General features: G+C 63.1%; 109 protein-coding genes, 3 tRNA genes and 4 pseudogenes (1 of these 116 running past the window's edge). 53 read left to right on the forward strand and 63 right to left on the reverse strand.

Features of this window, described 5'->3' with window-relative positions:
• Positions 1-560 precede the first annotated feature (560 nt).
• Positions 561-1,280, forward strand: a complete 720-nt coding sequence (locus tag WG900_RS09085; protein WP_339966527.1) for a DUF2924 domain-containing protein — start codon at positions 561-563, stop codon at positions 1,278-1,280.
• The gene (locus WG900_RS09090) at positions 1,277-2,908 is read left to right on the forward strand and encodes a recombinase family protein (protein ID WP_339966529.1); all 1,632 of its coding nucleotides are present in this window, start codon (positions 1,277-1,279) and stop codon (positions 2,906-2,908) included. Before WG900_RS09085 ends, WG900_RS09090 begins: the two co-directional genes overlap by 4 nt.
• Positions 2,909-3,120: 212 nt before the next feature.
• Here WG900_RS09090 and WG900_RS09095 read toward each other — a convergent pair.
• Positions 3,121-3,195, reverse strand: a tRNA-Thr gene (locus WG900_RS09095).
• Between the two features lie 308 nt (positions 3,196-3,503).
• On the opposite strand from WG900_RS09095, the gene gpmA reads away from it, so the two are divergent.
• The 10 genes from gpmA (at position 3,504) to WG900_RS09145 (ending at position 13,412) form a co-directional block, all read left to right on the forward strand.
• Positions 3,504-4,190: a 2,3-diphosphoglycerate-dependent phosphoglycerate mutase gene (gene gpmA / locus WG900_RS09100; RefSeq protein ID WP_339966531.1), complete on the forward strand. Its 687-nt coding sequence runs from the start codon at positions 3,504-3,506 to the stop codon at positions 4,188-4,190.
• Between the two features lies 1 nt (position 4,191).
• Complete coding sequence (gene purE, locus WG900_RS09105) at positions 4,192-4,683, forward strand: 5-(carboxyamino)imidazole ribonucleotide mutase (protein ID WP_339966533.1); 492 nt, start codon at positions 4,192-4,194, stop codon at positions 4,681-4,683.
• 5 nt (positions 4,684-4,688) lie between these two features.
• Positions 4,689-5,744, forward strand: a complete 1,056-nt coding sequence (locus WG900_RS09110; RefSeq protein ID WP_339966535.1) for a 5-(carboxyamino)imidazole ribonucleotide synthase — start codon at positions 4,689-4,691, stop codon at positions 5,742-5,744.
• Positions 5,741-6,226, forward strand: coding sequence for a dihydrofolate reductase (locus tag WG900_RS09115; protein WP_339966537.1), 486 nt, complete (start codon positions 5,741-5,743; stop codon positions 6,224-6,226). Before WG900_RS09110 ends, WG900_RS09115 begins: the two co-directional genes overlap by 4 nt.
• 7 nt (positions 6,227-6,233) lie before the next feature.
• Positions 6,234-7,148 (forward strand): bifunctional riboflavin kinase/FAD synthetase, encoded by a 915-nt coding sequence (locus WG900_RS09120; protein WP_339966539.1) that lies wholly within the window; start codon positions 6,234-6,236, stop codon positions 7,146-7,148.
• 3 nt (positions 7,149-7,151) lie between these two features.
• Complete coding sequence (locus tag WG900_RS09125; protein WP_339966541.1) at positions 7,152-8,252, forward strand: glycerophosphodiester phosphodiesterase family protein; 1,101 nt, start codon at positions 7,152-7,154, stop codon at positions 8,250-8,252.
• A gap of 60 nt (positions 8,253-8,312) precedes the next feature.
• Entirely contained in the window at positions 8,313-11,132 is a 2,820-nt protein-coding gene (gene ileS, locus WG900_RS09130) for an isoleucine--tRNA ligase (RefSeq protein ID WP_339966543.1), read from the forward strand.
• Positions 11,129-11,647, forward strand: a complete 519-nt coding sequence (gene lspA / locus WG900_RS09135; protein WP_339966545.1) for a signal peptidase II — start codon at positions 11,129-11,131, stop codon at positions 11,645-11,647. The genes ileS and lspA overlap by 4 nt, the downstream gene beginning before the upstream one ends.
• Before the next feature lie 3 nt (positions 11,648-11,650).
• Positions 11,651-12,073: a DUF3035 domain-containing protein gene (locus WG900_RS09140; protein ID WP_339966547.1), complete on the forward strand. Its 423-nt coding sequence runs from the start codon at positions 11,651-11,653 to the stop codon at positions 12,071-12,073.
• Positions 12,074-12,182: 109 nt separating this feature from the next.
• Positions 12,183-13,412, forward strand: a complete 1,230-nt coding sequence (locus WG900_RS09145; protein WP_339966549.1) for an NAD(P)/FAD-dependent oxidoreductase — start codon at positions 12,183-12,185, stop codon at positions 13,410-13,412.
• Here WG900_RS09145 and queG read toward each other — a convergent pair.
• Complete coding sequence (queG, locus tag WG900_RS09150; protein ID WP_339966551.1) at positions 13,399-14,472, reverse strand: tRNA epoxyqueuosine(34) reductase QueG; 1,074 nt, start codon at positions 14,470-14,472, stop codon at positions 13,399-13,401. The genes WG900_RS09145 and queG overlap by 14 nt on opposite strands.
• Positions 14,473-14,517: 45 nt before the next feature.
• Between queG and WG900_RS09155 the strand changes: the two genes are divergently transcribed.
• The 3 genes from WG900_RS09155 to msrB all read left to right on the forward strand — a co-directional run bounded on the left by WG900_RS09155 (position 14,518) and on the right by msrB (position 17,495).
• A complete protein-coding gene (locus WG900_RS09155) occupies positions 14,518-15,561 on the forward strand; it encodes an ABC transporter ATP-binding protein (RefSeq protein WP_339966553.1) in 1,044 nt (347 codons plus the stop codon).
• Positions 15,558-16,793, forward strand: a complete 1,236-nt coding sequence (locus WG900_RS09160; protein WP_339966555.1) for an ABC transporter permease — start codon at positions 15,558-15,560, stop codon at positions 16,791-16,793. The genes WG900_RS09155 and WG900_RS09160 overlap by 4 nt, the downstream gene beginning before the upstream one ends.
• A gap of 195 nt (positions 16,794-16,988) precedes the next feature.
• Positions 16,989-17,495, forward strand: coding sequence for a peptide-methionine (R)-S-oxide reductase MsrB (gene msrB, locus WG900_RS09165; RefSeq protein WP_417597388.1), 507 nt, complete (start codon positions 16,989-16,991; stop codon positions 17,493-17,495).
• A 21-nt stretch (positions 17,496-17,516) separates the two neighbouring features.
• On the opposite strand, the gene WG900_RS09170 is transcribed toward msrB, so the two are convergent.
• The 7 genes from WG900_RS09170 to WG900_RS09200 form a co-directional block, all read right to left on the reverse strand.
• The gene (locus tag WG900_RS09170; RefSeq protein ID WP_339966557.1) at positions 17,517-18,164 is read right to left on the reverse strand and encodes a PilZ domain-containing protein; all 648 of its coding nucleotides are present in this window, start codon (positions 18,162-18,164) and stop codon (positions 17,517-17,519) included.
• A 175-nt stretch (positions 18,165-18,339) separates the two neighbouring features.
• Positions 18,340-18,921 carry a carboxymuconolactone decarboxylase family protein gene (locus tag WG900_RS09175; RefSeq protein WP_339966559.1) on the reverse strand — a complete coding sequence of 194 codons (582 nt, stop codon included), beginning with the start codon at positions 18,919-18,921 and terminating at the stop codon, positions 18,340-18,342.
• Positions 18,922-18,956: 35 nt separating this feature from the next.
• Positions 18,957-19,829 (reverse strand): SDR family NAD(P)-dependent oxidoreductase, encoded by an 873-nt coding sequence (locus WG900_RS09180; RefSeq protein ID WP_339966561.1) that lies wholly within the window; start codon positions 19,827-19,829, stop codon positions 18,957-18,959.
• A 29-nt stretch (positions 19,830-19,858) separates the two neighbouring features.
• Positions 19,859-20,290 (reverse strand): MAPEG family protein, encoded by a 432-nt coding sequence (locus WG900_RS09185; RefSeq protein WP_339966562.1) that lies wholly within the window; start codon positions 20,288-20,290, stop codon positions 19,859-19,861.
• 35 nt (positions 20,291-20,325) lie between these two features.
• Positions 20,326-21,156 (reverse strand): TauD/TfdA dioxygenase family protein, encoded by an 831-nt coding sequence (locus tag WG900_RS09190; protein WP_339966564.1) that lies wholly within the window; start codon positions 21,154-21,156, stop codon positions 20,326-20,328.
• A gap of 33 nt (positions 21,157-21,189) precedes the next feature.
• Positions 21,190-21,945, reverse strand: coding sequence for an SDR family NAD(P)-dependent oxidoreductase (locus WG900_RS09195; RefSeq protein ID WP_339966566.1), 756 nt, complete (start codon positions 21,943-21,945; stop codon positions 21,190-21,192).
• A gap of 22 nt (positions 21,946-21,967) precedes the next feature.
• The gene (locus tag WG900_RS09200; protein WP_339966567.1) at positions 21,968-22,762 is read right to left on the reverse strand and encodes an SDR family NAD(P)-dependent oxidoreductase; all 795 of its coding nucleotides are present in this window, start codon (positions 22,760-22,762) and stop codon (positions 21,968-21,970) included.
• 96 nt (positions 22,763-22,858) lie between these two features.
• Between WG900_RS09200 and WG900_RS09205 the strand changes: the two genes are divergently transcribed.
• Positions 22,859-23,461, forward strand: coding sequence for a TetR/AcrR family transcriptional regulator (locus tag WG900_RS09205; protein ID WP_339966569.1), 603 nt, complete (start codon positions 22,859-22,861; stop codon positions 23,459-23,461).
• A gap of 81 nt (positions 23,462-23,542) precedes the next feature.
• The gene (locus WG900_RS09210; protein WP_339966571.1) at positions 23,543-24,322 is read left to right on the forward strand and encodes a sterol desaturase family protein; all 780 of its coding nucleotides are present in this window, start codon (positions 23,543-23,545) and stop codon (positions 24,320-24,322) included.
• A gap of 48 nt (positions 24,323-24,370) precedes the next feature.
• Here the strand turns inward: WG900_RS09210 and WG900_RS09215 are convergent, their stop codons facing one another.
• The 4 genes from WG900_RS09215 to WG900_RS09230 form a co-directional block, all read right to left on the reverse strand.
• Positions 24,371-26,524 carry a PKD domain-containing protein gene (locus WG900_RS09215; protein ID WP_339966573.1) on the reverse strand — a complete coding sequence of 718 codons (2,154 nt, stop codon included), beginning with the start codon at positions 26,522-26,524 and terminating at the stop codon, positions 24,371-24,373.
• A 4-nt stretch (positions 26,525-26,528) separates the two neighbouring features.
• Positions 26,529-28,976 carry an alpha-L-rhamnosidase-related protein gene (locus tag WG900_RS09220; protein WP_339966574.1) on the reverse strand — a complete coding sequence of 816 codons (2,448 nt, stop codon included), beginning with the start codon at positions 28,974-28,976 and terminating at the stop codon, positions 26,529-26,531.
• Between the two features lie 65 nt (positions 28,977-29,041).
• A complete protein-coding gene (locus WG900_RS09225) occupies positions 29,042-31,813 on the reverse strand; it encodes a TonB-dependent receptor plug domain-containing protein (protein WP_339966576.1) in 2,772 nt (923 codons plus the stop codon).
• Between the two features lie 304 nt (positions 31,814-32,117).
• The gene (locus WG900_RS09230; RefSeq protein WP_339966578.1) at positions 32,118-33,269 is read right to left on the reverse strand and encodes a sulfotransferase family protein; all 1,152 of its coding nucleotides are present in this window, start codon (positions 33,267-33,269) and stop codon (positions 32,118-32,120) included.
• A gap of 225 nt (positions 33,270-33,494) precedes the next feature.
• Here WG900_RS09230 and WG900_RS09235 point away from each other — a divergent pair, with 225 nt between their 5' ends.
• Genes WG900_RS09235 through WG900_RS09245 form a run of 3 tightly spaced genes read left to right on the forward strand, consistent with a single transcriptional unit; the run spans position 33,495 to position 37,335 of the window.
• Positions 33,495-34,745 (forward strand): alkyl sulfatase dimerization domain-containing protein, encoded by a 1,251-nt coding sequence (locus tag WG900_RS09235; RefSeq protein WP_339966579.1) that lies wholly within the window; start codon positions 33,495-33,497, stop codon positions 34,743-34,745.
• Between the two features lie 36 nt (positions 34,746-34,781).
• Positions 34,782-36,374, forward strand: coding sequence for a glycosyl hydrolase family 79 N-terminal domain-containing protein (locus WG900_RS09240; RefSeq protein WP_339966580.1), 1,593 nt, complete (start codon positions 34,782-34,784; stop codon positions 36,372-36,374).
• A 43-nt stretch (positions 36,375-36,417) separates the two neighbouring features.
• Complete coding sequence (locus WG900_RS09245) at positions 36,418-37,335, forward strand: helix-turn-helix domain-containing protein (protein WP_339966582.1); 918 nt, start codon at positions 36,418-36,420, stop codon at positions 37,333-37,335.
• Between the two features lie 34 nt (positions 37,336-37,369).
• Here the strand turns inward: WG900_RS09245 and WG900_RS09250 are convergent, their stop codons facing one another.
• Genes WG900_RS09250 through WG900_RS09260 form a run of 3 tightly spaced genes read right to left on the reverse strand, consistent with a single transcriptional unit; the run spans position 37,370 to position 40,160 of the window.
• On the reverse strand, positions 37,370-38,086 hold the full coding sequence (locus WG900_RS09250; RefSeq protein ID WP_339966583.1) for a 3-keto-disaccharide hydrolase: 717 nt from the start codon (positions 38,084-38,086) through the stop codon (positions 37,370-37,372).
• Positions 38,083-39,444 carry a sensor histidine kinase gene (locus tag WG900_RS09255; RefSeq protein ID WP_339966584.1) on the reverse strand — a complete coding sequence of 454 codons (1,362 nt, stop codon included), beginning with the start codon at positions 39,442-39,444 and terminating at the stop codon, positions 38,083-38,085. The genes WG900_RS09250 and WG900_RS09255 overlap by 4 nt, the downstream gene beginning before the upstream one ends.
• A complete protein-coding gene (locus WG900_RS09260; protein ID WP_339966585.1) occupies positions 39,441-40,160 on the reverse strand; it encodes a response regulator transcription factor in 720 nt (239 codons plus the stop codon). The genes WG900_RS09255 and WG900_RS09260 overlap by 4 nt, the downstream gene beginning before the upstream one ends.
• Before the next feature lie 246 nt (positions 40,161-40,406).
• Between WG900_RS09260 and WG900_RS09265 the strand changes: the two genes are divergently transcribed.
• The 4 genes from WG900_RS09265 to WG900_RS09280 are packed head-to-tail and all read left to right on the forward strand — an operon-like array spanning position 40,407 to position 45,182.
• Positions 40,407-41,657: a hypothetical protein gene (locus WG900_RS09265; RefSeq protein WP_339966587.1), complete on the forward strand. Its 1,251-nt coding sequence runs from the start codon at positions 40,407-40,409 to the stop codon at positions 41,655-41,657.
• Between the two features lie 5 nt (positions 41,658-41,662).
• Positions 41,663-43,372 carry a DUF1592 domain-containing protein gene (locus tag WG900_RS09270; RefSeq protein WP_339966588.1) on the forward strand — a complete coding sequence of 570 codons (1,710 nt, stop codon included), beginning with the start codon at positions 41,663-41,665 and terminating at the stop codon, positions 43,370-43,372.
• Positions 43,369-44,700, forward strand: coding sequence for a DUF1552 domain-containing protein (locus WG900_RS09275; RefSeq protein WP_339966589.1), 1,332 nt, complete (start codon positions 43,369-43,371; stop codon positions 44,698-44,700). Before WG900_RS09270 ends, WG900_RS09275 begins: the two co-directional genes overlap by 4 nt.
• Positions 44,701-44,711: 11 nt before the next feature.
• Entirely contained in the window at positions 44,712-45,182 is a 471-nt protein-coding gene (locus tag WG900_RS09280; protein WP_339966590.1) for a VOC family protein, read from the forward strand.
• Positions 45,183-45,229: 47 nt separating this feature from the next.
• Here the strand turns inward: WG900_RS09280 and WG900_RS09285 are convergent.
• From WG900_RS09285 to WG900_RS09295, 3 genes are all read right to left on the reverse strand, one after another.
• Positions 45,230-45,314: transfer RNA gene (locus WG900_RS09285), tRNA-Leu, on the reverse strand.
• Between the two features lie 131 nt (positions 45,315-45,445).
• Entirely contained in the window at positions 45,446-45,727 is a 282-nt protein-coding gene (locus WG900_RS09290; RefSeq protein ID WP_310533081.1) for an integration host factor subunit beta, read from the reverse strand.
• A 132-nt stretch (positions 45,728-45,859) separates the two neighbouring features.
• A complete protein-coding gene (locus tag WG900_RS09295; protein ID WP_339966591.1) occupies positions 45,860-46,198 on the reverse strand; it encodes a GntR family transcriptional regulator in 339 nt (112 codons plus the stop codon).
• 167 nt (positions 46,199-46,365) lie between these two features.
• On the opposite strand from WG900_RS09295, the gene WG900_RS09300 reads away from it, so the two are divergent.
• The 4 genes from WG900_RS09300 to mddA all read left to right on the forward strand — a co-directional run bounded on the left by WG900_RS09300 (position 46,366) and on the right by mddA (position 51,662).
• Positions 46,366-47,916: a peptide MFS transporter gene (locus tag WG900_RS09300; RefSeq protein WP_339966593.1), complete on the forward strand. Its 1,551-nt coding sequence runs from the start codon at positions 46,366-46,368 to the stop codon at positions 47,914-47,916.
• Between the two features lie 71 nt (positions 47,917-47,987).
• Positions 47,988-49,382, forward strand: a complete 1,395-nt coding sequence (locus tag WG900_RS09305) for an amidohydrolase (protein WP_417597405.1) — start codon at positions 47,988-47,990, stop codon at positions 49,380-49,382.
• Positions 49,379-50,716: an amidohydrolase family protein gene (locus tag WG900_RS09310; RefSeq protein WP_339966594.1), complete on the forward strand. Its 1,338-nt coding sequence runs from the start codon at positions 49,379-49,381 to the stop codon at positions 50,714-50,716. The genes WG900_RS09305 and WG900_RS09310 overlap by 4 nt, the downstream gene beginning before the upstream one ends.
• Positions 50,717-50,924: 208 nt before the next feature.
• Positions 50,925-51,662, forward strand: coding sequence for a methanethiol S-methyltransferase (gene mddA, locus WG900_RS09315; protein ID WP_339966596.1), 738 nt, complete (start codon positions 50,925-50,927; stop codon positions 51,660-51,662).
• 164 nt (positions 51,663-51,826) lie between these two features.
• On the opposite strand, the gene dxs is transcribed toward mddA, so the two are convergent.
• Entirely contained in the window at positions 51,827-53,749 is a 1,923-nt protein-coding gene (gene dxs / locus WG900_RS09320; RefSeq protein ID WP_339966598.1) for a 1-deoxy-D-xylulose-5-phosphate synthase, read from the reverse strand.
• Positions 53,750-53,814: 65 nt separating this feature from the next.
• Between dxs and WG900_RS09325 the strand changes: the two genes are divergently transcribed.
• Complete coding sequence (locus WG900_RS09325) at positions 53,815-54,201, forward strand: VOC family protein (RefSeq protein WP_339966599.1); 387 nt, start codon at positions 53,815-53,817, stop codon at positions 54,199-54,201.
• Positions 54,202-54,205: 4 nt separating this feature from the next.
• Here the strand turns inward: WG900_RS09325 and WG900_RS09330 are convergent, their stop codons facing one another.
• The 7 genes from WG900_RS09330 to rpe all read right to left on the reverse strand — a co-directional run bounded on the left by WG900_RS09330 (position 54,206) and on the right by rpe (position 61,352).
• The gene (locus tag WG900_RS09330) at positions 54,206-55,696 is read right to left on the reverse strand and encodes an LVIVD repeat-containing protein (protein WP_339966600.1); all 1,491 of its coding nucleotides are present in this window, start codon (positions 55,694-55,696) and stop codon (positions 54,206-54,208) included.
• Positions 55,697-55,729: 33 nt separating this feature from the next.
• Complete coding sequence (locus WG900_RS09335; RefSeq protein WP_339966601.1) at positions 55,730-56,209, reverse strand: Fur family transcriptional regulator; 480 nt, start codon at positions 56,207-56,209, stop codon at positions 55,730-55,732.
• Positions 56,210-56,229: 20 nt separating this feature from the next.
• Complete coding sequence (msrA, locus tag WG900_RS09340; RefSeq protein ID WP_339966603.1) at positions 56,230-56,877, reverse strand: peptide-methionine (S)-S-oxide reductase MsrA; 648 nt, start codon at positions 56,875-56,877, stop codon at positions 56,230-56,232.
• Positions 56,878-56,911: 34 nt separating this feature from the next.
• Positions 56,912-57,091 (reverse strand): hypothetical protein, encoded by a 180-nt coding sequence (locus WG900_RS09345; RefSeq protein WP_339966604.1) that lies wholly within the window; start codon positions 57,089-57,091, stop codon positions 56,912-56,914.
• A gap of 90 nt (positions 57,092-57,181) precedes the next feature.
• Complete coding sequence (gene purH / locus WG900_RS09350) at positions 57,182-58,771, reverse strand: bifunctional phosphoribosylaminoimidazolecarboxamide formyltransferase/IMP cyclohydrolase (RefSeq protein WP_339966605.1); 1,590 nt, start codon at positions 58,769-58,771, stop codon at positions 57,182-57,184.
• An 8-nt stretch (positions 58,772-58,779) separates the two neighbouring features.
• Complete coding sequence (locus tag WG900_RS09355) at positions 58,780-60,684, reverse strand: heparinase II/III family protein (RefSeq protein WP_339966607.1); 1,905 nt, start codon at positions 60,682-60,684, stop codon at positions 58,780-58,782.
• Positions 60,685-60,689: 5 nt separating this feature from the next.
• Positions 60,690-61,352 (reverse strand): ribulose-phosphate 3-epimerase, encoded by a 663-nt coding sequence (gene rpe, locus WG900_RS09360; RefSeq protein ID WP_339966608.1) that lies wholly within the window; start codon positions 61,350-61,352, stop codon positions 60,690-60,692.
• Between the two features lie 347 nt (positions 61,353-61,699).
• Between rpe and WG900_RS09365 the strand changes: the two genes are divergently transcribed.
• Entirely contained in the window at positions 61,700-62,182 is a 483-nt protein-coding gene (locus WG900_RS09365; RefSeq protein WP_339966609.1) for a DUF2141 domain-containing protein, read from the forward strand.
• A gap of 9 nt (positions 62,183-62,191) precedes the next feature.
• Here the strand turns inward: WG900_RS09365 and WG900_RS09370 are convergent, their stop codons facing one another.
• The 3 genes from WG900_RS09370 to WG900_RS09380 form a co-directional block, all read right to left on the reverse strand.
• On the reverse strand, positions 62,192-62,938 hold the full coding sequence (locus WG900_RS09370) for an NTP transferase domain-containing protein (protein WP_339966610.1): 747 nt from the start codon (positions 62,936-62,938) through the stop codon (positions 62,192-62,194).
• Positions 62,939-63,011: 73 nt separating this feature from the next.
• A complete protein-coding gene (locus tag WG900_RS09375) occupies positions 63,012-64,112 on the reverse strand; it encodes an inositol-3-phosphate synthase (RefSeq protein WP_339966611.1) in 1,101 nt (366 codons plus the stop codon).
• A gap of 275 nt (positions 64,113-64,387) precedes the next feature.
• Positions 64,388-65,767: a CDP-alcohol phosphatidyltransferase family protein gene (locus WG900_RS09380; RefSeq protein WP_339966612.1), complete on the reverse strand. Its 1,380-nt coding sequence runs from the start codon at positions 65,765-65,767 to the stop codon at positions 64,388-64,390.
• A gap of 168 nt (positions 65,768-65,935) precedes the next feature.
• On the opposite strand from WG900_RS09380, the gene WG900_RS09385 reads away from it, so the two are divergent.
• The 4 genes from WG900_RS09385 to WG900_RS09400 all read left to right on the forward strand — a co-directional run bounded on the left by WG900_RS09385 (position 65,936) and on the right by WG900_RS09400 (position 70,183).
• Positions 65,936-66,823, forward strand: coding sequence for a CDP-alcohol phosphatidyltransferase family protein (locus WG900_RS09385; protein WP_339966613.1), 888 nt, complete (start codon positions 65,936-65,938; stop codon positions 66,821-66,823).
• A gap of 67 nt (positions 66,824-66,890) precedes the next feature.
• The gene (locus WG900_RS09390; RefSeq protein ID WP_339966614.1) at positions 66,891-68,093 is read left to right on the forward strand and encodes a M20 metallopeptidase family protein; all 1,203 of its coding nucleotides are present in this window, start codon (positions 66,891-66,893) and stop codon (positions 68,091-68,093) included.
• Positions 68,090-68,551 (forward strand): nuclear transport factor 2 family protein, encoded by a 462-nt coding sequence (locus WG900_RS09395; protein WP_339966615.1) that lies wholly within the window; start codon positions 68,090-68,092, stop codon positions 68,549-68,551. The genes WG900_RS09390 and WG900_RS09395 overlap by 4 nt, the downstream gene beginning before the upstream one ends.
• 24 nt (positions 68,552-68,575) lie before the next feature.
• A complete protein-coding gene (locus WG900_RS09400; protein WP_339966616.1) occupies positions 68,576-70,183 on the forward strand; it encodes a long-chain fatty acid--CoA ligase in 1,608 nt (535 codons plus the stop codon).
• On the opposite strand, the gene WG900_RS09405 is transcribed toward WG900_RS09400, so the two are convergent.
• Positions 70,184-70,260: transfer RNA gene (locus WG900_RS09405), tRNA-Arg, on the reverse strand.
• 41 nt (positions 70,261-70,301) lie between these two features.
• Positions 70,302-71,537 (reverse strand): MFS transporter, encoded by a 1,236-nt coding sequence (locus WG900_RS09410; RefSeq protein ID WP_339966617.1) that lies wholly within the window; start codon positions 71,535-71,537, stop codon positions 70,302-70,304.
• A gap of 140 nt (positions 71,538-71,677) precedes the next feature.
• Here WG900_RS09410 and WG900_RS09415 point away from each other — a divergent pair, with 140 nt between their 5' ends.
• Positions 71,678-72,100, forward strand: a complete 423-nt coding sequence (locus WG900_RS09415; protein WP_339966618.1) for a hypothetical protein — start codon at positions 71,678-71,680, stop codon at positions 72,098-72,100.
• A 41-nt stretch (positions 72,101-72,141) separates the two neighbouring features.
• Positions 72,142-72,627, forward strand: a complete 486-nt coding sequence (locus tag WG900_RS09420) for an MmcB family DNA repair protein (RefSeq protein WP_339966620.1) — start codon at positions 72,142-72,144, stop codon at positions 72,625-72,627.
• A 15-nt stretch (positions 72,628-72,642) separates the two neighbouring features.
• Here WG900_RS09420 and WG900_RS09425 read toward each other — a convergent pair.
• From WG900_RS09425 to WG900_RS09440, 4 genes and pseudogenes are all read right to left on the reverse strand, one after another.
• Positions 72,643-73,231, reverse strand: a pseudogene (locus tag WG900_RS09425) (sugar transferase); the annotation flags it as partial.
• Between the two features lie 127 nt (positions 73,232-73,358).
• A pseudogene (gene tnpA / locus WG900_RS09430) lies at positions 73,359-73,628 on the reverse strand (IS200/IS605 family transposase); the annotation flags it as partial.
• 141 nt (positions 73,629-73,769) lie between these two features.
• Positions 73,770-74,286: pseudogene (locus WG900_RS09435) on the reverse strand (IS110 family transposase); the annotation flags it as partial.
• A gap of 449 nt (positions 74,287-74,735) precedes the next feature.
• On the reverse strand, positions 74,736-74,957 hold the full coding sequence (locus WG900_RS09440) for a helix-turn-helix domain-containing protein (RefSeq protein WP_339966621.1): 222 nt from the start codon (positions 74,955-74,957) through the stop codon (positions 74,736-74,738).
• 155 nt (positions 74,958-75,112) lie between these two features.
• On the opposite strand from WG900_RS09440, the gene WG900_RS09445 reads away from it, so the two are divergent.
• The 5 genes from WG900_RS09445 to WG900_RS09465 all read left to right on the forward strand — a co-directional run bounded on the left by WG900_RS09445 (position 75,113) and on the right by WG900_RS09465 (position 77,352).
• Entirely contained in the window at positions 75,113-75,400 is a 288-nt protein-coding gene (locus WG900_RS09445) for a hypothetical protein (RefSeq protein ID WP_339966622.1), read from the forward strand.
• An 83-nt stretch (positions 75,401-75,483) separates the two neighbouring features.
• Entirely contained in the window at positions 75,484-75,705 is a 222-nt protein-coding gene (locus WG900_RS09450; RefSeq protein WP_339966623.1) for a hypothetical protein, read from the forward strand.
• 2 nt (positions 75,706-75,707) lie between these two features.
• Positions 75,708-76,127 carry a hypothetical protein gene (locus tag WG900_RS09455; RefSeq protein ID WP_339966625.1) on the forward strand — a complete coding sequence of 140 codons (420 nt, stop codon included), beginning with the start codon at positions 75,708-75,710 and terminating at the stop codon, positions 76,125-76,127.
• Positions 76,128-76,367: 240 nt separating this feature from the next.
• Positions 76,368-76,769: a helix-turn-helix domain-containing protein gene (locus WG900_RS09460; RefSeq protein WP_339966627.1), complete on the forward strand. Its 402-nt coding sequence runs from the start codon at positions 76,368-76,370 to the stop codon at positions 76,767-76,769.
• A gap of 67 nt (positions 76,770-76,836) precedes the next feature.
• Complete coding sequence (locus tag WG900_RS09465) at positions 76,837-77,352, forward strand: hypothetical protein (RefSeq protein WP_339966629.1); 516 nt, start codon at positions 76,837-76,839, stop codon at positions 77,350-77,352.
• A 390-nt stretch (positions 77,353-77,742) separates the two neighbouring features.
• Here WG900_RS09465 and WG900_RS09470 read toward each other — a convergent pair whose 3' ends face one another.
• The gene (locus WG900_RS09470; protein WP_339966630.1) at positions 77,743-77,922 is read right to left on the reverse strand and encodes a hypothetical protein; all 180 of its coding nucleotides are present in this window, start codon (positions 77,920-77,922) and stop codon (positions 77,743-77,745) included.
• A 198-nt stretch (positions 77,923-78,120) separates the two neighbouring features.
• The gene (locus WG900_RS20205; RefSeq protein ID WP_417597423.1) at positions 78,121-78,453 is read right to left on the reverse strand and encodes an Arm DNA-binding domain-containing protein; all 333 of its coding nucleotides are present in this window, start codon (positions 78,451-78,453) and stop codon (positions 78,121-78,123) included.
• 314 nt (positions 78,454-78,767) lie between these two features.
• Between WG900_RS20205 and WG900_RS09480 the strand changes: the two genes are divergently transcribed.
• Both WG900_RS09480 and WG900_RS09485 read left to right on the forward strand, forming a co-directional pair.
• Positions 78,768-79,232, forward strand: a complete 465-nt coding sequence (locus tag WG900_RS09480; RefSeq protein WP_339966633.1) for a hypothetical protein — start codon at positions 78,768-78,770, stop codon at positions 79,230-79,232.
• Complete coding sequence (locus WG900_RS09485; RefSeq protein ID WP_339966634.1) at positions 79,205-79,960, forward strand: hypothetical protein; 756 nt, start codon at positions 79,205-79,207, stop codon at positions 79,958-79,960. The genes WG900_RS09480 and WG900_RS09485 overlap by 28 nt, the downstream gene beginning before the upstream one ends.
• A gap of 43 nt (positions 79,961-80,003) precedes the next feature.
• Here WG900_RS09485 and WG900_RS09490 read toward each other — a convergent pair whose 3' ends face one another.
• A complete protein-coding gene (locus WG900_RS09490) occupies positions 80,004-81,851 on the reverse strand; it encodes a tandem-95 repeat protein (protein ID WP_339966635.1) in 1,848 nt (615 codons plus the stop codon).
• Positions 81,852-81,950: 99 nt separating this feature from the next.
• Between WG900_RS09490 and WG900_RS09495 the strand changes: the two genes are divergently transcribed.
• Positions 81,951-82,250, forward strand: a complete 300-nt coding sequence (locus WG900_RS09495; RefSeq protein ID WP_339966636.1) for a hypothetical protein — start codon at positions 81,951-81,953, stop codon at positions 82,248-82,250.
• 85 nt (positions 82,251-82,335) lie between these two features.
• On the opposite strand, the gene WG900_RS20210 is transcribed toward WG900_RS09495, so the two are convergent.
• From WG900_RS20210 to WG900_RS20270, 7 genes are all read right to left on the reverse strand, one after another.
• Positions 82,336-82,551, reverse strand: a complete 216-nt coding sequence (locus WG900_RS20210) for an HGGxSTG domain-containing protein (RefSeq protein ID WP_417597555.1) — start codon at positions 82,549-82,551, stop codon at positions 82,336-82,338.
• Positions 82,454-83,155, reverse strand: a complete 702-nt coding sequence (locus WG900_RS09500; protein ID WP_339966637.1) for a hypothetical protein — start codon at positions 83,153-83,155, stop codon at positions 82,454-82,456. The genes WG900_RS20210 and WG900_RS09500 overlap by 98 nt, the downstream gene beginning before the upstream one ends.
• Before the next feature lie 150 nt (positions 83,156-83,305).
• Complete coding sequence (locus WG900_RS09505; protein WP_339966639.1) at positions 83,306-84,826, reverse strand: YfjI family protein; 1,521 nt, start codon at positions 84,824-84,826, stop codon at positions 83,306-83,308.
• A 7-nt stretch (positions 84,827-84,833) separates the two neighbouring features.
• A complete protein-coding gene (locus WG900_RS09510) occupies positions 84,834-85,751 on the reverse strand; it encodes a DUF7146 domain-containing protein (protein WP_339966640.1) in 918 nt (305 codons plus the stop codon).
• A 185-nt stretch (positions 85,752-85,936) separates the two neighbouring features.
• A complete protein-coding gene (locus WG900_RS09515) occupies positions 85,937-86,116 on the reverse strand; it encodes a helix-turn-helix domain-containing protein (RefSeq protein WP_339966642.1) in 180 nt (59 codons plus the stop codon).
• 95 nt (positions 86,117-86,211) lie between these two features.
• The gene (locus WG900_RS09520; protein WP_339966643.1) at positions 86,212-87,015 is read right to left on the reverse strand and encodes a hypothetical protein; all 804 of its coding nucleotides are present in this window, start codon (positions 87,013-87,015) and stop codon (positions 86,212-86,214) included.
• Positions 87,016-87,303: 288 nt separating this feature from the next.
• A complete protein-coding gene (locus tag WG900_RS20270; RefSeq protein WP_465263028.1) occupies positions 87,304-87,543 on the reverse strand; it encodes a DUF7146 domain-containing protein in 240 nt (79 codons plus the stop codon).
• 326 nt (positions 87,544-87,869) lie between these two features.
• Between WG900_RS20270 and WG900_RS09525 the strand changes: the two are divergent.
• Positions 87,870-88,132 (forward strand): annotated as a pseudogene (locus WG900_RS09525) (elongation factor 4); the annotation flags it as partial.
• A 34-nt stretch (positions 88,133-88,166) separates the two neighbouring features.
• On the opposite strand, the gene WG900_RS09530 reads toward WG900_RS09525, so the two are convergent.
• Together WG900_RS09530 and WG900_RS09535 are read right to left on the reverse strand one after the other, a co-directional pair.
• Positions 88,167-89,240 (reverse strand): pentapeptide repeat-containing protein, encoded by a 1,074-nt coding sequence (locus WG900_RS09530; RefSeq protein WP_339966645.1) that lies wholly within the window; start codon positions 89,238-89,240, stop codon positions 88,167-88,169.
• Positions 89,230-90,384: a hypothetical protein gene (locus WG900_RS09535; protein WP_339966647.1), complete on the reverse strand. Its 1,155-nt coding sequence runs from the start codon at positions 90,382-90,384 to the stop codon at positions 89,230-89,232. Before WG900_RS09535 ends, WG900_RS09530 begins: the two co-directional genes overlap by 11 nt.
• 175 nt (positions 90,385-90,559) lie before the next feature.
• On the opposite strand from WG900_RS09535, the gene WG900_RS09540 reads away from it, so the two are divergent.
• A complete protein-coding gene (locus WG900_RS09540) occupies positions 90,560-90,964 on the forward strand; it encodes a hypothetical protein (protein ID WP_339966649.1) in 405 nt (134 codons plus the stop codon).
• Positions 90,964-92,310, forward strand: a complete 1,347-nt coding sequence (locus WG900_RS09545) for a cysteine peptidase family C39 domain-containing protein (protein WP_339966650.1) — start codon at positions 90,964-90,966, stop codon at positions 92,308-92,310. The genes WG900_RS09540 and WG900_RS09545 overlap by 1 nt, the downstream gene beginning before the upstream one ends.
• Positions 92,311-92,420: 110 nt before the next feature.
• On the opposite strand, the gene WG900_RS09550 is transcribed toward WG900_RS09545, so the two are convergent.
• The 6 genes from WG900_RS09550 to WG900_RS09575 all read right to left on the reverse strand — a co-directional run bounded on the left by WG900_RS09550 (position 92,421) and on the right by WG900_RS09575 (position 99,501).
• Complete coding sequence (locus WG900_RS09550) at positions 92,421-93,710, reverse strand: tyrosine-type recombinase/integrase (RefSeq protein ID WP_339966651.1); 1,290 nt, start codon at positions 93,708-93,710, stop codon at positions 92,421-92,423.
• Positions 93,711-93,923: 213 nt separating this feature from the next.
• Complete coding sequence (locus WG900_RS09555; RefSeq protein WP_339966653.1) at positions 93,924-94,922, reverse strand: DUF4402 domain-containing protein; 999 nt, start codon at positions 94,920-94,922, stop codon at positions 93,924-93,926.
• The gene (locus WG900_RS09560; protein ID WP_339966654.1) at positions 94,919-97,606 is read right to left on the reverse strand and encodes a collagen binding domain-containing protein; all 2,688 of its coding nucleotides are present in this window, start codon (positions 97,604-97,606) and stop codon (positions 94,919-94,921) included. The genes WG900_RS09555 and WG900_RS09560 overlap by 4 nt, the downstream gene beginning before the upstream one ends.
• Before the next feature lie 6 nt (positions 97,607-97,612).
• On the reverse strand, positions 97,613-98,527 hold the full coding sequence (locus tag WG900_RS09565) for a fimbrial biogenesis chaperone (protein WP_339966655.1): 915 nt from the start codon (positions 98,525-98,527) through the stop codon (positions 97,613-97,615).
• Between the two features lie 54 nt (positions 98,528-98,581).
• Positions 98,582-98,935 (reverse strand): hypothetical protein, encoded by a 354-nt coding sequence (locus WG900_RS09570; protein WP_339966656.1) that lies wholly within the window; start codon positions 98,933-98,935, stop codon positions 98,582-98,584.
• Positions 98,936-98,967: 32 nt separating this feature from the next.
• Positions 98,968-99,501, reverse strand: coding sequence for a DUF4402 domain-containing protein (locus WG900_RS09575; RefSeq protein ID WP_339966658.1), 534 nt, complete (start codon positions 99,499-99,501; stop codon positions 98,968-98,970).
• A gap of 283 nt (positions 99,502-99,784) precedes the next feature.
• Between WG900_RS09575 and WG900_RS09580 the strand changes: the two genes are divergently transcribed.
• The 4 genes from WG900_RS09580 to WG900_RS09595 all read left to right on the forward strand — a co-directional run bounded on the left by WG900_RS09580 (position 99,785) and on the right by WG900_RS09595 (position 101,414).
• On the forward strand, positions 99,785-99,934 hold the full coding sequence (locus WG900_RS09580) for a hypothetical protein (RefSeq protein ID WP_339966660.1): 150 nt from the start codon (positions 99,785-99,787) through the stop codon (positions 99,932-99,934).
• Between the two features lie 89 nt (positions 99,935-100,023).
• A complete protein-coding gene (locus tag WG900_RS09585) occupies positions 100,024-100,893 on the forward strand; it encodes an LOG family protein (protein ID WP_339966662.1) in 870 nt (289 codons plus the stop codon).
• Between the two features lie 130 nt (positions 100,894-101,023).
• Complete coding sequence (locus WG900_RS09590; RefSeq protein WP_339966663.1) at positions 101,024-101,179, forward strand: hypothetical protein; 156 nt, start codon at positions 101,024-101,026, stop codon at positions 101,177-101,179.
• 112 nt (positions 101,180-101,291) lie between these two features.
• Positions 101,292-101,414 carry a hypothetical protein gene (locus tag WG900_RS09595; RefSeq protein WP_339966664.1) on the forward strand — a complete coding sequence of 41 codons (123 nt, stop codon included), beginning with the start codon at positions 101,292-101,294 and terminating at the stop codon, positions 101,412-101,414.
• Here WG900_RS09595 and thiD read toward each other — a convergent pair.
• From thiD to glmM, 3 genes are read right to left on the reverse strand one after another with little or no spacing between them, the layout of a single operon-like run.
• The gene (gene thiD / locus WG900_RS09600; RefSeq protein ID WP_417597558.1) at positions 101,399-102,145 is read right to left on the reverse strand and encodes a bifunctional hydroxymethylpyrimidine kinase/phosphomethylpyrimidine kinase; all 747 of its coding nucleotides are present in this window, start codon (positions 102,143-102,145) and stop codon (positions 101,399-101,401) included. The genes WG900_RS09595 and thiD overlap by 16 nt on opposite strands.
• A 13-nt stretch (positions 102,146-102,158) precedes the next feature.
• Positions 102,159-102,383 (reverse strand): DUF1272 domain-containing protein, encoded by a 225-nt coding sequence (locus WG900_RS09605; protein ID WP_339966666.1) that lies wholly within the window; start codon positions 102,381-102,383, stop codon positions 102,159-102,161.
• Entirely contained in the window at positions 102,383-103,723 is a 1,341-nt protein-coding gene (gene glmM / locus WG900_RS09610) for a phosphoglucosamine mutase (RefSeq protein WP_339966668.1), read from the reverse strand. The genes WG900_RS09605 and glmM overlap by 1 nt, the downstream gene beginning before the upstream one ends.
• Before the next feature lie 106 nt (positions 103,724-103,829).
• On the opposite strand from glmM, the gene WG900_RS09615 reads away from it, so the two are divergent.
• Complete coding sequence (locus tag WG900_RS09615; protein ID WP_339966670.1) at positions 103,830-105,077, forward strand: dicarboxylate/amino acid:cation symporter; 1,248 nt, start codon at positions 103,830-103,832, stop codon at positions 105,075-105,077.
• Positions 105,078-105,101: 24 nt separating this feature from the next.
• Here WG900_RS09615 and WG900_RS09620 read toward each other — a convergent pair whose 3' ends face one another.
• On the reverse strand, positions 105,102-106,283 hold the full coding sequence (locus tag WG900_RS09620) for an N-acetyltransferase (protein WP_339966672.1): 1,182 nt from the start codon (positions 106,281-106,283) through the stop codon (positions 105,102-105,104).
• A 141-nt stretch (positions 106,284-106,424) separates the two neighbouring features.
• On the opposite strand from WG900_RS09620, the gene WG900_RS09625 reads away from it, so the two are divergent.
• The gene (locus WG900_RS09625) at positions 106,425-107,477 is read left to right on the forward strand and encodes a fatty acid desaturase family protein (RefSeq protein ID WP_339966674.1); all 1,053 of its coding nucleotides are present in this window, start codon (positions 106,425-106,427) and stop codon (positions 107,475-107,477) included.
• Between the two features lie 6 nt (positions 107,478-107,483).
• Here the strand turns inward: WG900_RS09625 and lptG are convergent, their stop codons facing one another.
• The 5 genes from lptG to WG900_RS09650 form a co-directional block, all read right to left on the reverse strand.
• Positions 107,484-108,581, reverse strand: coding sequence for an LPS export ABC transporter permease LptG (lptG, locus tag WG900_RS09630; protein ID WP_339966675.1), 1,098 nt, complete (start codon positions 108,579-108,581; stop codon positions 107,484-107,486).
• Positions 108,571-109,812, reverse strand: a complete 1,242-nt coding sequence (gene lptF / locus WG900_RS09635; protein ID WP_339966677.1) for an LPS export ABC transporter permease LptF — start codon at positions 109,810-109,812, stop codon at positions 108,571-108,573. The genes lptG and lptF overlap by 11 nt, the downstream gene beginning before the upstream one ends.
• Positions 109,813-109,964: 152 nt before the next feature.
• Positions 109,965-110,345, reverse strand: coding sequence for an ATP-dependent Clp protease adapter ClpS (gene clpS, locus WG900_RS09640; RefSeq protein ID WP_339966679.1), 381 nt, complete (start codon positions 110,343-110,345; stop codon positions 109,965-109,967).
• A 160-nt stretch (positions 110,346-110,505) separates the two neighbouring features.
• A complete protein-coding gene (locus WG900_RS09645) occupies positions 110,506-111,297 on the reverse strand; it encodes a phasin family protein (RefSeq protein ID WP_339966680.1) in 792 nt (263 codons plus the stop codon).
• 127 nt (positions 111,298-111,424) lie between these two features.
• A protein-coding gene (locus WG900_RS09650) for a PHA/PHB synthase family protein (protein ID WP_339966681.1) crosses the window boundary here: on the reverse strand, positions 111,425-112,679 show its 3' portion. 641 nt of this gene lie beyond the right edge of the window; the window shows 1,255 of its 1,896 coding nt (coding positions 642-1,896); the start codon falls outside the window, past its right edge — the gene reads right to left on this strand; it ends in the stop codon at positions 111,425-111,427.

Raw genomic sequence — 112,679 nt, forward strand, 5'->3', positions numbered from 1 at the left:
AAGGCGGGCGATGCAGTCGCGTATGGCTTCCTTGTCGATCAGGGCCTGAAGTTGATCGCTTCTATCCATAGGGCTCTCCCGGGGCTGTTTGCTTGCATGATCACGCCTTTCGGCCGGATGCGCAAGCGTCGCAGCGATATTGAGTAATCCCTTTGTGGGATTTTTCAGTCATGACGCAATGTATTAGCGGGACAAGAGGGCTCTGTTTGTCACTAAGCTGTTGGAATATCTACAACAGTTCCGCCTCATTTCTGAGAGCGAAGCAGCCCTTCTGTAAGGGAGTCATGCCGCAAAAATCGGCTAGGTACGAGCCTAAACTCGGATCAGATGGGCGCTTCATCCATGGGCCGCGCGCAGGTCTTCTAGCTGTTATCACTCGGGAAATTCGATCACGCATTGAACTAACCCCGACATTCCATTGGACTTTCAGCGCACCGCAAGCATTCGTGCAACTCATGCATCCGGGCACGAACCGCCGGGTGCAGCCCTGATCGGCATGACCGGCAGGGCTTTGGGTGGTGGGAGCCGTGATCGGCATGGCTCCTGACAGGAGAACACCCATGACAGGCAATGAAACCATCAGGCCAGTATGCAAGCGCCCGCGCAGAATCGCCCGCAAACCAGAAGCCGATCCTGCACAAGCGATCCCTAGGCGCACGACCAAAAGCGAACTGGTCATCTTGATGCTGTCTGCTGCGGGCGGTGCGAGTTTGGACGAACTGATCGCTGCTACCGGTTGGCTGCCGCACTCTACCCGGGCAGCGCTCACAGGTCTCAAAAAGAAGGGACACAATGTCACGAGCGAGAAGCTCGGCGAAGTCCGTCGCTACCGCATCGAAGGGCGGGGTGGCCTGATGGGCTGGACATCAACGGGCATGCAGCGAATTGCTGACCTTTCCGGCGACACTCTGGCATCGGCGTGGACGGCCACCTTCGCGAGCCCGATGCCAGAAGTGGCGCCTTCGCTTATCCGCCGGGCGCTTGCCTATGAGCGGCAAGAGCGCAAATTCGGTGGACTGCCCCAGGTTGCCCGGAAGCACCTCGAAGCCGTGTCTGCTGGTGTGATCGCAGCCAATCCGGAACCGCCCAGGAAGCTGAAGCCCGGAACTCGGCTGATGCGTGAATGGAACGGAACGATGTACACCGTGCTCGTCACGGCTGACGGCTTCGAATTTGGCGGAAGGAACTGGCGATCCTTATCCGTGATCGCCCGGCACATCACGGGCGCGCGATGGTCTGGACCTCGCTTCTTCGGTCTGAAACAAGTCGCCAGCCGATGAGCCGGACGAGCCCAAAACCGGTGCGCTGCGCGATCTACACCCGCAAATCGACGGAGGAAGGTCTGGAGCAAGCGTTCAACAGTCTTGATGCCCAGCGCGAGGCGTGTGCTGCATATGTCCTGTCCCAGCAACACGAAGGCTGGATCTTGTTGCCCGACCTCTACGATGATGTCGGTATTTCGGGTGGCACCATGGACCGGCCTGCGATGCAGCGACTTTTGGCTGATGTGCGCGAAGGCAAGGTGGACGTCATCGTGGTATACAAGGTGGATCGGCTCACCCGGCGCCTGGTCGACTTCGCCAAGATCGTCGAGGTTCTGGATGAAGCGGGAGCCAGCTTCGTGAGCGTTACACAGGCGTTCAATACGACCAATTCGATGGGCAGGCTTACCCTCAATGTGCTCCTTTCCTTTGCCCAGTTTGAGCGTGAAGTGACAGGCGAACGTATTCGCGACAAGATTGCGGCATCCAAGCGCAAGGGCATGTGGATGGGCGGGCCCGTGCCGATGGGGTACGACGTGGTTGACCGAAAACTGGTGATCAATCCGGCCGAAGCGGAGATGGTCCAACAGATCTTCAAGGGCTACCTGACTGCCCAGACCTTTGAAGCACTCGCGACAGATCTTGCTGAGCGGGGCTTTCGGTCGAGGCCACGAACAACTCGCACTGGTCGGGCGCTTGGCGGTAACCCGTTCAGTCCCGGCGGACTGCGGCACATCCTGGCCAACCGAATTTACCTTGGGGAGGTCAATCACAAGGGCCAGATCTATCCCGGCGAACACGACGCCATAATTGATCATCCGCTTTGGGACGCGGTACAAGCTCGCTTGATCGGCGCGGCGAAACGACCTCGCACCGGTTACATCAGCCCGCTGGCAGGCCGGATTTTCGATGCTGACGGTCAGCGTCTCTACAGCAGTCACGGCAAAACGCGCGGCAAGCGTTACAGCTACTATGTCAGTAGCACGAGGGATAACCGGGAAGGCTGGCGTTTGCCTGCAGCAGATATCGAATCTCTGGTCCAGCAATCCCTCGGCAATTTCCTCTCCGATACTGTCAGGATCAGCGGCGAATTGGGTTCGATTGGTCTACCAGAGAATGCCGCCGCTCAGCTGGCGCTGCTGACCCCTTGCATGGGCAGCGCCGCCTCACTCGGAAAAACCCTGGACCTCCTCGATGCACGTGTTTCCATCTATTCCGACTCGCTCAGGATCGAACTTGACCGCGCATTACTTGCCGAAATCATCAAGGCGAGCGCCCGTGCGAACCTCGTGCAAGGCCCAGTCGTACTGTCCTCACCTGTCTCGCTCAAGCGCCGGGGCATTGAACTACGGTTGGTTTATGCAGTACCAGATGATCGGCCAGCGCGCCGCGACCCCCACCTTATCGACTTGATTCGCCGAGGCTGGGCAGCCTGGAAAAAACTGTCCACCGAGCAGCGCTCTAAGAACCCTATCGAACGAAGTCACCTCGTCCGCTTGGCGCGGCTCCGCTTTCTCGCACCCGATATCACGTTGGCCATTATCGAAGGGCGGCAACCCGTCGAACTCACTGCCCGGTCGCTTCTACGTTGCGGCGATCTTCCGGTGGATTGGAACGAGCAACGCCAGGTGTTCGGCTTCGCCTGAACCTCGCGACCGCAGCCTACGGCTGCAAAATCCCCCACAGGACACGAAAATCGCGTTCAGAGATTAGCGGCTCGTCCGAGCTCAGAATCGAAGCCTGCTGTGCTGTCTCTGTCCTGGGAGCGAATCGCCGATACCCGCAAGCGCGCAGAACTGCGGGCGTTTGGCGCCAGCCATGTGCCGGGATTTCAAATCCTGCACAAACGGCAGTGAAATGGTGCTGCTGGGGAGGATTGAACTCCCGACCTCAGCCTTACCAAGGATGCGCTCTACCACTGAGCTACAGCAGCCAACCATTTCTTCGCCGTCCCGCAAGCCGCAAGGGCCGCCGGACAGGCGGGCGCTATTGTCCGCGCGGGCCGGCAATGTCAAGGACGGCTTGAGCCTGCGGGCATTTCGGTGAAAGAAACTGGCGCAATGAGCGAAACCGGAACACCAATGAGCCGCGAGGAACGACTGGCGGCCCAACTGCGCGAGAACCTGAGGCGGCGCAAAGCGCAGAGTAAGGCGCGCGAATCCGCAAACGAAGCGCCCCTTTCCAAATCCCCGCCCAGCCGCTAGGGGCGGCGCTTCCTTGCGCTTTGAGGGAGTTTGCACGGTGCCGCGCCTGATTCTCGTTCGCCACGGCCAGAGCCAGTGGAACCTGGAAAACCGCTTCACCGGTTGGTGGGACGTCGACCTTACCGAGAAGGGTGAGGAAGAGGCCCTCGCCGCTGGCCGGCTCCTCGCGGAAAAGGGCATGCTGCCCGACATCGCCTTCACCTCTTTCCAGACCCGCGCGATCCGCACGCTGCACTTCGCGCTCGAAGCCATGGGCCGGCTGTGGATCCCGGAAACCAAGGACTGGCGGCTTAACGAGCGGCATTATGGCGGCCTGACCGGGCTCGACAAGGCCGAGACGGCAGCCAAGCACGGTGACGACCAGGTCAAGATCTGGCGCCGGTCGTTCGACATTCCGCCGCCAGTGCTCGAAGCCGGCAGCGAGTTCGATCTTGCCCGCGACTTGCGTTATGCCGGCATCGCGATCCCTTCGACCGAGAGCCTGAAGGACACGATCGCCCGCGTCCTGCCCTATTACGAATCGTCGATCGTGCCGCACCTGCGCGCCGGGTCGACCGTGCTGGTTTCCGCCCACGGCAACAGCCTGCGCGCGCTGGTCAAGCACCTCTCGGGCATTTCGGATGATGACATCACAGGCCTCGAAATCCCGACCGGCCAGCCGATCGTCTATGAACTCGATGACGAACTGAAGGCCACCGAACGCTATTATCTGGCGGATCGCTGATATGGCGGCACCTGTTGCCCCCTTGGTCGCCATCGTCATGGGCAGCCAGTCCGACTGGCCGACGATGAAGTGCGCCGCTGATGCGCTGGACAAGCTGGGCGTCGCACACGACGTCCGCATCGTTTCGGCACACCGCACGCCTGACCGGCTCGTCGCCTTTGCCAAGGGCGCCGAGGCCGAGGGCTTCAAGGTGATCATCGCCGGAGCTGGCGGCGCGGCGCACCTGCCGGGCATGGTCGCCTCGATGACTCACCTGCCGGTGCTCGGCGTGCCGGTGCAGAGCCGCGCGCTTTCCGGGCAGGACAGCCTGCTTTCGATCGTCCAGATGCCTGCCGGAATCCCGGTCGGCACGCTGGCCATCGGCGAGGCAGGCGCGACCAACGCCGGGCTACTTGCCGCCGCGATCCTTGCAGGTAACGACCCCGCGCTGACCGAGCGCCTCAAGGCCTACCGCGCCGCGCAAAGCGACGGCGTGGCGCAGCGGCCCTCGTAAGCAAGATGATCCCTCCCGGCGAGACCATCGGCATCCTGGGCGGCGGCCAGCTTGGCCGGATGATCGCCATGGCCGCCGCGCAGCTGGGCTACCGGGCCCACGTCTATGCGCCCGAGGCCGAATCGATCGCCGCCGAAGTCTGCGGCGGGTTCACCTGCGCCGCCTGGGACGATACCGAGGCGCTGGCCCGTTTCGCCGCCGACTGCGCGGTGATTACCTACGAGTTCGAGAACGTGCCTGTCGCACCGCTTGCGCCGCTGACAGACAAGCTGCTGGCGCACCCGCGCGCGCTGGAAACCGCGCAGGACCGGGTCAACGAAAAGACTTTCGTCGAAGCGCTGGGCGGCCGGCCCGCGCCGTGGGCGGCGGTTAATTCGCGCGCTGATCTGGATGCGGCAATCGCCCGGATCGGCACACCCGGCATCCTCAAGACGCGGCGTGACGGCTATGACGGCAAGGGCCAGTGGCGGATCATGTCGCCAGCCGATGCCGAGGGACTGGACCTGCCGGCAGCGGCCCTGGTCTACGAAGGCTTCATCGATTTCCGCGCCGAATTCTCGGTCCTGATGTGCCGCGGCGCGGATGGCGACATCCGGTTCTGGGACACGCCCGAGAACGTCCACAAGGGCGGCATTCTCTCGGTCTCAACCATCCCGGGCTCCAACCTCGTGCAGGATCAGGTCGCCGAAGGGCGCGCGCTTGCCGCCAAAGTAGCCGAGGCGCTGGACTATGTCGGCGTCCTGACGCTGGAGTTCTTCGCCACCGAAAACGGCCCGGTATTCAACGAGATGGCCCCGCGCGTCCACAACTCCGGTCACTGGACCATCGAAGGCGCGATCACCAGTCAGTTCGAAAACCACGTCCGCGCGATCTGCGGCCTGCCGCTGGGCGACACCCGCCTCGCCGCCAAGGGCGTGGTGATGAACAACCTGATCGGCGACGAGGTGCACGACTGGGCGCAGATCCTCTCCGACCCGGCCAACCACCTACACCTTTACGGCAAGGCCGCCGCACGCCCGGGTCGCAAGATGGGCCACGTCACGCGCCTCATCCTGAAATGAGCGCCGAGGTCTTCCTGATCTACGCCCGCGCCGAAAATGGCGTGATCGGCAACAAGGGCCAGTTGCCCTGGCACCTGCCCGCAGACCTCAAGCATTTCAAGACCTTGACCATGGGCAAGGCGATGATCATGGGGCGCAAGACCTTTGATTCGTTCCCTGCGCCGCTCCCCGGCCGCCGCCATATCGTGCTGACCCGCGACCGGAACTGGCAAGCGCATGGGGCAGAGGTGGCCCATTCGGTGAATGAGGCACTGGACCTGGCGGGGGATGAGCCGGTAGCAGTGATCGGCGGGGCAGAAATCTACGCCCTGTTCCTGCCACTCGCTGAATGGATAGAACTGACTGAAATCGCAGGCGAATATGAAGGCGACACGATGATGTCGCCGCTTGGGGACGAGTGGCAGGAAGTGGCGCGTGAGGCGCACGCCGCTGCGGATGGCAAGCCTGCCTACGCTTTCGTCACGCTCAAGCGGGGCCTATAGCCGCACCATGATCCGGCTCGATCACCGCGAACCCATGCCCGATGCCTTGCGCGGTGCCGTGCTGGCGCTGGGCAATTTCGACGGGTTCCACCTTGGCCATCAGGCCGTGGTGGGCGAGGCAATACGATTTGCAAAGGAACTGCAACGCCCCTGCATCGTCGCTACATTCGATCCGCATCCCATGCGCTACTTCCGACCCGACACTGAGCCCTTCCGCCTGACCACGCTCGACCAGCGCGAGGCGCTTTTTGGTGACGCCGGAGCCGATGCCATGCTTGTGTTCCACTTCGATGGAGCGCTTGCCGGAATGGATGCAAAGGACTTCGTCGCTGGCCTGCTCGCCGGTCAACTTGGCGTGGCCGGAGTGGTCACGGGCGAGGATTTCACTTTCGGCAAAGGGCGCGCTGGCGCAGCGAAGACTTTTGCCGAGCATGGCCTGCTGGCGCACACGGTTGGCGCGGTGATGGACGGCGAAGCGCCGGTATCATCCAGCCGCATCCGCACCGCGCTGAAGGCTGGCAACTGCGAGGAAGGCACGCGTCTCCTGACCCGGCCTTTCGCGGTGCGCGGCGCGGTGCAGCATGGCGACAAGAACGGGCGGCTGCTCGGCTTTCCCACCGCCAATATCGACATGGGCACCTACCTGCGCCCGCGTTACGGCATCTATGCCGTCACCGGCCACCTGCCCGATGGTCGCGTGCTGAAAGGCGCGGCGAACCTTGGCGTGCGGCCGACTTTCGATCCGCCCAAGGAGCTGCTGGAGCCGCACTTCTTCGATTTTTCCGAGGACCTCTACGGTCAGGAAATCGAAGTCGCGTTTCACAAGTTCTTGCGGGGAGAGGAAAAATTCTCCAGCCTTGAATCTCTGAAGGACCAGATGGCACGCGACTGCGCTCTGGCGAAAGAGGTTCTGGGGGACTGAACTTTGAGCGAATACGACGACGCGGACGATGACCTTCCGCCGCCGCAGAACCGCACGATCGTCTGGCTGAAACGCGTGGGCATGGTGCTGGCGCTGCTCCTGCTCATACTCTCCTTCGTCAACGCCAGCTGGCTCGCCCCGATCCCGCGCGGCACGGTGAAGCTGGTCGCGCATCGCGGCACGTCGCAGCAGTTCAGCCACAAGGGGCTGGACAACCAGACCTGCACCGCCACCCGCATCGAACCGCCGGTGCATGATTACCTTGAGAACACTCTGCCCTCGCTGACCTCGGCGGTGGCGCTGGGCGCGCAAGCGGTGGAGGTGGACATCGCGCTGACCACCGATGGCCGTCTGGCCCTGTTCCATGACTGGACTCTCGATTGCCGCACCGATGGCAAGGGCGAGGTTCGCTCAAAGACCATGGCGGAGCTGAAAGCGCTCGACCCCGGCTATGGCTATACCGCGGACGGCGGCAAGACCTTCCCCCTGCGCAGCTTCAACCGCGGGCAGATCCCGGCACTGGAAGACGCGCTGGCAGTGCTGCCCGACACCGGAATCGTGTTCAATTTCAAGAGCCGCGACGCCCGCGAGGCGGACCAGCTCGCCGCCGCGCTCAAGTTCCTTGGCCGCGATGTGATCAAACGCGGCGACGGCTTTCTCGGCACCGAGGTTCAGGCCGCCCGCATCCGCAAGGCCTTCCCCGGCGTCTGGGCCTTTTCCAAGGAAGGCGCGAAAGCCTGCACCAAGGCCTATCTCGCCGCCGGCTGGTTCGGCTTGGTGCCGGACGCCTGCAAGGGCGGCACGCTGTTTGTCCCGCTCAATTACCAGTGGGCCTTCCCCGGCTGGCCCAACCGCACGCTCGCCCGCATGAACAGCGTAGGCGCGCGGGTGGTCCTCGTCGGCCCGATGGGTGACGACCTGCCGATGGGGCTCGACCTGCCCGAACAGATCGGCAAGGTGCCCGCCAGCTTCACCGGCTATCTTTGGGTGGACGATATCTACGCCGTGGGCCCGGCGCTGCGTCCTTATTACAACAAGCGCAGCCCCGAGAAGGAGATGGCGCTGGCGAAAAACCTTGAAGCGCGGCGCAAGGCGCGGGAGTAATCCTCCCCGTGCCGGGGAGGAATTGCGCGAAACCGCCCCGCCCGCTAAGGCCCGCCGCGTATGACTGAAAAGCGCGACTTTAGAGACACCGTCTTCCTGCCGAAGACCGATTTCCCCATGAAGGCCGGCCTTCCGCAAAAGGAGCCCGGCATCCTGTCGCGCTGGCAGGAAGAAGGGATCTATCAGCAGCTGCGCGCCGCACGCGCCGGGCGAGAGAAGTTCATCCTTCACGATGGCCCGCCCTATGCCAATGGCGACATGCACATCGGCCATGCGCTCAACCATATCCTGAAAGACATGGTGGTCCGCACGCAAAGCCTGCTGGGCAAGGATGCGCCCTATGTTCCCGGCTGGGACTGCCATGGCCTGCCGATCGAGTGGAAGGTCGAGGAACAGTATCGCAAGAAGAAGCTCAACAAGGACGAGGTTCCGGCCGCGGAATTCCGCGCCGAATGCCGCGCCTATGCCCAGCACTGGGTCGATACCCAGCGCGAGCAGCTGAAAAGGCTCGGCATCAATGGCGATTGGGACAATCCCTATCTGACCATGGATTTCCAGGCCGAGGCGACCATCGTTTCGGAACTGATGAAGTTTGCGGAGTCGGGCCAGCTATATCGCGGCGCCAAGCCGGTCATGTGGTCGCCGGTCGAAAAGACCGCACTGGCCGAAGCCGAGGTCGAGTACGAGGATATCGTCTCGACGCAGATCGACGTGGCGTTCGAGATCACCGAATCGCCGATTGCCGAACTGGTCGGTGCCCACGCGGTGATCTGGACGACGACGCCTTGGACGATCCCGGTCAATCAGGCTTTGGCTTATGGGCCGGAGGTTGATTACGTGCTCATTGAGGAAAGCAATGGACAACGCTTTCTCGTAGCCGATGCACTCGATGCCAACTTCGGAGCCCGTCTAGCGCACACGATTGGCCGAACGACCGAATTTACACAGGTTTGGCAAGGCAAAGGCTCCGACCTCGCCGGAACCATCGCCCGCCACCCGATGCACGCGCTCGGCGGCTTCTTCGCCAAGCCCCGCCCGTTCCTGCCCGGCGACTTCGTCACCACCGAGAGCGGCACCGGCCTCGTCCACATGGCGCCGGACCACGGCGAGGACGACTTCCTGCTGTGCAAGGCCAACGGGATCGAGCCGGTCTTCGCGGTCGAGGGCGACGGCAAGTACCGCGAGGACTGGGCATGGCTCGGCGGCGAGGGGTCGGTCATCAACCCGAAGTTCAACGCGCCCGACGGCCCGATCTGCACCGCGCTGCGCGAAGCGGGCGGTTTGCTCGCCGCCTCAGCCGACTACAAGCATAGCTACCCGCATTCGTGGCGTTCCAAGGCCAAGGTGATCTTCCGCTGCACCCCGCAGTGGTTCGTGCCGATGGACAAGAAGGTCGACCGGCAAGCCGCGCTCTGCGCCACCGAAGCCGGCATCCGCGCCGAGCAGGGTGAAGGCGAAACGCTGCGTGACCTTGCGCTCAAGGCCATCACCGACACCCGCTGGGTCCCCGCCAAGGGTGAGAACCGCATCCGCTCGATGGTCGAGGGCCGCCCCGACTGGGTGCTGAGCCGCCAGCGCGCATGGGGCGTGCCGATCACGCTGTTCGTCAATCGCAAGTCGGGCCAGTACCTCTGCGATCCGGCGGTCAACGCGCGAATCATCGCCGGCGTGCGCGAAGCGGGCGTCGATGCCTGGACCGAGGAGCGCGCGCAGGAATACCTCGGCGCCGATTATAATGCCGACGATTTCGAACGCGTCACCGACATTCTCGACGTGTGGTTCGATTCGGGCTGCACCCATTCGTTCGTGCTCGAAAGCGGGCGTTGGCCGGGCATGCAGTGGCCGGCCGACCTCTACCTCGAAGGCAGCGACCAGCATCGCGGCTGGTTCCAGTCGAGCCTGCTGCAAAGCTGCGGTACGCGCGGCCGGGCGCCGTACAACGCGGTGCTAACTCACGGCTTCACGATGGACGCCAAGGGCATGAAGATGTCCAAGTCGCTCGGCAACACGATCAGCCCGCTGAAGGTGATGGAAACCAACGGCGCGGACATCATCCGCCTGTGGGCGCTGTCGGTCGACTATACCGAGGATCACCGCATCGGTGACGAGATCCTCAAGGGCGTGGCCGACCAGTACCGCAAGCTGCGCAATACCTTCCGCTATCTGCTGGGCGCGCTGGACGGATTCAGCGAGGCCGAGAAGGTCGGCGTGGAGGCCATGCCCGAGCTGGAACGCTATGTGCTGGCACTGCTGGCCAAGCTGGACGCGACATTGAAGCAGGCGGTCGCCGACTTCGATTTCAACACCTATGTCCGTGCGCTGACCGACTTCTGCAACGAGGACCTCAGCGCCTTCTTCTTCGATATCCGCAAGGATTCGCTTTACTGCGACTCGGCGGATGATCCCAAGCGCATGGCCTATCGCACGGTGCTGGACACGCTGTTCCATGCCTTGGTGCGCTACGCCGCACCGGTGCTGGTGTTTACGGCGGAGGAAGTCTGGGGGACGCGCTATCCGGACGAGGGTTCGGTGCATCTGCTGGAGTGGCCCACCGTGGCCGCCGCCAATGCCGACGAGGCCAAGTGGGCAGACCTGCGCGCCCTTCGCGCTCAGGTGCTCGAAGCCATCGAGCCGCTGCGCCGCGAAAAGGTGCTGGGCTCGGGCCTTGAAGCCGAAGTCACTGTTCCCGCCGAAGCACCCGAGGCCGACCTTGCCGAACTGTTCATCACCGCCAAGGTCTCGCGCGGTGATGCCGTTTCGGTGAAGCGCACCGACAACCACAAGTGCGGCCGCTGCTGGCGGCACCTCCCCGATGTCACCGAGGACGGCGATCTTTGTTCACGCTGCGACAATGTCGTCGCGGGCATGGACGCGGCATGACCAGCACCCGGCGTCTCGGCTTCCTGATCGCCGCCTTCATCTTCATCGCCGATCAGGCGCTGAAGTGGGCGGTGATGGGGCCGCTCGCGCTGCGCGACCGGTTCCTGCAGCAGATCGAGATCCTGCCCTTCTTCCGCCTGACCTGGGCGGAGAACCGGGGCATTTCGCTCGGGCTGTTCACGGCCGAGGGTGAAACCGGGCGCTGGATTCTGGTGGCAGTCACCGCGCTGATCGCCTGCGGCGTGGTTTACTGGATCCTGCGCGAGACGGCGAAGGCCGATATCCTCGCGCTCGGCGCCGTGCTCGGCGGGGCTATCGGCAACATCGTTGACCGCGTGCGGCTGGGCTATGTCGCCGACTATGCCGACCTCCATTTCGGCGAATTTCGCCCCTTCATGATCTTCAACCTTGCCGATGCGGCCATTTCCATCGGCGTTTTGATAGTGCTTGCCCGTTCGCTGCTTTCGCGCGAAAAGGCAGATAACCAACCGGCGGGTTCCGCCTCGGAGAGCTGATACATGCGTAAGTCCATCGCCTTCACGACCCTGATCGGTGCCTCGATGCTGCTTTCAGCCTGCGGCAGCAGCGGGCTGCTCAGCCGTGACCGGCCTGACGAATTCGCCGTGCAGCGCCAGGCGCCGCTGGTCGTTCCGCCCGATTTCTCGCTGACCCCGCCGCAGCCCGGCGCGCCGCGTCCGGCTGATTCGACCGCTGCCGTGCAGGCGCAGGAAGCGCTGTTCGGCCCCGGTCCGAACCGCAGCGAAGTGGAAAAGAACACCATCGGCCGCGCCGGCACCTCGGCTCCGGGCATCCGCTCGACCGTGGGGGATCCGCAGACCAACACCGTTGCCAAGGGTGCGATCACGCGTGACGTGCTCGTCGCTCCCGAAGGCGATGGCCGCGAAGCGCAGGCTGTCGCCGGCCCCGCGAACGGCGGCTGATCCCACCTGCAGGGGCTAACCCTTCTGCCTCAGAGCGATTAACAAGGCCCGGCGCTTGACGCGCCGGGCCTTTTCGCGTTTCGGAGGGCACGAAAAGGAGTTTGCGAGCATGAGTGCAGCGGATGTCGTGATCGTCGGGGCCGGGCATGGCGGGGCGCAGTGCGCCATCGCGCTCAGGCAGAACGGTTTCACCGGAACGGTCGCCATGATCGGGCGCGAGAGCGAGCCGCCTTACGAGCGCCCGCCGCTGTCCAAGGAATATTTCGCCCGCGAAAAGACCTTCGACCGGCTCTACATCCGCCCACCCCAGTTCTGGGACGAAAAGGGCATCGACCTGCAGCTGGGCGTTGAGGTGACGGCGGTCGATCCGGCGGCAAAGCAGCTCACCCTCTCCAATGGTGAGAGCCTGAGCTATGGCACGTTGGTGTGGGCAACCGGCGGAGATCCCCGGCGGCTGCCGGTTCCGGGCGGCATGCTCGCCGGCGTCCACGCCGTCCGCACCCGCGAGGATTGCGACCAACTGATGGGCGAGATCGACGGCGGCGTGAAAAGCATCGCGGTGATCGGCGGCGGCTATATCGGGCTTGAGGCGGCGGCGGTGCTGACCAAGCTGGGCTGCAAGGTCACCCTGCTTGAGGCGCTCCCCCGCGTTCTCGCGCGCGTTGCCGGGCCGGAGCTTTCCGCCTTCTACGAAAAGGAACACCGCGACCACGGCGTCGACCTGCGCACCGAGGTGACGGTCGAATCGCTCGAGGGTGAGGGCCGCGTCACCGGCGTGAAGCTAGGCGATGGCACGGTCGTCCCTGCCGACGCGGTGATCGTCGGCATCGGCATCATTCCCGCCGTCGGCCCGCTGATCGCTGCCGGCGCGGCCGGAGGCAACGGCATCGACATAGACGACCACTGCCGCACCTCGCTGCCCGATGTCTACGCCATCGGTGACTGCGCCGCTTTCGCCTGCGACTTTGCCGACGGCATGGTGATGCGCGTCGAATCGGTGCAAAACGCCAATGACCAAGCGACCTGCGTGGCCAAGGCGATCTGCGGCGATGCCAAGCCGTACCACGCCTTCCCGTGGTTCTGGTCCAACCAGTACGACCTGCGCCTGCAGACCGCCGGTCTGTCGGTCGGCTACGACCAGACGGTGGTCCGCGGTTCGCCCGAAGAGCGCTCGTTCTCGGTCGTCTACCTCAAGAACGGCAAGGTCATCGCGCTCGACTGCGTCAACATGGTCAAGGACTATGTGCAGGGGCGCAAGCTGGTCGAGGCGGGGGTGTCCCCGGATCTCGCGCAGCTTGCCGATGCTTCGGTTCCGTTGAAGGAACTTATCCCGGCCTGAGCCGCGATGCTGCCCACGCAGCGGCATCGGCCACGGCTGGGTCGGGATCACTGAGCAGCGCCTCTACTTGCGGCATCAACCCCGCGTCCGCGCTGTTCCCCGCCGCGTAGAGGCAGTTCCGCACAAACCGGTCGCGTCCGATGCGCTTGATCGGCGAGCCGGAAAACAGCCTGCGGAACCCCGCATCGTCGAGCGCCAGCAGCTCCGCTAGCTTCGGCGCGGCGAGTTCGGCGCGGGGCAGGAAGGCGCGGTTGGCGGCGGCGCTGTCGGCAAATTTGTTCCATGGGCAGGCGGACAGGCACAGGTCGCAGCCATAGATCAGATTGCCCAGCGCCGGGCGCAGCGCTTCGTCCACCGGGCCCTTGTGCTCGATCGTCAGGTAGGAAATGCAGCGCCGCGCATCGAGCTTGTAGGGCGCGGGGAAGGCATTTGTCGGGCACACGCGCTGGCAGGCATCGCACGATCCGCAGCGGTCGCGGCCCGGCTCGTCCGGGGCCAGTTTCAGCGTTGTGTAGATCGCGCCGAGGAACAGCCAGGAGCCGTGCTCCCGGCTAACAACATTGGTGTGCTTGCCCTGCCAGCCCAGCCCCGCCGCCTCGGCCAGCGGCTTTTCCATGACCGGCGCGGTATCGACGAAAACCTTCACCCCGATTCCACCAAGCCCGCGCCTCTCGGCCTCGGCCACAAGCCAGCGGGCGAGGTGCTTGAGCGCCTTCTTCACCGTGTCGTGATAGTCCGCGCCCTTGGCATAGGCCGAAATCCAGCCGCGCGATGGCTCGCCCGCCAGCGCCAGCGGATCGCCTGCCGGGGCATAGCTCATGCCCAGCGCGATCACGCTTTTTGCCTCGGGCCAGAGCCCCTGCGGGCTGCGGCGGTGGTGCGCGCGGCTTTCCATCCACTCCATCTGGCCATGCGCGCCCCCTGCCAGCCAATCGTCCAGCCGCGCGGCGCGCAGCGGATCTTCACCCGCCGGGGCAATACCGCAGGCGACGAAGCCCAGCCGCCGAGCCTCTTCGCCCAGCGCAGCCTTTATTTCAGCGGTTACCGGCCCATTAACCAAACTTGGCGCGCTCCTCTTCACAGGGGATGATTATTGCGGCACCCCATGAAGATGGACCTAGGCCAATGGCAACCGGTGGGCAACGCGCCCGCTCCCGAACTCTCCGGCATCTCGGCAGCGAGTCCAAAGCTTGCCATCGAGGCGCGCGGGCTGGTGAAGCGGTTTGATGGCTTTACTGCCGTCGACGGCGTCGACCTGTCGGTGCCCGAAGGCGCGATCTACGGCGTGCTCGGCCCCAATGGCGCGGGCAAGACGACCACGCTACGCATGCTTCTGGGGATCATTGATCCAGACGAAGGCTATCGCCGCGTGCTGGGTGCCGAGCGGCCGCATGATGTTGCTCACACCATCGGCTACCTGCCCGAGGAGCGCGGGCTTTACCCGGCGATGAAGTGCCACGAAGCCATTGCCTTCATCGGTGCGCTGCGCGGCCTGCCGCTGGAAGAAGGCCGCCGCCGGGGCAAGCTGCTGCTGGAAGAGCACGGCCTTGGCTATGCCGCAGACCGCCAGATCCGCCAGCTTTCCAAGGGCATGGCGCAGCAGGTGCAATTGCTCGCCACGCTGGTCCACGAACCCCGGCTGGTGATCTTCGACGAACCGTTCTCGGGTCTCGACGCGCTTAATCAGGGCAAGCTGGAACGCATGATGCGCGGCCTCGCCGAAAAGGGCACGACCGTGATCTTTTCCACCCACGTCATCGCCCATGCCGAGCGGCTGTGCGATTCGGTAGCGATCATTGCCGGCGGCAAGGTGCCCTTCGCCGGGCCAGTCGACGTGGCGCGTGATCGCATCCGCCCGCAGGTCCGCCTGGAAACCCGGGCCGGTGATGGGAACTGGCGCGCAGCGCTCCCCGCCGATGCCCGCCGCGAGCAGAAAGCCGATGGCAGCACGTTCTGGTATTTCGACCTGCCGGGCACCGGCATCGAACCGCTGCTGCGCGCGCTGATCGAAGGCGAGGCCGGCATCCTGTCGCTGTCCATCGAACGCGCCGGCCTGCACGATGCCTTCGTCGCGATTGCCGGTGAGGCCGCAGCGCGCGCGCTGGAAGAAGTGCCCGATGAGGCTCTTGCCATGGAGAAGGGTCGATGAGCGGCGCAATTTCATCGGGTCGCCTGTCGACCTTGCAGGCGGCGCTGGTCGTCGCGCGGCGCGATTTTGGCGCGATCCTGTTCAGCCGGACGTTCTTTTTCTTCCTGCTCGGGCCTCTGTTCCCGGTGATCGTCGGCATTGCCGCCGGATCGGTGAAGCAGGAGACCGAACAGGCCGCCGCGCGCCCGGTGCTGGGCGTGGTCATGGCTCCGCGCGATGCCGATGCGATGATCGCCGCCGGCGCCGCGCTGCGGCCTGAACTTGGCTACAACGCGCCCGACATGGCCGTGGTGAAGAAGCTGCAGCCGGGTGAGACGATCAATGCCGCGCAGGTACTGAAGGATAGTCAGGGCAACCTTGCCGCCGTCGTCACCGGAACCATCGCCAAGCCGCAGCTGACCGGCACCGAAGGCCAGATCGCGGCGTGGAGCGGGCCGGTCGCGCTGATCGCCGGGCGCGCTGCCGATGGCAGCCCGCAGGCCCTGCCAAAGGTCGCGCTCGCCGCCACGGCAAGCAGCGTGGCAAGCGAACGGGGCGGCCAGATGCGCACGGCGCAGGGCGGGCAGATGCTGCTGTTCCTGCTGACAATGATGCTGGCCGGCATGGTGCTGTCCAACCTTGTCGAGGAAAAGGCCAACAAGATCATCGAGGTGCTGGCCGCAGCGATCCCGATGGAGGCCGTGTTCTATGGCAAGCTGTTCGCCATGCTGGGCGTGTCGCTGGTCGGTATTGCCGTATGGGGCGCGGGCTTTGGCGGGCTGATCCTGCTGGGTAGCGATACGCTGAGCGGCCTTACCGCCCCCGCCGTGGGCTGGCCCGCTTTCGTCGCCCTTGGCATCGGCTATTTCGCCATGGCTTACCTGCTGCTCGGCTCTGTCTTCCTGACGATCGGTTCGATGGCCTCGACCGTGCGCGAGGTGCAGACAATCTCTATGCCGGTGTCGATGTCGCAGCTGATGATCTTCTTCTTCGCCACTTATGCCGCCGCCATGCCGGACACCGGCATATCACTGGCGGCAGAGCTGATCCCGTTCTCCTCGCCCTTCGCCATGCTGGCGCGCGCGGCGCAGGACGGGGCGGTGCTGCCGCATGTCATGGCGGTCGCCTGGCAAGTGATGTGGGTGGCGATTTTCGTACACTTCGGATCGCGGTTGTTCCGCCGCCGGGTGATGAAGTCCGGTCCGCAACAGGCGCGCACCAAGAAGAGCAAGGGACAGCCGGCCCCAGCCTGACCCTTCAAGAACAGCCTGACCCTTCAAGAACAGCCTGACCCTTCAAGAACAGCCTGACCCTTCAAGAACAGCCTGACCCTTCAAGAACAGCCTGACCCTTCAAGGACAGCCTGGCCTTCAAGAACGGCGTGACCTTTAACTCGCCATGTTTCCGGCCTATATCCTGTGCAGGGCAGGATCGAGGAGACCGGAAACATGACCGAGTACAATCCCTATCCTGAAATGCTGAGCCGCCGCCGCATGGCGCAGTGGCTTGCCGCTGCCGCGGCCATACCGCTGGTCACCGCCTGTGGCAGCGATGCCGAGGCGAAGACCTATCCGGTGCGCTTCACCGATGCCGAATGGAAGAAGCGGCTGACCCCGCCGCAGTATTACATCCTGCGCCAGAAGGGCACCGAACGCCCCGGCACCTCGCCGCTCGACCGCGAAAAGCGCAAGGGCACCTTCGTCTGTGCGGCGGATGGAAATCCGCTTTTCGCCTCTACGACGAAGTTCGACAGCGGCACCGGCTGGCCGAGTTTCTGGAAGCCGCTGCCTGGCGCAGTCGCTACGTCGACAGACTGGGACGTTGGCATGCCGCGCACCGAAGTGCACTGCGCACGCTGTGGTGGGCACCTTGGCCACGTGTTCGACGATGGACCCAAGCCCACCGGCAAGCGCTATTGCATGAACGGCGCGGCAATGGTGTTCCGCCCCACCTGATCTAGCGCCTGCTCTGGCCTTTCAGCCCTTGAGCGCCCGCTTGAAGATCGCGTCCTGCGGGTCGTCCGAAATCGCGGGCGGGAACGGCTGGAGTTCGAACAGCAGGCGGGCGAGCTGGTCGAGCTTGAAGGTTTGCTCGAACACCAGTCCCACGCCCCTGCCCTTGCGCCAGCGCACCTTGCCATCAAGCTGCGGCAGGCCGCGCGCGGTGAGCGAAACGCGCTGTTCGAGGGCGAGCGGCGCTTCGCATTCAAGGCTGCCGCCCTGCTGGGAGATGTTGCGCAGGACGGCGGGATAGTCGCATCCCCCGGCGGTAAGTCTTGCGTCAAGCGTCAGCCGCGCGCGGACTTGCCGTTTGCGATAGCGGCTGCGTTCCTCGATCAGGTGTTCGACCGCCGCCGCCTGGGCAAAGACAAAGCCCGCCTGATCGCCGCGTTCCCACATCTTCTCGATGTCATAACGGTCGCCATTGCCCAGTTCGAGCACCATCAGCGCTTGGGCGGGAAGCGGGTGAAACAGCCGCAGTCGCGCGCCCCTGGAGGCGACATCGCGCAGGATGCACAGGTATTCGCCGCTGCGGCAAATAACCTTGGCCGGGCGCAGCAGCAGCACCAGCCGCTGTTCTTCCCGCTTTTCCTGTCCGCCGAACCCCGGGTCCGGCGCGTCCATCCTGTCTACCATGCAATACCCCAGCGCAGGCCATCCTCCGATGACCTGTTACAGGTGCAAACTATGCTAACTGCTTGAAACAGGTGCTGCGAAACGTGGCTAACGCAGCATTTACTATTTCGATTGTGAAATCGGCCCGATGCCGGGCGTCTTAGCCGGGAAGACGCGCATCCGATCAGTCGTCTTGCTTGGCGCGGTTCCTGGAAAACTCCGCGAAGTCGGGCTCCACTTCCACCTCAAGCGCAATCAGCATCCAGGCAGTGGTGGTGAAATACCCGGCCGCCTGGATGAGGTCCATGATCTGCCTCTTGTCGAACACTGCGGACAGGTCCTGCCACAGGGCATCGCTGAACCGGCCACCGGCATTCGTCGCATCGACCACTTCCAGCAGCAATCGGTCTTCGCGGGACCATTCAGGAGCCGAGGGACCGGCCTTCACCGCCTCGATTTCCGCCTCGCTGATGCCGACCTGCCGGGCGCCCAGCGAATTGTGGGTCCACTGGTAAACCGAGTTGTAGCGGTGCGCGACGCGCAGGATGATGAGCTTGATCTGGCGCGCCGAAAGTGTCGATTCCAGCATGAAGTACCGGCCAAGATCGAGCGAGGCCTTGGCCAGCGCCGGATGGTTGGCAAAGACCATCATGGTGTTCGACCGCGAACCGTTCTGCCGCGCCTCGTCCCCCTCCCAATAGGCGAAGATATCCCGCGCCGCCTCGTCCCATTCCTCGCGCGGCAGGGGGCTGATCCGGTTGGCCATTACAGTCGCTCCACTTTTCGTTTGAGGGTGGCCGCTCAGCGGATCACGACCGGATAGTTCTGGTGCGGCGCAACCTTGTGGGTATCGCGGTAGGACGGCGGCTGCCGGCCTCCTTCATCCGTCAGTCCATAGTCGCGGGCGAGCTCCGCACCGATCAGTGTCTGGCCGGATCGTTCCTGCAGCGCGGGATCGTTGAACAGCGCCCAGATGACGTGGCCGGTGAACTCCGGCGTTTCGATCTGATTGCGGATGTATCCGTACTTCTCGGGCTCGGCCTCGATCATACCGAGCAACCGGTCGGTGGCCAGCGCGCCCATCCAGATCGAGACTGCCGCCACTTGCGACTGGGCGTGGCGGAAGTCGACAGCCATATCGAAGGCCATCTTGTCGACCCCGGCCTTGTGCGCGCCGTAAGCCGCGCCGTAGGTGTAATGCACCGCGCCCGATGCCGAGGTGAAGACGATCAGGCCCTTGTCACGGCTGACCATGCCCGGCGCGACGAGCCAGCTGGCGACGTAGGAACTGCGCACCCCGACATCGATCATATCGGCCAGTTTGAGCGGCTTTTCCCAGAAGTTTCCGGGCATCGACAACTCATCGTAAACCGCAGCGGCATTGTTGACGAGAATGTCGATGTGGCCCTGTTCGGCCAGCACCTGTTCGACCATCGCCTTGGCCTGCGCATCGTCACCATGATCGCAGCGAACCGCGATACCCTTGCCGCCGGCGTCCGTAACTGCCTCGGCGGTTTCATAAATCGTGCCGGGCAAGGCATGGTCGCCGGTCCTTTCCGAGCGCCCCGTGACATAGACGGTGCAGCCATGCGACCCCAGCGCGATGGCAATACCCCGGCCGGCCCCGCGACTGGCTCCAGTGACGATGGCAACGATGTTCGGCTGTGAAGTCATCGGAAGTCTCGCTTTTCGGGAAGTTTGTTTCAGGCTGCCGCGATAATGTGGGCTGCCAGCGCGCCCCACATGACCATCAGGCCAAGGAACGACAGGGTGAAGGCCCCGCCGCGGTGGTTGGGGCTGTTGTAGGTGAGGTGGATGAAGCTCTGCACCGCGCGGCCCACGGCGAAGATCCACGCGCAGACCAGCACCGTCGTGCTGACGGCACCGAGCATATAGGCGGCCAGGCATCCGGCGTAGAACACTGTGGGAAGTTCAAACAGGTTGTCCCAGTGGCGCACGGCAGCGCGGGTCTTTTCGGGCTCCGGATCGCCGAGATAGACCTTGTAGAATTCCGGGTTCTGCCCCTGCTTCACCGCGCCTGCGCGCTCGATCGCCATCTTGATAAAACCCACGAAGGTAACGGCCACGACCAGCAGGACGGGCAGGAAGATTTTCAGCGATTGGCCTTCAGGCATGTCGGTCCCCTCTAATTTTTTCAATGTATCACAGGTCAGGAAAAGGCTTCTTCGCCTTCCAGCTTGGTGCGGTGCATCTGGCGGTCGCAGTCGAGCGGATAGGCCATGGCGCGGTGCATCGTGCCGGTGTTGTCCCAGATAACTGCATCGCCCACCGACCATTCGTGGCTGAGCGAGAACTGTTCCTGCGTCGCCCAGTCGCGCAGCTTTACCAGCAGGCGGCGACTTTCGATCGGGTCCATGCCAACGATGTAATCACAGGTCGAACCGAGCACGAGCGACTTGCGTCCCGAGGTATGCGCCCAGACCAGCGGCAGTTCATTGGTGCCCAGCCGGCTCCACTGGTCGAGCAGGGCGAGGTCCGGCTCCGGCTCGACAAAGAGCTGCGCGGCGACCAGCGAGTGGACTACGCGCAGGTTCTCGATCGCTGCCTTTTCTTCGTCCGGCAAGGCGTCCCAGGCGGCATAGGTGTTGCAGAATTCGGTGTTGCCGCCGACTGGCGCCTTCTTTTTGCAGGTCAGCATCGAGGCGAATAGCGGCACCTGCTGCATGGTCCCGTCGATGTGCCAGTAGAAGGCACCCTTCACATAGTCGGCCTGCGGGTTGATCGCTTTGTCCATCGAGATCTGGAAAATGTCACCGTGCATTTCGGGGACGAATTTTCCGAGCGTCCTGGTGAACTCGACCTGCTCCTCGTCAGTGAAATGAACCTGCGGGAAAACCATCACCCCCCGGTCTTCGAGCATCCCGCGAATCTCCGCCGAATGCCGCCCGCTGAGCAGTGTCTGCTTGTCGGTCTCGATCACCGCGCCGATCAGCGGCTTGACCTGCGTGACTGCGAACGTGTCGGAAACTGAAGTGGTCATGGGGTTACCTGCGTGCTTGAAAAGTGTGGCCGGTCACATCGCTGCCCCGCCGTTCACGCCCAGCACCTGGCCGGTAATATACCCGGCGGCATCGGAAGCGAAAAAGGCGCAGGCGGCGGCGATGTCTTCCGGCTGGCCCAGCCGGGGGATGGGATAGGTCGCGATGATCTGCTCGTAAGGGACGGGAAACAAGCCCCCGTTGATCGCCCGGCGCGCCATCGGCGTGTCGATGAAACCGGGCGAGACTGAATTGACCGTTATGCCCTTGGGCCCGAGCTCGATCGCCAGCGAACGGGTCATCGAGATGATGCCACCCTTGCTCGCGGTATAGAGCGCCATGTTCGGCGCGCCGATCTGGGCACCGAAGGCCGATACGTTGATGATCCGGCCCCAACCTGCGGCGGACATGTCGGGCAGGACGCACTGCGCCGCGACATAGGCCCCGCGCAGGTTGATGCCCATCAGGCGGTCCCAGGTGGCGTCATCAAGGTCTTCCAGCGCCGAGAAATTCTCGACCGCGGCATTGTTGACGAGGATCGTGATCGGCCCAAGCGCCTCGCGGATCTGCGTGATGGCCTGTTCGACCTGCATCCGCTCGCCAATGTCCGCCCTGACCGCGAGAGCCTTGCCGCCGCCTGCAACGATGGCATCGGAAACTGCCCTTGCGCCGTCGAAATCGATGTCGACGATGCCGACGGAGTGACCATCGGCGGCGAGCTTGAGGCTGGTCGCCTTGCCCATGCCGGCCGCTCCGCCGGTTACCAGTGCCACGCGCGGGGCGTCTGCCATTCCCTGAATTCCTTCTCTGCGCTCAGAACATCGTGACACCGCCCTCGACGCCGATGGTCTGCCCGGTCACGAAGGCGGAATCGTCGCTGGCGAGGAACACGGCAGTCGGAGCAATGTCGTCGGGAACGCCGAAACGGCCCAAGGCAACCCTTGCCAGTTCAGCATCATGGGTCCCGGTTTCTTCCAGATACCACAGCGCCTTGGGCGACATGGCGCGCGGCAGGATCGTGTTGGCGCGGATATTGTGCTTGCCCCATTCGCGAGCGGCGGTGCGGGTCAGCGCGCGGATCGCTTCCTTGCTGGCGGCATAGGCGAGGAAGCCGGGTTCGCAGCGGATGCCGAAGTCCGAACCGAAGTTGATGATCGATCCGCCGCCCTGCGCCACCATGTGCGGAAAGGCCGCCTGCATCATCTGGAGCGAGCCGAAGAAGGCCGATTGCAGGTCAACCTTGCAGTTCGCTTCCATCTTCGGATCTTCGAGCGGCAGGAAATCAGTGAAGCTGTGCGCGTTGTTGACCAGCACGTCGATGCGGCCCCATTCGTCGACTGCGCGCTGGATAACCATCGCGGCCTCGTTCGCGTTGCCGGCATCGGCCTTGATCGCCAGCGCCGTCGCGCCGTCAGACTGGATTGCCGCGGCGACAGCCTCGATCTTTTCGAGCGTCCGGCCTGTCAGGATCACCTTGGCGCCCGCGGCGGCAAAAGCGCGGGCGATGGCTTCGCCAATACCTTGCCCGGCACCGGTGACGATTGCGACCTTGCCGGCGAGCCTGCCCATTCCCGTCACTTGATCCGCTCCACACGTTTTGTTCGTCATTTTGTTAGCGGGGGTGCCGCAGCGGGTCAATTGCCGGCTTTACCTTGGCGGACGCGCAAACTACGCAAAGCGCCGCGACGATATGGGGCGACCAGCATGAACAGCAGCAAAGAGCCAGCCGCCGAACGGCGCATGGGGCCGGAGGGCTCAGACAACTGGCACGCCATGCTCGACGGGGCCGAGGCGATCCTGCGCGAGGAAGGCCATGCCGCGCTCACCTCGCGCCGGGTGGCCGAGCGCATCGGCGTCAAGCAACGGCTGGTCTATTACTACTTCCGCACGATGGACGAGCTGATCATCAGCCTGTTCCGGCGCATGGCGATGCGCGAATTGGCGCGACTGAAGGAAGCTGCGGCCCAACCCTATCCGCTGCGCACCTTGTGGGACATCAGCCTCAATTCCACTGACAGCCGGCTGATCGCGGAGTTCATGGCGCTGGCGAACCGTATCGAAGGCCTGAGGCGCGAGGTGATCCATTTCATCGAGGCGTCGCGCGAAGTGGAAGTGGGCGTGCTGACCAAGGCGCTGCAGCGTGCCCCCCAGATCAGCAACATGGGGCCGACCGGCCTGACGGTCACGATCACCAGTCTGGCCCTGCTGCTTTCGCGCGAGCGGCAGCTGGGCGTGAGCAGCGGCCATCAGGAAATCATCGGGGCGCTAGGTGCCTTGCTTGACCAGCTGGAGCCGCTCGAAGCCTGACCTCCGGGGCAGATTTGACCGCCGCCTGTCGGCTTGCTAACAAAGTGACGAACACACGGGATCGATCCGGGAGTCGTCATAGTGTCTACCAGCAATCCAGCCCTGTCCTTCGCGCTCGTGATCACGGCTTTCGCCGTCGTGGCGCTGCTCGCAGCTTTCCTGTTTCGCGATGCCTTGCTCGCCCGCAAGATCCAGCCGGGCACATTCCGGTGGCCCTATGTGAAGACCGAACTGCGCCATGGGCTGTTCAACCTCGCCATCGTCACGGTGACGATCACCGGACTGATCAGCTGGTGGACTCAGATCGGCTGGATCGAACTCAGGACCGGCCCGGTATCGGGCTGGACCATTGCCGGCGAATACGCGCTCTCGTTCTTCCTGTTCGACGCCTATTTCTATTGGGCGCACCGGTTGATGCACAAGGAGCCGTACTATTCGTGGGTGCACAAGTTGCACCACCGCTCAACCGCGCCGGTGCCGATCACCTCCTGGTCGATGAACCCGATCGAGGGCGTGATCGAGGGCATGTTCACGCCGCTGTTCATGGTGGTCTTCACCATCCACGAAGCGACCGTGCCGTTCATCGTGCCGACCTCCATCCTGATGGGGCTCTACGTCCATTCAGGCTTCGAACTGCTGCCCCGCTGGTGGAACAGGACCTGGCTGACCAAGTGGTTCATCTCCGCCAGTTTCCACGACGAGCATCACCACTATTTCACCGGCAATTTCGGCGGCTACACGACAATCTGGGACCGGCTGTGCGGCACGATGCGGCCGAAATACGAAGCGAACTTCGATAGAGCCTCGGCTCGCCGCACGATCAGGAGCGAAAATCCGCACAGCGGGGTAGCTGTAGATTAGAGCACATTCCGGGAGAGCCCTCGCCGCCCGGGATGCTTGGCAGCGGACTTACTTCACCACAACGCGCACGCGGTCGATGTTGTTCAGCGGCGTGGTCGTGTCTTGCTTGCCCTCGCGCTGCCCGGTAGCCCTGAAGGTGATCACGTATTCGCCGGGCTTGGCGAAGCTGACAGTCCGGCTGGCAATCACCGTAGCCTTCGGCACCGCGAGCTTGATGGCGGGCTCAAACTTGGCATCGGGCGTGCCGAGATACCAGTCGTATTGCACGACTTTGCCGGGACCGGGCGGCATGGTAATCCGGCCGACCAGAGTGACCGACTGGTTCACGGCCACTTCGGCCCGCTTGCCGCCATTGACGGTCAGACGGGTGACAGGCTGATGCCCTCCACGCGTTGTGGCGGAGGCCGGGAGGACGACCTGATTCATCGGGTCAATCGTGTGGCAGGTTGAAGCGCGCGGCGCGATGCCCTTTTCCGCCCAGTTGGCCAGATCAAGCAGCACCTGGTGCAGCGTACCCCCGGTAGCCGCCGTCATGGTCCCGAACTTGCCGGGCAAGGGATCGAGGAACACGCCGTGAATTCCGTTCTCCTGATAATAGAGGCGGAACATCTGCTGCGTCTGCTTCGCGCCCAGCGCATGTTTCACCTGACCGGCATAGAAACTCGCGACATAGGGATAGGAGTTCCCGTCATAGAGGTTCTCGAAGACGATCGTCTTGGTCCTGATCCGGCCGCTCTGCACGATCCCGCCGGCGGCGCCGATATTGCTGAGCAGGGGAATGGCGATCGGCGTCTTCGGCCGCTGTGCATACCGGGGGCTGCCATCGGCATTGCGGTACTGGTTGTAAGCCGGGTTGCCGTTTTCGAGGATCGAATGGCGCGGATAGAAAGCCATGGCGATGGCTGCGCGGTTATCCAGCCTGACCTTTGACCCGCTCGCCAGCGCCGCCAGCAGCGCCGGGCTGTTCTTGCCATCCTCGAGCTTGAACGTCGTGCCCTCAAGCTTGCCCCTGAGCGCGGGCGCATCGCCCTTGTCCGGGTTCGCCGTGCCGTCCTGTACGACCGTGAACTGCACGCCATCCGCACCGTTCGAACCCAGCGCCGGCATCGAAGCCGGGTCGAACACGATGGCCGTCGCTACGCCCTGCGGGTTGCGGGTGACGGACGAGATCGTGGCAGTGCCATCGACGATTGCGGCCTTGAGGAAAGCGGGCGTGTTGGCGCCCTCATAGCCCGGCTTGGTCCAGAAGTCGGTGAAGTAACCGGGATCGAAAGCGCGGACGGAACCGAACCCGAACATCGCGCCACCCAGTGAAAACTGCATCGTCTCGAGCACGGCGCGCGGAAAGCCGGCGCTGAGAACTTCATCGAGCACCGCCCGCTCTTCCGCATTGAGCCCGGCGTGGATGTCCTTGCCGCTTCCCGGCGCTGCGGCCTCGGCAATAGCCTTTCTCTTCTCCGCAGGGATCGCGAGGTTGTACAGGGCACCCCAGGCAAAGCTGTGGGTGTTCAACCCGTCTGTCGCGATGACAACTGGAATAAGGCCGTCCCAGACCCCGGCCGTCCCTTCGGCGGCGGCGATCGTCTGCACCGATCCGCCGCTCTGGCCATACATGTAACCATAGATGCGCTCATTGGTGCCGTAGTGCTTGCGGGCATAGGCCTTGGCCAGTTTTGCAGCAGCAGCGGGGACCCGGAAGCCGACAGCCGGATTTCCCGGGTTTACGCCAACTGTATAGCCGCCGCCGGTTTCAAAGGCGAAACGGGCATCGACAACGTTGAGCATCTCGATGTTCAGCGGATAGGTCTGCTGGAAGAAGCGGTTGCGGAAAAGCTTCTTGTCGGGAAAGCGCCAGACAAGACTGTGAATGGCTGGCTTTGCCGCCTGCCCGCCCGCAGGGGCCTGCTGGGCCGCGCCGGCCGCCGGCCAATGGGCCCTGACCTCGGTATAGCCAATCGTTCCGCCATCGGGCAGCTTGAGCGTCTTGGCCTCGGTGGCATCGATCACCAGCGTGTCGGAATTGTAATCCGGATCGATGCAGTCCGCATCGACCACCAGCGGCGCATCAACCCCGCCAAACAGCGTCTCGCCTGCCGGCATGCAGGCCGCTGCCCATGCTGGCGCGTTGCCGACGCAGGCCAGTGTCAGCGCTGCAGCGCCGAGCATCAGAGTCCCGCGCGAACCGCTTGGGGCGCTCAGCATTTCATCACTCTCCCTTAGGCGCAACAGGGCGCACATTTTCGGATTCCACCGGTCGGCATTGGTCTGCCGTGCAGAAAATGGAATTTTTCCCGCCCTTGAGGTCGAACTTTGCCGAGCGCCACACGAAGTCACCCGATACGGTGGGAGGCAGGGTCACATCGGCAAACAGCTTGTCCTTACCCTGGCGATAGGATGCCCTGATCTCGCCCTCGGGATGCGGCATCTGGCCTTGTGCGAACTTGAGGGCTCCAAGCGCGGGCGTGATCGCAATCCGCTTGAAGCCGGGGGCGGCGGGACGAATGCCTAGCACGGTCGCAAGCAGCTGATAGTTGGGATGGGCCGCCCAGGCGTGCGAGTCCGACCGGGTCGGTTCAGGCGTTTCCGCAGTGGTCGTCATGCCGTTGCGGATCATCTCCTGCCACGGCCCCAGCCGGCTGAGGTAGCGGTCGGCAAGGCCCACGCTGCGCATCGCCTCGTCGACATAGAAGCGGAAATAGAATGTGGCCGGCTCCAGGTCCTTGTCCGCCAGCATCTTCTCCGCCACCGACGTCTCCATGCCGTCCGGGACGGCCTTGGCCAGTATGGCGAGCGAATTGGTCTGCTGGCTGAAGGATCGCACCTCGAGACTGTCAACGAACAGCCTCCTGTTTCCATCCCACGCCTTGGCCCTGAGAGTGGCAATGATACGATTGGCCAGTTCCCGGCACCGCTTGGCGTCGTCAGGCCGATCCAGCGCCTGCTCCAGCTCGGCAGCCTGTTGCAGAGCAAGAACGAATTGGAGGTTGATCGCGACCGAATGGCCCTTCCCGCCGCCCGGTGGAACGCCGTTCGGGTAGCTCTTGGCCCAGTCCAGGTAATTCCACCACGGCATCGGTCCGAGCAGCCCGGTATCGTCGACGTGCCGTTCGAACCAGTCGAGCACGTCACGCACGCCCTGCAACCGGCCCCGGACAAAGGCGGGGTCGCCGCGCAGCATCCAGTAATCGTGGACCATGCTGACCCACCATAGCGAGAACGGCGGGATCTGCTGGCGCAGGCTGGAGGGATAGGAACTTGCCGTCAGCCCTTCGGACGTGCGCGAATCGTCGAACTGTTCGATGGCGCTCCGCATCAGGCGGTCATCACCGGTCTGGTAGACCGACATCAGCGCCTCGATCCGCGTATCGCCGACATATTGCAGCTGCTCGTAATAGGGCGTGTCCCAGAACGTTTCGAAGGCGCTCATGCGAAGCGCGCGCCAGTTCATGTCCCAGATCGGCTTGATCCATTTCGCGTCGGAATCGAAGGCCGCCTTCTGCTTGAAGGGGTACGCCGCGAAGATGCCTTGGGCGCTGTCGATGCGCAGCGGCTGGTCGCCCGTCTCGATCTCCAGCTGCACATAGCGCCAAGTCCGCAGCCAGAGCGACTGGAAACGCCGACCCTCGCCGCCATCGAACCGGATCGTATCGCGCAGGCCGCGAATGGTCTTGCCTTCGATCTCGCTGCGATTGCCCTTGTTGCCCGCCGCATCGAACAGGCTTTCGGCATAGATGATCGTGGCTTTCGCGCCTGCCCCGCCGGTCGTGATCATGACCGGATAGCCAACGGTCAAGGCGCCTTGATCGAGAAGCAGGGTCGCCTTTGTCCGCGGCGGTACGGTCAGCGCCTGCTTGCCTGCGGCGAAACCCGCCGGAACCGTCACGCCTTCGGCGCGGCGGACGGAGGCGAAGCGGATGGGGGCCTGTTCGGGGAGCGGGATGGTGCGCGGAACAAGCTGCCACTCCGCCGCGCTGCCGTTGACCTGTGTACCGCGAGCCAGCGCCACCGGCGAGGCGAATTGCTGGACGATCGGCTTGGCATCACCCCATCCGCTGGCGTCGAAGCCGGGCTGTTCCCATCCCCAGGGAACCTGCCCGGCATCGAGGTCTTCGCGCGGGCCGGCGACATAGAAGCCGCCCGTGTCGTCGCCTTCGACGCGCTTGAACGTGTAGGCGCGGCTGGAAAACACTTTCCACCCGCTGCTTCCCGTGCTGACGACAGCCGCCGCCGGACTGTCGCCCTGGACGACAAGCGCCGTGCGAAGCGAGATCTGGGCGGCAGGTTTGAACTCGCCCATGTTCCAGACAAGGGCGGCGATCACGTTGTTGCCGGGCCGCAGATGCGCTGCGATGTCCACGCTCTCGGAGCGCCAATGGAGCAGATCCCCGCGGGCAGGTCCGTTGGAGACCTCCATACCGTTCACATAGAGTCGGTAGCGATTGTCCGCAGACACGCGGATCGGAAAACTCGCCGGCTGCACGGCGAGCTCGAATTCTTTCCGGAAGTGGTAGACCCCGGGTTTGGCAGGTTCGGAACCCGGCTGGTCAATCCAGCTGGCGGTCCAGGCTTTTTCGGATTGTTGCTGTGCCAGGGCAGCAGGGTTCAAGATGGCCGATGCGAGAAACAAGGCAGTTCCTGCTGCGCGCTTGACCATATGTGCACCTGTCCGGGTTTGGCCCGGCTGCTGCGGGTGCAGCAACCGGGCCTGGGAGAGCTCTATCAGAACTTCTTCGCGACGCCGAACTGGATCAGTCGGCCAAGCGTGAAGCCGTTGGCATAGCCCGATTGGCCAATCGCGCGGAGCACCGGCGGATCGGTATCCAACACGTTGTTCACGTTGAGCGTGAACTGCAGATCGCGGAGAAGTCCGCTTTCGGCAGGCACGTCATACTTGAAGAACAGGTTGACGGTATTGAACGCGCCCACCCGGTCCTGCGGCTGTCCGCTGCCGCTCGGGTTGCCGTTCGTGGTGGCATTGCAGACCGGGGTCGAGGTCGCATCGCAGCGATAGGTGGCATAGCCGGCGCTGTGATTGAGCGTCGCCTGAGCACGGAAGCTGCCTACGTCGATTCCTGCCGTAGCCTGAAGCTGCAGGCGCGAAGACCCATTCCGCTGCAGGGATACGTTGCCTGGTTGCACGAAGATGTTCGTGGCAATCAGTTCGTTGACGATCGGCGCGCCCACACCCGCCTGGCTCTTGCGGTTCAGAGCATAGTTGCCCGACACGCCGAAATCAAAACCGCCAAATCCGGTCTTGCCGCGGTAGCTGGCAACGAAGTCGATGCCGTCCACGTTGACACTGCCAATGTTGCCCTTGCGGAAATCGACGAGCTCGTAAACGTTGAGGCAGTTCGCCGGAGTGGCGCAGCCCGCCGTGACTGATGCCAGCGTGGCCGCCGCACTCGACAGGCCCGATGCGTTGATGAAGCTCGTGATCGTCGCCAGCGGCACGCCGTTGACATTGGCGATCACGTTGTTCGGGTTGAGCGCGAAGATCGTCGCATTCGGGGCCGGGGTCCCGATGATGTCCTTGAACTTCACGTTGTAGTAGCTGGCACTGACGTGCACGCCTTCCAGAGGATCCATGTCGAACCCGACCGACCAGGTCTTGGCGGTCTGCGGCAGCAGGCCCGGGTTGGAGCCCTGCAAGGCCACTACGCCGTTGGCCACCGGCGTGACGCCGGCAGGGACAAAGGCGTTGAAGGGGAATGCGAACAACGTGTTGGTGAACACGCCCAGCTGGTCGACCGGCGACGGCGCGTTGAACGAGGTGCTGTAATTGCCCCGCAGGTTGAGCCAGGACACCGGCTTGATGCTGATGCCAAACTTCGGATTGGTCGTGTTGCCGAAGTCGCTGAAGCGGTCATGGCGAACCGACGCGGAAAGCGTGACCTGTTCGATGACCGGAGCCTGTACTTCGCCGAAGAACGAATTGACTGACCGGCCATAAGGAACAAACCGCGTGCCCGCGAGAGCGCCGACGGCCAGATTGGCCGCGACGATCCGCTGGCGGAAGTTGTCGCGTGCGAACTCGTAACCAGCGGCCACCTTCACGTCGCCGCCCGGCAGGGTGAACAACGTACCGTCAACAATTGCCCGCAGGTTGAACAGCTCTTCCCTGCCCTGTCCGGCCGACTCGGTGTTGATCAGCTGCTGGATGTTGGCGATGTCGGCGGCAGACGGATTGTAGAAGTTGATGGCGGTGGCTGCAGTCGTACCGCGGCCGAAATTGGTCAGCAGCGTCGAGTTAAAGCCCCCGATGTGGTATTCGCTGTCGCTGTTGCTGTAGTTGAATAGCGTCCGCATTTGCCAGCCGCCACCAAGGTCCGCCTGAAATTCAGCGTTGGCGCCCCATTCCTTGAACGACGACCGGGACTGATTGCTGCTCGCCCCGAGAACCGAGTTCAGGTTGAAGAACACCGTCTGGCTGGCGGTCGCGGACTGGCCGGGGACCGGGAGGTAGTAGAACTGCAGCGGGCTGCCGGTTACGGTTACCGACCCGGCGTAGTCGGAGCTGGAGACCGACTTGCGTTCGCCATAGAATGCACCGAGGTCGACGGTCAGCCACGGCGACAGCTCCTGATGGAGGCGGGCCAAACCGCTGTGACGGGTGCTCTCCGGAACCACGGAGTTGTTGCGGTAATCGCACGAGTTGGGGGTTGTGCTGGTCAGGCCGGGAAGCGCGAAAAACGCTGCCGAACCGATGCGGACATTGCCGGGCGTGCACGAGCGACCGCGCGGCGTCAGGTTGGGCGAGAGCCAATCGACATCCTTGATGAAGTCCCGGTCGCGCGCAAACAGCGGATCGTTGTGCTGGTAGCTGTATGCGACGTAGGCCGAACCCGAACCCCAGTCCTTGCCGAGGATCGCGGCGGCATCGTACTGCTTGTAATTGTCGGCAAAGCCGTAGTGCGCCTGCACCTTCAGGCCATCGAAGCGCTTGCGGGTGATGAAGTTGATCACGCCGCCAACCGCGTCTGAGCCGTAGGTCGCGGAGCCGCCGTCGGTAACGACTTCAACGCGCTCGATCGCAATCGGGGGCAGGATGTCGGGATCGATCGCGTTCTGCGTCACGCCGACCGGGGCAATGCGGCGACCATCGAACATCACGAGGGTCGACGAGGACGAGCTGGTCTCGCCTGCAAGGTTGCGCAGGTTGGGGCGCACCACCTGGATCTGGTTGACCGCGACGCCGAGGCGCGACTGCGGCACGTTGTTGAACAGGTTGGTGACCTGCGGGACCGAGGTCAGCAATTCGTTGGCTGTCGTCGCGCCGGTTTCGGCGATCTTTTCCTGCCCGACCGTGATCGCATTGGAACCGACAGGTGCCGCGCCGCGTAGGATCGTACCAGTCACGACGATTTCGGAGCCGTCTCCTTCTGGCTCTTCAGCGGCGTTGGACTGGGCGAGAGCAACGTTCGGCAGCAGCGCGAATACAGCGGCGCTTGCCAGGATTGCTCGGCGAAATTCGGTGGTACGCAAGGTCTTCATGATCATCCCTCCCAAAGGCAGATTTTTTGCGGCGAGGCTGCCCGGGGCGTGGCCCTGCAACTTCGCTCCTGCTGGTCAGGACTATACTGGTCAGGCCGATCACAGCCCAAACGCCAACGTGCCTCGCGATGCCCCGATCGAGCATCTGACAGTCCCTTTCATGGCCGATTAGAAACAAAACATCTCATTCGGCACATTTGAGCCTTGCGGGTCTACTTCGACCTTACCGATCGGTCGCCGTCGACGAACAGGATGCCGCCGGTCGCCAGCACGACCCTGCCGGTCAGGTCAAACATGCCTGCGCTCATGCTTTCGTTCGTTCGACCGGATGGGCGCGCAGGTAATCCGAGAAATAGGGTTCCATGTCCTGCTTGGTCAGGCCCCATTCCTCAAAGCTGTAGACGTGCTTGCCGTGCTTGTTCTGGGGGTTGTCGGACAGCCAGCCACGCATGGCGCGCTCGCTGGCCTCGGTCCAGTCGTCCCCGAGCCAGGAATAGACCCGCTGCATTTCGGCGAGAGGGTCGGCGATCAGGCTGTCGTAATAGAGGTGGTAGAAATCCTGGGGCCGCTCCTTGCTCACCTCCAGCGGTCGCGAAAGGTGGAGCGCGAACTGCAGCGGGAAATGCCGGCGCATGTAGTCCGCCCCGGCATCGACTTCGGAAAACGGCCGCGAGGCGCCGCGCATGCCGAATGCCGATGCCGCCGCCGCATAGGGATCGCGGTGCGTCCAGATCACCCGAGCATCGGGAAAGGTCTTGAAGATCTGCCGCACGAACAGCGAATCCGACGGCATCTTGAGCACCCAGCGGCCGGGATTGGTCGACTGCATGATCTGCATTGCGCGTTTGCGGTGCTCGAAGGCGCTGGCCATGTCGGTGAACAACAGCCAGTCATGGTAGGTCGGCGTAGTGGTGACGACTGCCAGCATCAGCGAGCGGAAATCCTGTGCCAGCAGATGAACACATTCGGTCGGGCTGTCCCCGGGTTCGAAGTGCGCCGCCGCCACTTTCGCCGCAGCCTTGAGAATCATCTCGTCCTTGGCGACTTCGGCCAGACAGCGCGGATCGGTGCGCAGTGCCCCGGGCGCGGCCGGCGGTGCCAGGTTATAGGCTTCCCAGCGCAGCATCGTGCGGTTCGCCGGGTCTGATTCCATCAGGTAGCTGACCATGGTCGTGCCGGTGCGCGGCATGCCGAGGATGAACACGGGCCGCTCGATCGGCTGGCTGGCAAGTTCGGGATGGCGGCGGTGATAGTCATCCACCACCATCCGCTCGGCAAGGCAATCGACGTAGCGATTGCGGACGCTGGCCCAGCCGCGCTCGGTCAAACGTTGCTGGTTTGCATGATCCTTGAGGAGGATCTCGAGACCTTCACGCCAGGAATCGCAATCCGGGTCGGGCAGTCCGCCGGTCTTTGCCCTTGCGCCTTCGACCACTTGTTGAAACGTCAGTGACATCCGCTTTCCCATCGTTCGAACTGGTATTTGCGCGGGTTTCACCATCCCGGCCGCCAAGGGGCAAGCCGCTGGACTGTCGCAAGGCCGACAAATTGTTTTGAATCGGCCCCAATCGAAGGGCATGTGGGCGCGCAGGTCCTGCCGCGCTTGCGCCAGTCCCGCTTGAGCAGCTTTATGGCAGGACATTTCCAGCGGCCATGCCCGCGAAGGAAAAGGGTGAGCAGGATGGGCGGAAAAGAGCAGGACCTATCGGATCGCAATCTGCGCGCCGCACAGATGGTCAAGTCAGGACAGGGCCAGGCCGAAGCAATCTCGCGGGGAGCCGGCATCTGGGAATGCCGCGGGGTGGGCAACAGCTATCTGGTCACCACCGGCGGCGATAGCGTACTGGTCAATGCGGGCACCCTGGCCGATGCCAAGCGGGGCAAGGACTTGTTCGCCAAGGTATCGACCTCGCCGATTGCCCGGATCGTGCTGACCCAGAGCCACGCCAATCAGTACGGCGGGCTTGAAGTCTACAAGACGCCGCAGAACGAAGTCATCGCGCACAAACTCTATCCGCAGGAACGCCAGATCAGCGAAATGCTCTCGCAGCATTATCGCCGCGGCTCGCGCCGGATATTTGGCGGGATCACCGGTCGCACCGAAGACATGGTGCCTACTGCCGAGGTCGGGCCAGACCGGCTGATCGGCGACGAAGGCTTGAAATTTGCCGTCGGAGGGCGCGAATTCGAGGTTATCTGGACACCGGGGGGCGAAACGCGCTCGGCCGTGATCGTCTGGCTGCCGGCTGACCGGATTGCCATTGTCGGCAACCTGTTCGGGCCGCTCTTCGGCAATCACCCCAATCTCAACACGCTGCGCGGCGACAAGCCGCGATCAGCGATGGAGTTCGTCGCTTCCGTCCGAGCCTTGCGCGCATTGCGACCGGTGCAGATCCTTACCGGCCACGAAGACATTCGCGGCGAAGCGCACATCGCGGACATCACCGCCCGCATCGCGGATGCCGTCGAGTGGATGCATGACGAAACGGTCAAGGGCATGAATGCCGGCACCGACCTGCAAACCATGATGCACGAAATCCGCATGCCGGAAGCTCTGACCCTCACCGAGGAATACGGAAAGCTATCATGGAATATCCGCGCCATCTGGCACGAATATTCCGGCTGGTTCGATCCAGCGCGCGGCACCAACGAGCTCTACGGCGTCCCTGTTGAAAGCGTGGGACCTGCGATTGTCGAACTTGTCGGCGGCGCTGCCCCGATGATTGCAAAGGCCCGTGAATTCGTGAAACTGGGCCAGCCACTGGAAGCGCTGCACCTGCTCCGGCTCGCAGCTGCGGATGGTGCAAATGATGTCGAAGTCCGGCGAGCGACGCGCGACGCGCTGATCATGCTTGACCACCACACCGGCGGCCAAAACCTGTGGGAGCGGCGCTGGATCAGTTCGCAGATTGCGGCATTGGCCTTGGACTGACGGCATTTTGGAAGTCCTGCAACATTGGAGAAGTTGATGCGCAAGAGCTTGCTGACGTTCGGTCTGGCCGCCTCTACGCTGGCCACGCTGGCAGTCCCGCTTGGCGGCGCAAACGCCGATGCAGGACACCCTCGCGTCCGCAAAATCCAGCCGACGGCGCTGCCGCAGATCGGACAGGTGGCTGAGCGCTACCAGTCATACAACGTCGAATCCGTCGAGGTGACGGGCGGCAACTTCTGGGCCCCCTACCCAAAGGCTGGCGAGGCGCCGCCCAAGCCTGCCGTCGGTCCGCACGGCACCGAGTTCGCCACCGACGCTTACCAGAAGCGCGAACCGATCGACCTGCGCAACCGCAGGCTGCGCGTGCTGGCAAAGGGTCTGGCACCATCGTACATGCGAGTAAGCGGCAGCTGGGCGAACGCCATCCATTTTCAGGACGACGATGCGGCACCTCGGCCAGCGCCCGCTGGCTACCAAGGCGTGCTGACCCGCAAGCAATGGGCGGGCGTGATCGAATTTGGAAAGGCGGTGGACGCTAGGGTGCTTACCTCTTTCGCCGTGAGCGATGGTGCCCGCAGCAAGGATGGCGCGTGGAATCCCGAAGGCGCCCGCCGATTGTTTGATTTCACCCGTTCGATCGGTGGCCGTATCGATGCGGTGGAACTGATGAACGAGCCGAACGTGCGGCCAAAGCCTTATGCTCCAGCCGACTTCGCCAGGGACCACAGGGCGTTACGCACCCTCTTGCGCGATGTTTCGCCCTCCACCCTTCTGGTAGGGCCTGGCTCGACCGGAGAGGCGGGGTTCAAGTTATTCGCCAACCTGCCCGAACAGATGAGCACAATGCGCCTGCTCAGCGCCATGGAGCCATCGACCTTCGATGTCTTTTCGCACCACTTTTATGGAGCCGTGTCCGAGCGCTGCAAGTCACTTGGCGAACGCAGGGGCACGGATGTCACTACAAGCGAGGCTGACGCTCTGACCGAATCGTGGCTTGCGAGGGCCGACCAGGCACAGTCTTTTTACCGCAATGTTCGCGAAAAGGTCGCGCCGGGTGCACCGATCTGGATTACCGAGATGGCACAAACCGCTTGCGGCGGCGATCGTTGGTCTTCCACCTTTGTCGATACGTTCCGCTATGTCGATCAATTGGGACGCCTTGCCAAACAGGATGTTTCGATCGTGTTTCACAACACGCTGGCGGCTAGCGACTATGCCTTGATCGACGACCGCACCTGGCTTCCAAGGCCCAATTACTGGGCCGCTCTGCTGTGGCGCCGCACGATGGGCACCAAGGTTCTGGACGCCGGGACCAACCAAGGGACGCTTCATGTCTATGCCCATTGCCAACGCGGCGTGAGCGGCGGCGTCACCGTTGTCGCGATAAACCTCGACCAAGGCGTTCCTGCCGCGTTGGAGCTAGGCGGCCCGGTTCGCCGCTTCACCTTGACGGCGGCAGGGGATGCCAACGAGGCGGCGGCGCTCAATGGCAGGCGGTTAGCCCTGGTGGGCGGCAAGGCGCTTCCCCGGCTCGTACCGGTCATGGAGCGGCGGGGCTTGATCAACCTCCCGCCGGCGAGCATCTCCTTCATGGAAATGCCAAGAGCCGGTAATACCGGCTGCCAGTAACCCGCCGCGGCCCGGTAGTTCGCAGCGTGATGGAGGTATCGCGATGGAATTAATGCGCGACATCACCGATGCCCCGAAGGAGGGCCGGAGTACAGATCCGGCCCGCAACCTTGTCGTGGCAGCCGAAGTCCAGCTGTCTATCGCCCATGTGTTCATCGCGGAGTTGAACCACAAAGCGCCGGAGAAGTTCAAATTCCGGCGCGACAAGGTCTTCTGGGTCGATCTGTGTCTGACACCAAGACGGCCGAATTCGTCTGCTCGCTTCGTCGATCACTGGAGCCCGGCGCGGACCATAGAGATGGGTTCGCTGATTGCCATTCCGCCACGCATGCGCACGGAACTGAACAGCGCGGGTGGACGCCACGCGTCGCTGATCTGCCAGATGCAGGCCTCGGCGGTGGAGAAGTGGCTTCCCGAAGACTTCACCTGGACCGAACGCCGGCTTGAGGCATCGCTCAATATCGCCAGCGACACCATCCGGCCGCTGATGCTCAGGTTCAATCATGAACTGCGCAATCCCGGTCCCGGCTCGCTTGAGCTATGCGAATCGCTGGCCTCTATTCTTGCCATAGAACTGGCGCGCTATTTCGCAGCTGCCAGCTCGACCGATGAAAAAGGTGGTCTCGCCTCGTGGCGGATGCGCTTGATCGATGATCGGATTGCCGACCGGTCGCAACCATTTCCATCCGTGGGCGAACTGGCGAAGCTTTGCCGGCTATCATCACGCCAGCTCGGCCGCGCCTTCAAGGCCAGCCGGGGGAGCTCAATCAGCGACTTCCTCACGCAGACGCGGATCGAGGCGGCCAAGCGCAAGCTCTACTCAGATACCTGCATCGCCGACATTTCGAGCATTCTGGGTTTTTCATCGCAGTCCAGCTTCACCGCCGCTTTTCGCCGTTCCACCGGCACCACGCCCGACCAGTTCCGCAAGCGTATCCGGGCGGGCAGCCCATCCCGTTAGGTCATCCGGTTAGCGACCTGCCTCGATGCAGGAGTCACTCCAGAGGCTTTAGCCGCAAGTTGCGGAACTGGATCGTGCCGCGTTCGGATTCAAGGCCGATCCGCCCCGGCAGGTCAACCAGACTGGCGCCTTCGTTCACCTGTTGACCGTTGACGAAGACCTTGATCGTCTTGCCGCTGACCACGGCCTCAAGGCTGTTCCACTCGCCCGCAGGACGTTCGGCATCGGCCAGCTTCAGATGCCGGCGGATATGCCCTCCGGGTCCGAGTTCAAGCGTGCCGAATGGCTTGAAACTGCGCGCAGGATCGGTCTTGAGCAGGGACTCGCTATAACCCATCACCCAGAGGTCTCCGGTGTTCCCCGGCTGTACCTGGAACATGTAGAACCGCGCCTGCTCGCCGTGGACCATGTCCCACACGAAAGGCGGCCGGATACGCAGGAACAGCCCGCTGTCATCGCGCGGCCCCGGCTCCGGCCAGCGGAATTCAGCCTTGAGATGGTAATTGAGATAGTCGCGCCGTGTCATCAGGGCGCCGTGCATGCGGGGCCTGATCTCGATGATCCCGCCCGGCAGCACCCGCGCGAAATCGGCGATGCGTCCCTTGCCCCCGGCATTGTATTCCTTCTCCTCAAGGAAAAAGGTCCAGCCGCTGAAATCGCGGCCATTGAACAGTTCGACTTCGCGCGCAGGCCGGGCATGAACCGGGATCGCCGCGACCAGAGCCGCGCAGGCAAAAATGGATTTTTTCAATGACTTTCCTCCAGTTTCGCCGGCCCGCTATGGGGCAGCACTACCCGGGCTAGCAGACCGCCTTGCGGCGCATTTTCGATCGTCAGAGTGCCGGCGTGTGCCACGGCAATCGACCGCGCAATCGACAGGCCGAGGCCTATTCCCCCCGTGTCGCGATTGCGCGAGGGTTCGGCGCGGAAAAACGGTTCGAAGGCGCGCTCCAGATCCTCAGGCGGCATTCCGGGACCATTGTCGAGGATTTCGACGGTCGCCGATGCCTCGTCACAGATCACGCGGACCGAGACTTTTGAGGCAAATTTGAAGGCATTGTCGATCAGGTTGGTGAACAGGCGGCGGAGCATGACCACGTCGCCAGCCACTCTTGCCTCGACCGCCTCTATCGCGATGTCGCGGCCAAGATCGCTGTTGTCGTGGACAAGGCTCTGGAGCAGCGAGGTCAGGTCGATGGTCTCGATCGCCAGCACCTTGCCGTCGTTCTCGACGTAATCGAGGATCGAACTGATCAGGCGGTCAAGCTGGGACACGTCTGATTCCGCCCCGGCCCGGATCGCCTCCGGCGCACCGGCAATGCGAAAACGCAGGTTGTTGAGCGGGGTGCGCAGGTCATGGGCAATCGCGCCGACCAGCGTCGTGCGCTCGCGCGTGAAGGCAGCGATGCGGGACTGCATCTCGTTCAGCGCGACTGCTGCGACGCGGGTCTCGTTCGGGCCGATTACCGGCACCGGGAACTGCTGCTGGCCATCGCGCACCCGGCTCGCGGCCTGGGCAAAGGCGCGCACCGGCCGGGCAATGCGGGTCGAAAACCACATGCTGAACGGCAGGATGATCAGCCCGCCGATCCACGGGCTCGCCCGCAGCAGGGTCCAGACGTCGACGAAGCCGTTGCCGCTTGCCCGGGTGTAGGTCCGCCAGTGACCATCCGGTTGCCGAACGCCGGCAGCGATAGTGCCGGTAATGGTCGGACTGGCCCGGCCGTCGCGGTCATAGGCGTCGAGTTGCCGCTCGACATAGGTGAAGTACCGCGTCGACCGATTGCCGAGATAGACGCGCACGTCGGTGGGCGGCTGGCCGATTTCTTCGGCGAGGGCCCGGGAAATCCGCCGTTCGACATCGGTAGATGGCGCGGCGGGCTCCTGCGCGCTGGTTACCGTGAACTCGCTGTCCAGGCCGCCGCGCGCCGTGTCCTCGCCCTTTATCACCCGGCCAAGATCGTAGATCGACAGCGGTGCGAGGCGCGGCGGTGCGGCAAATTCCACGGTGAGGATACTGACCGCCGTCAACAACGCGATCACGCTGAACGCGAAGCCGATCATATAGGCCTGCATCGAGTTCAACCAGATGCGTGCCCGAGCGATCATGGCCGGATCACCACCGGCGCAAACAGATAGCCTTCGCCGCGCACCGTGCGAATGGCATCGCCGTCAAGACACTGGGCGAGCTTGCGGCGCAGACGGCTGACTTGGACGTCCACCGCCCGGTCAAACGCGTCCGAGTTTTCCCCTCGCGCCAGTTCGAGCAACTGGTCGCGGCTGAGGATCTGGCCGGGGTTCTCCACGAAGGCGAGCAGCAGTTCGAACTCACCCTCTGACAGGCTGACGACAATTCCCGCCCGGTCGCGCAGAACCCGGCGGACCGGATCGAAGGTCCAGCCATCGAAGGCATAGCCGGTTCCCTGCGGCCTTACGCCGCGCTCGCCCTGATAGCGGCGCTGGACGGCCCTGATCCGCGCCAGCAGTTCACGCGGAGCAGCCGGCTTGGGCAGGTAATCGTCCGCGCCGCATTCAAGGCCGTTCACCCGGTCGGCCTCACTTCCCCGGGCCGATAGCATGATCACGCCGACATCGCTGAATTCACGCAGTTCGCGGGCGAGCGCAAAGCCGTCTTCGCCCGGCAGCATGACGTCCAGCAGGACGATGGCAATGTCGTGCTCGCTCAGGATGCGGCGCATGGCGGGGCCATCCCCGGCGGCATGAACGCGGTAACCATTGGCCGACAGGAAATCCGCTACCACCGCCCGCACGGAGGGGTCGTCATCAACGACGAGGATCGATGGTCCTGCGGGTTTGTCTTGCATTGCGGCGTCCACGATGTCCGAAGGCTACACCCTTTGCCAACGGAAAGTGTTTCTGGCGTGAAATGTGCCCCGCCCCACCCCGCCGCGCCGGAGCTACGCGGACGGGCCGAAACGCGGTTTGTTGCTGCAGCGAAATACGGATAACGCGGTGCCGGGTTATATCCTTGTCTGAAAGCGTCCCGCGGCGGCAAACTGCCGGGTTCGCCATACTGGAATGACAACTGGGAGAGCGCTGTGTCGAATCACGTGGCTGGCCGAATACGCGGAAAGGTCTGGCTTGTCGCCATGGCCGGCACCTGCCTGCTGGCCCCGGCGATTCTTGCTGCCACCCTTCCGGCGAAGGAAGTTGTGCCCGCGGCCACCGCAGTGCCAGCCATGACTCCGGAGCTTGAGGAGGAGATCGTCAGGGGCGGACAGGCAGGCTTCGTCGCCACCGAATTTGCCTATGCGCTGGGCCCCGATGCCAAGGATTCGACCGCCTGCCCAGCTGGTATGACCGGCGGCGCCCGCGCGCTGATCGAAGGCTTGCGCAAGCGCCCTGAAGGGCAACGCCGCGAGGGAGAAACGCCCCAGGCTTTCGAACGCCGCCTCAGCCAGACAATAAACACTGCGCCCGATGGTCGCAACCTCTGCCTGAACCCCGAGGCGGGCTTGCCTGATCCGAACTGGCGCATGGTGACGGGGTCCAACATCAAGGTCGGTGGCATCGACCTCGACGAGGGCGGAAAGCCGGCTGGGAGCTGCGGGCAGAAGGACTTCCCCGGCACCGATGGCAAGCCCGGGGTCGACAACCAGTTCTACCGCGTGGTGGGCTGCATGACCGGCTTCCAGTCGAGCGGTGCAGCCAACGGTTTCCAGACGGAAATGCTCACCGGATCGTGGGGCATCCTGATCGCGCTGGGCAAGGTCGACAGCCTCACCAACGATCCCGACATCGAAGTGACCATTTCCGCCAACGCCGATCCGGTCCAGTTGAGCGCAGATCGCAAGCCGCTTGCTTTCGCCACCTATGCCGTCGATCGCGATCCCCGGTACCGAGCGGTTACGCGCGGGCGGATCGTCGGCGGCGTCCTCACCATCGATCCGGCGGACGTGCGGCTGCACAATGTCGTCAATGGAGCCTATACCGACCGCGTCCTGCGCGACGCCCGCCTGCGACTGGTGGTCAATCCCGACGGTAGTCTGGAAGGGCATCTGGCGGGGTTCACCCCGGTCGATGCCATGTACGACGTGCAGTTCGGCGCGCGGTCCGCAAGGACTGCGAAGGGAGACCTTGCGCCCGAGCGTGCCCGGCTGAACACCTCGATGGGCCGCGCCGGCGCGCTCGGCTATTCGTGCCATGGGGCCTATCATGCCCTGCGGCAGGCGGCTGACGGCCATCCCGATGCCACTGGACGCTGCACGTCGATTTCCACGCAGTACCGCATCAGGCTGATCCCGGCCTTCGTGGTCCAGACTCAGACCCAGAGCATCAATGCTCCTCTAGCTGTCCGGTGATACAGATGTCCCGATTGATCACACGACTGTCTACACTGGCCGCGGGCGCAGGCCTCTGCCTTGCGCTGGTCGGTGCGGGGACAAGCGCCGCACGCCTTGAAGCCCAGACCGACGCCAGCGCGCCAGCCATGGTCGAACCCGCTGCGACGAGCGGTGCCCCCGCACTGCGCCGGCTGACCGAATCGCAATACCGCGCGACAATCGCCGATGTCTTTGCCTCCGACGTGCCGATTGCCGGACGGTTCGAACGCGGCCTGCGCGAACAGGGCCTGATTGCCATCGGCACCAGCATGGGTGGAATGTCGCCCTTCAGCTTCGAACAGTATGACATTTCCGCGCGAAGCATCGCCGCTGACGTCACCAGCGAAAAGCGCCGCGCACAGTTCGTGCCGTGCAAGCCCAAGGCGGAAAATGCGTTCGATGCCGCCTGCGCGACGAAGTTCATCGACAGCTATGGCCTGAAGCTTTTCCGGCGGCCGCTAACCCGTGACGAACAGGCCCGCTTCCTTGCCGTGGCCAAGGCAGCGCAGGTGCGGCTGGGCGGGTTCCACCAGGGGCTGGAATTCGCCCTCGTCGGCATGTTGCAGTCGCCGCATTTCCTGATGCGGATGGAGCGGATGGAAAAGGACCCGGCGCGGGCCGGCGCATGGCGGCTCGACGCATGGTCGCGCGCCGCCCGGCTCAGCTACTTCCTGACCAATTCCACGCCCGACGATGAGCTGCTGCGCGCTGCCGGTGCCGGCGATCTCGACCGGCCCGGCGGCTTGCAGCAGCAGGTCGACCGCCTGCTCGCCTCGCCGCGTGTCGAAGCCGCCGTGCGCGCGTTCTTCTGGGACATGCTCCAATTCGACGGGTTCAATGACCTGTTCAAGGACCCGTCCATCTACCCCGCCTACAATTCAAACGTGGCCCGCGATGCCCAGGAACAGACCCTGCGCACGATCGTCTCGCACCTCGTCACCGATTCGGGCGATTACCGTGACCTTTTCACCACGCGAAAGACCTGGCTGACCCGGCCGCTAGGCGTGATTTACCGCGTGCCGGTGGCGACCCGCAACGGCTGGGAGCAGGCGGAGTATTCCGCCGCCAGCCAGCGTTCGGGCATCCTCACCGACATCTCCATGCTGGCGCTGCATTCGCACCCGGGCCGGTCATCTGCCACGCTGCGCGGCAAGTCCCTGCGCGAGATCCTGCTTTGCCAGAAGGTGCCCGATCCGCCAGCGAACGTGAACTTCACCGCCGTCGATCAGGTCACGCGCCCCGGCTCGACCGCGCGCATGCGGCTGGCCGAGCATAATGCGAATCCGGTCTGCGCCGGTTGCCACAAGCTGACCGACCCCATCGGATTGACGCTGGAAAGCTTCGACGGCGCGGGCACTTTCCGCGCCAAGGAGAACGGCGTTGCGCTTGACCTCAGCGGCTCGCTTAGCGGCACCAAGTTCACCGGTGCGCAGGGTCTGGGCAAGGCCTTTCAAGAGAACCCGGCGACACCAACCTGTCTGGTCGACAAGCTCTACCGTTCAGCCATCGGCCGCGCGACCAGCGATGGCGAAGCGCCGTACCTCGACTATCTGGGCGCGAAGTTCGCCGCCAACGGCTACCGCCTGCCCGCCCTGATGCGCGCTATTGCGCTCAGCCGGACATTCTATGCCGTCACCCCGCCGCCGGCCGTGGCTGACGGCAAGAAAAGCACCAAAAAGGAAGGCAGTTCATGACCAGACTTTCCCGCCGCACGATCCTTCGCGGAGCCGTCAAGGGCGCGGCCGTTGGCGTGTCGCTACCCTTTCTCGACATCTTCCTTGGCAGCAATGGTCAGGCCCTCGCGGCGACCGGGGAACGACTGCCGCTGCGCTTCGGCACGTGGATCTGGGGTTGCGGCTTCATCCCGGAACGTTGGATCCCGGCCACCGAGGGGAGCAATTTCGTCCTGCCGCCCGATCTTGAGCCGCTCGCCGCCTATCGCAATCAAATGGCGATTTTCTCCGGCTATGACGTCAAGCTCGACGGCGTGGCGAACAAGCCGCACCAGACCGGCAACTTCGGCCTGCGCACCGGTATCCCGGTTCCCGGCGAAACGGCAGCCGCGCCGACGATCGACGTGCTGATCGGCGAACAGATCGGCAAGGGATCGCGCTTCCGGTCAATCGAACTGAGCGCATCGGGGATCGAGCGTTCCTATTCGTTCCGCGGTGCCGGTTCGCCCAATCCCAGCGAAACCTCGCCGCTGATGCTGTATCAGCGGATCTTCGGCGAAGGCTTTCAGGATCCCAGTAAGTCGGGCTTCGCTGCCGATCCGCGCACGATGGTGCGCCAGAGCGTGCTGTCTGCCGTGACCGAGGACCGGCAGAAGCTGGTGAAGGCACTGGGCGCTTCCGACCGGCACCGGCTCGATGAATACTTCACCTCGGTGCGCCAGCTCGAACAACAGCTCGAACTGCAGCTGCAACCCCCGGCCCGGATCGAAAACTTCCAGATGCCGGCAGCCCCGCCCAAAACGGTAATCGATGCCGAGATCGACAATGTCATGGCCAACCACAAGCTGATGGCGGGCCTGCTGGCGAATGCGCTCGCCTGCAACCAGACACAGGTGTTCAACATGCTGTTCTCCGACACGGCATCGAACCTGCGCCGCTCAGCCTCATCGGACACGCACCACACGCTCACGCACGAAGAGCCGGTCAACCCTAAACTTGGCTATCAGGAAAACGTCGCCTTTTTCGCGGCCAAGTCGATGGTCGCCTTCCGCGACTTCATCGACGCCCTCGCCGCGATCAAGGAGGGCGATGGCACGCTGCTCGACAACACGCTGCTGTTCGCCCACTCTGATTGCTCGATCGCCAAGAGCCACGCAGTGGAAGGCATTCCGATGATGGTTGTGGGCAAGGCGCAGGGACGCATCCGCACCGGCTTCCACAAGGCCGGGCTCGCCGATCCGGCCTCGCGCGTCGGCCTCAGCATCCAGCAGGCGATGGGCGTGCAGGTCGAGAAATGGGGCGTGAAGTCCATGGAGACGAACCGGACGATCACCGAGCTCGTCGCCTGAAAGGAATCCCGATGAAGTTTTCGCCCCTGCTCGCAGTCCTGCTGGGATTCTCCGCCATCTTGCCGGGGAGCGTGGCCGCGCAAACTCCTGCACCAGCAGCTGCACCGCAGATCGCCGGGCCAGTGCTGATGGTCACTGACCTGGAACGTTCGATCAGATTCTATACCGAAGGACTGGGCCTTCAGGTCGCGTCCCGCCTCCCCGGCAAGCCGGGTCCGGGGGCGGTCCTGACCACACCGGGAGCGGCGCGGACGCCCTTCATCCTTTTGCGCCAGCGCAGTCCCGATGTCCGCTTGGTGCCGCCGCTGGCGCTCGGTGACGGTCTCAGCCGGATCATGATCAGGACGCCAGACGCCGCGCAGGCCGCCGCCCGCCTGAAGGACGCTGGTTACTCCGTGCCGGACACAGAGGGCAAACTGATCTTCTTTGTCTCCGATCCCGATGGCTACCGGTACGAAATCATGCAGGTGCCGGCAAAGTGACGACGCGGGATCATATCCCGGATTGAGGTGCGGCGATCGGGGCTGGTTGGTGCGGACGGTGGGACTCGAACCCACACGATCAAGGATCAGGGGATTTTAAGTCCCCGGCGTCTACCATTCCGCCACGTCCGCGCTTGTCCGCCTTACGGCAGGGCGGAAGCGGTATCCACCCCCTACAACGACATCGGCCCGCTTCCCAGCAAAGGGAAGCGGGCCGGTGTTGCATGGCAGTCAACCGATGGGACTGCCCAGCTGAACTGCCGTCAGGTCACGTTGAGGCGCGCGCGCATTTCCTTGCCGGGCTTGAAGTACGGAACTTTCTTGCCCGGAACGCTGACCGATTCGCCGGTGCGCGGGTTGCGGCCGGTGCGGGCTTCGCGTTCGCGGGTGGAGAACGCGCCAAAGCCGCGCAGTTCAACACGGCCGCCCTGGGCGAGCCGTTCGCTGATCTCGTCAAAGAAGATATCGACCACACGCTCGACTTCCTCGGCGCGCAATTCGGGGTTTTCCTTGGCAAGGGCGAGTAGAAGTTCGGAACGGATCATGGTCACTCCCATTGCCGCACTTGCGGCCTTATCCTGTCCCAGGTTGCGACCCCCTCCCCTAGAGGACCTGAAAAACGTAGCTGCACTCTGCCAGAAAGATCAGAAGTGTGCAATTGCCTGAATCGCGTAAAATCAGACCCCTGCGAGCAGATCTGCCGGTTCCAGCCCCAACATCCGCATCCGCGCGGCGATGACCGGCCATTCCTTCGTCACGAAAGTGGTGCGTTCGGCCTGACGAAGCTGCTCCGCCGCGCCCTTGGCAACATACATGCCCACCCCGCGCTGGACTTCGACCAGGCCTTCAAGCTGGAACAGCTGATAGGCCTTGGCCACGGTCAGCGGGTTGGCGCCCTTCTCTGCCGCAAAGGCACGGACCGAGGGGAGCATTGCGCCTTCGGGATAGGTGCCATCGATGATCGCGGCGGCAATCAGGTCGCGAAGCTTGAGGTAGACCGGCTGGCTCTGTTTCATAGGTGCATCAGTGCCATAATACAGCGCTTCACGCAAGCGCGGCGGCAGCAAGGGATGTGGTTTCTTTGGCAATTAGTTTCTTCCCCTCGGCCATTTTCGCGCTAGGGTGCCCGCTTTGGCGCAGGCATGAAACGATGCCGCGCGGGGCTGTGAGTGAGGAGTATTGAATGAAGGACATGGCACTGTGGAATGAAGGGGACTGGATCGCGGCGATCGCCGTGGTTGTCCTCGGCATATTCCTGGCGATCGGGGCAAAGGTTGCGATCCAGAAGGAGCCTGAGTTCGCCGGCCACCCCAAGGGCCTGTACATGCTGTTCTTCGCCGAGATGTGGGAACGCTTTTCCTACTACGGCATGCGCGCCCTGCTCATCTTCTACCTCACCCAGCACTGGCTATTCTCCGACAGCAAGTCGAACCTGATCTACGGTGCCTATACCAGCCTGGTCTATATCACCCCGGTACTCGGCGGCTATCTGGCTGATCGCTATCTTGGCCAGCGCAAGGCCGTGCTGTTCGGAGGCTTGCTGCTCGCGGCCGGACACAGCCTGATGGCAGTGGAAGGCGTTGGCGGACAGAACGATCCGACGATCAACGTGTTCTGGGCGGCCCTCGCGTTCATCATTGTCGGCTCGGGCTTCCTCAAGGCCAACATCTCGGTGATGGTCGGCGAGCTGTACAAGCTGACCGACGTGCGCCGCGACGGCGCCTATACCATCTTCTACATGGGCATTAACGTCGGCGCCGCTATCGGCACCATCCTCGTCGGTTATCTTGGCCAGACGATCGGCTGGGGCTGGGGTTTCGGCCTTGCCGGCATCGGCATGCTTGCCGGCCTCGTCGTCTTCGTGCTCGGCAAGCGGGCGCTGAACGGCGCAGGCGAAGCGCCGGTCGTGCTGACGAAAAGCAAGGAATGGCTGATCTACGGCATCGGCCTGGGGTCTGTCGCGGTGATCTGGGCGCTGGTCCAGTATCAGGACGTCATCCAGACGCTGCTGATCGTCGCGGGTGTCTCGCTGCTCGGCTACGTTCTGTACGAAAGCTTCAAGCTGCCCAAGGAAGCACGCGAGCGCATGTTCGCGATCCTCTTCCTGATCTCGCTCAACCCCCTGTTCTGGGGCCTGTTCGAGCAGGCGGGCGGATCGATGAACCTGTTCACTGACCGCTTCGTTGACCGCGGCGACGTGCCGGCGGCGATCTTCCAGTCGATCAACCCGATCTACATCATCCTGCTGGCCCCGCTGTTTGCCGGCCTGTGGGTATGGCTGGGCAAGCGCGGCAAGGAGCCTTCGGCTCCGGCAAAGTTCGGCCTGGCGCTGGCGCAGATGGGCCTTGCCAACCTGGCGCTGGTCTGGGGGGCGGAAGCCTTTGGCATTGCCGCGATGACGCCGGTCATCTTCATCTTCCTCTATTACCTGCTCGCCACCACCGCAGAGCTCTGCCTCTCCCCCGTCGGCCTCAGCGCCATGAACCGTCTGGCGCCAAAGTTCCTAGCATCGCTGATCATGGGCGCTTGGTTCTACATGACCGCGGTCGGCAATTTCGTCGCCGGCAAGATCGGCGAGGCCACCGGCGGCCATGGCGGCGAAATGAGCAAGGAAAAGCTGCTCGAAGTCTATGAGATGTTCGGCTGGATCTCGATCGGTGCTGCCGCCGTTGTCCTGCTGCTGTCACCGATCGTGAAGCGATGGATGCATCTCGACACGCTGGAAGACCGCTAGACCAAAACCTGATGCGCGGACCCTGAGACAATCGGGGTCCGCGCTTTCTGACACGACAAAGGGGCACAACCGTGCGTTTGAACCTATCGTTTGGCGCGGCAGCGCTGGCCTTGATCCTTGCGGCTCCCGTTAGCGGAGCCAAGGACAAGGAAAAGAAGTCCACGCCCTCGCCAGCGGCCAGCTTCGACAAGAACCCCTATCCTTCGACCTATCGTCCCTATGCCGGCACCCCGACGCTGATCGTCGGGGCCACGGTGTTCGACGGCGAGGGCCACCGGTTCGACAATGCCAGCGTGGAATTCCGCGACGGCAGGATGGTGGCGATCCACAAGGGCAAGATCGAAGCCGGCGCAGGCGTGCAGGTGATCGACGGCACCGGCAAGTTCGTGACCCCCGGCATCATCGACATTCACAGCCACCTTGGCGACTATCCAAGCCCCGGCATTCAGGGGCTATCGGATGGCAATGAAGCCACCGCGCCGACCACGGCAGAGGTCTGGGCCGAACATTCGGTCTGGCCGCAGGACCCCGGCTTCAGCCGCGCACTGGCCAATGGCGGCGTGACCTCGCTACAGATCCTGCCCGGTTCGGCGAACCTGATGGGCGGCCGGTCAGTGACGCTGAAGAACGTCTATTCGCGCACCATGCAGGGGATGAAGTTTCCCAATGCGCCTTATGGCTTCAAGATGGCCTGCGGCGAGAATCCGAAGCGCGTCTACGGCGAAAAGGGCCGCATGCCCTCGACCCGCATGGGCAACCTGGCGGTCAACCGCGCGACCTGGATCAAGGCGCAGGACTATCGCCGCAAGCGCGATTCCGGAAAACTGGAAAGCCGCGACCTTGCCATGGAGACGCTCGCGGGCGTGCTCGACGGCGAGATCCTCATCCAGAACCACTGCTACCGCGCCGATGAAATGGCCGTGGTCCTCGATATGGCCAAGGAGTTCGGTTACAAGGTCACCGCCTTCCACCACGCGGTGGAAAGTTACAAGATCGGCGACCTGCTCAAGGCGGACGGCGTATGCAGCGCGGTCTGGGCGGACTGGTGGGGCTTCAAAATGGAAGCCTATGATGCGATCCCGGAAAACGCCGCCCTGCTCTACAAGGCCGGCGCCTGCGTAGTGATCCACTCCGACGATGAAAACGGCATCCAGCGGCTCAACCAGGAAGCCGCCAAGGTGCAGGGTGATGCAAAACGTGCCGGGATTGCCATCACCGATGAGGAAGTGATCCGCTGGCTGACGCTCAACCCGGCGACCGCAATGGGCATCGACAAGCAGACCGGCAGCCTTGCCGCCGGCAAGATGGCCGATGTCGTGCTGTGGAATGCCCACCCGCTGAGCACCTATGCACACCCTGACAAGGTATGGATCGATGGCGCGCTGATGTTCGACGCCGCCGATCCCAAACGCCGACCGGTCAGCGATTTCGAACTTGGCCAGCCCGGTGAAGGAGACGTGAAATGAGCGCCCGCGTAACGGCACTCGCAGCCACGGCGCTGCTCTCGCTCGCCGCTGCACCGGCGCTCGCGCAGTCGGTCGCAGTGACCAATGCCACGCTGGTTATCGGCGATGGCTCGGCCCCGATCCGCGGCGGCACCGTGATCGTCTCGGGTGGCAAGGTGGTCAGCGCCGGCATCGGCGTTGCGGTTCCGGCGGGGATGCGCACGATCGATGCGGGCGGCAAGTTCGTCACCCCCGGGATTGTCGTCGCCGTCACCGACCTCGGCCTTGTCGATGTTGAGTCGGACGATACCAGCAACGACACCGGATCGAGCCGCGCGCCGTTCGGTGCAGCGCTCGACTATTCGGCGGCGATCAATCCGTCGGCCCAGCCGATCGCGATCAGCCGCGCTGCCGGCGTGACCCGCGCGGCCGTGATCGGCGGCGCGACCAATTCGATCTTTGCCGGACAAGGCGCGGTCATCGATCTGGGTGCGGACAGCGACCCCGTGGTGCAATCGCGCGCCTTCCAGTTCGTCGAACTGGGTGAGGACGGCGGGCGCATCGCCGGGGGCAGCCGCGTGGCCGCCCATGCCGTGCTGCGCAACGCGCTGGCCGAAGCGCGCGACCTTGCCCGCCGCCATGGGCCGAACGTGGCCGCCGCCGACATGCGGCTGGCGACTGCCACTCCCGAGCGGCCCGGCGATACTGTGCTGAACCGCTTTGACGCTGCCGCGCTGGTGCCGGTGGTCAACGGATTGCAGCCGCTTTACGTCCGCGCCGAACGCGCCGCCGACATCCGCGCCGCGCTGGCGCTGAAGGCCGATTTCCCGCTGCTCAAGCTGGTCATCGTCGGCGCGACCGAGGGCTGGCAGGTTGCCGGTGAACTCGCCCAGGCCCGCGTGCCGGTGATCGCCAAGCCGCTCAGCGACCTGCCGAGCGACTTCGAACACCTGGCCGCCACCCAGTCCAACGTCGGCCGCATGTCCGCCGCCGGGGTCCGCGTCTCGCTTGGTGCCTTTGCCGACCAGCCGCGCCACGCGACGCAATACGCCGGCAATTTGGTGGGCCTGACCCGCGTACCGCGCGCGTCCGGCCTCACATGGGACAAGGCGATCGCCTCGATCACCTCCGGCCCGGCAGACGCCATCGGCATGGGTGACAAGTTCGGCAGCCTGAAAGCCGGCCGGGCCGGTGATCTGGTGATCTGGGACGGCGACCCGCTGGAAATGACCAGCGGCGTGGTTTCGGTTTTCATCGACGGTGTCGAACAACCACTGGAAAACCACCAGACCCGCCTGCGCAACCGCTACATGCAGCCGCAGGAAGGCGCATTGCCCAAGGCTTATGACTGGTAGAAAGACGGGGAATACCAGTTCCGGTCTCATTGAATGTCTGGTCTTGGCGATCCATTTGGCGGGGGGTGAATGTAAGCAACGTCGTGGGAAACCGACATTCACTTTGCTGGCGCAGCCTACCACCGTGGCGAAATGGTAGCCTTAATGGACTCCCGGCGAGTTCAAGATCATGATATCCCCTTCGAACTGCTGATGGGGAGAGACGCCAATGGCCCGTTCCGCATATATGCTCATCGCCGCACTATGCTATTTCGCATTTCTCGCAGCGTTCCTCTATTTGATCGGCTTCGTCGCGGGATTGCCGGCGCTACCGACCCATGTCGACAAGGGGATGGTGGCGGCACCGGTCGTTGCCGCACTGATTGATCTCGGTCTCATCGCGCTGTTCGGGTTGCAGCACTCGATCATGGCGCGTCCGGGCTTTAAGGCCGGTTGGACCAAGATAATCCCTGCGCCAATCGAACGCAGCGTTTACTGCTTTGCCGCCGCAGCAGTGCTCGCGGTGCTCTTTGCGTTCTGGCATCCGATTGGGGGCACGGTGTGGAATGTGACCAATTCAGCGGGCCGCATGGTCCTGTGGGTGCTGTTCTTCGCCGGTTGGGGGGTCGTGTTCATCAGCACTTGGCTGATTAGCCACTTCGAACTGTTCGGGCTGGCGCAGGTTTGGCGCAACTGGCGTGGAAAGGTTGCTGCGCCGCCCAAGCTGACGCAACCGCTGTTCTACAAGCTGGTTCGCCATCCGCTCTATTCGGGCTTCATCCTGGCATTCTGGGCGACCCCGACCATGTCGCTTGGGCATATGCTGCTCGCAGCGGGCATGACCGCTTATGTCCTCATCGCCATCCGCTACGAGGAGCGCGATCTGGTCGCGCATTTCGGCCACGATTACGAAGATTACCGCACGCGGGTGGGGATGTTGATTCCCGGCATGGGGCGCAAGAGCTAAATCTGATCGCCGGTGCCGGTCTGGCTACCTGCGCGCGGCTCCAAGACCAGGTGCTCCCAATTGACCGCAATGTTCCCGATTCCGGAACGGCAGCTTATGACGGAAAGCGGACACTCCGGCCACGGCGTAAACTGTCTTCGCGTTTAGGCCCGGAAGGCTGATGATCAGGCCCGAACCTCGCCCACCCCGGCGTCATTCCAGCGCAGCGCTTTCAGCACAGTCTCGACGATGTGCGGCGCGTTGAGGCCGGCGGCATCATACTGCTTTTCGGGCGAATCGTGGTCCTGGAACACGTCCGGCAGGCGCAGGGTGCGGATCTTGAGGCCGCTGTCGGTGATGCCCTCGTCGCTGGCCATGGTGAGCACGTGGGCGCCGAGGCCGCCGATCGAGCCTTCCTCCACCGTGACCACGACTTCGTGCGTCGCCATCAGCTTGCGGATCAGCTCTTCGTCGAGCGGCTTGGCAAAACGCAGGTCGGCGACCGTGGTCGACAGGCCCTTGGCCTCGAGCTGGTCCGCCGCCTTCAGGCTTTCCGCCAGACGCGTACCGAGCGAGAGCAGCGCGATCTTGGTGCCGTGGCGCACAATGCGGCCCTTGCCGATTTCCAGCCGCTGCGGAATTTCGGGAAGCGGCACGCCGACGCCGTTGCCGCGCGGATAGCGGAAGGCGATCGGCCCATCGTCGTAAAGCGCGGCGGTGTGCGTCATGTGCACCAGCTCCGCCTCGTCCGCCGCCGCCATGACGACAAAATTGGGCAAGGTGGCAAGGTAGGTGATGTCGAACGAACCAGCGTGCGTTGCGCCGTCGGCACCGACCAGCCCCGCGCGGTCGATGGCAAAGCGCACCGGCAGGTTCTGGATCGCCACGTCATGGACGACCTGATCGTAGGCGCGCTGCAGGAAGGTCGAATAGATCGCCGCGAACGGCCGCATCCCCTGCGCGGCGAGGCCGGCAGCGAAGGTCACCGCGTGCTGTTCGGCAATGCCGACGTCGAAGTAACGTTCGGGGAACGCGGTCTCGAACTTGTCGAGCCCGGTGCCGCTCGGCATGGCGGCGGTGATTGCGCAGATCGTGCTGTCGCGCGTCGCCTCTGCAAGCAGGGCGTTTGCGAAGACGCCGGTGTAGCTCGGCGGGCCGCTCGCGCTTTTCACCTGTTCACCGGTGATCACGTCGAACTTCTGGACGCCGTGGTACTTGTCCGAAGCAGCCTCGGCCGGGCCATAGCCCTTGCCCTTCTGCGTCACGACATGGATCAGGCACGGGCCTTCCGCCGCATCGCGCACGTTCTCAAGGATCGGCACCAGCTGTTCGAGGTTATGCCCGTCGATCGGGCCGACGTAATACATGCCCAGTTCTTCGAACAAGGTGCCGCCGGTCAGCCAGCCGCGGGTGAATTCGTCAGTCTTGCGCGCCGCCTTGTGCAGCGGTTCCGGCAGCTTGCGCGAGATGCGCCGGGCAATGTCGCGCACCTTGAGGAAGGGCTGCGATGATACGAGCCGTGCGAGGTAGGCCGACAGCCCGCCCACCGGCGGCGCGATCGACATATCGTTATCGTTGAGGATCACGACCAGCCGGTTGCCCGCCTGCTTGGCGTTGTTCATCGCCTCATAGGCCATGCCCGCGCTCATCGCGCCGTCACCGATCACCGCGATACCGCGCCCCGGCGTGCCGGCCAGCTTGTTCGCCACGGCAAAACCCAGCGCCGCCGAGATCGAGGTGGAGCTATGCGCCGTGCCGAACGGATCGTATTCGCTTTCGCTCCGCTTGGTGAAGCCCGAAAGCCCGCCGCCCTGCCGGATCGTGCGGATGCGGTCACGCCGGCCAGTGAGGATCTTGTGCGGATAGGCCTGATGGCCAACGTCCCAGATCAGCCGGTCATCGGGCGTATTGAACACGTAATGGATCGCCACGGTCAGTTCGACCACGCCAAGGCCCGAGCCGAGGTGCCCGCCGGTCTGGCCGACGGCAGAGATCATTTCCGCGCGCAATTCATCGGCCAATTGTCGCAATTGGGCGGGATCGAGCTTGCGAAGTTCGTCGGGCGTACCGACATTGTCGAGAAGCGGTGTGGCCGGATTGGCAGTCATGCGCTTGGCCTTACAACCATATTCAGGCAGTGTCGATTGACTGCCGTACCCAAGGATTCCCCAAAATGACGATCCCCGCCTCCTCTGCCCCGCTGTGCTTTGTGCTGACCGCCGACCGCGCCCGCGCCAAGCCGTTCTACACCGATGTGCTGGGCCTGAAGCTGCTGGGCGAGGATGATCACGCGGTCACGTTCGACCTTGGCAACCGCACCCCGATGCGGCTGACCGACCTGCCCGGCCACCAGCCCAGCGGCCACACCGTGCTCGGCTGGCATGTTTCCGACATCCGCGCGGTGATGCGCGACCTGAGCGCCAAGGGCGTAACCTTCCACGTGTTCGAAGGCTTCAACCAGGACGCAGATGGCGTGTGGCAGGCCCCCGGCGGCGGCGCGAAGATCTGCTGGTTCTCCGACCCCGATGGCAACGGCCTCAGCCTGACCCAGTTCGGTTGAGGCTCTAAAGCCCCAGCCGCTTCGACACAGCGGGATCGAAGCGCAGCACCCTGAACCCGCCGCTGTCCGAAACGAACAGCAAGCGCCGCGCCGCGTCCCAATGCCCCACCCCGGCATGGACCGGCACGCCGTGGTTGAAATAGGCAACTTCGGTGGGCTTTGCCGGATCGCGGATGTCATAGATCCGCAGGCCAGCCTCGCCGAAATTGATCGCCGCGAACCGCGCCTGCATCGGGTTGTCGATCAGGTGATAGGCCAGCCACGGATCGCGGCCCGATGCCTTGCGCGCGGCGCAGTGTTCGGGCTGGTTGATGGCGATCTGCGCCATCGAGACGTTGCGGGCGGCTGCGGGATCGGTGACGTCAGTGATAATCGCCTCGAACCCCCAGCCCAGCGCTGTCGGGCGCGGGAAGGGCCGGCAGGTGTCGCCGCGTTCGGGCTGGCCCATGATGCCGCTCGTCCCACCCTCGTTCGAATGAATCACATATTCGCGCCCGCCGGAGCGGAACCAGTCGAGCCCGTGGCCCGGCCCCGGCGCTTCGCCGATCACGCGAATTGGCTGCGCCTTGAGATCGACGATCCGCACTTTCGGCTCGGGCGCCCAGAGCGCGCTGGTCCCGCCGGCTTGATCGCCAACATACATGCGGCTGTCATCGGCATTGAAATCCAGCGAGTGCGAGAATTGCGGCCAGAGCATCGAGCTTTGCAGCGGACTGCCACCCATCGCATAGTTCGCGCCGCGCGGGGCCGGCCGGGTGGCATCGTCGCACAGGCTGCGCTTTGCCTTGTTGGCCTGGCGGTGCACTTCCTGCCAAGGTCCGGGAACCTGCTCGGCAATCTCGCAGCGGCGGTCGATGATCTTCCAGTTCGCCGGCGTGCCCAGGTCCGAAATGTCGACCTCCCACACGCCGAACGAGGAATAGATTCGCGTTCCCGCGCGGTTGAGCCGGATGTCGTGCGGCAGGTTCTTGCGCGAGACGCCGGGGACGGTCGTATCGGGCCACTTGATCTCACCCAGCACGCGCGGCTTAAGGCAGTCGCGGATGTCGATCACCGTGCTGCCCGACACCATCACCGCGCGCTCGCTGGTCACCACAAGGCGCAGCGATTCCGAACCGTTGTGCACCGGGATAGTCTCACCCACGACGCGAGGGCGAGCGGGCTTGCTGGTATCGATCACCGAGATACGGCTTTCATCTGGCGTTCCGCCTGCCCCCCGGGTCCGCACATAGACGCAGGTGCCGGTCCCCGCGACGCTGCCGGTCAGCGGCAATTCGGCGATCTGGCGGATGCCGCAATTCCAGGCGGGCTTTTGCCCCGCAGGCACTTCGCCCTGAACACCCGGTTCGGGCAAGTCACCCTTGGCGCAAGTTGCAGGTGAGCGGCCCGACGGGGTCGAAGGTTCAGCGGCGTGAGCGCTGGTGGCCAGACTAGCCAGGGCCAGCGCGGATAGAGGAACGATCAACTGGGCAGACAGGACTCGCAGGTTCGACATGATCGCTCTCCCAACGATCTCATGCCGCGCAGCCTATTGATTCTCACCCTCCTTGCAATCGGCGCAGATGCCGCGCACTTCGACCACCGGGCGAATATCGGCAAAACCCGCAGATTTCGCGGCTTCTACCAGTGCATCGGTGAGGCGATCATCGTCGTTATGCACGGCGCGGCCGCACGAATCGCAGATCAGGAAGATGCAGTCGTGCCGGCAGCCCGGGTGGCTGTTGGCCACATAGGCATTGGCGCTCTCCACCCGGCGGGCGAGGTTGGTGCGCACGAACAGGTCAAGGATGCGATAGACCGAGTTCGCCGCCACGCGCTTGCCGCGTAGTTTCGAAACGTCCTCGGCCACGTCATAGGCAGACGCCGGCTTGTCACGCTGGGCCAGTGCGGCGAAAACATCGGCGCGCATTTCGGTCCATTGTTCGCCGGCGGCCTGCAACGCGGATTGCGCAGCCCCGGCAAGATCCTCGCCGTGATGCTCGTCGTGATGGTGATGGTGGCCGCTCATGCCGCCTATATAGGGAGCAATCAGCCCCGGGTGAAGCTCGCCTTGTACAGCGCCGGGAAAAGCCGCTTAAGCGCGGCGATCTTGGGCACATCCCAATAGGTGATATAGGGATGCTGCGGGTTCTTCGCGGCGAAATCCTGATGCTCGCCCTCGGCGGCGAAGAAGCCGCGATGGGCCTCGATCTTCGTGACGATCGGCGCGCGCCACAGCCGTGAGGCCTTCATCTGCGCGAGATAGGCGCTGGCGGTCGCCTGCTGCTCGGGCCCGAGCGGGACGAGCGCCGAGCGGTACTGCGTGCCTACGTCAGGTCCCTGCCGGTTAAGCTGGGTGGGGTCGGTGATGACCGAGAAGAACACTTGCAAAAGCTGGTCATAGCGCACCTGCGCGGGATCATAAGTTACGCGCACGGCTTCGGCGTGATTGGTGACGCCGCTCGAAACGTTGTCATAAGTTGCGCTGCGCTTGTCACCGCCGTGATAGCCGGACACAACGCTGGTCACGCCCTTCATGTGGCTGAACACGGCTTCGGCGCCCCAGAAACAGCCGCCAGCGAAAACCGCAGTCTTGAGACCGGCGGGTTCGCTGGCTTTGCGCGCGGGAACTGGGGCGTTGACCGAGGCTTCGCGCGCAGGCGCGGCGGTGCCTTGCTGGCAAGCGGAAAGGGTCAACGATAGGGAAAGAAGCGCGGCGAGGCGCCTCACGTCATCGTGCCGGAGCGGCTACGGCCGAAGGCACCATGCCGCCGGAAGGCTGATCCGCATCCATCGTCATGAACAGCACCGCACACCCGGCGAGAAAGCCGATGCCGAACGAGCGGAGGAGGTCTGCCTTGAGGAACGACATGAAACGGTTCGCCTGCGTAGAATTGCGTGCCCGCTGCATGTGCGAACACGGCTTGCCAAGAAGTGAACAATCGAGTCGCGCCAGCCCGCCTGCGATGAGCCGTTAACCGTCTGCGGTAAACCGCACCAATCAATGCCGGAAGTGACGCATCCCGGTGAAGACCATCGCCAGACCAGCGGCGTCTGCGGCGTCGATCACTTCCTGATCGCGCATCGATCCGCCCGGCTGGATCACCGCCGTCGCGCCGGCTTCAGCGGCGGCGAGCAGGCCGTCAGCGAAGGGGAAGAACGCGTCCGAGGCAACCGCCGAACCGAAGGCGCGGCTCTGGGCCCAGCCGTATTTTTCTGCGGCTTCTGCGGCCTTCATTGCGGCGATGCGCGAAGAGTCACGGCGGTTCATCTGGCCCGCGCCGATACCGGCTGTGATGCCGTCCTTGGCATAGACGATGGCGTTCGATTTCACGTGCCGCGCGACGGTCCAGGCGAACAGACAGTCCTTGAGTTCCTGCTCGCTCGGCTGGCGCTTGGTGACGACCTTGAGGTCGTCCAGCGTGATTGCGCCGTTGTCGCGCGATTGCACCAGCAGGCCGCCGGTAATCTGCTTCACCGAAAGGCCTGGGCGGCGCGGATCGGGCAGGTCGCCGGTCAGCAGCAGGCGCAGGTTCTTCTTCTTGGCGAAGGCCGCGATGGCGTCCTCGTCAGCATCGGGGGCGACGACGACTTCAGTGAAGATCTCGCAGATCGCCGCAGCCGTTGCGCCATCAAGCTTGGCGTTGACCGCAACGATGCCGCCGAAGGCCGAGACGCTGTCGCACTGCAGCGCGCCGTTCCATGCCTCAAGCAGGCTCGATCCCTGCGCCACACCGCAAGGATTGGCGTGCTTGACGATGATCACCGCAGGGTCCTGCCCCCGGAATTCGGCGCAGAGTTCCAGCGCCGCGTCGGCATCGTTGTAATTGTTGTAGGACAATTCCTTGCCCTGTAGCTGGCGCGCCTGGGCAATGCCATTGCCGTGCGGACCCTTGGGCACATAGAGCGCGGCGCGCTGGTGCGGGTTCTCGCCGTAGCGCAGTTCTTCGCGGCGCGTGGCGGTGATCGCCAGCATTTCCGGGAAGGTTTCGCCCTGATCGGCAAAGGCGAACCACTGGCTGATCATCGCATCATAAGCGGCGGTTGCGGCATAGGCCTTGCCCGCCATCTTGCGGCGGAAGTCATAAGTCGTCGCCCCGTCCTGCGCCTCAAGCTCAGCCAGCAGGCCAGCATAGTCGGCGGGATCGGTGAGGATGGTGACATAGGCGTGGTTCTTGGCGGCAGAGCGCACCATCGAAGGCCCGCCGATGTCGATATTCTCGATCACCTCGTCGCGCTCCGCGCCCTTGGCGACGGTGGCTTCGAACGGGTAGAGGTTGACGACGACAAGGTCGATCGCACCGATTTCATGTTTCGCCATGGCAGCGGCGTGCTCGGGATTGTCCCGCACGGCCAGCAGCCCGCCATGGACCTTGGGATGCAGCGTCTTGACCCGGCCGTCCATCATTTCGGGAAAGCCCGTCAGGTCGGAAATGTCCATGACGGCAAGGCCAGCGTCGCGCAGCGCCTTGGCGGTGCCGCCGGTGGAAACCAGCTCCACTCCGCGCTGGCTGAGCACTTGGCCCAGTTCCACCAAGCCGGCCTTGTCGGACACCGAAAGCAGCGCCCGGCGGATCGTCACATTACCCATTTTCGAAACTACCCCATTTTCTTCAGCAGCCAGGAGAAGTTTCCTCCCCCGCGCGAGGCGAGCCCCTGCACCACCAGTTGCTGGATGGCAATCGGCCGGCCATGCTTGTCGGCCCAGATTGAATCCTCGATCCCCACTTCGCCGCCGCCTGAGCGGAACTGCCAGTAGGAGCCATCGGGCAAGGCAAGGCCCGCGCCTTGACGGTCATCGCTCAGCCGCGCCTCGATGCCCGCGCCAAGGTGGAAGCGGATGGCATAGGCCACCTTGCCGCGCGATCCCTTGCCCTTGGCGGGAACCAGCAGGTCCTCGCCGCGCAGTTCGGTGCCATCGTCGCGCAGGATCAGGATGCGCCGGTGCAGCAGGCCATAACGCGAGGCATAGCCATCATGGCTCGCCTCTATACGGGTGGCACCGGAACCGCGTTCGCCATCAAGCATCCGGCGTTCGACATCGACCTGATTGACGCCTGCGCCAATCTTGCCGTTAATCAGCACGGCGGTGGAATTCGAATCGTCGAGCACCAGCGTCGAATGGGCCGCCGTGGCGCGCAGGCCGGCATCGAGCCGGGCCGGGATCAGGCCGCCAGCGGCCGCCGCGCCGCCGCAATTGACGATCAGGCGGTGTTCGGCATGGCTGAATTCGAAAGCCAGCGTCGAGGCGCAGCCGGTGCGGGCATGGCGCGCCATCGGCGGCGGTGCAGTATCGAACTGGAGCACGCTCTTGCCCGCAAGCGCGCGTTGATAGCCCCATTGGCGAACATCGCGCAGGGGGCGCGTACGGGCACCGCTGGCCTCGATCAGACGCGAGATCTGATCGGTGCCGATCGCCCAGCCGCCCTGCCACGAGCCCAGCGAGCCATCGCCGTGCGTCAGCGCCAGCAGCGGCGGCACCAGCATGGCCAGCATCGCCGCGATGGCCTCAGGCGGTTCGCGGCCCACGGCCTTGTAGCAGGCACCCAGCCGCACCAGCAGCTCGATAGCCTCGATCTGGGCGAGCGGACTACGCGAAAGGACGCCGCCGTCATCGCCAACCATTTCGCCGATGGCGCGGACCATGCCGGCCTCGCCGAACAGGCGGCGCGGCTTGCCATCGGACAGCAGCAGCCCGGCGGCGGTGATCGCGGCCCAGCCGGCGAACCGCGCAAGCAGGTCTTCGCCGCGCTCGACATGGCGGTCGAGCCAGCGCGCGTGGCCGGTGATCGCCGCCATGGCGCGCATCCGGAAGGCCTTGTCGCCGGAGAGGATCAGCGGGGCATGGACCAGCCACGACAGCAGCCGCGTACCGGCGCTGTCGACGGTCCACAGGCCCGCCTTGCCCGGCTTCTTCGGCTCCTTCGGATTGGCGGTGAGCCAGGCACCCAGGATCCGTTCGGCCACCGGCACGCACTGTTCGCGCGGGGCGGCGGCTTCAAGGTCGGCCAGCCAGGCGAAGGAATGGACATAGCGTTCCATCGGCGGAGCCATCCGCGCGACGCCGCCGAAATCGGCTTGGCTGACCGGCAGCTTGACCCCGTGCAGCAGGAAATGACCGGCGCGCAGCGCTGTGCCGGCAACCTTGTCACCCGGCAGCGGATTGTCCGCCGAAGCGATCAGCCGTTCGCGCGCTGCCTTGGAGAACGGACGCGCCAAGGCCTGTCCGGGCACGCCCATCTTGTAGGCCAGGCGCAGCAGCCGCTCGCCCGCACTGAGCCGCGGCGGGGCGAAATCGGCGAGCGCCAGCATCCGGCCTGGCGCGATAACCGCATCGGGCGCCGCCTTGGGCACCTCCGCGGTTTCGTCCTCTTGCCGATTGCCGATCACCAGATCCTCCCGAACGCCGCGCGGCAGCGGCAAGGCGCTGCGCGTTTCGACCAGCACATCATCGTCCGCCTCGCCTCCGGCCGCAAGCGGCGCATTGTGGAGAGAGGCCTCCACCGCCGTTATCCCTGCCCCTTGAGAGCAGCAATGTTGGCGGCGTAGCGATCCGGCCCGCCCCTGAAGGTCGCGGTCCCAGCCACCAGCACGTCGGCACCGGCGGCAACGCATTGCGGCGCGGTTGTCAGGTCGACCCCGCCATCAACCTCAAGCCGGATATCGCGGCCCGACTTGTCGATCATCTTGCGCACCGCCTCGATCTTGCGAAGCTGGCTGGTGATGAAGCTCTGCCCGCCGAAACCGGGATTGACGCTCATCACCAGAACCAGGTCGATCTCATCGATCAGGTAATCGAGCATCTTGGCCGGGGTTGCCGGATTGAGCGAAATGCCCGCCTGCTTGCCGAGCGACTTGATCAGCTGGACCGTGCGGTGGGCGTGCGGCCCGGCTTCCGGGTGAAAGGTGATGATGTCCGCGCCGGCATCGGCAAATGCCTCGATATAGGCGTCGACGGGCGAGATCATAAGGTGAACGTCAAAGGTCTTGGCCGTGTGCGGGCGCAGCGCTTTCACCACCATCGGACCGATGGTGATGTTCGGCACGAAATGGCCGTCCATGACGTCGACATGGATCCAGTCGGCGCCCGCCGCATCAATCGCGCGCACTTCCTCGCCAAGCCGGGAGAAGTCAGCGGAGAGGATCGAAGGGGAAATGAGAGGTGCAGCCATACTGCACACTGGCCTTAACGCCCTATCTAGGGGCGGCAAGCAAGTCCGGCCGCTTTTCCACACTAGATATGCGATTCCCGGATCGGACCGGCACGTGCAACTCCTCCCTGCGGCGTCCCCCTGCTGGAATCTGCGGGGCGGTTTGGCTAAGTGGTTGCGAAATTAGGGGCGAAATGAGGCGGGTCTGTCCCAATTTGGTCAAATTCAGCCGCCATTAACGCGACGAATCGCATTTCACAGGGGACAAAGCGACTGATAGCAGCCGTGTCTGGTGCCGACATCTGGCGCACCTGACGTTTCCCTCCGACATCGAAGCCCACTTTTTCTGGAGTTCAGGACGAACGACCATGGCCATTTCGACTTCTCTTCGCGCGGCAATCGCGCTCGCCCTTGCCGCTGTAACCACGCAGCCTGCCCTGGCCCAGGCGGCCCCTGCGGGTTGCACCGGCACGCCCAGCAATCACTGGGTAACGGTTATTGCCGACGGCCTGCGCAACGGCAACGGCAAGCTCGCGATCACGCTTTATCCCGACGTTTCCAAGCGTTTCCTTGCCAAGAAGGGTTCGCTTTACGTCGGCTTCGTCGATGCCAGCGCCGGGACCACGCGCGGCTGCATCTTCGTTCCGAACCCGGGCGTCTATGCCATCGCGCTGTATCATGACGAGAACGGCAACGGCAAAATCGATCGTTCGGGCATTGGCCTGCCGACCGAAGGGTTCGGCTTCACCAACAACCCGGCGACCCTCATGAGCCTGCCTTCGTTCAGTTCAGTGCGGCTGAACATTCCCAAGGCCGGTCTGATCACCCGGATCCACATGAAGTACCCCTGATAGGGTCGCTTATCCGTAGATTTCGGACAACATGGCCGGGGCCTGCGCCTCGGCCAGTTCGTGGGCGCGCGGATCATCGACGTCGAGCCACCACGAGGCGCGCTCATCGCTGCCGATGTCATGCGTTGCGGCACGGCCTCGGTCGGCGAGCCACTGCATACCGTCCGACAGGCTGCCCGACTTGCCCTCTGCAATCGCCGCGGCAATCGCGGCGGGCAGTTCCTGCGTGGCAAGAAACGCGCCGCAATCGACGGCATCATAGTCCAGGATGGTCTTGCCGATCGCGGTGATGAAGCCGCGGTCATCGGTTTTCACCCAGGTCGCATCGTCCGGATCGATCAGCGGACTGGAGGTGCGCCGGTCAATTCCGAGCGTCACGCCCCGGTCTGCCCCGCCGGCCTTGGCCAGCCCGGCGAGCACGGGCGCAGCAAAGATGTGATCGGCCATCATCAGCAGGAAATCAGCGTCCACGCGTGAGGCGCCGGCCATGACCGAAAAGCCGTTGGGCCGAGACCAGTCGTCTACCCGCTGCGCCTCGATAACAATCCCGGCTTCGCGCGCCAGCTGCGGCAGGTAGGCCTCGACCCGATCGGCTTCGTGCCCGGTGACGACGACGACCTTGCCCGCACCTGCCGCCGCAGCTTGGCGCACGCCGAGTTCGATCAGCGGCTTGCCTGCCACCGGCGTCAGCGGCTTGGATTCGGAAATGTCGCGCAGGCGGCTGCCGAACCCGGCGGCGATGATCACGGCGTCCATCGATGCGTCTCTTTCGTAAACGAAAACGGCGCCGGAAATGCCCGGCGCCGTTCTTGTGTCTTTGTGTCCGCGATTACTCGGCAGCGATGGCCGGATCAGCGATGTATTCTTCAACCATCTGGGCAGCCAGATCGTCGTTGAACTGCTGCGGCGGGTGCTTGCAGAAATAGGCCGACGGACCGATCAGTGCACCACCTTCACCGCGCTCGAGAGCGACCTTGGCGCAGCGGATCGCGTCCATGACGCAGGCCGCCGAGTTCGGGCTGTCTTCGACCGAGAGGCGAAGTTCCAGTTCCATCGGCACGTTGCCCCACTGCAGGCCTTCAAGGCGCAGGAAACACAGCTTGTTGTCCTTCTGCCAGGGAACATAGTCCGACGGGCCGACGTGGATGTTCTCGTCAGCAAGGCGCTGGGCGAGCATCGCCTGCACTGCTTCGGTCTTCGATTCCTTCTTGGAACCCAGACGCTGGCGGTCGAGCATGTTCATGAAGTCGGTGTTGCCACCGGTGTTGAGCTGGTAGGTCCGCTCCACCGTGACGCCGCGGGCGGCGAACAGGCTGGACAGCACGCGGTGAACGATGGTTGCACCGACCTGCGCCTTGATGTCGTCGCCGACGATCGGCAGGTTCTTGGCACGGAACTTGGCTTCCCATTCGGGGCGGCTGGCGATGAACACCGGCATGCAGTTGACGACGGCAACGCCGGCTTCAAGCGCGCATTCCATGTAGAACTCTGTGGCTTCCTGCGAACCGACGGGCAGGAAGTTGATCAGCACTTCAGCGCCAGAATCCTTGATGGCCTGCACGATGCTCTCGTGCGTGGCTTCGGTATCGTTCGCAACGATGAAGCCCTTTTCACCAACCGTGGTCATGTGCGGGGCAACGCCGTCCGACACCTTGCCCATGATGACCTTCGCGCCGGTGGCGGGGACGGACTGCTGGAACACCTTGGTGTTGTTAGGCATTTCGAAGATGGCTTCGGCAATGTCCTTACCAACCTTGCGTGCGTCAACATCGATGCCGAGAACGAAATCGACGTCGCCCGCGCCGTAGCCGCCGATCCGATCATGGATCAGACCCTGCGAGCTGTTGTTGTTGCGGTAGTATTCAACGCCCTGAACCAGTGAACTGGCACAGTTGCCGACGCCAATCATGGCGACCTTGATGGGCTTCATTATGTCTCGATCCTTCCGAGCGACGCAGAGCGGCCCCGACAGGAACCGTCGCAGAAAAAATATCGCGCGCCAAAAGCAAGAAGTTTGGCGCAGGTCAAGCCGAATAGCCGAATGACGCAAGCGGCCATAGCCGCACACGCCCCAACAAATTCGGTGCCGAATCGGGCCTTTTCCCTTACGGAAAGCAGCCGCACCCCGGCAATGTGCCTGCGCAATGCAGGCCTACTAGCATAGCACAATCGCATGGTTGATCAAACGTTATGCCGCCGCAGCTCTCATTTCCCTTTCTTCATAAAGGCATAGTCGGTGCGGCGCAGGTTTTCGGCCATGATCGGCGAGGCCTCGCGCGCGACCTGACCAAGGCGGGTGATGAAGCGCCATTGCATGAAGAAGAAGGTGACGACGCTGTAGATGGCGATCATCACGAAGCCGGCTTCCCAAGCATCCAGAACGACGAAGGGGATCAACGTCCACATGAACGTGTTGCGGCGGCCCGACACCAGTCTGAACCGGCGCTCAATTGTGCCGGCGTCATCCAGCTGCCCGCCAGTCACACGACGGTAGAATTCGCCCTGCACCGCCTCGGCCAACGCGAACAGCACGATCAGCGCACAGGACGCCCAGGCCCAGCCAGCGCTCAACCATGCCGCCATGCACAGATAACACGCATATTCGACCACCTTGTCGGCAACGTGTTCAAGGTCACCATAGGGGGAAAAGTCGAGCCGGGATCGCGCAAGTTTTCCGTCGAGCCCGTCAAGCGGGCCGATCACGATGATCAGCGCCAGCGCCAACGGCCATGCCCCGGTGGCAAAGCACCAGGCGGCATAGAGCCCGAGCAGGAAGACGAAGACTGACACCATGTTCGGCGTAATCGGCGTGGGCAGCAGCAGCCGGGTCAGCAGGTTTTCGATGGGCGGATGGAAAAAGCGCGCCGGCCAGTCAAGGCAGCCCTTTTGTGCCGACTCTATCAGGACCGCAGTGCCGGCGTGGCCATCCGCCGCGCTGCGCAAGGGAAGCCAGACCATCGGCAAGTGTCGCCGCCGCGCCGGCGCATAATCGTCGAGGCCGGAAAGATCATGGTGCTGAACTGCCGAGGCTGAGACCGCCTCAAGGCCCTTGGCAAACACGCCGGAGGATAGGGTCCGGGTCAGTGTTCCGGCCGGGAAGATCGCCAGACCGGCAGACTGCGTCTTTGCTTCATCGCGCGTCGCCAGAACCGGGCGCGGCGCAGAGTGCAGGCTGGTATCGGCAAAGAAGGCCAACAGCATCCGCTCATCGACCAGCAACCCTTCATCGATGGCCAGGGCCATCCGCCCGGCAAGCGTTTCCGTCAGCTTTTCCGCGGAATCGGTAACCGTCAGCTCAAGCTGGTCTCGCGCTGCTTCTTGCCGGGCGTGATCGAGCGCGCCTGCTTGCCCTGTGCCAAGCGCAAGGACCACCCGCGTCAGGCCCAACGCATGAAGCTGGCGGATTTGCCGGCTGATGATGGGAATGCCGCCCGTCTGCAGCGACGATACCGGCGCGCCTTCGGCATGGCTTACAGCAAATACAAGGCCGACGATTTCACCCCGATGAGGCGCCGGGCCTGCCATGGCAACGCCGGCTTCGGCGAAGGTGGCATCGGCGAGGGCATCGCCGGACAGCGAGTTCAATCCCGGAGAAAGCGGCGGCGAATACTTCACTGGGTAGGCTAGTCCGTCGTAATTTAGGGAGCAAAACTCCTGTCGATGCCCCCTGTTCCTTGGTCCCCAACCCCTATATGAGAGGCACATTGCGCCGGGTGGCAAGACATAACTTCGGGGGCGTTTGCAGTTTCTGACATGAACACAGGCCTGACAAAGCGGCCACTACGCAAGCGCGAGCTGCAGGATTCGCTCAACCATTACCTCTATCATCCGCTCTCTTGGCAGCTGGCGCGGTTGCTGGCGCGAACCCCCATCACGCCCAACATGGTGTCGGTTGTCGGCGCGATGTTCGTCGTCGGCGCGGCCTATGCTTACGCCCAGCCGGTCTATCCGCAGGCCGCGCTGATCGGCCTGCTCCTGCACATGACCTGGCACGTGGTGGACGGTGCGGATGGCGATTTGGCGCGCCTCACGGGCCGGTCAAGCCCGATCGGCGAGATGGTTGACGGGCTATGCGACTATCTCAGCCACGTCGTGCTGTACCTCACGCTCGGCTGGCTGCTCAGCCTGTCGCTGGGCGGTTGGGCCTGGGTGTGGACGGCCGTGGCGGGCATCAGCCACGCGGTGCAATCGAACCATGTCGAAGTGCAGCGCCGGCAGTATCAGTACTGGGTCTATGACACGCCGTGGATCCGCCATAACCACGATGCGGAATCGGCGACGGCGAAAAGCCCCTTCGCCGCGCTGGTCAACGCCTACCTCGCCATCGCCAGCGGCATGACGCCGCACGCCCTGCGCATTGATGCGGCGGTAGAAGCGGCCAAGGGCGATCCGCAGCGTCTCGAAGCCATTCGCGCCCAGGTCCGCGTCGAGGCGCCACCGCTGCTGATGCTGTGCAAGTTCCTCGGCCCCAACCCGCGCGCGATCGTGCTGGGCCTGTCAATGCTGGTGGGCGGAGCCGGGGGGAACGGGGCGCTATACTACTTCGTTTATCAGGCGTTGGTGCTCAACCTGTTGCTGGCGGTGTCGGTGCGGGCGCACAACAAGGCCGCCAAGCGCATCGCCGTGCAGATCGGCGCCTGACCCTTATCTGAAATGCCCGGCTCAGGCGGTCTCTCGACAGCAGCATAAGGGCGGCTATCATGCCGCCATGCTCACACGCGACATCCTTGACCAAGCCCGCTCCATCGAACCCGAGATCGTCGCGCTACGCCGCGCAATCCATGCCGATCCGGAGCTGGGTCTGCACACCCCCAAGACCTGCGACAAGGTGCGCGCCGCGCTCGCCGGACTGCCGCTGGAATGGCGGCAAGGTCCTTCGACCACCGGAATGGTTGCAACGCTGAAAGGCGAGGCTGGAGCCGGGCGGCGAGTCCTCCTGCGCGGTGACATGGATGCCCTGCCCATGCCCGAGGAGACCGGGCTCGATTTCGCCTCGAAAGTCGAAGGCGCGATGCACGCCTGCGGACACGATGCCCACACGGCCATGCTTGTCGGTGCTGCACGCCTTTTGTGCGAGCGTCGCAGCGCCTTTGCAGGCGAGGTGCAGTTCATGTTCCAGCCGGGCGAGGAAGGCTGGCATGGCGCGCGCTTCATGCTCGATGACGGGCTGATTGATCCACTGCCACACGCTGCCTTTGCCCTCCACATCATGCCCAATGCGCCGCACGGCGTGATCGCCGGCCGCACCGGGCCGCTGCTCGCCGCCGCCGACCAGCTCGAGATCTTTGTCGAGGGCGCGGGCGGCCACGCATCGATGCCGCACCAGACGCGGGATCCGATCCCCGTCGCGGCTGAGATCGTCATGGCCCTGCAGGCAATGGTCACCCGCCAATTCAACGTCCACGACCCCGTGGTCATCACCGTGGCGAGTGTCTCCGCAGGATCGGCACACAACGTGATCCCTGACCGCGCGGTGCTGAAAGGCACGATGCGCTCGCTCTCCCATGCCAGCCGCGCCCGGCTGCGCGATGCGGTGGAATTGCTCGCGGTCGGCATTGCGGGAGCGCACGGGCTGAGCGCCAAAGTCACTATTCTTGAAGGCTTCCCGGTGACGATCTGCGACGCCGCGGCGGTCGATTTCGGCGAGAAGGTGTCGCGCGACATGCTCGGGCAGGATAGCTTCCAGCGCCTTGCCGACCCGATTATGGGCGCGGAGGATTTCGCCTATGTCCTCGAAAAAGTACCAGGTGCGATGTTCTTCCTCGGCGTCGCGCCGCAAGGCGACAACTGGGCCAGTTGCTGCGGCATCCACTCCACCCGCATGATGATCGACGAAGGCGCCATGCCGATCGGCTCCGCCCTGCTCGCCGCGCTGGGAGAGAGGTTTCTCGCTGACGGCTTCGCCGCATGACCGAGCCCGAACGGCTGGCGGCAATCGAGGCCGTGCGCAACGTCAAAGCCGCCTACTTCCGCGGCGTCGATACGGAGGACGGCGATCTCGTCCGCTCGATCCTCGCCGCCGATTGCCGGCTCGACTATCGCGGCTGCTGCGCCGATCCCAAGAGCGGAATCGACTTCATGCCGGCGATGAACATCGTGCTCAAAGGACGCGACAACTGGGTCTCGGGCGCTTTCGCCAAGGCCGGCATCACCAGTGTCCATCAGGGCCACCAGGCCGAGATCGAGGTCACCGGGCCCGGCACCGCCCGTGCCACTTGGGCGATGACCGACCGACTCTTCATGCCGCCCGGGACGCCCTTTGCCCTGATGCAGGGTTTCGGTTTCTATCACGAGACCTATGTCCGCGAACAAGACGGATGGAAGATTGCCACGCTCTCAATCGAACGGATAAGAGTGGAGGCGCTTTAGCCCCAACGAGGGCAGGAGAGGAAAATGCACGTGCTGGGCGGGATGCAAGATTGGGAAATGCGGGTCGAGCATATCGTCGACCACGCGGCGCGCGAACATGGCACGCGTGAACTGGTGACGCGCTGGGCCGATGGAAGCGAGACGCGCACCACCTGGGCCGGCATCCGGCACGATGCGCTGAGGATGGTGCAGGCGCTTCGCAAACTTGGCATAAGCAAGGGCGAGCGGATCGCCACGCTGGCGATGAACCATCACCGCCACCTGATCACCTGGTACGGCGCGGTCGGCGTCGGCGGGGTGCTCCACACGATCAACCCGCGCCTGTTCGACGACCAGCTCGACTATATCGTCAATCATGCCGAGGATCGCGTCCTGTTCTATGACGCGGTGTTCCAGCCGATCATCGACCGGATGAAGCCCCGCTGGCCGACGATCAAACATTACATCTGCTTCGATTCTTCCGCCCACGCCCCCGCCTTCCAGGACTGGATCGCACCCGAGGACGGCGAAACGACCTGGGACCTCGGCGATGAGCGCGACCCCTGCATGCTCTGCTATACCAGCGGCACGACCGGCCATCCCAAGGGCGTGCTCTACACTCACCGCTCGACCATGCTCCATGCGCTGACCAGCGTGCAGCCGTCGATCTTCGACTTCGATGCGCGCACGGTGATGCTGCCCATCGTGCCGATGTTCCACGCCGCCAGTTGGGGACTGCCATGGGGCGGCGCGGCCTGCGGAGTGAAGTTCATCTTCTCCGCCGTGAACGACGGCAAGGTGCTCTGCGAGCTCATCCAGAACGAGGGCGTGACCCATTCCGCCGGCGTTCCCACGGTGTGGCTCGCGCTGTTCCAGCACCTCGACACCCACGGCGGGGAGCTCGGCCGGCTGCGCCACATAATCTGCGGCGGCTCCGCCATGCCGCGCACGATGATCGAACGCTTCATGCGGCTGGGGATCAACGTCGCCCATGCCTGGGGCATGACCGAAACCTCGCCCATCGGCACCACCGGCACCAAGCCGTGGAACTGGGACGACATGACCTTTGACGAGCAGGTCCGTGCCAAGGTCATGCAGGGTCGCGTGCCCTTTGGCGTTGAACTGCGCTGCCTTGACCTCAGCGATCCCGAACGCGTGCTGCCGCGTGACGGCAAGACATCGGGCGCGCTGCAGGTGCGCGGGCCATGGGTGATCAAGCGCTACTTCAAGGCCGAGGAGGATGCCGCGCTCGCCCCCGACCAGTGGTTCGACACCGGCGATGTCGCAGTGATCCACCCCGATGGCACACTGCAACTGACCGACCGTACCAAGGACGTGATCAAGTCTGGCGGCGAATGGATCAGCTCGGTCGAGCTGGAAAATGCCGCCATCGGACACCCCGCCGTGGCCGAAGCCGCAGCCATCGGGATCGTTCACCCCAAGTGGGACGAACGCCCGATCCTCGTTGTGGTGCGCAAGCCGGGGAGTGAAGCCACAGCAGACGACATCCGCGAATTCCTTGCCGCAAAGGTCGCCAAATGGTGGCTCCCCGACGCGGTCGAATTCGTCGACGACCTGCCCCACACCGGCACCGGCAAGATCAGCAAGAAAGACCTGCGCGAGCGGTTCAGGGATTATCGTTTGGTGGAGTGATGGTGCACCCGACTGGATTCGAACCAGTGGCCTACGCCTTCGGAGGGCGTCACTCTATCCAGCTGAGCTACGGGTGCATGGCTGCGCGGTTAGCAGAGGGCGGGCGGCGTTGCCAGAGCTAATCTTTTGCCAATGCCAGCCCGTCCGGATCGGCAGGATAGGTGCCCATTGCGAGGAACAGCGCGCCGGTCAGCGCAAGCAACGGCAGCATTGTCCATAGGACGATATCGTAGCTGTTCGACAGGTCATAGACGAGGTTTGACAGCGCCGGCGCCATGCCGTTGGCCGCCAGCAGGATGCCGCCAATCGTGCCGAACAGCGCACCGAAGCGCTTTACGCCAAAGTGCCGCGCGGCGAGATAGGCGCAGGCGTCGTACTCCGCCCCGGCGCTCAGGCCGACGAGGAAACAGGCCGCCCCGGCGCTCGCCGCGTCACCTTGTGATCCCAGCAGGATGGCGATGGCGGCGACCGGCAGCAGCATCGATCCCGCCGCCACGTAACGCGCCTCGAGGTGATCGAGCATCACCCCGCCCAGCAACCTGCCGATCATCGATCCCATGCCGATCAGCCCGGCGACTTTGGCAGCGGCCAGCGGATCGAGCCCTTCGGCGCGCAGTATCGGCACGGCGTTGGTCGTGACAGCCGAAACTGCAAGGCCGAAAGCGAAGGCCGCTCCGGCCAGCTTGAGGAACCGCGCGGACAGCAGTTCCGCCACCATCGGCTTGGCATGGGCCGCGTGCCCCGCCCCAGCGCCGCGCTGTTCGTCGCGGGCGAAGAGGAACCAGACCAGCGGAAAAACGATGGCGAAGGAACCGAGCGCCAGCACTTGGTATGCGGTTCTCCACCCTTCCTCGGCAATCAGCACGGTCGTCAGTGTCGGCACGAAAGTGGCCGAGACCCCCGTCCCGACCAGCGTGACCGCCAAGGCCTTGCCCCGATTGCGGTCAAAGCGGACGTTGACGGCGGTGGTCCATACCGTTGGAAAAATCAGCATCGATGCCACGCCGAGCAGGAAATAGAGCACCAGCCACGAAGTGATCGACGGCCCGGCCAGCGACAGGGCCGCCAAACACAGGCAAAACGCCGGCACGCCCGCGAGCGCAATCCGCCGCGCGCCCAGACGGTCAATCGCGATGCCCACCAGCGGGGCCAGAATGATTGCCGCCATGGAGGGGAAGAAATGGCCGGCGGTAATCTCTGACCGCGACCAGCCGAATTCGCGCTCCAGCGGCAGGACCATCGCGCCAAGTGCATAGTTGTGGACCGACACCAGCATCATGCCAGCCAGACAGGCGGGAATGTTCCACCCGTGCCGCTTCCATTCGCCCAAGGCCAGAACTTCGCCCGATGCCATGTCATTCCCCCCAAATGCCTCGGATCATGCCGCAGCGCTTGTCGGCATCATGGCGGGCCGTGCGCAAAGCGAAAGCGCAATCGCACACCGTCCGCATCGCCTTAGCAATTTTGCAAGGGGCTATGCCGTAAGGGGCAAGCATGACTGGAACGCTCTCCCCATTTGCCGGATCAGCCACTGCCCCGGCGCTCGCCGGATCAGGCCGTGCCTCGTTCGGCCAGGCCTCCGCCAGCTCCATGGGCATGAAATGGTCCGCGCTGCATGACGCTGCCGGCATCGTCGCCACACTGGCCGGGATCGCTCCCGAGCCGATGACAGCCGAACTGCGCAATTTCCCGGCAGTGATTCGCGATGCCGGAGGCTGGCAGCGCGAAATGGCCGGGCAAGGCGTGGATGACTTGTCGGCGATCATGGAGACCGGAATCGGCGCGCTGCTTTCGGTGCATGCCCGGGGGATCGATTCGCGCACCGCCGCGCTGAGCTTGTGGCAGGAATTCATGACCGCGCGCTCGGCCTTGCTGGCGCTGGCACCGAAAGCCCGGGACATGCGCCGCCCGTTCTGAAGCGGCTTGCAAGGTTCCTGGTCTGTTCCTAAGCTGGCGGCATGAGCCTGCCCGCGCCTGCCGAATCACTCTTTGAACAGCGCACCGCGCTGGCCGTGGCGCGCGGCATTTGCCGGCTGTTTGCCCGCAACGATATCTGGTGCCTGCCCGAAATGCCGCTACGATCCAATCGCCGAGCCGACCTTATGGGGATCGACGCCAAGGGCCGGGTGATCATCGTTGAGATCAAGGTGAGCAAGGCCGACCTGCTGGGTGACGGCAAATGGACCGATTACCTTGACCATTGCGACCGGTTCTATTGGGGCCTGTCACATCACCTAGACCGCGAATGCATGGAAACCGCCGACTTCCTGCCTGATCGCTGCGGTTTGATCATCGCTGACGGGTATGACGCCGAATTCCTGCGCCCCGCACCCGATCTCGGGCTCAATGCCGCGCGGCGCAAGGCGGAGATTGAACGGCTGGCCCGGGCCTCGCTGCGGCGGCAGGTCGTGGGTGCCGATCCGCATTGCAACGACTGGGGCTGATCTCCTGCTGGCCGCTCAATAGGCCCAGTCGTGAACGAGCGCCCGGATCGTCCCGAAGACGATGGCCACATCGCGCCAGATCGACCAACCGTTCAGATATTCCCGATCCGAATGGAGGCGGTCCTGCAGGTCCGATTCATGATCGGTCGCCCCGCGCAGCCCGCGTACCTGGCTCAGTCCGGTCAAACCCAGCTTGAGCGCATGGCGCAGCCAATAGTGCGAATCGACTTCCCAGAAGGTCTTTTCGCCAGCCAGACTGCCAATCGCGTGCGGGCGTGGGCCGACGATCGACATGTCACCCAGCAGCACGTTGAACAGTTGCGGCAATTCATCGAGCGAGGTGCGGCGGATGAAGGGATCCGATGCGGGTAATCCGCACATCGCCTCGCGCGGTCGAAACATCTCCGTTGTCGTCGAGCTGGGCCACCCGCATCGACCGGAACTTGAGTATCGAGAAAAACGTGTTCGACAGGCCCATGCGCTTCTGCACGAAGAGCACCGGGCCGCGATCCTCGAGGACGATGAGCAGCGCGTCGAGCGCGATCAGCGGGGACGGCACGAGGATGCCAAGGCCGGCAACAGTCACATCGAACGTCCGCTTGAGCGGAGTATGCCAACCGCCGTCTAGATGCCCTGTCTCCAACTTTGTGCACCGGCTATCCTCGATTGATTTCGTCACAACCGGCGGAAGGAAAAAATTATGCCTCAGTTAGTCGATAACGAACATAAGAGCGTTTGCAGATGTGCTCGAACTCTTGCTGGATCGTGCGCGACGAGCGGCCCTTGGCGCGGCGCACGAAGTCGCTGACCGAAACATGTGGCGGGATTTCCACGAACATATGGACGTGATCACGAGACAGCGCGCCATTGATGATCGTCACGCCCATCTCCGAGCAAACCTGCCGGATAATCTCGCGCACCCTGAGGCGCACATCACCGATGAGCACCTTGTACCGGTACTTCGGTGCCCAGACGACATGGTAGCGATGATGAAAAGTCGTCGTTTAATCGCGGCCCCGTCAAGGGGCGCTCCAAGCACCGTTCTTCGATCTACGATCGCGCCATCGTAGATGAGATGGTGAGCGAGGCTGTTGCGCCTGAGGCTTTGGTCGCGTCGTCAATACCGTTTGTCGGGCACCTTCGGGAACGACCAAGCCGAACGTCTTCATCAAGCCGCGGATCTGGTTAGACAGCTGGATTGTCATCTTGAGTAGTCGAGTGCGCGCTGCGACCAGCGTGCAAGTCAGCGTGCTGTCGAAGCTCTTGACCCGCACCTCGCGGTAAAAGCCCGCCTCGGCAAGATGCGCAAGGCCGTCCGCGTCATTCGCGTCGGTCTTGTTCCGCGCCATATCCAGAGCCGCCTTGGCGTGGCGGGCATCAATGCAAATCGCCGGCAAGCCTTCCAGCTGCAGTCCATGATAGAACCAGGACCGACAGGGGTCCCGTCTCGAACACGACACGTTCCGCGTGCGGCACGTTTGCGGACGACCTGTGCTATCAGCTTGGGATCAGAGGGCATTTGCCGCGCCAGATCCGCTGGCCGCCTTCGCGCACCGAGATGAAGGTATCTTTCAAAGACACGTCGAGGCCGATAGACTCATTCGTGGTTGTCTCCCGTTTGATGCTGGGCCCGGTGTCAATCGTGAGCCCGTATTTCATCCTACCGGGGGGCAACCACCCCTCCAACGCATCGAAACCGCGCCGGTGTCACCAACCCCGCGATTACTCTATGTGTGACAACCCTTGCTGTAGCCCATAGCCCGGCGCGAGCGACGTTATCAGCCAGGTCGACTTACTCAGTTCCAAAGAAACGAAGATCGCGCCAAGGTCGACACGGATCGCGGCGGGCAGCTCGGTTCGGGTCATAGTCTTCACAGGCATGCTGATCTCCAAAGTGAGTTTTGTAGCAACCTCACTCTGCCACAGCGCAGGCCGCTATCTACTCATCATGGGATCTGAAGTCGGAGGGGGCACTCCCCTAGGGGGTCCCTAAAAGCGCCACCATTGCCCCGAGGCCGATCAGGACGCTTGCAGGGTCTGTAAAGGAAGTCGCATGTGCATAGTCATTAGCTGGAGTCAGGAGCGCTCGCTGTCAATTGACAAGCAGGTTAGGCCTTCGGCACGGTTACGCCGACCCGCCCCGCCTGATCGATCATCTGCGCCCCGCCATTCGTGAGCGCGATTTCCAGCTTGAGAAGGCTATCTGGCGACAGCGGCCCGCCAGACTCGAACCTAGCCACTGTCACCCGGCCAACACCGGCTTGAGCGGCAAATTCATCGAGCGACCATCCAAGGGCGGCGCGAGCCATGCGGGATTGTTGCGGCGTCATAGTGATACGAATAGTATCAACTGTTGCTTGACGCAAGCGAAACGACGATGATACGAATAGTATCACTTGGGCAACTTGCCTAGGCGGACCGAGGCGAAGGCAGCAACCTTCAACCCCGGCCCTGATCGCAAACCCTGAAGGATAGGGCAGAGACTATGAACACCAATAGCACCAATGCGCCCATTGCGCACACCACACCAATTCTTGCCGCACAGGATCGCATCAAGCAGGCCCGCGTTGAATGCAACCGCACCTCACCTGACGACGACGAGGCGGAGCGCAGGCACCGGGCAATTATGGATCCCGCCGCGGCCCTGATTTGCAGCACCGAGGCAACCACCACCCGCGAAGTCGAGGTGAACCTGTGGACGGCTCTGGCGCATTCAACGGACCACCGGCAGGACGAGACGCCGACGCCCATGACGAAAACCTTGCCGCCCTGATCGAACGCGAGGCAACCTTTGACTTTGCCGCACGCATTCTGATCGGCGCGCTCCGCGACCTTCGCAGGCTTGGGGGCGTGATCATGGGCCAGATCATCCAATTCCCGACACCGGAGGGGGCGAAAGTCCCTTCCATAACCCGCACGCCCGAGCTTGCCCTTGTGCTTGGCATCCTCGCCGCCCTTCCAGCCGCGACCAAGTGCAAGGCAATGCGGCAGGTGATCGCTTGTTGCGCGCTGGCAGACGATTGCGAGGCATCCCGAGAGGCCGCTCACATTGCCGCCAAGATACTGGGGGAGGCGTGACCATGGCAATGATGCACGCACGGGGAGGCGCGGCAGCGCTTCCCCCTCTCGCCTTGTTTTCGCAGGCCCTGCCAAGGCTCACCCGCCACGAGCTTGAAGGCGTTGTCGAAATGCTGATGGACCGGCTCGACACGGTGGCCGGTGACCCGGACATTGAGCCAAATGGCGACGAACTGGACGGCTCCGACGCAGAAGATGACACCTACCATCACAACTGGCCAATCCATTTGCACGGCCCCGGCTGCCCGATCAGTGACCCACACGCCGCTTGCGACGACAAGCCAATCGATGCGGAGGAGGAAGGTCACCTAGAAGACGATAGGGCACTTTCCTGCCCGACGCCGATCCATGGCCCCGACCAGCGCCTTGTGATGCACCGTCTGCCCACGAGCGAAGAGGTCCCCACCTACCAACACGAATAAACCACGCGTTAGCGCAACATAGCCAAGTCCTTCGCGTAATTGCGCAGGACAGTGCCTAAGTGATCGGCACGCACAATGCTCGGGAACGAATGTAGCAGCAAATTGTTTCCCCAGAGCAGGTTACAACTCGCCTTCACGCGAGATTGTAAGTGAATCGGTGGCGATTGAAGCTCCCAACCGGGTATCAAGGTGTTTTAGGAGGCGAGCATTTATCATTATCGGGAATGCGGCCTTCCAAACGTGTGGCTGGCGAATGGCTATAATGAACACACTCCCGATGGGACGGGAATCGCCATCCATGACATAGAGGGCCTGCACCGTGCCATCGCGCATGGGATCGTCAACAAGAGTGGAAGGCTGACCGGCACAGAATTGCGCTTCCTGCGGCAAGAGATGCGCCTGAGCCGAGCCACGCTTGCCACGATGCTTGGCAATGAGACTCAGACCGTCACGTTGTGGGAAAAGCAAGGTTCCCAGCCCAAAATTGCAGATCGGTTTATTCGCGCAATCTACAGGGAGTTAAATGAGGGCAATGCACAGATCCGTGACATTATCGGACGACTGGTCAATTCTGACCAAGTGGGAGGTAATGCCCGCCTGACATTGGAGCAGGATCGCGGTAGATGGAAAGTGGCAGCTTAGTCCCACCACTACTCCCCTTCACTGCCGACATCGAGCAAGCCCTAGAGCAATCAAATGGACAGGAACAATGGAACAAACCGGCTTTCTCATAAAGACCTTCACCATGGTTGCGGACCTCAATGAGGATCGCATCAGGCTTGATGTGATCGACGATGGCGGCGCGCTATTATCCATCCACCTAACCCGCCGCTTGACCGACCGACTCGTTCCCGACCTCTCAAAACGAGCCGAAGCCAACGTCAGGAGTGGACTGCCCAAGGACCTGACTCTGTCGTTCGAGCAAGAGGCCTTGAGGATCGCACGAGAGGCAAACCCGCTTCCTCCCGTGCAAATTCCGAAGGATGCCAAGCCGTCGCTATGTCAGACGATCAAGATTGCGGGCGGCAAAGAAGCTGCGGCTTTGACGCTGATAGATGGCTCCGGGTTCGAGGCCAAAATGAATCTGGACAGAAAATTGATACTTGCCTTCCTTGATGTTGCACTGGTCACATATCGTTCGCTCGAATGGAGTGAAGAGTCGTTTCCTCAATGGATAAGAGAGCGGGGCAATCGCGAGCGACGGGGTGCATTGTTGCTAAACTAGCCCAGATTGGGGACGCAAGGCCGCCCCCCAACTACATGCGGGCATCCCACGTACCGAAATGACACAGGCCTTTTCAGCTGCTTGCGTATAAGAAGGGTACGAATAGGCACGGAAACGGTCCACACGCGTCAGACCAACGAAACGCTCGTCTCATTAGTCCCGAGGCGGGCGCTTTTGTTCCTGATCGGATCTGGATTGCGTAGACCGAACACGCCACGCAGCGAGTATGGACTTTACGAAACCAGCAGGCCGCTTGCCCGCTCTTCCCTGCTCAAAAATCCCGCAAGAACGCCGAACCAACAACGCATTTGAGCCTCGCCAGATTTGCGCATCAAGGCACCAGGCCGGTTCCATTCGCGCTTGTCCCAGTCGATATGCTTCCAGCGCGCTTCACGCGCCTCGCCATTGCGGCAGGCCGTCGCCAACATAAGCATGAGGGCCAGACCCCACCGTTTCCGCCTTGCCGTGCAAATCATCGTAGAAGGCCGGAACCTCTGCATAAGGCATTGCGGCGAAGCTCCCGCCCTTCACACTCTTGCCGATCAGCGTAGCGACAGACTTGCGGGGCACTTCCGAATCCCGCCAATGCATAGCCTTTGAGAAGTCCAGCACCTTGCATCAACACGAACGCGGCCCAGCACCGGGAAAGCATGTTCCTTGAGCGAGGCCAGAAAGGCGTCAGCGGTCCTGTCCGACCAGTCCTTCGCCAACGCCTTGTGCGTTGCCTCAGTTGCCTCCGCAAACGTGGGAGGCGGTGTCTTGTCCCGCTTAGGCTCCGCCGAAGGATCGCCCCCGGCCTGCGCGACATTGCGCATACGGGCAGCCAGTTCGCGCGCTTCGTCCAGCGTCAGTTTGCTGACGCTGTTCCAGCGGAATATCATTCCCGATGTCCGAACGATCACGCAGGGCGCGGGTTTCAACGGAACCAAGCCCGAAGTCACGGCGCTTACCGCCCACCTGCACCCGCAGAACCCAAAACCTGCCGCCAGTGGGCTTGACCAGAAGATACAGGCCACCGCCGTCAGCATACCGCCCCGGCTTGGCCTTCTCTATGAACTTGGCGGTTAGGTCGCCCAATATCGTGCCCTCAATCGTTCCCACACTATGGCCTGGCAGTAAGCGAATGCGAGAGAACGTAAGGGAAACATAATACCAAGGCTTGCCATTGCAAGCACGCAGAATAGCGAAGGTTAGCGAAGTTCGGGGAAAATCAAGTTAGATTCCTCGCGGGGCATCCATTTTCTGCCCAGAAATGGCGAAATTGCGCGGCATTCTGCCAGTGCCCCGAATTCTTCCCCACATAGTGCCCCACATAGTGGCGCGGCAAGTGCTGCACTTCCTTGGTTATCTATGCTCAAAGTAAGTTGCAATCTTGCCGGCAATCCTGCGAATAGAACCGCGCAAGGGGGAAGCTGGTGACGCGAGACGACGTAGACCTGTTTCTAGCCGCCCCAGCGAAGACGCTGCCGGCATTGCCGGACTGGGAGTCCCGAACCAGCCGCCTTAATGAGCGCAGATGCTATCTGCCGATCACCGTCGATGGCCGAGTGTCCAACGTGCATCTCGAGATGACCGTCATGTTGGATAACGAAAGCTACTTGGTCATGAACCTGCTTGCTCCCACGTGCGTAAGCAGGTTGTGTCTATCGCTGGAGCACTTCGATCGAAAACAAGGCGAGCTGATTCCGGCGCCGCACTGGCATCCGTGGCCCGTCAATCGGCCAAGCAAGGGGGGCCTGCCAAAGAACCTTGCAACGGCGGAAAGCTTGGTCGGCATCATCGCCACCCGTGACGAAGCCTTTCCTTGGTTTCTTGATCGACTAGGCATAGGGTTGCCATCCTGGCCCTTCGAATGGCCGAAGAGGGAAAATCTTTTCTAATGGAATGGCGGCTCATCCGGGAAGCGATCTGCCAAGGGCGTCTCTTTAGAGAGCACGCAGACGGCTGCTCCGTTTTGGCAGACACCATCATGCCGAGCGGGCTGGCTATTCGCATTCACATTCAGCCACGCGGCGATCAGCTTTTCTTGCATGATGGTGGCGCAGCGTTTGACGAAATCGCGCGGCATGGACTCACGTTCTCCAAGACCCCGCGCCTTCGCAGCATGTTGCGCGAGACAGGTTTCAACGTCTCGAACGAAGGCAGGGTGTTCCGAGATCATTTCCCGCTTGCGAAAGTGGCGATTGCGATTGCGCTAACTGCCGATGCATCATTCCGTGCAGCGACCTTCATGATCGAAAGGGCAGACGTTGGCGTGTCACGTCCGCTAGACAAGGAAGTGAAGGAAGCGCTTCGCCTTCGATTCCCGGAAGGGCGGCCGGACTTCAAGGTGACCGGCAAGAACCGGCAGCACACGTTCGATTTTGGCATGACGATGGGCGATCGAACGATTGTTGTGCAGGCTGTTACCCCAGATCCAACCTCCATCAATGCGGCGATCGTCAAGGCTTTGGATATCAGTCAAGCGCCGGAAGCGAAGGCCAAGGCGATCTTCGTTTTTGACCCGCTAGCTTCATGGAAGGCGGGGCAATTGAACATGCTGGAACTCGGGGGCGAAAGCTTCACCTTGGAACGGATCAAGGCTCCGGGCCTGCCCCTCTCATTCTAATCGATCGATCATCCGGCATAGCTCGCGAATACCCGACCTATCCTCATCCGAATGCAAAATGATCCAACCCCACAAGGTGTGATGAAACTGCGGCGGAAGATTGAAGACCGTCGAGGGTTTCGGCCGCTCCCAGGCTGGTACTCGTAATGGTTTGAGTGCCAATCTTCACGCTGCCACTCTGCACATCAAAGCGCAGCATCCGGTCATCCGCACCCGGGAAATCAAGCAGCATCCCTGCCGTGCCAATTGGGATCGTTGCGCTTGAGACGGAAGAGTTCAGCACGAGGAACGACCCGGAAATATATGCACTGTAGCTGCTCGGGGACCCTCCAAGAGTCAGTACGTCACCTCCTCGACTGAACGAACCATCGAGAGATATTGCGCCTCCTGTGAGAGTAATGTGCTCAGCGCCGTTCGTGCCAAGCACAGTCGCCTTCCCCCCGAAGGTGGCGTCGTTTGCTGTGACGAAAATGAGCCGGCCTGAAGCGTCAGAATCAACGCCAGTTGGTATTGTGCTGCCATCAGGCGGAGCGGTCACGCTCAGCGATGTTGATCCGAAAGACTCATTTCCCAGCCGCGGACTCCCTAGGCTAACATCATACAGCAAGGTTCTAGGACCATCCGCGAAGACGATAGCCATTCCCGCAGTGCCGATAGGAATTGAAACCCTTGTGTCGCCATCGGTCAAGACGGCAAACGAGCCGGAGGTCATGATCGAGTATGACGCGGCATTTCCTGGCAGCCGCACCACGTCACCGCCTCTACTAAACGAGCCATCGAAGGACAAAGAGGCGGGTAGATTTGGCACGGTTATGTCTTGGAATGCATTGGTTCCGATGACCGTGCCATTGCCGCCAAGGGATGCCGCGAATGCATTTGCCGCGACAAGCCTCAGCCCTGCACCGTCTGGAATCGTGGTGACTTGCACGTTGACGGTCGCGGTGGCCGTCCCTCCATGCCCATCGGAAACAGAGTAAGCGAATGAATCTAGGCCCACATATCCATTAGATGGCGTGTAGGTGATGGTACCATTCGGATTTGCAACAGCTGCACCATGAGCAGGATTGCTCGCAACCGTCACTGCAATGCTGTCGTTATCGACGTCTGCGTCGTTAAGCAGAACCGAGATCGCAATCGGTATGTTTCTGAAGGCCCCAATGTTGTCCGTGATCGCAACCGGTGCATCGTTAACTGCCTGAACGGTAAGTCGGAACGTATCAGTAGTGCTCGCGATTCCATCTGTTGCAAAAATAGTAAGGTCGATGAAGCCGTTCGTGTTCGGTGGTGGGGTACCGGAAAAAGTCCGCGTTGCTCCATTGAATGTAAGCCAACTGGGCAATGCTCCGCCATTGCTTTGCGACGCAGCATAAAAAAGGGCATCGCCGTTGGCGTCGAAAAAAGTGTTTGACGCGAACTGGAAAGTCCACGGTGAATCTTCGAGGGAGGATTGATCCGGAATTGGATTTGAAACAATCGGAGCCGAGTTTGTGGGGGCGATCACGTTTAATGTCGCCCGGTAATTGACGCTTACGAAACTAGAAATCTCAACATAATAGGGTGTTGCAGCCGTGTTCGAATGAAACGTTATCGAGTCAGTAAAAATGTCTGGCCCCAAAAGATCTTCGCTTAGCAAAACTTCCCCAAACGAATTCGTAATTTTTACAGTAATACTTGAATTAAATACGCTATTAATATTCAGACCTTCGGTCGTAACGACAAGTTGATAGTCTCCAATTGAAGGTGTTATTTCAAAATAATCCTTCGTATCCGAGCCCGACAGAGAACCGCGAGATACAAAAGTCGCGTCAATCTTGTAGATTGAACTTCTAAATGCGGAATCTGTGTTCCATGAAACCTCATCGAACAAGGATGTGAGCTTGTTGATTAGCATGGATGGCCTCCAGGATCAGGTTGACCCTACCGCACGCAACGGGTCAGGCAAAGGGACTTCGCGGAAGACAACGTAGACCAACTTCCAAGGGAGACTGGCATGAAGAGTTTCATCGCAATCGCATTGATCTTGGCGCCGGCCACCGCTCTCGCCTGCAACTTCAACACCGACTGCAACATCGGCTCCAAGTGCATGAAGCAAGCCGGTCGCCTTGAAGGCGTCTGCGTCGGCGGGATGTCCCCCGGCGAGCCGCCGCGCGAGAACCGCGATCCCTACAAGTGGCGCGACACCTCTCGCAAGGAGAGCGGCGCGCAATGCTCATTCAACACCGACTGCGAAGTCGGCAGTATGTGCCTCAAGGAATCCGGCAGGATGTACGGGGTTTGCATCAAGCGGTGACGACATTCGACCGCAAGAGCCCTCGAGCTCGAGCACGACCAACCAATCCAATGGATTGGTTTCTCGTCAGCATCGCACAATCACACTAATTCAATTCATTTTTTCCTAAGTCATCGATCAACCTGCACAGCTCCCGTATGCGGTTGTGCGCCGCCGCAGTCTCCCAAGACCGCCCGCCATGCTTCCATGCGTTGCGATTGCCCTCAGGTGCGCCGCTGCCTTTGCCCCCGTGCATTCGGCACCGCTTGGCCCCCTTGATCGCCGGCGACTGGCACGGGTTGCCCGATCGGGTCCGGGCCAGACAGCGCGGGGCTTTTGCCAGCCGCGCCGGTTCCGGTTGCATGGGGTTGTCCGCTTGATTGTCCATTTTTTTGCCCCCCGGTGTGATGGTGGAATTCATCGGTAATCACGGCTTGCCCACCTTCATTGACGTGAACGTGCCGCACGGTTTGCTCGCGCGGCTGGTGCAGTTTTGCCAGTTCAGCTAGCGTGGCCCGGCAGCCCGCCTGCGCTTTCATGGCAATTCGGGCATAGGTCTCGGTCGCCCCCAGATAATCGCCCATGTTGAGCGCCATGCGGCGAACCATCTCAGTAAAAACACCGTCAAGGGTGGTCGCTTGCGCGGCGAGCAGGCGGCTCGCAAAACGCAGATCGCCCGCCTCAGCATTGCTTGCCCTCAAAAAGATAGCGTCACCATAGTCGCTCGCGTCGGGAGCCCAGGCAGCGCCTTCAAGGTTCGCCTTCAACAGCTGGGCGAAGGCCTGTCCGTGCCGGGTTGAAGGGCCAATCAGAGTTTTTGCGGCCTTTAGTGGATCGGGAATTGCGGTTGGCGATCCTCGGTCCTTATCGGCTCCAGAGGATGCGGCTGGGTCCACCGCCTTGGGTTTGCTCTTTCGTGCCGTCATGGGTTTACCTTCCGTTGGATCTTACTAGGGCCATCTCGCGCGCGCGGCGCGCGTATTGCTGCGTTAATTGGCCGCCCCCTCCCCGGACGCACTGACAAAACTGACAGAACAGGGGTTTTGTCGGTTTTGTCAGTGACCTTGGGGGACATATCAGCGCCGCAAGGCCTTGGGGTTGATGTGATAGGTGGTTGACGGTCGCCCGCCTTGGCTGCCCGGTTCTGCATCGATCGCGCGCAGCCAATCGGCCTCACACAAGGCTGTCAGTCCAGCCGCGAGCCGGTCTTTGTCAGTCAGGCCAGACCAGCGTTTGCGATGGATTTCCCTTTGCGTGAATGGCTGGGACAAATCGCCCTCCTTGCGAACGTGCCTCCAGATCGCCCGCGCTGCCTCGGCATTGTCCAGCGTGGTTGATGCGTAAGCCCGAGCCGCATGGGTCTCCAGATATTCGGCCCAAGCGATCGCCTGCCTGACTGCCTCCAGTGAAACCGGACCAAAGGCGTTGTTGGCGAGATGACAGATCAGCGCGAGCCGGGGGACAAGACCTCGATATTTTGAGAGGTGCGAAAGCATCGCCGGCGACAGGTCATCGCCCCGCAAGCGATACTCCAGCCCGCCGCGCCATTCGGAAAACACGTCCTGCGCATCCTCGGCAAACCGAAGGTAAGGCACCGCGTCCGGCCCGTCGAATTCGTCCCATGTCGCGCCGATCTCGCGCGCGTCCAGTGTTGCCAGATCACGATAGCATTCGTGCGCCAGCTTGCGCGCCTCGGTGTCTGGGAAGCGATCAGCCTCCCGAAACTCGCCCGTAAAATCGGGCCATGCAAGCAACTGGAGGCGCTGCACCATGCCATCATCATAGCGCCGGAAGTTCTCTCGCACGTAACCGGCCAGCCGCGCCGGCTGGGTTGTGCCGCATACCGACAGGTTGACCGCCGCAATATGCACGGTCCCGCGCCCAATGCGGTCAAAGGTATAGCCCTCATTCCCGCCCCAGCCGGACAGGAAGAAACCCTTTGCCGATGCTTTTTCCGGTTGGTCCAGATCGTCAAAAAGCGCAGTCAGTTCGTCCCGGTGCACCATGATGCCGAAAGGGTTCGCGGCGCAAATCTCACCCAGCTTTTCCACCGTGGCATCGCTGGTGAAGTGCCGCCGCTCCGCTGGGGGTTCAAGATCGGCAACCGCTGCAAGTGCAGATATTGCCGCATCGGTTCCGCCCCCATTCTTGAGCGCCCGTTTTGCCTGTCCTAGCGCCTCGTCCCGTTCCAACTTGTGCAGCGCCTCGGCCACCTTGAACCGCGAAAGCGCGTCCCGGTTTGCTTCACCCGCCTGCGCTTCTATCCGGCGCATCGGGGCCAGCGCTTCGCTCGCGGCTGGACTCTTCATGCTACCGGGGCGAGCGACAACGCAGCCCCAGAGGTTGCCCACCTCCAGCCATGACGTGCGCCGCTGGGGCCGGATGCCAATGCGCCTGCCGATCAATGCCCCGGCACAAACCATGGCGGGGATTGCTACCAGATCAGGCGGACAGTTCATGCGTTCGGAAATGTCCTGCACCCAGCCGCGCAATTGGCTCGGCAACAGATCCAAGCTGAAGGCCCGCACCGGGGGCAGTTCATCGCGTAGCGTGATCGGGTCCGGCCAAGGGTCAAACGCCTCGGCTCGCTCATTCATTTTCGGATTAGCGGCCATGATGAGCACCCCTCAATTCGTCGTTGAAGTCTTTGAAGCCCGCAAGGGGCCGGATGATGCGAACGGACAGCCCGCGCCCGGCGAAGGCCTGCGCAGCCTTATCGGCAGCCTCGCGCCCCGCCCCGTCATTGTCCGCGCCGATCAGGATCGATCGCACCTCGGGGGGAAACTGCATTGCAGGCAGAAACGTGGTGCCGCCCGATACCCAGACAGGTTTCCCCAGCATCTGCGCCAGCGACAGGCCATCCTCTGGCCCTTCGCAAACGATCAGCCTCCCCGAGCCGTCCAGATCGCCCAGCCGGATTGCTCCGCCCTTCACCGTCCCGAGCGATAGCTTGGGCTTGGGGATATCGGCTTTGCCCAGCCCGTCAGGGGCAAGGAATATGCGCTGGATACCCGTAACCTCGCCGTTCACGTCCTGCACCGCGCAAATCAGGCAAGAGGTTACCCCTATTTTACCGCAGAGAAGGCGCAGGAAGCGCAGCGCGGCTGGATATGGGGGAGCGATGCCCCGGAAGCGCAGATAGGCCTCAGCGGGCGTTCCAGCCGCCGGGTGCGCCCGGTTCCAGACCGCCAAGGCCGCGGCAGAGCGGTTGCCCTTTTCTAGTTCCGAAGGTTTCAGCCTCGGGATCGGCACTTGTGGCACGTCACCGGCCCCCAGCATTCGGGCAGCCTCGGGAAGCGATACCGCATAGGCGCGCTGCACAAAGTCGAGCACGTCACCAGCCGCGCCGCAGCCAAAGCAATGGAACCGCTGCCCGCCGCTGAATATGGTGAAGCTAGGGGAGCGGTCCGCATGGAACGGGCAACAGGCCTTGAATTCGGCCCCCGCTTTGCGAAGTTCCACCAGCTTGCCCGCAATTGCCGGCAATGGGTTGTTCTGGCGGATGGCTTGCAGATCGATCATCCGGGCAATCCCCCAGATCCAGCAGCAGCAAACATAACCAGCCAATCGGGGCCACAGTGCAGGGCAAGAATCGGAAATTGCATCCGGTATGCGCTGAAGTTAGAGTGAGTGTGCGACAGGCCCGCAAAGCTATCGCGTGAAACCTCGGCCTTACGCGCCGGGGTTTTGCTTTTCTGGGGCATGGCTCAGGAAGCCCCTTCGATCAGCGCCCGCAAGCTCGCGGCTGGGATCAGGGTGCGCCGGCCTAGCTTGCGGCTCTCAAGTCGGCCTTCACGAATTAGGTTGTAGATTTGCGATTTGCACAGCGATGAAACGCGCACAGCGTCCGCCACCGAATAGGCTAGCGGTTCGGGTTTGTGATGCATTGTCGGCTCCAGTCCATGTGGGAACAGGGCCGATTGTCGGGGGGTGTGGTGGTTATGTCATCGTGAAGTAATGGCGAGATTTTGCGAGTTTGTAGTTACTCGCAGGGATAGGTCTCCCGGAAGCGAAGCCAAAGTCGGCGCTGTTTGGTGTTGAGTTCGGCGCTTCCGGAAGCCTCGCCAGCATAGACACCAGCCGCAAAATGCGTTGTCATTTCTGGGTTATTCGCAATTAAGTCCCGCATTTTTTCGACAATGCGAGCGTCACTATCTCGCCATCCTCCCGAGCCTTTTGGTCGACCCTTTGCCTTTTTGCCGGTTGATTGCGGGTGGTGGATCCAGTCGTTCAATCGCTTCGTGGCCGGCAGGCCCGCGCGGTTAAAGCAAAGGCCTGTAGCCCGCCCTTGCATATGCATCGACTTCATCGGCCCCTTTACAACCTTCGTATCTATATCGAATTCAATGTCCCCTGCGATCCAATCAGTCCGAGTCCAGCCCGATACCCATTTCGTTTCCGGGGGATCGTTTTCCCACTTCTGCGCCTCTGTTAGATTTTGCCAAAAAGAAGCTGTGATAACGTCCGCTTCCTTTTCAGATATGGAATAGCCGCGCATGATATCTTGAAGCTCAGCTTCGACTCCGCTGTATTCTAGGCTAGCGGACCACCTCGCAGCGCGCGCCCAAAGCGCCCCAGTCTCTAGTCGATGCCTAATTGCCGCAATTGCGTCAGTAACTGAGCGGTCCCGATCTCCGACAACGCCCAGATATAGATCGACGGTTTCTCGCATGGCCTGTCCGGCTGGCACCCAGTCGTCACTGAGCAAGTCAACATCAAGATCGAAATAGTCGTCCGGTTCACTGTCCGTTGCGTCGGATGCGCCGCCGTCAAAATCTTCCATCATGCCGCCTCCCGAGCGGTTCCCAGAGGGTGAGCGGGGAAGCGCATGGGAAGTGCGCTTGTCGGCTGGCCAGCCTATCCCCGATCAAATGCTATGCGCGGCTGGCCCGCTTGTCAGGCCTTCGGTTCAGCTATCCCCAGACGGAACACCGGGAACACCGGAACAATTGCCCGAGTGTTCCCGATAAACGGCGGATTTCCGGGGCAGAACACCGGGAACACCGGGAACACCGCGAAATGGATAAGGGTTAGTAACAATCTGCCAGCCGCGCCGTTCATGCTCGCTAAGGCGCTAACTTACCACTATGTCTTGCCAAATACCCCGGAAGCGCAAATAGGTCTCCGCGAGCGTTCCTGCCGCCGGTTGCGCCCGCTCCCAGATCGAAGCGGCTGCGGGCGCGCGGCTGGTACTTTCTAGTTCCGCCGGTTTTGATCGTCCGACTTCCACAGTTGGCAAGTCACCAGCCCCCAGCATCCGGGCAATCGCGGCAACAACCCTGTCCAGAAGATCCTGCGAAAGTGTTCGTGCCATCCACGCTGGCCTCCTGCCACGAGCAGGAAGTCTGAATCACAACGCCGCCGCAAAAGGAATCACCGACGAGTCAGTTCGTGTGGAAACCGCTCTAATGAATCAAAGGCAGCTCTCGGGTCGCATATCAGGCCAGCGCTATGGCTGGAAAGTCGTGGTTTGCGAACATCGAAGCGAAATGCGCGAATGCATGCACGGTCAGACGTTGGAGAGTGTTCGGACACAGAGGCGGATCGCAAAAACCTGCCTCCAGCTCGGCGCCTCCGTGACCGTGGGATGGCCGCAAGTTGCATTGCCGCAGGAAAATAACCGACGAGCACAGGTGCGGCATGGGCGAGCGGCTGAAGGACCTGATCCAGCGCCACCTGTTCAAGATCCCAATCAAGGCGGCGATCGGCGGCGAGGTGATCGCGCGCGACGATCGCGGCGCTGAGGAAGGAAGAGACCGCCAAGTGCCATGGTGGCGGCATCAGCCGCAAAAAGAAACTTCTGGAAAAGCAAAAAAAAGGGCGAAGCCAGGATGCGCGAGTATGGCAATGTATCGATCCCGCAAGAGGCGTTTATCGCGGCGCTACGGATGGGGGAGGAGTAAGGCCGAGCGGTTCCAGTGTTGGTCAGGGTTTTGTTTAGCCCGGCGGTTGTTTGCCGATCGACCATAGGTCGGGAAGCGGATCGAGACCGAGGGATTGGAGCGCGGTCGACCTCCATGGATCCTTCGCCTTCTCGATGATCAGCGTTCGCACAATCTCTCTTGGATTCTTACCAAGATCGATAAGCTCTTGGACTCGCCGAGTAGTGGACTCAATCAATCGTGACTGTTTGACTAACTCATTCATAAATTGATATGTAAATACAAACACTCCGTTTTCACGCATTTTGATCAAAACGGTGATCGCGTGATCGAAGTTCGCAATAACGTCGAACAGTGCGTAGCCAGTATACTCATTAATTTCGATGCTATTGTCAATCATCTGCTGATAAATCGGCAAAGCTTTGTCGAATTTCTCCTGTTTGGATATAAGCTTGTTGTAGGCGTATTTGTCGGGAAACAGCCGCCTGCGCTTCATGTCGGCGAACAGCTTGTTCGCCTGCTCGGCGTTGATCGCGAGACTCATCGCCTCAGTGAAGAAGGCAACATCCGGCTCACCTTGTTTCGCAAGAAACTCATCAACGCGACGCCGTGCATCAGCGCGATCTTCAAGGCTGCGCGCCTTCATGATGGTAGCGGTATAGGCAAAGGCGTTCAGCGCATTCGAGGTTGCATCCATTTCGTCAAGCAGGGCGGCGGCAGCGTTGTAATCGCTCGCGTCACGGATCAGCGCCACCCATTGCTGGGGAGCCAGACTGGTCCTCCGACGGGTGTCCAGTCCGCTGATCTGCGTCTCGATCAAAACGATCTGATCGTCGGTCAAGATCGCGTCTTGCCAATTCGAGGCGAGATGCAGCCTCGCCTTGTGGACATCCAAGGCTCCGGTAAAATCGGTGCCGCTCACATCTGCCCTCGTGAAGTCGGCGCCAAACAGACGTGCATTGCGAAAATCGAAACCGGCAAGGTCGCAATTCCTGAAGTCGCTGTATCGCCAGTCGCCGCCGGCAAAATCGGTCGCCGGATCGAGGCCAAGTGCGATCAGCCGATCCGGGATCCGCTTTCCGCGACTTTGCTTAATGGCGTCGATTGCTGGTTGCAGGTCAATCGTCATCGCCGTCCCCGTGTTCGGTGCCTTCACCTATCGCCCTGTCACTTCCCCGGTAGTTTCCTTGCAGGATTTTCTCTTTTTCCAGCATCTTGTCGCTCAACCAACGGGTCAGCAGATTTTCCTCGGTTTTCGCGCGGTCGCTGCCCTCAAGCTGATCGATGACCGTTGGGGGAAATTCGGGTCTTATGCCTTGCAGCCTGAAGTGTGCAACAATCCGCGGGTTGTCTCCCGGCAACGGGTGGATATTGCACAGCGGGAAGTAGCGGAAGTGCCCGGCAAGCGGCGTGGAGCGCTCTTCGCGGTTGAGCTCGAATTGCGGGGCGTCGCCTCTCCAGGTTTTGAATGGAACGATCTTCAGGTGGTTCGGTCCGTCCTGCTCGTATTCGAACCAGCCGTTTGCAAGCCTCTCCGGATCGATCCGGGCCAGTCCGCCATCCAGGTTAAGGTCGATGTACAGTCGGTGGATCGCTATCTCGATATCGACACGTTCGTTTCCGAGCAGAAACTGTTCCGTCACCGTTCCGAACTTGATGTCGAGGGACAGATCTTGTCCATCGGGGACATTCGACTTCTGCCAATCGGTCCTGATTGTGAACAGCTGGGAGACAAAATCGTTGTTCGGTTGCGCATTATTGGGTTTGCCGTCGGCTGATTGATCAAAGGGCGGAGCCGCCGCGGGTGCGGCGGTGGCGGTATTGTCAATCGGGTCCGCCGGTTCCGATTTTGAGGGCGTGATGGGTGGGGCGGCCGGCGCGTAACCAAGCGCGATTCGTAGCAGTTCGGAGGCCGTGATCCATTTGGGATTGGCCGTTCTTTGGTTTTCGATCCAATCTGTCACCGGGACACGCTTTGTCCCGTCATGGCCATTGCCGCTCTCGAAGACGCTGTATGGAATGACCTCAGTTACCGGTTTTCCGGGTTCAATGATAAACAATATCCTATGAGCAGTATGCGACTTCTCGGCTGTCGCGGTTTCCGTTTTCCCGAGTAGCTCCCTGAATTGCTTGTATCGAAATCCGGCCAGACAATCCTGGAACTGCCGCTTCGATCCCTTGTCCTTGCGGTTGTTAAAAATGCAGGTGAGAAGCTCGTCGCAGATCCCCGCCAGTAGCCCTTTGAGCTCATCAGACAGCAGCAATTCGCTCATTCCAGCCCCCTTAAGGAAATCAGTAAGGGTAGAAGTGAGGGTAAGCAACCTCGCAGCTTACCCTCGAGATCGCACGGGACTCTCCCCTCGGGCGCTGTGCCATGACCGCTCAACCGGTGGACGCCGGGAATCAGCTCAGCGTCCGTGACGGCCAAGCGCAACACAGGAGGTCCCTATGCGCAAATTCCCTCTCACGATCGCCACGGTGGCGATGGTGATCACCCCCATCGCCGCCCAGGCGCAGGCCGGTTCCGCGGTCGCCTCGGCCCAGACTCGCGAGGTGTCCGCAACCGCGATGCCCTCGCTGGCGGGTGCCGCCACCGATCAGCAGACCGCGCCCGGCGAAGTGCTCGTCGATTCCCTTGTGGTCGTCGCGCCCAACGGCGTGATCGACGCCAGCCCCGAAGACCTCGATGCAGTCCAGGGAGGCGGGTTCTGGGTGATCATTCTTGCGGCCGGTGGCGCGTCGATCAGGTATTGCTCGAAGAACAAGGTCACCTGCGCCAGGGGGGCCTACAAGGTCTATTCGACCTATAAGGCGGCCGTCGAATTCGCCAGGTCGAAGGGTTGGATCAACTAATGCCGATCCAGGCCAAGGGAATAGCGGCGCAGATAGCGGCGGTGGCTTCGGCCGCCGCCGTTATCTCGTTCATGCCGATTGCGGCAATGGCCGCCGAAAGGCCGCCGGTGGCCCGCCAGACCCGCGACGACGATTGCGGCGCGGCGGCGCTGGCCAGCGCTTTCGCACTGGTCGGCGTCACCGTAACCGAGGAACAGCTGCTGCGCGGACACGCGTTCGGGCGCGGGCGCGGGCTGAAGGCCAGCGATCTGGTCCGCATGGCCACCGCCGCCCGCACCGGGCATGCCCTGCATGGAACCCGAGTGCTGCCCGACCATTTCTCGCAGGCGATCAGCGAAGGCCCGGCGATCACCTTGATCCAGGAGACCGACGAATCGACCGGATACGGCTTCGGCCATTTCGTCGTGGTCGAAGCCTATTCGGCGTCGCGCGGCTATCTCGTCGCCGATCCCGCGCTGGGCGAACGGGGATGGATTCCCGCCGACGAATTGCTGGCCAAGGTCAACACGATCGACATCGAAGGCCGCATGCGCGCGCTCGCGCTGCGCCTCGTAAACGATGCCGGCGAGCCGGTCGGGCCGCGTGCGGTCAGCGTCGAGGACGAACAGCGCTATCTCCGCCTCGACTCGCTCCAGCGCACGCGTCGCGCGCTGCCGCCGGGGCGCACGGCTGCGATCCTGTCGTTCGGCATGGGCAGTGCCATCGAGCCGATACGCGCAGGCAATCGGCTGGCGCTGGTCACGCCGCAGCGAGATATCGGCCTTCAGGTCATGACCGGGATCGGCAAGAACCGCGAGATCGCGGTTGGCGCGGTCGCGACCCGGACCCGGGTGGAACTGCGGCACCAGGGTGAAACGGCCCTGCAGCTCGGTGGGCGCACGGGGCTGTCGCAGGTCTCGGTCGTTGCCAGCCAGTCGTTCAACCGCAAGAGCGGCGGCAACGCGCAGGCTAGGCTGGGCGTCATGCTCGACCGCAGCCTGACCCCGCGGACCATTCTGGTTGGCGCTTCGATCTCCAAGCCACTTGGCAATGCGACGGTCAGCGCCGGGCTCGACCTGCGCGCTGAAGCGCACGGCGGCGGTGTGGAACTGGCTCTTGATCCCGAACTGGGCCTGTCCTTCGATCTCTCCCGCTATCTCTCGGTCGATCTCGGCGTGGCGGCGTCCTTCGCCAGTGACGAAAACCGCATCAAACCCCAGCTGAGCCTTGGCATGTCGCAGTGCATCAGCAACCATTTAACGATCAACGCGGGCTATTCGCGCGAGTTCGGCGTGCACGGCGCACATGCGAGCCGGTTCAAGCTCGAGCTGGTGTACGTGTTCCCCAACAGCCTGCGCCGCCGTTGACCCATGAGCTTGAGCGCGAAAAGCAAGCGTCCGCTTAGTTGGCGTGTCCGGAAAGGCGGCTTTTGGAGTAAATGTCTCGTGGGCGGCCAATCTCGCAAAGAGCCGAATGATTATGCCGACGCCATCAACTCGCCGACATTATCGGCAACGCCGGAAAGCGATGGTGCGGCGAACCGGCCCCAAGCATCCATCATGGCGCGGCGCATATCGCGCAGGTCGCTGCGCAGATAGGCTTGCTCGGTCGCAGTGCCGACACGGTGCGCCAGCGCCATTTCAGCCACCATCGCGGGGATTGTCGGCATCAGTTCAGCCGCCCAGTCACGAAAGGCAGACCGGAAGCCGTGCACCGACTCCGATCGCCCAGCCGTGCGCAGCGCCTTGGTCAGCGACATATCGGACAGCGCACCGCCGCGCAGGCCCACAAAGATCAGGCCCGCGCGCAAATCCTTCGGGGTGAATCGTTCAAGCAAGGCAACAGCGGCAGCGGACAAGGTGACAACGTGCCCTTCATTCATTTTCATGATCGCGGCTGGACGGGTCCAAGTCCCCGCCTTCAGATCGATTTGCTCCCATGTTGCCTGCCGGACCTCGCCCGAGCGCGCGGCAGTCAGCAACGTGAAAAGCATAGCAGCGCGGCTGGCAGTCAGATCCTTGCCCAGTTCGCCTGCGACAAAATCGGGCACCTCGGCAAAGGGCATCGCAGCGAAGTTGCCGCCGCGCGCTTGCTTCGACAGGCCCGAGCGCAGTTCACGCGCATCAGGCAAGGCATCCTTGCGCCAGCCGCGCGCCTTGGCAAAGGCAAGCACCTGGGCAATTCGGCTGCGAACCTTGCGGGCCATCACCGGCTTGTCATTCCAGATCGGGGCCAGCGCGCCGATAACCTCGGCACTGCCGATCGCATCAACCGGCAGCTTGCCCAGCTTGGGCACGGCATGATCCTCTAGCGATGCCTTGAACGAGGCCGCCGTGCGATCAGCCCAGCCGCGCCCCAGCGCCTTGTGCGCCTCGGTCACAGCCTCGGCAAACGTCGGAATTTTCACGCGCTCGCGGTCCCGCTCGGTTGCAGGGTCAATTCCGGCCTTCGCCAGCTTGCGAAGTGCCGCCGCCTTTTCGCGGGCCTCGGGCAGAGTGAGCGTTTTGCGCAACATGAGCGAAGTGTCTGCGAGCCGGTTCTCGCCAGCAAAGGACTCTCGGCCCAGCCCGTCCAGATCAACCGCACCTAGGCCGATATCCCGGCGGCGCTTTCCAACCTGCACTCGCAATACCCAATTCTTTGCCCCGGTTGGCGCGCAGACAAGGGCTAGTCCGTCACCGTCCTGAAAGGTCGCCTTGCATGGCTTCCCATCCTTGCCCGTTCCCGGCTTGGCGCTTTTCACTTTCAAGACTGTCAGCTTGCCCATGCTTCCCCACACCTTTCCCCACACTTCTAGTGTGGTTCTGGGTGCCCGTCAATGCACTGCTATGCTCTTGGGTTGCATAAACTCCTGCAATACAGCTAGTTTCGCGCTCGACTGTAACCATGCATGGACAAGAGTTATAATCCTCGCGGGGCATCCATTTTTCCGGACATCATCGGCACCCATTCCCGCGCCTGCGGATGCTCCCGCGCGTGTTCAGTTGTAGGCGACCGTCACGCTGAAGGTTCCGCTGTAGACCTGCGAGGGCGTGCCTGAGGTCAGGGGAAAGCTGCCACCGACATCGAACGACAGGCTTCCCGCCGAACCGAGCGCGCCGGACAGCACCTGTACGCCGCTGAGCGAGGGAATCGTGGTAACGGTGATCGCGTTCGCTCCGCCGGTCATGGTGAAGGTGGACGGCAACGATATCGAAACCGCCTGGCCGCCCTCGCCGCTGACCGCAAAGCTCGCGGCATCGGGCGCGGGCGTGCCGAGCGCCGCCGTGCCGTTGCCGGTCACCGTGACCACGCCGGTGGTTGGCGCAAGGCTGACCGTGCCGCTGCCCGTGCGCGGCAAGACGATGCGACCAAAGGCGAGGTTGGCGCTGCGGGTGAGGGCGATGCCGCGGAACACCTGCGCGATAACCGAGCCAGACCGCGAATTTGGAGCCCCGCCGTTGGTCCTCGAGATGGTCACGACCATGTTCGACGTGGCGGTTCCAGTCATTCCAGCCGAATTGTTGCCGTTGATCGGCAGATCAAAGCCAATCCAGAAGGTCTTCGAGGAATTGCGGCCGACCGGGCCGATTCGGAACGAAATCGCACTGCCTGTGCCGGGCGCCTGGGTGATCGTTGCCGTGGCGCCCGATGTCGAAACGGTAAAGTTCTGCAGCGCCGTGGCACGTCCCGTCGGCGCGCCGGTCACCGTGATGGTCAACTGGGCATTGGCGGTGTTGCACGCATTCTGGTTGCCGCAAGCCACCGTGACCAGCGAGCGCACGCCGGAGGATGACAACCGCACGGCGTTACCGGAGAGCTTGGTCACCGTACCGGTCGCTGCACTGGTTCGGAACACCGACACGCCGGTCGGCGCGGCGACTATGTTGCCGTAATTTCCGGTGGCGATCGAGGTGACCGTGAAGGTCTGCGCCTGTGCAGGGGCGCTCCAGCCGATTGCGGCAAGCAAGGCCAGAATGGCGAGACGCAGCCAACTCATTTCGCCGCCTTCGCGTCAAACCGGGCCTCGCCGGCAAGCTGGACCGTGCGCCCGTCGCTGCCGATCCGGACCGAGGCCGGGCCGGTAAGGGTCATGCCCAGCCGGGCAGCCTGCTCGGGATCAAGCGCGATGCGGTAGGTTCCCGGCTTCACGCCATCGAACACGGCGGTGCCGTCAAATTCGGTCTTGCCGGCAATCGGCGCGCCGGTTTCGGGGATCAGGCGCAAGAGCACTGCGGAAAGGCCGGTCATGGTGCCGTTGAGCTGGCGGAAATTGACGCGGAAGACAACTTCCGAAGTGGGCACCAGCGGATAGAGGATCGTCGCGACATGGCCCGCGCGCGGAGCCAGAACCACGTTCTGCGGCGGCGCGGTGACAAAGCCGGCGTCGGCATCAGAAATGTCAGCGCGCAGGTTGGCGCTGCCGCCGTCGCCCAGCCCGGTGATAAAGGCGCGGCCCTGCGCGTCAGTCATCGTGGGCCGCGCCGCGCCTTGCAGCGCCACCCCGGCGACCGGCTTTTCGCCCGAATCGAATTGGCCATTGGCATTGTCATCCTGGAAGGCGAGGAACGAGGCGCTGCCGCCGTTCGCCGGTCCCGGCGGGGTGACCCGGTAGCCGCCGCGCACCGGATCGAACGCCAGCCCGAAGTTCAGCTGCACGCCGATCCGCCAGTTGCGCTGGCCGGTGGACCAGCTTCCGCCCAGCGTGGCGTCGGCAAAAGGCAGGCCCGCGGTGATGCCAGCCTCGAAGGCAGTATCTCGGCTGGCGAACGAGCGCATCGCGCCCAGCCGGAAGCTCGCCGAATCGCCCAGCCTGCGGTCCACGGTCACGCCGAAAGTCTCCAGCTTGGAGCGCGGCGCCAGCGAATAGTCTGCCGTGGCCCGCAACTGCCACTTGTAGGCGATGAAGCGCATGGCAGAGATATTGCCGGTCAACTGCTCGCTGATCCCGCCAGAACCCGTCTGGCGGCGATAATCTGTTCCGAGTGCGATGAGCGTGCTGGCAATGCTCGCCGTAGTGCGCGCGCGGGCGAGGAAGGTCGTGCCGCCATCGGCATAGTGAGCCCGGCTTGCCATGGCCGAGATCGGCAGGCGGCTGTGCCCCGGCAACGGCAGCGCGAAATCGAGCGTCAGTTCATCGAAACGCTTCATCGGGCGGTTGAGGTCCCATGCCGAATTTGTCTCATCATTGAAGCCGCCCGAATATTCGGCGTGACGGCCGACGAAACTGATTCCGGCCAGCTCCCCCGCCGCTGCCAGCGACAGGGCATTTCCGCCTTGCAGATCATGCGCGAAATCGCCCTGCACCGCCATGCCGAGCAGCGCCGTGCGCAGGCCGGCGGTAAGCACGTCATGGCGGTGGCCGATATAGTCGCGGTAGATGCCGAGCCCGGCATTGACCGTCAGCCCGGCCGACACCCCGTGCGTCACGCCTAGCACCGCGCGCAGGCTGCCGCGCGCTTTGTTGCCGAGCAGCCCGCCGTCGCTGCCCAACGAAATCAGCGCCCGGTCCTGCACGACGATGCCGGCATCGATCACCGTCTGGCCGGCGGCAAGCTGCCCGCCGCCGACGTTGATCACGCGGACCTGCTCGTCCCGCTCGCCGCGCGGGCCATAGAGCACGATGCGCACGATGTTGCGCCCCCGGGTCAACGCGACCTGCCGGAACTCATAGCGGCCCAACGTGGCCGAGCCCTGCCGCCCGCTGCGCAGGACATCGTTGATATAGAGTTCGACATCATAGCCCAGCGGCAGTTCTCCGCGCAGGTCGATGTGCTGGAAGACGCTGCTGTCCTCGATCCGGGCCGAGGACACCACGAACCCGGCGCCGCCCTGGCTGCGTGGGCCGAGCGCCAGCCCCGGCGCATAGACATCGCCTGCCGCCGCATAGGTCGCGCCCAGCGGTAGAGCGCCCTCGGCGCTGCGCCGCGTGGCGGTGATCCGGGCTGAGGCGGGCTTGCCGGCTTCATCGGTGGCAAACCAGCCGGAAAAGCCGGTGCGCGCCAGATCGCCCGACATGCGCGCCTCCAGCCGGGTGACCGCATGGCTAAGACTGCTGTCCGCGCCAAGCTCTAAGCCGAAATCGAACGAGGGCAGGCTGGCCCAGCGATAGGGGGTCTGCACCCGCAGCACGTCATCGGGCGCGCCCGTTATCGCGCCCAGCCCGGCCAGCCGCGAAGCGCGTTCGCGGCGCGCTTCCAGCGGTAGCTTTTCGGTCGCTGTCAGGGTCAGCGTCATCTCGCTTTCAGAGGCGGCAATGCGCAGAGGCAGCAGTTTGGCGACGAGCGAGGCACGCAGGTAGATCTCGGTCGGGGTGACCTTGCGATCCGGCGGAACCAGCGCGATGACCTGTCCGCCGATCAGCGCCTTGCCGGCGGCGAGGTCGATGGTGATCGAACGCTGGTTTTCGCCCAGCCGGCCAGTGACCATGCCGCGCGCCGGCTGCACATCCAGATTTATCTCGAGCAGGCGTGACAATTCGCCTAGCGGCAGCAGCGGGTCGGCAGCGTCACCATAGGCGCTCAGCGATTCGGACAGCGTCGTGCCGCTCAGCTGCACTTCATAGAGCAACAGCTGATCAGGCTCCGCCGCGGCGGATGCTTGTTGTGCCTCTGCCGCAGCTGCAACCGGAAGAACGGTCGCCAGCAGCAGCATCAAAGCATGGAGGATGTTTCGACCAAACATCCAGGTTCAGGGAGCGGTGAAGCTCCCTGCCGCCAGCGCCGCGCCGGGCTTTGCTTCGTCGGCGAAGTAGGTGACGGTCACCATCTCGCCCTTGCGCAGGGCGCGGTCGAGAGGGACTTCGGCGAGGCGTTCGCCAATTTCGGGATAGACGCCAAGGCCACGCACCTTGCCGATGACGGTCGTGCCCGAACGGATTTCGATATTGCCGTAAAGCGAGGCGCTGCCGCTGCGGCGGATCGGCACGGTCAGGACCGGCTTGCCCTTGACCTCAGCGGTGCGCATCGGCCCGAAAGCGGCGGCAGCGGAAACCCCGCCGGTGCGCACGATCAGCGGGATCGATACGCCAAAGATCGACTGGATGCGAAGCACCAGTTCGCCGCGCTGGACAGCGGAGGCCTGTTCGGCGGTCAGCCCGCTGTCCGCCGGCGGCACGGTGGTGACAGTCAGGTGCGTGCGGTATTCCGCCGCTGCCACATCGGCCGGGGCGCTGGCGCGCAGACGGATCGTGCGGCCTTGCCCGGGGGGCAGAGTCAGGCGGCTTGGCGCGGCGAGCAGCAAGGGCTTGGCCGACTTGACCAGCGCAGCCGATGCAGCCGCTTCGGGGCCTTTTTCGGCGATGCGCGCCATTGGTACGATCTCGCCGCTGGGCAACATCGCATTATCGATCAGCGCGACATCGACCGTGACTTCGGCGGTGCCCTGGTTGAACACGTAGACCGCATCGGCGCGCTTGTTGCCTTCGAAGATGACGCGGCGCGGGGTGACATTGATGTCGGCCGCGCCGCTCACCGGAGCAGCTGTCGCCGGAGGGGCGGCTTGCGCCATCACGGGGGCGGCAGCCGAGATTGCGGCCATCGCGGCGGAAACGCACAGCAGGGCCTGCATCAGCTTGTGTGGGCTCGTCTGGCTTGTCTGGTTCATGTCGTGAAGCCCCGTTGGAATCTTGTGAATCGACGGACCGGAGGACCGGCCCGCTTAATTGAATTGCGCAAGGAACAGCAGGTTCGCTTGGCCTTGCGGACCCGGCGCGCCGCCGGCGCGGCCCAGCGACACCGGATAGGTATCGGTGGACAGGATCACCGCATCTCCGCCGCGCACCGCGCTGGTCAGCGACACGGCATCACCCGAGCGGCCCGAGAGGAACACGCTCGACACCGCAGAAGTCAGGACATTGTAGGCAATGCCGCTGCCAACCGGCTGCTCGATCACCACGCTGCCTTGTGCGGAAGCACTACCTTCCTGCGCGAAGGCAGCATTGGCCTGCGCGAAGGCGGGCGCCCCCGAAAAAGCGGCAAGGGCGGAGGTCAGGAGCATTGCTTTCTTGCGCATGGGTTCCGTCCCTCCGCCCTTGCCCTGGTCGATCAATTGTACGCGACCGTGACGTTGAACGTGCCGGTGTAGGCACCGCTCGCCTGCGTCGAGGGCAGGTTGAAGCTGCCGCCGAGGTTCAGCGTTGCGCTGCCAGCCGCGCCGAGCGAGCCCAAGAGCGTCACCTGGTTGGTTGTGGTGTTCCAGTCAGGAGCGAGGGTCACGGTGATCGTGTTGGCGCCATTCGACAGGTCAAAGGTCGCCGGCGAGGTGACGTTGACAACCTGCGCGCCTTCGCCGCTCACGCCAAACACGGCATGGCTGGTGGTCAGGCCGCTGAGCACAACCGCTCCGTTGTCGCCGACAACTGTAGTGCTGTTGTTGGCGATCGACACCGTGCCAGTACCCGAACGGGGCTGGACGACGCGGCCGAAAGCAAGGTCGGTTGTCTTGGTCAGGGTCAGCGGACGAATGATCGTCACCGAGCCGCTGGCCGTATCGGTAGAAGTATTTGCCGCCTGGGCAAAGGCCGGGCCGGCAGCCGCAAGGCTGCCCAGCGCCAGCGCGTAGGCTAGTGTCTTCTTCATGGATTTCGTTCCCACCAGTTGCTGGATTGCAGGTGCAATCCGTTGCATTCATTCGGAGGGGAGCAGCCTTTCTTCCCGGTCAAGAAAGTGACGACTGCACCCCGCCATGCAATGCCTTTCGCCATTCAGCGCAAAGCCATGCGGGTTTGCACCTAGGTGAGAACCGTGAGGGAATGGTTAATATTGTCCACAATCATACAGTTGCGGCATTTGCTTTTTACACTTGCAACATAAGCGCCGTCATTTTTGTGCAGCATGGTTTTGGCATTGTGTGGACATGGACGTGACCAACTCCGCTTCGCGCTTCGACTGGATCGCCTGGTACGCCGCGATCCCCGGCATCCCTGCTGACTGGCCCGCGCCAGCTGCCATTGAGGACGGGGGTGATGACACCTTTGATCCCGACGACTGGCCCCAGCTCAGGGCTGCCTGACAGAGATTCTCCTGCCGGTCGCCGCTACGGAAAGGCCGCGAGCTGTCGCGCCCTTTGACAGCGGCGGCGCGAGGGCCGAAAAGGGGCTAATGACAGATACAGATGACAAGCGGCTCACAAGACGCCGTTTCTACAAGGCGGAACAGGAAGCCGGCTTTGCCGAGACCCATTTCACCGCCACCCCGCAAACCCTGAGTCCGAGCTACAAGCTGGCCTTCACCGACAACGATTTCCTTCTGCGCGAGGAGCTTCGTCCGGTGCGCTTTCAGCTGGAGTTGCTGAAAACGGAAATGCTGATGGAAGAGGCCGGCATCGGATCGATGCTGGTCTGCTATGGCTCGGCGCGCATTCCTTCGCCCGAACAGGCAGCGGAACTGGTCGAAAATGCCCCCGAAGATCGCAAGGCCGTGGCCGAAAGCCTTGCTGCCAAGGCCAAGTATTACGACGTCGCCCGCGATCTCGCCCGTATCGCCAGCGAAGCCGCCATCGTCGAGAAGGGCATGCGGCAGTTCGTCGTCTGTTCAGGCGGCGGGCCTTCGATCATGGAAGCGGCCAATCGCGGCGCGGCCGAAGCTGGCGCCGAGACCATCGGGCTCAACATCGTCCTGCCCCATGAGCAGGCGCCCAACCTTTACGTCACCCCCCGCCTTGCCTTCCAGTTCCACTACTTCGCGCTGCGCAAGATGCACTTCCTGCTCCGCGCCAAGGCGATCGCGGTGTTCCCGGGCGGCTACGGCACCTTCGACGAGTTCTTCGAGCTGCTCTGCCTGATCCAGACCGGCAAGATGAAGCCCATCCCGATCCTGCTTTACGGCAAGGAATTCTGGAGCAAGGTCGTCAACTTCCAGGCCCTGGCCGAGGAAGGCGTGATCAATGCCGAGGACCTCAAGCTGATCTCGTGGGTGGAAACCGCCGAGGAAGGCTGGGATGTGATCCGGGATTTCTACGACCTGGGTTGAACGGGAGCACCGCCGCGATGCCTCCCACATCGATAACCTATACCTGCGTGCACCACGGCGGCTTTCTGGACAGTTCGGGCAAGGCGCTGGCGTGCCGCGCTTGCGGCCGGATCTATCCCGCGCAGGGCGCATGCCGGTGCTGCTCCCCTATCCGGATCGGCATATCGACACCACGCGCAAGGCCTTGCTGGCCGAGCGCATGGCGCTGGCGCTGGACCAGATGCGCGCTAATGCTCCCGGACTGCGCCGCATTCGGAATCGAGGAGACGCGCGAACTTGGCGCTGAGGGAGCAGCGTTCAAGATCCGGCTGGGCAAGTCCGGACGCGCAATGATGGCCGAAGCAGACTCCTGCCGGTTGGTCGAAGCGCTCGTTGTAGAAATCGACGGAACTCGGTGCGTGGATGAGATTCTCGCTGAAACGAGCGGAATTGGGCCGGACAGCGAAGCCCTGATCGTGCTCGAAGAACTGCTCGAAACTGGCCTGATCGAACTGCCCGGCGTAGATCAGCGCACCGCCTGATGCCCCAGCGGCCCGTGCCCTGAACCAAAACCCGGTGCAGCGATCAGCGCGGCGCGGACGAACCGGCGCGCGCCTTCCACGGCATCGACCAGCGGTAGGCCCTGACCCAGCAGCGTGGCAATCGCACTGGCGAGGGTGCAGCCGGTGCCGTGGGTGTGGCGCGTCTGCACCCGCATCCCGCGCCAGATGCGCTGGTCCTCGCCGGGAATAACCAGCCGGTCCTCGACCTCAGGACCATCCGCATCGCCGCCCTTGGCGAGATAAGCGATTCCCCGCGCCGCTATTCCAGTATCACCGCCGAGCGCCAGCAGTTCGGGCACGTTCGGCGTGGTCAGCGTCGCGAGCTTCATCAGCCGTTCGAACGCCGCGATAGTAGCGGCGTCCGCCAAGGCCGCACCGCTGGTGGCGATCATCACCGGGTCGAAGACCACCGGGACGTTCGCGCTTTCGAGGAGGTCGGCAACGGCGTGGGCGATCTCGGGCGAACCCAGCATGCCGATCTTCACCGCGTTGATGCCAATGTCACTGGCGCAAGCCTCAATCTGGGCGACAACGAGATCGGGTGACAGAACTTCGACCGCGCTCACCCCCAGCGTGTTCTGCGCGGTGATCGCGGTAATCGCGGTCATGGCATAGCCGCCGAGCATGGTGATCGTCTTGATGTCAGCCTGAATGCCCGCGCCGCCCGACGAATCGGAGCCGGCGATGGTAAGGATGCGGGGAGGAGGGATCAGCCCCCCAACTTCAACCACGGAACTTCCGCTCGCTCGAAGGCGGGTTCTTCTCCTGCAGCTTCTTCGACCGCGACGGCCGGTCCATCAGCTCACCGCCGCAATTGGGGCAGTGATCGTCGAGCGCGTCGGCGCATTCGGCGCAGAAAGTGCATTCAAACGAGCAGATGAACGCGCCGGGCGCTTCCGCCGGTAAGTCGCAGCCGCACTTTTCGCAATCGGGGCGCATTTCAAGCATCAGGCGGCGGCCTCGCTGACGGCATCGCAGATCGCAACGACGACCTGTTCGACCTCACCCGCATCATCGCCCTCAGCCATGACGCGGATCACCGGTTCGGTGCCCGAGGGACGGATGACGAGGCGGCCTCGGCCGTTCAATTGCGCCTCGGCCTCAGCGATCACCGCCTTGACCTTGGCATCGTCAAGCGGCTTCCCGCCAGAGAAACGCACGTTCTTCAGCAGCTGCGGCACCGGATCGAACAGGTGGAGCAGTTCGCTTGCCTGCTTGCCCGACTGGACCAGCGCGGCCAGCACCTGCAGCGCTGCCACGGTGCCATCGCCGGTTGTTGCATGATCGAGCATGATCATGTGGCCCGACTGCTCGCCGCCAACGTTGAAGCCGCCGGTCTTCATCCGTTCGAGCACGTGGCGATCACCCACCTTGGTGCGTTCGAGCGTCAGGCCCTGCCCGGTGAGGAAGCGTTCCAGACCAAGGTTCGACATCACCGTCGCCACCACGCCGCCGCCGCGCAAGGTTCCGCTCGCCGCCAGCCGGCTGCCGATCAGCGCCATGATCTGGTCGCCATCGACCGTCTGGCCCTTTTCATCGACGACGATCAACCTGTCGGCATCGCCATCAAGCGCAATGCCGATGTCCGCGCCGCTGGCGACCACGGTTTCCTTTACGAGGTTGAGGTGCGTCGACCCCACCTTGTCGTTGATGTTGGTGCCATTGGGCGTGACACCGACCGCGATTACTTCGGCGCCGAGCTCCCAGATCGCCGAAGGGGTCACCTGATAGGCCGCACCATTGGCGCAATCGACGACGATCTTGAGCCCGTCGAGCCGGACGTTTTCCGGCACCGAACCCTTCACCGCGTGGATATAGCGCCCGCGGGCATCCTCGATGCGGCGAGCGCGGCCGATCCTGGCGGCGTCGGCCAGGGGCTGATCCTCACCCAACAGAGCTTCGATCGCCAGTTCGTCTTCGTCCGACAGTTTGAAGCCATCGGGGCCGAACAGCTTGATGCCGTTATCCTCGTAAGGGTTGTGACTGGCCGAGATCATCACGCCCACATCTGCGCGCAGTTCGCGGGTGAGGAGCGCAATGGCAGGCGTTGGCAGCGGGCCAGTAAGCACCACGTCCATGCCTACGCTGGTAAAGCCGGCGACCAGCGCATTTTCCAGCATATAGCCCGAAAGCCGGGTGTCCTTGCCAATGACCACGCGGTGGCGGTGATCGCCGCGCAGGAACCGCGTTCCCGCCGCCTGGCCAACCTTCATCGCAATCGCCGCCGTCATGACACCGGCGTTGGTCCGCCCGCGAATCCCGTCCGTGCCGAAATACTGCCTAGCCATGCGCAACACTCTCCAAACCTGCGTTTCCCGCCGCAGCAACCATGACAAATTGCCATGGCGCAAGCAGTCGCTAATGTCACCCCGGCACAACGGATATGGGGCGATAATGGACGCGGCGAAAACGGCATCGGGCTTTCCTGAAATAAAGGTTCCGGCGGGGCTTACCTTTGCCGGGCTGGTGCTGGGGTTCCTTGCCGGGCTGGTGTTTCAGGGAACCTCGCTGGCAGAGCCCTTGCTCAAGTACGGCGGGCTGGCGGGCACTTTGTGGCTGCGCGCCCTGCAGCTGACCATCGTGCCGCTGGTCATCGGACTGGTGTTCACTGGCATCTCGCAGACGCTGGCGGCGGCGAACGGCGGCAAGCTGGCGCGCCGCGCGGTGGGGTTGTTCTTCGTCGTTCTGCTGATCAGCGGCACCATGGCCGCACTGCTCGTGCCCGCGCTACTCACCGCTTTTCCCATTCCCGAACGTGCGGCGGCAGCGCTGAGCGGCGGGGCGGCCACGGCGGGCGACGTCCCCGGTTTCGCCGAAGTGCTGAAGGCGATGATGCCCGAGAACATTTTCGCCTCGGCCGCAAGTGGAGCCATGCTGCCGATCGTGCTGTTTGTCTCGGTCTTTGCCGTGGCAACGACGCGCATCGCCGCCGCGCCGCGCGCGCAGCTGAACCAGGTGTTCGAAGGGCTGGCCGCTGCGATGATGGTGATGGTCGGCTGGGTGCTGAAACTGGCCCCCATCGGCGTTTTCGGCCTCGCCCTGCCACTCGCCAGCAGCGGCGCCGACGCCATTGGCGCGCTGGCGCACTATGTCCTGATCGTCAGCGCAGCGGGCCTTGTCGTGCTGCTGGGCGGTATTTTGCTAGCGCTGACGCTGGGCGGACAGAAGGTGGACACCTTTTTCCGCGCTATGACGCCGGTCTATGCCGTCGCGCTGTCCACCCAGTCCTCTCTCGCCAGTTTGCCGGCCATGCTGGCGGCAACGCGCAAGTTGGGCGTGCGCGAGGCGACCGCCGATTTCGTCCTGCCGCTGGCCGTGGCGATCTTCCGCGCCACCAGCCCGGCGATGAACATGGGCGTGGCGACCTATGCCGCTTACCTGACCGGCACGCCGCTTTCGCCGCTGGTTCTGGGCGCGGGCGTGCTGGTCGCCTTCCTCGTCTCGCTGAGCTCGGTCTCGCTGCCCGGAACGCTTAGCTTCGTCATCTCGGTCGGCCCCATCGCCAATGCTATGGGCGTGCCGATTGCCCCGCTGGCGCTGCTGGTGGCGGTGGAAATGCTGCCCGACATCATGCGCACGCTGGGCAATGTGACGCTCGACGTGGCGGCGACCGCAACGGTAGACCGCCGGCGCGGGGACTGACGGAGACCCCGCCTCGCAGCCGGACTACAGCGCTTTTTCGTAGATGTTGTAGGTCTTGTTGATCTTGCTCTCGATCGTCTCGGCAATCGCGACCATTCCCTGGTTGTCTTCCAGGATCCAGCCGATCTCGCCCCGCTTGCCGTTGTAGTGCTTCACGGCGTTGCGGCGGATATATTCGATCATCATGAAAGCGAGCTGGCTGGCCATACGAGACGACTGCAACCGCTTTACAACGCCCATGAGCGGCACACGCATGTCGGCATTCTTCGGCTTCCACAGCCACAGCGCCAGCTTCAGCCAGCCAAGCAGCGTTGGCTTGCCATTTGGGCGCACCACTTCCTTCTGGACCTGATTGAGGTCAGGCAGGGTCATCATGAAGGCGACCGGTTCGCCGTCGTATTCGGCGATGTAGATCAGGTCCGCCTTGCAGATCGGCTTCAGCTTTTTTGCGGTATAGGCGATCTCGTTTTCGGTGAAGGGGACGAAACCCCAGTTGTCCGACCAGGCATCGTTGAGGATGTCGCAGATGATCTTCACCTCGCGAGGGAACTGGGCGAGATCGACGCCGCGCACCTTGATCCGCGCGTTCTTTTCGCCTGACTGGACGATACGCTGGATCAGCTGGGGAAATTCGCGCTTGATGTCGAGATCATAGGTGTGAAGCTGCTTGGCAAGGCCATAACCCGCGCCTTCGATCCACGGCTGATAGCGCGCGTTCTGGTGGCCCATCATCACCATTGGCGGGTGATCGTGGCCCAGCACGAGCTGGCCCGGTTCTTCCCAGACCGAAAGGTTCATCGGCGCGAGCACCTTGGTCATGCCCTGTTCGCGCAGCCAGGCCTCGGCCCGCTGGATCAAGGCTTCGGCAACCTGCGGATCTTCGGTTTCGAGCGCGCCCCACAGGCCGGTACCGGGGCCCATGCCCTGGTCCAATGGCTGGGTCAGCGCCAGTTCATCGATATGCGCCGATATGCGGCCGACGATCTGTCCGCCGCGTCGCGCCAGAAACAGCTGGACGCGGGCATGTTCGAAAAAGGGATTTTCGCCCGGAGTATACTTGCCGATCTCCTCACCGCGCAATTGCGGCACGTAGTTCGGGTCCGCTGCATTTATCCGATAACCGTAATCGACAAAGTCCGCGATCCCGGCCTTGCCCGAGACCGGAGTGATCACTAGTTCGCCGGGAGTCTGAGAACCTGCCGCCACATTATTGCCTTTGCCGTAGGATTGGAGAACAACCGGAGCCGGACCTGCGTTCGGTCCCGATACATGTCAAGCCGCACCGCAACAGTCCAAACGCGCCCGGCAGGCCTTTAACCGTGGAATTATGGCATGAATGCGCCTGAAATGACCATTACCAAGATCTCGGCGATCCCCGACGACAAGGCCATGCTGCGCGCCGCGGTAGAACTGTCGCGCGACATTTCAGCAGCCCGGCCCGAAATCTACTGGCCGGACATGCTGCTGTCCGCACTGATCGGATATGGCGCGCTTTACGGTGCAATCGTGACCGCGCTGGCGGGTGATCCGACGTGGATGGTGGCCGGCCTGGGTCTGCTTTCGGCGCTGGCTCTCTACCGCGCGCTGCTGTTCATTCACGAGCTGACGCACATCCATGAAACCGCGCTACCCGGCTTCCGTTTCACGTGGAACCTGCTGGTCGGCATTCCGATGCTGATCCCCAGCTTCATGTACGAAGGCGTCCACACGCTGCACCATGCCCGCACGCGTTACGGCACGGCAGAGGATCCCGAATACCTGCCGCTGGCGCTGATGAAGCCGTGGAGCCTGCCGGTGTTCCTGCTGCTCGCGGTACTGCTGCCCATCGGCTTGTTGATCCGCTCGGCAGTTCTGGTGCCACTAGGCGTGATCATTCCGCCGCTGCGCCGGCTGGTGTGGGAGCGGGCGAGCTCGCTGTCGATCAACCCGGATTTCCGCCGCCGACCCAGCGAAGGTTTGTTCAGGACGATGGTGTTCTGGCAGGAACTGGGCGCCAGCGTCTGGGCGCTGTTCCTGCTGTGGAGCGCCGCCACGTGGGACTGGCGGCCGCTGGCCGTGGCCATCGCGGTGATCTCGCTCACCGCCGTGCTCAATCAGATTCGCACGCTGGTCGCGCATCTTTGGGCGAACGACGGCGATCCTATGACGGTGACCGGGCAATACCTGGATTCGGTCAACGTCCCCCCGCCCGGCGCACTGGGCGAGCTGTGGGCGCCGGTTGGTCTGCGCTATCACGCGCTGCACCACCTGCTGGCCTCGGTCCCGTACCATTCCTATCCCGAAGCGCACCGCCGGCTGATGGCGCACCTCGGGCTGAAATCGACTTATGACAAGGCGAATTACCGGGGGCTGTTCCCGCTGGTCGGCAAGCTGGTTTCGAGCACGATGGTGAAGCGCTGAGGCGCGCTACTCTTCGGTCCTGACGAGGACGGTTTCGCCCACCAGGGCAAACAGGAAGAACGGCGTCCAGGCGGCGATGAGGGGCGGATAACCGCCGAAGTTGCCGATGGCGATGGCCGCATTGTCGACGACGAAATAGAGGAAGCCGAGCGCCATCCCGATGACGCCGCGGATCAGCAACTGGCCCGAGCGTGCCAGTCCGAAGGCGGCGACCGAGCCGAGCAGCGGCATCAGCACGGCTGACAATGGCCCGGAAATCTTGTGCCACCACTTGCCCTCAAGCTCGCTGGTGCGCCGCCCCGCCGCCTTCATCGCGGCGATGGATTCGGTCAGTTCAAAGATGTTCTCGGCATCGGGATCGACCTTGCTGATGGCGACCTGACCGGGGGTCACGTTTGGCGCGACGACGACGGTACCAAGCTGGCTGACCTTCGCGCCCTTGACGTCGAATTCGACTGCGTTTTCCATCTTCCAGCCCGGTGCGGCAAAGGTCGCTCGCGGGCTGCGGATCTGGCCCTGCACCATGGTCGTCGGATCGCGGCGGTACCACGTGACTTTGGTCATCACCATTTCGCTGCCGCGCCCGGTGAGCGACGAGGCCATGAGGATATTGTCGCCATCGCGCAGGTAGACATTGGCCCGCCCGCCCCCGGCACTGGGCACCGCGCCATATTCCGCCGCCTGCCATGCCTTCAGCGTCGCGGTGGAACGGGTGACGACGCGTTCGTTGAAAGCAAAGCTGATCAGCGCCACAACCAGCGCGCTGAGCAGCAGCGGTGCGAGGACCTGATGCGCCGAGAGCCCTGCCGCGCGCATCGAGACGACCTCGCTGTTCTGGTTCAGCGGCCAGAAGGTCAGCAGCGTGGCGAGGAGCACCGAATAGGGCAAGAACCGCGCCATCAGCTGCGGCACGCGCAGGGTGACATAGGTCCACAGCTGTGCCTCGCCATTGCCGGGCTTGGCAAGGATGGCACCGCTTTCGCCCAGCAGGTCGAGCATCTGCAAGACCAGCACCAGCATGATCAGCACGGCAATGATGCGCGTGATGAACAGCCGCGCCAGATAGAGTGTCAGCGTGCGTGACGGAAACAGATCAAGCCGCATGACCAACCTCTTCGCCAAGACCGGTCAGCTTGCGCGCCGCCGGGTGCCGTTTGAAGAAGGCGACAATCTTTTTGCCAAAGCCCTGTGCGAACTTTTCAAGCGCGCCGATCGGCTGGCCGCCCGGAACATAGGCGATGCGCCAGTACATCCACAGGATCAGCGCCGAGAACAGCGCGAAGGGTGCCCACAGCGCGATCAGCGGACTGACATCACCGCGCGCTGCGGCGGCGGCGCCCGATTCATTGATCTTGTGATAGGCAACGACCATGACGATTGAGACGAACAGGCCGAGCGCCGAGGTCGATCGCTTGGGCGGCACGGCAAGCGCCACCGCCAGCAGCGGCATCAGCAGCATCATGACCACCTCGACCATGCGATAGGAGAAGCTGGCCCGCACCTGTGCCCGTTCAAGCGGCGGGGCATCAGCCACCCAGCCGATGCGCAGCAGTTCGGGCAGGATATATTCGCGCTCCTTGCCGCCGCGCTCGCGAAAGCGTTCAAGCGCGGGCAGCGGGATCGGCAGGTCATGGCGCGAGAACGTGAGGATGCGCGGCGTCATGCCGGGGCTGTCCTGCACGATCTGCCCGTCGGTGAGGCGGAAAATGATCGTATCGGGCTGGTCCTGCAGCGCGAGGAAGCGGCCTTCGCGCGCCGAAATGGTCAGCACTTGCCCCTTGTCATCCGAAAGGCGGGCAAAAATGCCGATCAGCTGGCGGCCGTCCTCACGGCTCTGTTCGATGCGCAAGGCCAGCTTGTCCGCCAAGGTGGTGAATTCGCCAACCTTGATCGAAGCGCCGAGCGCACCGGTCTTCAGCTCGAAATTGAGCTGTTCGTAATAGTAGCGCGCCATCGGCTGCAGGTACGACACGTTGAGGAAATTCACCGCCGCCAGCGTGATTGCGATCATGTAGGGAACGCGCAACAGGCGGGTATAGCTGAGCCCGACCGCACGCATGACATCCAGTTCGCTCGAGGTGGCAAGCTTGCGGAAGGCGAGCAGGATGCCGAGCAGCAGCCCGAGCGGAATCGCCAGACCGGCATATTCCGGCAGCAGGTTCGCCAGCATCTTGAACACGACCGAGACCGGTCCGCCCTGCAGCGCGACGAAATCGAACAGCTTGAGCATCTTGTCGAGGATCAGCAACGATGCCGCGACAAGGAACACCCCGCACATCGGCATCAGCACGAGGCGGAAAATGTAGCGATCAATTGCGGGGATGGATTTGAACAAAAGTCCCGGCCGGTTGCAGTTGGCAGCGTGGCTTCCTGCCTAGGTCATGCCGGGGGGGCTGGCAAGCGGCGTGCGGCCCGCTGCGGCCGGATCGACCTTATTCAGGGTATTCAGGCCTTTTCGGGGGCGTTCAGGACCCTTTTCCGCAGTGTTCAGGCCTTTTCCAACGTGCACTGCAGCGGATGCTGGTTCTGCCGGGCGAAATCCATCACCTGGTTCACCTTGGTCTCGGCGATCTCGTAAGGGAAAATGCCGCAGACGCCGACGCCCTTCTGGTGGACGTGGAGCATCACCCGCGTCGCCTGGTCCATGTCCATGTGGAAGAAGCGTTTGAGCACGATCACCACAAATTCCATCGGCGTGTAATCGTCGTTCAGCATCAGCACCTTGAACTGGCTGGGCTTTTGGGACTTGGCCCGGGTCTTTGTGGCCAGGCCGATCTGCGAGCCGCCATTACCGCCGCCCGGGCCTGAATCGTCGTCATCCCCGGAACGAGGCGAAAGGACGAGCATAGGGGCAAACGGAACGATCATCGAGTAAGGATACCGTAAATGGGGCAGGGCGGGCAAGATGCTGCGCAAAGTTGAGACGGCGAACGGGCCGGACAGCGCTATGGCTGTCCGGCCCGCTGGTTCGGTCCGGCTTACACTTGGGAGAGGAGGGCCGGCCCGGAAAGCTGAAAGCCTGCCTGGATCAGGCGGCCTTCGAAACCTTTTCAACTGCCAGGCTTACGCGATTCGAGATCGGCGCGAAGCTTTCGTTGGCGAGCTTGAACATGGCTTCGGTGTTCTTCGAACCGGTCGCAACCGCAGCGTCGAACGAACGGCGCAGCATTTCCGACTGGAACTTGAAGAAGTCGGCCGGCGACTTGACTGCGGCCATTTCCTTGACGTCAGCGGTCATGGTTTCGAACGCGGTCTTGCTTTCGGCAATGATTTCGCTGCCCAGCGCCTTGGCGCCTTCTGCGAAGATCTTGCCCGATTCGACGACGGCTTCAACGTTGCCCTTGGCGAATTCGGTCGCTTCGCCGGCAGCCGAAGTGCTCTTTTCATAGGCCGACTTGGCCTTTTCCTTGAGCTCGGTGAACGCCGTCGAAACAGCGGCAGTGAAATCGGTGGTGGCGGTCTTGGCCATGATCTTATCCTTGAGCACGGAGAGAGGAGGAGTTCCGCTTTTCGCGGGCGATTTGCGCACCGGAGCCTTGGCGGCGACTGGTGCGGTCTTGAGGGGTTTGGTCTTCACGGTCGCAGTCTTCACCACCGGGACAGGCTTGGTTGCCTTCGCAGCCTTGGGTGCCTTGACCGCCTTGGGGGCGGGGGTGGCAACCTTGGCGGCGGGCTTCGGCGCCTCGACCTGTTCCGCCATCGGAGCGGGGATAGGGTCGGCGGGCGCCAGTTCGGGCAGCACGACCGGCGTTTCTGCAGCGGCCTGGGCGTAAGCCTTTTCCGCGGCGTCGAGCGATTGCGTGTCGGTTGCTTCAGCCATGTTGCCTGCTTCCGTTGGATCGGTTTGAACCATTTGCTGCAGTGCACAATAAGTATCGCGCAGGCGGATGTCAATATTTATTGTGCAGTGCAACAAATGCCCGCTTCACAAGCATCGGCGCGGGCCGTTAACGCGTCATGACATAGCGCCCGGGTGCGTCCTCGATTCCCGGATCCCCTTTGCCACCGGGCGCGCGCTTCCCCTTGGCGGGAATGCGCGCACTGTCCTGCTGCTCGATCCAGCCGAGCCAATGGCCCCACCACGATCCGGGATGTTCCTCGGCCCCGGCGACGAAGTCGGCAAGCGTGTCGCCCGGCTCGGGGTTGGTCCAGTACTGGTACTTGCCCGAGGACGGCGGGTTGACGACCCCGGCGATGTGGCCCGAGCCGGCAAGCATGAAGGTCCACGGACCGCGCAGGTGCCGGGTCAGCATCCAGACGCTTTCGGGCGGGGCAATGTGATCCTCGCGCCCGGCCTGGATGAAGCATGGCACGGTGATTCGCGTCAGATCAATCGGCGTTCCGTTTGCGCTCAGCGCATCGGGGACGACCAGTTTGTTGTCGCGGTAGAGGTCGCAAAGGTACTCGTGGTGCCACTTGGCCGGCAGGTTGGTGGTATCGCCGTTCCAGTGGAGCAGGTCGAAGGCCGGGTATTCCTTGCCCAGCAGATAGTTGTCGATCACGTAGTTCCAGATCAGGTCCGAACTGCGCAGCATGTTGAACGTGGCGGCCATGATCCGCCCGTCGAGATAGCCATCGGTGGCCAAGGCATTGGCGGCGCTGATTTGCTGATCGTCGATGAAATTGCGCAGTTCGCCGGCATGGGTGAAATCGACCTGCGCGGTGAAGAAAGTGGCGCTCTTTACCTTTTCGCCCTCGCCCCGGCGGCACAGCACCGCCAACGTGGCGGCGAGCGTCGTGCCGGCAACGCAGTAACCGATGGTGTGGACCGAAGCCACGCCCAGCCGCTCGCGGACGTGGTCGATCGCCTCGATCTGCGAGCGGATGTAATCGTCCCAGACGACATCGGCCATCGACGCGTCGGCCGACTTCCACGAGACCATGAAAACGGTGAGCCCCTGCTCCACCGCCCAGCGCACGAAGCTTTTCGCCGGGTTGAGATCGAGGATGTAGAACCGGTTGATCCACGGCGGGAAGATCACCAGCGGCACTTCCAGCACGCTTTCCGTAGTCGGCGAATACTGGATCAGTTGGAACATCGGCGTTTCGAACACGACCTTGCCCGGGGTCATGGCGATGTTGCGCCCCAGTTCGAAGGCATCGGGATCGGTATGGGTGAGCTGCCCCTTCTTCAGGTCGGTGAGCAGGTGCTCCATCCCCTGAACAAGGTTTTCGCCCTTGGTCTCCAGCGTGCGTTCAAGC

Origin of the sequence: Novosphingobium aquae (assembly GCF_037572715.1) — a bacterium.
GTDB lineage: Bacteria > Pseudomonadota > Alphaproteobacteria > Sphingomonadales > Sphingomonadaceae > Novosphingobium > Novosphingobium aquae.

Bases quoted from the DNA above. Each gene is read 5' to 3' on its own strand.
- WG900_RS09085 (WP_339966527.1), top strand. From the start codon at position 561: ATGACAGGCAATGAAACCATCAGGCCAGTATGCAAGCGCCCGCGCAGA.
- WG900_RS09090 (WP_339966529.1), top strand. From the start codon at position 1,277: ATGAGCCGGACGAGCCCAAAACCGGTGCGCTGCGCGATCTACACCCGC.
- purE (WP_339966533.1), top strand. From the start codon at position 4,192: ATGGCGGCACCTGTTGCCCCCTTGGTCGCCATCGTCATGGGCAGCCAG.
- WG900_RS09110 (WP_339966535.1), top strand. From the start codon at position 4,689: ATGATCCCTCCCGGCGAGACCATCGGCATCCTGGGCGGCGGCCAGCTT.
- WG900_RS09115 (WP_339966537.1), top strand. From the start codon at position 5,741: ATGAGCGCCGAGGTCTTCCTGATCTACGCCCGCGCCGAAAATGGCGTG.
- WG900_RS09120 (WP_339966539.1), top strand. From the start codon at position 6,234: ATGATCCGGCTCGATCACCGCGAACCCATGCCCGATGCCTTGCGCGGT.
- ileS (WP_339966543.1), top strand. From the start codon at position 8,313: ATGACTGAAAAGCGCGACTTTAGAGACACCGTCTTCCTGCCGAAGACC.
- lspA (WP_339966545.1), top strand. From the start codon at position 11,129: ATGACCAGCACCCGGCGTCTCGGCTTCCTGATCGCCGCCTTCATCTTC.
- WG900_RS09140 (WP_339966547.1), top strand. From the start codon at position 11,651: ATGCGTAAGTCCATCGCCTTCACGACCCTGATCGGTGCCTCGATGCTG.
- WG900_RS09145 (WP_339966549.1), top strand. From the start codon at position 12,183: ATGAGTGCAGCGGATGTCGTGATCGTCGGGGCCGGGCATGGCGGGGCG.
- WG900_RS09155 (WP_339966553.1), top strand. From the start codon at position 14,518: ATGAAGATGGACCTAGGCCAATGGCAACCGGTGGGCAACGCGCCCGCT.
- WG900_RS09160 (WP_339966555.1), top strand. From the start codon at position 15,558: ATGAGCGGCGCAATTTCATCGGGTCGCCTGTCGACCTTGCAGGCGGCG.
- msrB (WP_417597388.1), top strand. From the start codon at position 16,989: ATGACCGAGTACAATCCCTATCCTGAAATGCTGAGCCGCCGCCGCATG.
- WG900_RS09170 (WP_339966557.1), bottom strand. From the start codon at position 18,164: ATGGACGCGCCGGACCCGGGGTTCGGCGGACAGGAAAAGCGGGAAGAA.
- WG900_RS09175 (WP_339966559.1), bottom strand. From the start codon at position 18,921: ATGGCCAACCGGATCAGCCCCCTGCCGCGCGAGGAATGGGACGAGGCG.
- WG900_RS09180 (WP_339966561.1), bottom strand. From the start codon at position 19,829: ATGACTTCACAGCCGAACATCGTTGCCATCGTCACTGGAGCCAGTCGC.
- WG900_RS09185 (WP_339966562.1), bottom strand. From the start codon at position 20,290: ATGCCTGAAGGCCAATCGCTGAAAATCTTCCTGCCCGTCCTGCTGGTC.
- WG900_RS09190 (WP_339966564.1), bottom strand. From the start codon at position 21,156: ATGACCACTTCAGTTTCCGACACGTTCGCAGTCACGCAGGTCAAGCCG.
- WG900_RS09195 (WP_339966566.1), bottom strand. From the start codon at position 21,945: ATGGCAGACGCCCCGCGCGTGGCACTGGTAACCGGCGGAGCGGCCGGC.
- WG900_RS09200 (WP_339966567.1), bottom strand. From the start codon at position 22,762: ATGACGAACAAAACGTGTGGAGCGGATCAAGTGACGGGAATGGGCAGG.
- WG900_RS09205 (WP_339966569.1), top strand. From the start codon at position 22,859: ATGAACAGCAGCAAAGAGCCAGCCGCCGAACGGCGCATGGGGCCGGAG.
- WG900_RS09215 (WP_339966573.1), bottom strand. From the start codon at position 26,524: ATGCTGAGCGCCCCAAGCGGTTCGCGCGGGACTCTGATGCTCGGCGCT.
- WG900_RS09220 (WP_339966574.1), bottom strand. From the start codon at position 28,976: ATGGTCAAGCGCGCAGCAGGAACTGCCTTGTTTCTCGCATCGGCCATC.
- WG900_RS09225 (WP_339966576.1), bottom strand. From the start codon at position 31,813: ATGAAGACCTTGCGTACCACCGAATTTCGCCGAGCAATCCTGGCAAGC.
- WG900_RS09230 (WP_339966578.1), bottom strand. From the start codon at position 33,269: ATGTCACTGACGTTTCAACAAGTGGTCGAAGGCGCAAGGGCAAAGACC.
- WG900_RS09235 (WP_339966579.1), top strand. From the start codon at position 33,495: ATGGGCGGAAAAGAGCAGGACCTATCGGATCGCAATCTGCGCGCCGCA.
- WG900_RS09240 (WP_339966580.1), top strand. From the start codon at position 34,782: ATGCGCAAGAGCTTGCTGACGTTCGGTCTGGCCGCCTCTACGCTGGCC.
- WG900_RS09245 (WP_339966582.1), top strand. From the start codon at position 36,418: ATGGAATTAATGCGCGACATCACCGATGCCCCGAAGGAGGGCCGGAGT.
- WG900_RS09255 (WP_339966584.1), bottom strand. From the start codon at position 39,444: ATGATCGCTCGGGCACGCATCTGGTTGAACTCGATGCAGGCCTATATG.
- WG900_RS09260 (WP_339966585.1), bottom strand. From the start codon at position 40,160: ATGCAAGACAAACCCGCAGGACCATCGATCCTCGTCGTTGATGACGAC.
- WG900_RS09270 (WP_339966588.1), top strand. From the start codon at position 41,663: ATGTCCCGATTGATCACACGACTGTCTACACTGGCCGCGGGCGCAGGC.
- WG900_RS09275 (WP_339966589.1), top strand. From the start codon at position 43,369: ATGACCAGACTTTCCCGCCGCACGATCCTTCGCGGAGCCGTCAAGGGC.
- WG900_RS09280 (WP_339966590.1), top strand. From the start codon at position 44,712: ATGAAGTTTTCGCCCCTGCTCGCAGTCCTGCTGGGATTCTCCGCCATC.
- WG900_RS09290 (WP_310533081.1), bottom strand. From the start codon at position 45,727: ATGATCCGTTCCGAACTTCTACTCGCCCTTGCCAAGGAAAACCCCGAA.
- WG900_RS09295 (WP_339966591.1), bottom strand. From the start codon at position 46,198: ATGAAACAGAGCCAGCCGGTCTACCTCAAGCTTCGCGACCTGATTGCC.
- WG900_RS09300 (WP_339966593.1), top strand. From the start codon at position 46,366: ATGAAGGACATGGCACTGTGGAATGAAGGGGACTGGATCGCGGCGATC.
- WG900_RS09310 (WP_339966594.1), top strand. From the start codon at position 49,379: ATGAGCGCCCGCGTAACGGCACTCGCAGCCACGGCGCTGCTCTCGCTC.
- mddA (WP_339966596.1), top strand. From the start codon at position 50,925: ATGGCCCGTTCCGCATATATGCTCATCGCCGCACTATGCTATTTCGCA.
- dxs (WP_339966598.1), bottom strand. From the start codon at position 53,749: ATGACTGCCAATCCGGCCACACCGCTTCTCGACAATGTCGGTACGCCC.
- WG900_RS09325 (WP_339966599.1), top strand. From the start codon at position 53,815: ATGACGATCCCCGCCTCCTCTGCCCCGCTGTGCTTTGTGCTGACCGCC.
- WG900_RS09330 (WP_339966600.1), bottom strand. From the start codon at position 55,696: ATGTCGAACCTGCGAGTCCTGTCTGCCCAGTTGATCGTTCCTCTATCC.
- WG900_RS09335 (WP_339966601.1), bottom strand. From the start codon at position 56,209: ATGAGCGGCCACCATCACCATCACGACGAGCATCACGGCGAGGATCTT.
- WG900_RS09345 (WP_339966604.1), bottom strand. From the start codon at position 57,091: ATGCAGCGGGCACGCAATTCTACGCAGGCGAACCGTTTCATGTCGTTC.
- purH (WP_339966605.1), bottom strand. From the start codon at position 58,771: ATGGGTAATGTGACGATCCGCCGGGCGCTGCTTTCGGTGTCCGACAAG.
- rpe (WP_339966608.1), bottom strand. From the start codon at position 61,352: ATGGCTGCACCTCTCATTTCCCCTTCGATCCTCTCCGCTGACTTCTCC.
- WG900_RS09365 (WP_339966609.1), top strand. From the start codon at position 61,700: ATGGCCATTTCGACTTCTCTTCGCGCGGCAATCGCGCTCGCCCTTGCC.
- WG900_RS09370 (WP_339966610.1), bottom strand. From the start codon at position 62,938: ATGGACGCCGTGATCATCGCCGCCGGGTTCGGCAGCCGCCTGCGCGAC.
- WG900_RS09375 (WP_339966611.1), bottom strand. From the start codon at position 64,112: ATGAAGCCCATCAAGGTCGCCATGATTGGCGTCGGCAACTGTGCCAGT.
- WG900_RS09385 (WP_339966613.1), top strand. From the start codon at position 65,936: ATGAACACAGGCCTGACAAAGCGGCCACTACGCAAGCGCGAGCTGCAG.
- WG900_RS09390 (WP_339966614.1), top strand. From the start codon at position 66,891: ATGCTCACACGCGACATCCTTGACCAAGCCCGCTCCATCGAACCCGAG.
- WG900_RS09395 (WP_339966615.1), top strand. From the start codon at position 68,090: ATGACCGAGCCCGAACGGCTGGCGGCAATCGAGGCCGTGCGCAACGTC.
- WG900_RS09400 (WP_339966616.1), top strand. From the start codon at position 68,576: ATGCACGTGCTGGGCGGGATGCAAGATTGGGAAATGCGGGTCGAGCAT.
- WG900_RS09410 (WP_339966617.1), bottom strand. From the start codon at position 71,537: ATGGCATCGGGCGAAGTTCTGGCCTTGGGCGAATGGAAGCGGCACGGG.
- WG900_RS09415 (WP_339966618.1), top strand. From the start codon at position 71,678: ATGACTGGAACGCTCTCCCCATTTGCCGGATCAGCCACTGCCCCGGCG.
- WG900_RS09420 (WP_339966620.1), top strand. From the start codon at position 72,142: ATGAGCCTGCCCGCGCCTGCCGAATCACTCTTTGAACAGCGCACCGCG.
- WG900_RS09440 (WP_339966621.1), bottom strand. From the start codon at position 74,957: ATGACGCCGCAACAATCCCGCATGGCTCGCGCCGCCCTTGGATGGTCG.
- WG900_RS09445 (WP_339966622.1), top strand. From the start codon at position 75,113: ATGAACACCAATAGCACCAATGCGCCCATTGCGCACACCACACCAATT.
- WG900_RS09450 (WP_339966623.1), top strand. From the start codon at position 75,484: ATGGGCCAGATCATCCAATTCCCGACACCGGAGGGGGCGAAAGTCCCT.
- WG900_RS09455 (WP_339966625.1), top strand. From the start codon at position 75,708: ATGGCAATGATGCACGCACGGGGAGGCGCGGCAGCGCTTCCCCCTCTC.
- WG900_RS09465 (WP_339966629.1), top strand. From the start codon at position 76,837: ATGGAACAAACCGGCTTTCTCATAAAGACCTTCACCATGGTTGCGGAC.
- WG900_RS09485 (WP_339966634.1), top strand. From the start codon at position 79,205: ATGGCCGAAGAGGGAAAATCTTTTCTAATGGAATGGCGGCTCATCCGG.
- WG900_RS09490 (WP_339966635.1), bottom strand. From the start codon at position 81,851: ATGCTAATCAACAAGCTCACATCCTTGTTCGATGAGGTTTCATGGAAC.
- WG900_RS09495 (WP_339966636.1), top strand. From the start codon at position 81,951: ATGAAGAGTTTCATCGCAATCGCATTGATCTTGGCGCCGGCCACCGCT.
- WG900_RS09500 (WP_339966637.1), bottom strand. From the start codon at position 83,155: ATGACGGCACGAAAGAGCAAACCCAAGGCGGTGGACCCAGCCGCATCC.
- WG900_RS09505 (WP_339966639.1), bottom strand. From the start codon at position 84,826: ATGAATGAGCGAGCCGAGGCGTTTGACCCTTGGCCGGACCCGATCACG.
- WG900_RS09510 (WP_339966640.1), bottom strand. From the start codon at position 85,751: ATGATCGATCTGCAAGCCATCCGCCAGAACAACCCATTGCCGGCAATT.
- WG900_RS09515 (WP_339966642.1), bottom strand. From the start codon at position 86,116: ATGCATCACAAACCCGAACCGCTAGCCTATTCGGTGGCGGACGCTGTG.
- WG900_RS09520 (WP_339966643.1), bottom strand. From the start codon at position 87,015: ATGATGGAAGATTTTGACGGCGGCGCATCCGACGCAACGGACAGTGAA.
- WG900_RS20270 (WP_465263028.1), bottom strand. From the start codon at position 87,543: ATGGCACGAACACTTTCGCAGGATCTTCTGGACAGGGTTGTTGCCGCG.
- WG900_RS09530 (WP_339966645.1), bottom strand. From the start codon at position 89,240: ATGACGATTGACCTGCAACCAGCAATCGACGCCATTAAGCAAAGTCGC.
- WG900_RS09535 (WP_339966647.1), bottom strand. From the start codon at position 90,384: ATGAGCGAATTGCTGCTGTCTGATGAGCTCAAAGGGCTACTGGCGGGG.
- WG900_RS09540 (WP_339966649.1), top strand. From the start codon at position 90,560: ATGCGCAAATTCCCTCTCACGATCGCCACGGTGGCGATGGTGATCACC.
- WG900_RS09545 (WP_339966650.1), top strand. From the start codon at position 90,964: ATGCCGATCCAGGCCAAGGGAATAGCGGCGCAGATAGCGGCGGTGGCT.
- WG900_RS09550 (WP_339966651.1), bottom strand. From the start codon at position 93,710: ATGGGCAAGCTGACAGTCTTGAAAGTGAAAAGCGCCAAGCCGGGAACG.
- WG900_RS09555 (WP_339966653.1), bottom strand. From the start codon at position 94,922: ATGAGTTGGCTGCGTCTCGCCATTCTGGCCTTGCTTGCCGCAATCGGC.
- WG900_RS09560 (WP_339966654.1), bottom strand. From the start codon at position 97,606: ATGTTTGGTCGAAACATCCTCCATGCTTTGATGCTGCTGCTGGCGACC.
- WG900_RS09565 (WP_339966655.1), bottom strand. From the start codon at position 98,527: ATGAACCAGACAAGCCAGACGAGCCCACACAAGCTGATGCAGGCCCTG.
- WG900_RS09570 (WP_339966656.1), bottom strand. From the start codon at position 98,935: ATGCGCAAGAAAGCAATGCTCCTGACCTCCGCCCTTGCCGCTTTTTCG.
- WG900_RS09575 (WP_339966658.1), bottom strand. From the start codon at position 99,501: ATGAAGAAGACACTAGCCTACGCGCTGGCGCTGGGCAGCCTTGCGGCT.
- WG900_RS09585 (WP_339966662.1), top strand. From the start codon at position 100,024: ATGACAGATACAGATGACAAGCGGCTCACAAGACGCCGTTTCTACAAG.
- WG900_RS09590 (WP_339966663.1), top strand. From the start codon at position 101,024: ATGCCGGTGCTGCTCCCCTATCCGGATCGGCATATCGACACCACGCGC.
- WG900_RS09605 (WP_339966666.1), bottom strand. From the start codon at position 102,383: ATGCTTGAAATGCGCCCCGATTGCGAAAAGTGCGGCTGCGACTTACCG.
- glmM (WP_339966668.1), bottom strand. From the start codon at position 103,723: ATGGCTAGGCAGTATTTCGGCACGGACGGGATTCGCGGGCGGACCAAC.
- WG900_RS09615 (WP_339966670.1), top strand. From the start codon at position 103,830: ATGGACGCGGCGAAAACGGCATCGGGCTTTCCTGAAATAAAGGTTCCG.
- WG900_RS09625 (WP_339966674.1), top strand. From the start codon at position 106,425: ATGACCATTACCAAGATCTCGGCGATCCCCGACGACAAGGCCATGCTG.
- lptG (WP_339966675.1), bottom strand. From the start codon at position 108,581: ATGCGGCTTGATCTGTTTCCGTCACGCACGCTGACACTCTATCTGGCG.
- clpS (WP_339966679.1), bottom strand. From the start codon at position 110,345: ATGATCGTTCCGTTTGCCCCTATGCTCGTCCTTTCGCCTCGTTCCGGG.
- WG900_RS09645 (WP_339966680.1), bottom strand. From the start codon at position 111,297: ATGGCTGAAGCAACCGACACGCAATCGCTCGACGCCGCGGAAAAGGCT.